Origin of the sequence: Bombilactobacillus bombi, from assembly GCF_003522965.1 — a bacterium.
GTDB classification, from domain to species: Bacteria; Bacillota; Bacilli; order Lactobacillales; family Lactobacillaceae; genus Bombilactobacillus; species Bombilactobacillus bombi.
On record NZ_CP031513.1, the window covers coordinates 288,358 to 403,700 of the forward strand.

107 protein-coding genes, 8 tRNA genes, 2 rRNA genes, 1 pseudogene and 4 other annotated features (2 of these 122 only partly in view) are annotated in these 115,343 nt (G+C 34.1%); of the genes and pseudogenes, 98 read left to right on the forward strand and 20 right to left on the reverse strand.

Translation table 11 applies throughout. The features are described 5' to 3' along the window. From DS830_RS01575 to DS830_RS01610, 8 genes are all read left to right on the forward strand, one after another. Positions 1 to 1,211: ribosomal RNA gene (locus DS830_RS01575) — 23S ribosomal RNA — on the forward strand (it extends 1,703 nt beyond the left edge of the window). A gap of 60 nt (positions 1,212 to 1,271) precedes the next feature. Further along, positions 1,272 to 1,388, forward strand: a 5S ribosomal RNA gene (gene rrf / locus DS830_RS01580). Positions 1,389 to 1,395: 7 nt separating this feature from the next. Continuing rightward, positions 1,396 to 1,468, forward strand: a tRNA-Asn gene (locus DS830_RS01585). 11 nt (positions 1,469 to 1,479) lie between these two features. Continuing rightward, positions 1,480 to 1,569: transfer RNA gene (locus tag DS830_RS01590), tRNA-Ser, on the forward strand. A 32-nt stretch (positions 1,570 to 1,601) separates the two neighbouring features. Beyond that, positions 1,602 to 1,673, forward strand: a tRNA-Glu gene (locus DS830_RS01595). Positions 1,674 to 1,682: 9 nt separating this feature from the next. Next, positions 1,683 to 1,755: transfer RNA gene (locus DS830_RS01600), tRNA-Val, on the forward strand. A gap of 11 nt (positions 1,756 to 1,766) precedes the next feature. After that, positions 1,767 to 1,838, forward strand: a tRNA-Glu gene (locus DS830_RS01605). A gap of 9 nt (positions 1,839 to 1,847) precedes the next feature. Next, a tRNA-Val gene (locus tag DS830_RS01610) sits at positions 1,848 to 1,920 on the forward strand. A 290-nt stretch (positions 1,921 to 2,210) separates the two neighbouring features. On the opposite strand, the gene DS830_RS01615 is transcribed toward DS830_RS01610, so the two are convergent. Continuing rightward, the gene (locus DS830_RS01615; RefSeq protein WP_118907999.1) at positions 2,211 to 2,882 is read right to left on the reverse strand and encodes a hypothetical protein; all 672 of its coding nucleotides are present in this window, start codon (positions 2,880 to 2,882) and stop codon (positions 2,211 to 2,213) included. Between the two features lie 87 nt (positions 2,883 to 2,969). Between DS830_RS01615 and DS830_RS01620 the strand changes: the two genes are divergently transcribed. The 3 genes from DS830_RS01620 to DS830_RS01630 all read left to right on the forward strand — a co-directional run bounded on the left by DS830_RS01620 (position 2,970) and on the right by DS830_RS01630 (position 6,939). Beyond that, positions 2,970 to 4,148, forward strand: coding sequence for an SAM-dependent methyltransferase (locus tag DS830_RS01620; RefSeq protein WP_118908000.1), 1,179 nt, complete (start codon positions 2,970 to 2,972; stop codon positions 4,146 to 4,148). 99 nt (positions 4,149 to 4,247) lie between these two features. Further along, entirely contained in the window at positions 4,248 to 5,447 is a 1,200-nt protein-coding gene (gene metK, locus DS830_RS01625) for a methionine adenosyltransferase (protein WP_240366811.1), read from the forward strand. Positions 5,448 to 5,457: 10 nt separating this feature from the next. After that, positions 5,458 to 6,939 carry an MDR family MFS transporter gene (locus DS830_RS01630; protein ID WP_162887471.1) on the forward strand — a complete coding sequence of 494 codons (1,482 nt, stop codon included), beginning with the start codon at positions 5,458 to 5,460 and terminating at the stop codon, positions 6,937 to 6,939. Here DS830_RS01630 and DS830_RS01635 read toward each other — a convergent pair. Further along, positions 6,893 to 7,504, reverse strand: a complete 612-nt coding sequence (locus DS830_RS01635; RefSeq protein ID WP_118908002.1) for a phosphatase PAP2 family protein — start codon at positions 7,502 to 7,504, stop codon at positions 6,893 to 6,895. The two genes, DS830_RS01630 and DS830_RS01635, sit on opposite strands and share 47 nt — an antisense overlap. Before the next feature lie 81 nt (positions 7,505 to 7,585). On the opposite strand from DS830_RS01635, the gene DS830_RS01640 reads away from it, so the two are divergent. The 5 genes from DS830_RS01640 (at position 7,586) to DS830_RS01660 (ending at position 17,929) form a co-directional block, all read left to right on the forward strand. Then, positions 7,586 to 8,701 carry a glucosaminidase domain-containing protein gene (locus DS830_RS01640; RefSeq protein WP_240366812.1) on the forward strand — a complete coding sequence of 372 codons (1,116 nt, stop codon included), beginning with the start codon at positions 7,586 to 7,588 and terminating at the stop codon, positions 8,699 to 8,701. 43 nt (positions 8,702 to 8,744) lie between these two features. Beyond that, positions 8,745 to 8,947, forward strand: a binding site (T-box leader). A gap of 38 nt (positions 8,948 to 8,985) precedes the next feature. Next, positions 8,986 to 11,406 carry a leucine--tRNA ligase gene (gene leuS, locus DS830_RS01645; RefSeq protein WP_118908003.1) on the forward strand — a complete coding sequence of 807 codons (2,421 nt, stop codon included), beginning with the start codon at positions 8,986 to 8,988 and terminating at the stop codon, positions 11,404 to 11,406. 32 nt (positions 11,407 to 11,438) lie between these two features. Next, the gene (locus DS830_RS01650; protein ID WP_118901036.1) at positions 11,439 to 13,103 is read left to right on the forward strand and encodes a putative polysaccharide biosynthesis protein; all 1,665 of its coding nucleotides are present in this window, start codon (positions 11,439 to 11,441) and stop codon (positions 13,101 to 13,103) included. Between the two features lie 259 nt (positions 13,104 to 13,362). Next, positions 13,363 to 14,649, forward strand: coding sequence for a sigma-70 family RNA polymerase sigma factor (locus DS830_RS01655; RefSeq protein WP_118908004.1), 1,287 nt, complete (start codon positions 13,363 to 13,365; stop codon positions 14,647 to 14,649). Beyond that, entirely contained in the window at positions 14,636 to 17,929 is a 3,294-nt protein-coding gene (locus tag DS830_RS01660) for a DEAD/DEAH box helicase (RefSeq protein WP_118908005.1), read from the forward strand. The genes DS830_RS01655 and DS830_RS01660 overlap by 14 nt, the downstream gene beginning before the upstream one ends. A gap of 213 nt (positions 17,930 to 18,142) precedes the next feature. On the opposite strand, the gene DS830_RS01665 is transcribed toward DS830_RS01660, so the two are convergent. Beyond that, complete coding sequence (locus DS830_RS01665) at positions 18,143 to 18,376, reverse strand: helix-turn-helix domain-containing protein (RefSeq protein ID WP_118908006.1); 234 nt, start codon at positions 18,374 to 18,376, stop codon at positions 18,143 to 18,145. 130 nt (positions 18,377 to 18,506) lie between these two features. After that, positions 18,507 to 18,764 carry a helix-turn-helix domain-containing protein gene (locus DS830_RS01670; protein ID WP_338024780.1) on the reverse strand — a complete coding sequence of 86 codons (258 nt, stop codon included), beginning with the start codon at positions 18,762 to 18,764 and terminating at the stop codon, positions 18,507 to 18,509. Positions 18,765 to 18,935: 171 nt separating this feature from the next. On the opposite strand from DS830_RS01670, the gene DS830_RS01675 reads away from it, so the two are divergent. The 4 genes from DS830_RS01675 to pglX (DS830_RS01690) are packed head-to-tail and all read left to right on the forward strand — an operon-like array spanning position 18,936 to position 27,396. Next, on the forward strand, positions 18,936 to 19,535 hold the full coding sequence (locus DS830_RS01675) for a DUF1819 family protein (RefSeq protein ID WP_118908008.1): 600 nt from the start codon (positions 18,936 to 18,938) through the stop codon (positions 19,533 to 19,535). Between the two features lie 2 nt (positions 19,536 to 19,537). Continuing rightward, a complete protein-coding gene (locus DS830_RS01680; protein WP_240366814.1) occupies positions 19,538 to 20,113 on the forward strand; it encodes a DUF1788 domain-containing protein in 576 nt (191 codons plus the stop codon). Positions 20,114 to 20,126: 13 nt separating this feature from the next. Next, the gene (gene brxC, locus DS830_RS01685; RefSeq protein ID WP_118908009.1) at positions 20,127 to 23,747 is read left to right on the forward strand and encodes a BREX system P-loop protein BrxC; all 3,621 of its coding nucleotides are present in this window, start codon (positions 20,127 to 20,129) and stop codon (positions 23,745 to 23,747) included. A 16-nt stretch (positions 23,748 to 23,763) separates the two neighbouring features. Next, positions 23,764 to 27,396: a BREX-1 system adenine-specific DNA-methyltransferase PglX gene (gene pglX, locus DS830_RS01690; RefSeq protein ID WP_118908010.1), complete on the forward strand. Its 3,633-nt coding sequence runs from the start codon at positions 23,764 to 23,766 to the stop codon at positions 27,394 to 27,396. A gap of 76 nt (positions 27,397 to 27,472) precedes the next feature. Here the strand turns inward: pglX (DS830_RS01690) and DS830_RS01695 are convergent, their stop codons facing one another. Together DS830_RS01695 and pglX (DS830_RS01700) are read right to left on the reverse strand one after the other, a co-directional pair. Then, entirely contained in the window at positions 27,473 to 28,555 is a 1,083-nt protein-coding gene (locus DS830_RS01695; RefSeq protein ID WP_118908011.1) for a tyrosine-type recombinase/integrase, read from the reverse strand. 14 nt (positions 28,556 to 28,569) lie between these two features. After that, a complete protein-coding gene (gene pglX, locus DS830_RS01700; RefSeq protein WP_118908012.1) occupies positions 28,570 to 30,726 on the reverse strand; it encodes a BREX-1 system adenine-specific DNA-methyltransferase PglX in 2,157 nt (718 codons plus the stop codon). Between the two features lie 116 nt (positions 30,727 to 30,842). Between pglX (DS830_RS01700) and pglZ the strand changes: the two genes are divergently transcribed. After that, positions 30,843 to 33,338 (forward strand): BREX-1 system phosphatase PglZ type A, encoded by a 2,496-nt coding sequence (gene pglZ, locus DS830_RS01705; RefSeq protein WP_118908013.1) that lies wholly within the window; start codon positions 30,843 to 30,845, stop codon positions 33,336 to 33,338. A gap of 23 nt (positions 33,339 to 33,361) precedes the next feature. Continuing rightward, positions 33,362 to 35,297: pseudogene (brxL, locus tag DS830_RS01710) on the forward strand (protease Lon-related BREX system protein BrxL). 90 nt (positions 35,298 to 35,387) lie between these two features. On the opposite strand, the gene DS830_RS01715 reads toward brxL, so the two are convergent. Beyond that, positions 35,388 to 36,233, reverse strand: coding sequence for a YitT family protein (locus DS830_RS01715; RefSeq protein ID WP_118908015.1), 846 nt, complete (start codon positions 36,231 to 36,233; stop codon positions 35,388 to 35,390). A gap of 73 nt (positions 36,234 to 36,306) precedes the next feature. Here DS830_RS01715 and DS830_RS01720 point away from each other — a divergent pair. After that, a tRNA-Gly gene (locus tag DS830_RS01720) sits at positions 36,307 to 36,377 on the forward strand. Positions 36,378 to 36,712: 335 nt separating this feature from the next. Here DS830_RS01720 and DS830_RS01725 read toward each other — a convergent pair. Next, positions 36,713 to 37,447 (reverse strand): ImmA/IrrE family metallo-endopeptidase, encoded by a 735-nt coding sequence (locus DS830_RS01725; protein ID WP_118908016.1) that lies wholly within the window; start codon positions 37,445 to 37,447, stop codon positions 36,713 to 36,715. A gap of 455 nt (positions 37,448 to 37,902) precedes the next feature. On the opposite strand from DS830_RS01725, the gene argS reads away from it, so the two are divergent. Next, positions 37,903 to 39,609 carry an arginine--tRNA ligase gene (gene argS / locus DS830_RS01730; RefSeq protein ID WP_374957118.1) on the forward strand — a complete coding sequence of 569 codons (1,707 nt, stop codon included), beginning with the start codon at positions 37,903 to 37,905 and terminating at the stop codon, positions 39,607 to 39,609. Between the two features lie 62 nt (positions 39,610 to 39,671). Here the strand turns inward: argS and DS830_RS01735 are convergent, their stop codons facing one another. After that, entirely contained in the window at positions 39,672 to 40,538 is an 867-nt protein-coding gene (locus DS830_RS01735) for an RluA family pseudouridine synthase (RefSeq protein ID WP_240366815.1), read from the reverse strand. Between the two features lie 42 nt (positions 40,539 to 40,580). Here DS830_RS01735 and DS830_RS01740 point away from each other — a divergent pair, with 42 nt between their 5' ends. The 5 genes from DS830_RS01740 to DS830_RS01760 are packed head-to-tail and all read left to right on the forward strand — an operon-like array spanning position 40,581 to position 47,733. Beyond that, positions 40,581 to 42,677: a transglycosylase domain-containing protein gene (locus DS830_RS01740; RefSeq protein WP_118909080.1), complete on the forward strand. Its 2,097-nt coding sequence runs from the start codon at positions 40,581 to 40,583 to the stop codon at positions 42,675 to 42,677. Between the two features lie 18 nt (positions 42,678 to 42,695). Then, a complete protein-coding gene (locus DS830_RS01745; protein WP_240366816.1) occupies positions 42,696 to 43,037 on the forward strand; it encodes a YlbF family regulator in 342 nt (113 codons plus the stop codon). 55 nt (positions 43,038 to 43,092) lie between these two features. Then, complete coding sequence (locus DS830_RS01750; protein WP_118908018.1) at positions 43,093 to 44,274, forward strand: metallophosphoesterase family protein; 1,182 nt, start codon at positions 43,093 to 43,095, stop codon at positions 44,272 to 44,274. Position 44,275: 1 nt separating this feature from the next. Continuing rightward, the gene (locus DS830_RS01755) at positions 44,276 to 46,756 is read left to right on the forward strand and encodes an ATP-binding protein (protein WP_162887473.1); all 2,481 of its coding nucleotides are present in this window, start codon (positions 44,276 to 44,278) and stop codon (positions 46,754 to 46,756) included. A gap of 5 nt (positions 46,757 to 46,761) precedes the next feature. Beyond that, positions 46,762 to 47,733, forward strand: a complete 972-nt coding sequence (locus tag DS830_RS01760) for a 3'-5' exoribonuclease YhaM family protein (RefSeq protein WP_118908020.1) — start codon at positions 46,762 to 46,764, stop codon at positions 47,731 to 47,733. Positions 47,734 to 47,790: 57 nt separating this feature from the next. On the opposite strand, the gene DS830_RS01765 is transcribed toward DS830_RS01760, so the two are convergent. The 3 genes from DS830_RS01765 to DS830_RS01775 form a co-directional block, all read right to left on the reverse strand. Continuing rightward, complete coding sequence (locus DS830_RS01765) at positions 47,791 to 48,711, reverse strand: peptidylprolyl isomerase PrsA (RefSeq protein WP_118902911.1); 921 nt, start codon at positions 48,709 to 48,711, stop codon at positions 47,791 to 47,793. Positions 48,712 to 48,822: 111 nt separating this feature from the next. Then, entirely contained in the window at positions 48,823 to 49,098 is a 276-nt protein-coding gene (locus DS830_RS01770) for a hypothetical protein (protein ID WP_118901060.1), read from the reverse strand. A 2-nt stretch (positions 49,099 to 49,100) separates the two neighbouring features. Further along, on the reverse strand, positions 49,101 to 49,541 hold the full coding sequence (locus DS830_RS01775) for an HIT family protein (protein WP_118901062.1): 441 nt from the start codon (positions 49,539 to 49,541) through the stop codon (positions 49,101 to 49,103). Between the two features lie 98 nt (positions 49,542 to 49,639). Between DS830_RS01775 and DS830_RS01780 the strand changes: the two genes are divergently transcribed. From DS830_RS01780 to trmB, 3 genes are read left to right on the forward strand one after another with little or no spacing between them, the layout of a single operon-like run. After that, on the forward strand, positions 49,640 to 50,377 hold the full coding sequence (locus tag DS830_RS01780) for an ABC transporter ATP-binding protein (protein ID WP_118901064.1): 738 nt from the start codon (positions 49,640 to 49,642) through the stop codon (positions 50,375 to 50,377). Then, positions 50,374 to 51,588 carry an ABC transporter permease gene (locus DS830_RS01785; protein ID WP_118908021.1) on the forward strand — a complete coding sequence of 405 codons (1,215 nt, stop codon included), beginning with the start codon at positions 50,374 to 50,376 and terminating at the stop codon, positions 51,586 to 51,588. The genes DS830_RS01780 and DS830_RS01785 overlap by 4 nt, the downstream gene beginning before the upstream one ends. A 10-nt stretch (positions 51,589 to 51,598) precedes the next feature. Next, positions 51,599 to 52,240, forward strand: a complete 642-nt coding sequence (gene trmB / locus DS830_RS01790) for a tRNA (guanosine(46)-N7)-methyltransferase TrmB (RefSeq protein ID WP_118908022.1) — start codon at positions 51,599 to 51,601, stop codon at positions 52,238 to 52,240. Positions 52,241 to 52,296: 56 nt separating this feature from the next. Here trmB and DS830_RS01795 read toward each other — a convergent pair whose 3' ends face one another. Then, on the reverse strand, positions 52,297 to 52,611 hold the full coding sequence (locus tag DS830_RS01795) for a hypothetical protein (RefSeq protein WP_118901070.1): 315 nt from the start codon (positions 52,609 to 52,611) through the stop codon (positions 52,297 to 52,299). Positions 52,612 to 52,731: 120 nt separating this feature from the next. Between DS830_RS01795 and DS830_RS01800 the strand changes: the two genes are divergently transcribed. The 31 genes from DS830_RS01800 to DS830_RS01950 all read left to right on the forward strand — a co-directional run bounded on the left by DS830_RS01800 (position 52,732) and on the right by DS830_RS01950 (position 82,606). Continuing rightward, complete coding sequence (locus tag DS830_RS01800; RefSeq protein ID WP_118901072.1) at positions 52,732 to 53,052, forward strand: thioredoxin family protein; 321 nt, start codon at positions 52,732 to 52,734, stop codon at positions 53,050 to 53,052. A gap of 18 nt (positions 53,053 to 53,070) precedes the next feature. Beyond that, complete coding sequence (gene ytpR / locus DS830_RS01805) at positions 53,071 to 53,706, forward strand: YtpR family tRNA-binding protein (RefSeq protein ID WP_118909081.1); 636 nt, start codon at positions 53,071 to 53,073, stop codon at positions 53,704 to 53,706. Positions 53,707 to 53,726: 20 nt separating this feature from the next. After that, positions 53,727 to 55,049, forward strand: coding sequence for a UDP-N-acetylmuramate--L-alanine ligase (gene murC, locus DS830_RS01810; protein ID WP_118908023.1), 1,323 nt, complete (start codon positions 53,727 to 53,729; stop codon positions 55,047 to 55,049). A 149-nt stretch (positions 55,050 to 55,198) separates the two neighbouring features. Next, positions 55,199 to 56,146 (forward strand): Dyp-type peroxidase, encoded by a 948-nt coding sequence (locus tag DS830_RS01815; protein WP_118908024.1) that lies wholly within the window; start codon positions 55,199 to 55,201, stop codon positions 56,144 to 56,146. Positions 56,147 to 56,296: 150 nt separating this feature from the next. Next, positions 56,297 to 58,954, forward strand: a complete 2,658-nt coding sequence (gene polA, locus DS830_RS01820; protein WP_118908025.1) for a DNA polymerase I — start codon at positions 56,297 to 56,299, stop codon at positions 58,952 to 58,954. Between the two features lie 8 nt (positions 58,955 to 58,962). Further along, on the forward strand, positions 58,963 to 59,793 hold the full coding sequence (mutM, locus tag DS830_RS01825; protein ID WP_118908026.1) for a bifunctional DNA-formamidopyrimidine glycosylase/DNA-(apurinic or apyrimidinic site) lyase: 831 nt from the start codon (positions 58,963 to 58,965) through the stop codon (positions 59,791 to 59,793). Next, positions 59,793 to 60,383 (forward strand): dephospho-CoA kinase, encoded by a 591-nt coding sequence (gene coaE / locus DS830_RS01830; RefSeq protein WP_118908027.1) that lies wholly within the window; start codon positions 59,793 to 59,795, stop codon positions 60,381 to 60,383. The genes mutM and coaE overlap by 1 nt, the downstream gene beginning before the upstream one ends. A gap of 14 nt (positions 60,384 to 60,397) precedes the next feature. Continuing rightward, complete coding sequence (gene nrdR / locus DS830_RS01835) at positions 60,398 to 60,883, forward strand: transcriptional regulator NrdR (protein WP_118901083.1); 486 nt, start codon at positions 60,398 to 60,400, stop codon at positions 60,881 to 60,883. Continuing rightward, positions 60,873 to 62,228 carry a replication initiation and membrane attachment family protein gene (locus DS830_RS01840; RefSeq protein WP_118908028.1) on the forward strand — a complete coding sequence of 452 codons (1,356 nt, stop codon included), beginning with the start codon at positions 60,873 to 60,875 and terminating at the stop codon, positions 62,226 to 62,228. Before nrdR ends, DS830_RS01840 begins: the two co-directional genes overlap by 11 nt. A 12-nt stretch (positions 62,229 to 62,240) precedes the next feature. Continuing rightward, a complete protein-coding gene (gene dnaI / locus DS830_RS01845; protein WP_118908029.1) occupies positions 62,241 to 63,155 on the forward strand; it encodes a primosomal protein DnaI in 915 nt (304 codons plus the stop codon). 253 nt (positions 63,156 to 63,408) lie between these two features. Next, positions 63,409 to 65,352, forward strand: coding sequence for a threonine--tRNA ligase (gene thrS / locus DS830_RS01850; RefSeq protein WP_118908030.1), 1,944 nt, complete (start codon positions 63,409 to 63,411; stop codon positions 65,350 to 65,352). 186 nt (positions 65,353 to 65,538) lie between these two features. Then, positions 65,539 to 66,738, forward strand: a complete 1,200-nt coding sequence (locus DS830_RS01855) for a bifunctional metallophosphatase/5'-nucleotidase (protein ID WP_162887475.1) — start codon at positions 65,539 to 65,541, stop codon at positions 66,736 to 66,738. Next, complete coding sequence (locus tag DS830_RS01860; RefSeq protein WP_118901091.1) at positions 66,738 to 67,910, forward strand: nucleoside transporter C-terminal domain-containing protein; 1,173 nt, start codon at positions 66,738 to 66,740, stop codon at positions 67,908 to 67,910. The genes DS830_RS01855 and DS830_RS01860 overlap by 1 nt, the downstream gene beginning before the upstream one ends. Before the next feature lie 111 nt (positions 67,911 to 68,021). Continuing rightward, the gene (locus DS830_RS01865) at positions 68,022 to 69,944 is read left to right on the forward strand and encodes a fructose-1,6-bisphosphatase (protein WP_118908032.1); all 1,923 of its coding nucleotides are present in this window, start codon (positions 68,022 to 68,024) and stop codon (positions 69,942 to 69,944) included. A gap of 122 nt (positions 69,945 to 70,066) precedes the next feature. After that, positions 70,067 to 70,300 (forward strand): cytochrome b5 domain-containing protein, encoded by a 234-nt coding sequence (locus tag DS830_RS01870; protein ID WP_118908033.1) that lies wholly within the window; start codon positions 70,067 to 70,069, stop codon positions 70,298 to 70,300. Between the two features lie 53 nt (positions 70,301 to 70,353). Next, positions 70,354 to 70,467: a sequence feature (ribosomal protein L20 leader region), on the forward strand. Positions 70,468 to 70,518: 51 nt separating this feature from the next. Continuing rightward, a complete protein-coding gene (gene infC, locus DS830_RS01875) occupies positions 70,519 to 71,031 on the forward strand; it encodes a translation initiation factor IF-3 (protein WP_118901097.1) in 513 nt (170 codons plus the stop codon). Between the two features lie 18 nt (positions 71,032 to 71,049). Then, positions 71,050 to 71,250, forward strand: a complete 201-nt coding sequence (gene rpmI / locus DS830_RS01880; RefSeq protein ID WP_118901098.1) for a 50S ribosomal protein L35 — start codon at positions 71,050 to 71,052, stop codon at positions 71,248 to 71,250. Positions 71,251 to 71,288: 38 nt separating this feature from the next. Beyond that, positions 71,289 to 71,645, forward strand: coding sequence for a 50S ribosomal protein L20 (gene rplT, locus DS830_RS01885; protein WP_118908034.1), 357 nt, complete (start codon positions 71,289 to 71,291; stop codon positions 71,643 to 71,645). 212 nt (positions 71,646 to 71,857) lie between these two features. Beyond that, positions 71,858 to 72,379 carry a YqeG family HAD IIIA-type phosphatase gene (locus DS830_RS01890; protein WP_118908035.1) on the forward strand — a complete coding sequence of 174 codons (522 nt, stop codon included), beginning with the start codon at positions 71,858 to 71,860 and terminating at the stop codon, positions 72,377 to 72,379. Beyond that, a complete protein-coding gene (gene yqeH / locus DS830_RS01895) occupies positions 72,372 to 73,493 on the forward strand; it encodes a ribosome biogenesis GTPase YqeH (RefSeq protein ID WP_118901104.1) in 1,122 nt (373 codons plus the stop codon). Before DS830_RS01890 ends, yqeH begins: the two co-directional genes overlap by 8 nt. Before the next feature lie 14 nt (positions 73,494 to 73,507). Next, positions 73,508 to 73,825, forward strand: a complete 318-nt coding sequence (locus DS830_RS01900) for a YhbY family RNA-binding protein (RefSeq protein ID WP_118901106.1) — start codon at positions 73,508 to 73,510, stop codon at positions 73,823 to 73,825. Positions 73,826 to 73,829: 4 nt separating this feature from the next. Further along, positions 73,830 to 74,480 carry a nicotinate-nucleotide adenylyltransferase gene (locus tag DS830_RS01905; protein WP_118901107.1) on the forward strand — a complete coding sequence of 217 codons (651 nt, stop codon included), beginning with the start codon at positions 73,830 to 73,832 and terminating at the stop codon, positions 74,478 to 74,480. Next, positions 74,464 to 75,045: a bis(5'-nucleosyl)-tetraphosphatase (symmetrical) YqeK gene (gene yqeK / locus DS830_RS01910; RefSeq protein ID WP_118901109.1), complete on the forward strand. Its 582-nt coding sequence runs from the start codon at positions 74,464 to 74,466 to the stop codon at positions 75,043 to 75,045. The genes DS830_RS01905 and yqeK overlap by 17 nt, the downstream gene beginning before the upstream one ends. 15 nt (positions 75,046 to 75,060) lie before the next feature. Continuing rightward, positions 75,061 to 75,402: a ribosome silencing factor gene (rsfS, locus tag DS830_RS01915; RefSeq protein WP_182437699.1), complete on the forward strand. Its 342-nt coding sequence runs from the start codon at positions 75,061 to 75,063 to the stop codon at positions 75,400 to 75,402. 1 nt (position 75,403) lies between these two features. Continuing rightward, complete coding sequence (locus tag DS830_RS01920) at positions 75,404 to 76,549, forward strand: nucleotidyltransferase (RefSeq protein WP_118908036.1); 1,146 nt, start codon at positions 75,404 to 75,406, stop codon at positions 76,547 to 76,549. 6 nt (positions 76,550 to 76,555) lie between these two features. After that, on the forward strand, positions 76,556 to 77,101 hold the full coding sequence (locus tag DS830_RS01925) for a DUF177 domain-containing protein (RefSeq protein WP_118901113.1): 546 nt from the start codon (positions 76,556 to 76,558) through the stop codon (positions 77,099 to 77,101). Between the two features lie 75 nt (positions 77,102 to 77,176). Next, the gene (gndA, locus tag DS830_RS01930) at positions 77,177 to 78,595 is read left to right on the forward strand and encodes an NADP-dependent phosphogluconate dehydrogenase (RefSeq protein WP_118908037.1); all 1,419 of its coding nucleotides are present in this window, start codon (positions 77,177 to 77,179) and stop codon (positions 78,593 to 78,595) included. Between the two features lie 190 nt (positions 78,596 to 78,785). Continuing rightward, the gene (locus tag DS830_RS01935) at positions 78,786 to 79,475 is read left to right on the forward strand and encodes a response regulator transcription factor (RefSeq protein ID WP_118901117.1); all 690 of its coding nucleotides are present in this window, start codon (positions 78,786 to 78,788) and stop codon (positions 79,473 to 79,475) included. Between the two features lie 71 nt (positions 79,476 to 79,546). Continuing rightward, positions 79,547 to 80,974, forward strand: a complete 1,428-nt coding sequence (locus DS830_RS01940) for a HAMP domain-containing sensor histidine kinase (protein WP_205526791.1) — start codon at positions 79,547 to 79,549, stop codon at positions 80,972 to 80,974. 170 nt (positions 80,975 to 81,144) lie between these two features. Next, positions 81,145 to 81,366: a hypothetical protein gene (locus DS830_RS08935; protein ID WP_205526792.1), complete on the forward strand. Its 222-nt coding sequence runs from the start codon at positions 81,145 to 81,147 to the stop codon at positions 81,364 to 81,366. 400 nt (positions 81,367 to 81,766) lie between these two features. Further along, on the forward strand, positions 81,767 to 82,606 hold the full coding sequence (locus DS830_RS01950) for a hypothetical protein (protein WP_118908040.1): 840 nt from the start codon (positions 81,767 to 81,769) through the stop codon (positions 82,604 to 82,606). A gap of 37 nt (positions 82,607 to 82,643) precedes the next feature. Here the strand turns inward: DS830_RS01950 and yidC are convergent, their stop codons facing one another. Both yidC and DS830_RS01960 read right to left on the reverse strand, forming a co-directional pair. Then, positions 82,644 to 83,624, reverse strand: a complete 981-nt coding sequence (gene yidC, locus DS830_RS01955; protein ID WP_118908041.1) for a membrane protein insertase YidC — start codon at positions 83,622 to 83,624, stop codon at positions 82,644 to 82,646. Between the two features lie 21 nt (positions 83,625 to 83,645). Further along, on the reverse strand, positions 83,646 to 83,921 hold the full coding sequence (locus DS830_RS01960) for an acylphosphatase (RefSeq protein ID WP_240366817.1): 276 nt from the start codon (positions 83,919 to 83,921) through the stop codon (positions 83,646 to 83,648). 86 nt (positions 83,922 to 84,007) lie between these two features. Here DS830_RS01960 and DS830_RS01965 point away from each other — a divergent pair, with 86 nt between their 5' ends. From DS830_RS01965 to DS830_RS02035, 15 genes are all read left to right on the forward strand, one after another. Next, positions 84,008 to 84,769: a TrmH family RNA methyltransferase gene (locus DS830_RS01965; protein ID WP_118908042.1), complete on the forward strand. Its 762-nt coding sequence runs from the start codon at positions 84,008 to 84,010 to the stop codon at positions 84,767 to 84,769. Positions 84,770 to 84,792: 23 nt separating this feature from the next. Next, a complete protein-coding gene (locus tag DS830_RS01970) occupies positions 84,793 to 85,278 on the forward strand; it encodes an HD domain-containing protein (protein ID WP_118908043.1) in 486 nt (161 codons plus the stop codon). Positions 85,279 to 85,314: 36 nt separating this feature from the next. Continuing rightward, positions 85,315 to 85,507, forward strand: a binding site (T-box leader). A gap of 47 nt (positions 85,508 to 85,554) precedes the next feature. Then, positions 85,555 to 86,598 (forward strand): phenylalanine--tRNA ligase subunit alpha, encoded by a 1,044-nt coding sequence (pheS, locus tag DS830_RS01975; protein ID WP_118908044.1) that lies wholly within the window; start codon positions 85,555 to 85,557, stop codon positions 86,596 to 86,598. A gap of 3 nt (positions 86,599 to 86,601) precedes the next feature. Next, positions 86,602 to 89,022: a phenylalanine--tRNA ligase subunit beta gene (pheT, locus tag DS830_RS01980; RefSeq protein ID WP_118908045.1), complete on the forward strand. Its 2,421-nt coding sequence runs from the start codon at positions 86,602 to 86,604 to the stop codon at positions 89,020 to 89,022. Between the two features lie 68 nt (positions 89,023 to 89,090). Beyond that, positions 89,091 to 90,248 carry an endolytic transglycosylase MltG gene (mltG, locus tag DS830_RS01985; protein ID WP_240366818.1) on the forward strand — a complete coding sequence of 386 codons (1,158 nt, stop codon included), beginning with the start codon at positions 89,091 to 89,093 and terminating at the stop codon, positions 90,246 to 90,248. 131 nt (positions 90,249 to 90,379) lie between these two features. Then, a complete protein-coding gene (udk, locus tag DS830_RS01990; RefSeq protein WP_118908046.1) occupies positions 90,380 to 91,036 on the forward strand; it encodes a uridine kinase in 657 nt (218 codons plus the stop codon). A gap of 63 nt (positions 91,037 to 91,099) precedes the next feature. Next, positions 91,100 to 91,573, forward strand: coding sequence for a transcription elongation factor GreA (gene greA / locus DS830_RS01995; RefSeq protein ID WP_118901136.1), 474 nt, complete (start codon positions 91,100 to 91,102; stop codon positions 91,571 to 91,573). 50 nt (positions 91,574 to 91,623) lie between these two features. Next, positions 91,624 to 91,926 (forward strand): HesB/YadR/YfhF family protein, encoded by a 303-nt coding sequence (locus tag DS830_RS02000; RefSeq protein ID WP_118901137.1) that lies wholly within the window; start codon positions 91,624 to 91,626, stop codon positions 91,924 to 91,926. A 129-nt stretch (positions 91,927 to 92,055) separates the two neighbouring features. After that, on the forward strand, positions 92,056 to 94,161 hold the full coding sequence (locus tag DS830_RS02005; RefSeq protein ID WP_118908047.1) for a peptidoglycan D,D-transpeptidase FtsI family protein: 2,106 nt from the start codon (positions 92,056 to 92,058) through the stop codon (positions 94,159 to 94,161). Between the two features lie 74 nt (positions 94,162 to 94,235). Next, positions 94,236 to 94,385: a 50S ribosomal protein L33 gene (rpmG, locus tag DS830_RS02010; protein ID WP_118901139.1), complete on the forward strand. Its 150-nt coding sequence runs from the start codon at positions 94,236 to 94,238 to the stop codon at positions 94,383 to 94,385. 133 nt (positions 94,386 to 94,518) lie between these two features. Beyond that, positions 94,519 to 95,076, forward strand: a complete 558-nt coding sequence (locus DS830_RS02015; protein ID WP_118908048.1) for a 5-formyltetrahydrofolate cyclo-ligase — start codon at positions 94,519 to 94,521, stop codon at positions 95,074 to 95,076. Then, on the forward strand, positions 95,073 to 95,744 hold the full coding sequence (locus DS830_RS02020) for a rhomboid family intramembrane serine protease (RefSeq protein WP_118908049.1): 672 nt from the start codon (positions 95,073 to 95,075) through the stop codon (positions 95,742 to 95,744). The genes DS830_RS02015 and DS830_RS02020 overlap by 4 nt, the downstream gene beginning before the upstream one ends. An 11-nt stretch (positions 95,745 to 95,755) precedes the next feature. Beyond that, positions 95,756 to 95,992 (forward strand): YqgQ family protein, encoded by a 237-nt coding sequence (locus tag DS830_RS02025; RefSeq protein WP_118902926.1) that lies wholly within the window; start codon positions 95,756 to 95,758, stop codon positions 95,990 to 95,992. Then, complete coding sequence (locus tag DS830_RS02030) at positions 95,964 to 96,926, forward strand: ROK family glucokinase (RefSeq protein WP_118908050.1); 963 nt, start codon at positions 95,964 to 95,966, stop codon at positions 96,924 to 96,926. The genes DS830_RS02025 and DS830_RS02030 overlap by 29 nt, the downstream gene beginning before the upstream one ends. Before the next feature lie 16 nt (positions 96,927 to 96,942). Then, a complete protein-coding gene (locus DS830_RS02035; RefSeq protein ID WP_240366819.1) occupies positions 96,943 to 97,344 on the forward strand; it encodes a rhodanese-like domain-containing protein in 402 nt (133 codons plus the stop codon). A 78-nt stretch (positions 97,345 to 97,422) separates the two neighbouring features. Here DS830_RS02035 and DS830_RS02040 read toward each other — a convergent pair whose 3' ends face one another. Further along, a complete protein-coding gene (locus DS830_RS02040) occupies positions 97,423 to 97,611 on the reverse strand; it encodes a DUF3042 family protein (protein WP_118901147.1) in 189 nt (62 codons plus the stop codon). Positions 97,612 to 97,712: 101 nt separating this feature from the next. Here DS830_RS02040 and miaA point away from each other — a divergent pair, with 101 nt between their 5' ends. The 5 genes from miaA (at position 97,713) to DS830_RS02065 (ending at position 101,817) form a co-directional block, all read left to right on the forward strand. Further along, positions 97,713 to 98,639: a tRNA (adenosine(37)-N6)-dimethylallyltransferase MiaA gene (gene miaA, locus DS830_RS02045; RefSeq protein ID WP_118908051.1), complete on the forward strand. Its 927-nt coding sequence runs from the start codon at positions 97,713 to 97,715 to the stop codon at positions 98,637 to 98,639. A 13-nt stretch (positions 98,640 to 98,652) separates the two neighbouring features. Then, entirely contained in the window at positions 98,653 to 99,894 is a 1,242-nt protein-coding gene (locus tag DS830_RS02050) for a methionine gamma-lyase family protein (protein WP_118909083.1), read from the forward strand. A gap of 80 nt (positions 99,895 to 99,974) precedes the next feature. After that, the gene (locus tag DS830_RS02055; RefSeq protein ID WP_118901150.1) at positions 99,975 to 100,337 is read left to right on the forward strand and encodes a MerR family transcriptional regulator; all 363 of its coding nucleotides are present in this window, start codon (positions 99,975 to 99,977) and stop codon (positions 100,335 to 100,337) included. A gap of 17 nt (positions 100,338 to 100,354) precedes the next feature. Beyond that, positions 100,355 to 101,695 carry a type I glutamate--ammonia ligase gene (gene glnA / locus DS830_RS02060; protein WP_118908052.1) on the forward strand — a complete coding sequence of 447 codons (1,341 nt, stop codon included), beginning with the start codon at positions 100,355 to 100,357 and terminating at the stop codon, positions 101,693 to 101,695. A gap of 48 nt (positions 101,696 to 101,743) precedes the next feature. Beyond that, positions 101,744 to 101,817, forward strand: a tRNA-Arg gene (locus DS830_RS02065). 241 nt (positions 101,818 to 102,058) lie between these two features. On the opposite strand, the gene DS830_RS02070 is transcribed toward DS830_RS02065, so the two are convergent. The 4 genes from DS830_RS02070 to DS830_RS08835 all read right to left on the reverse strand — a co-directional run bounded on the left by DS830_RS02070 (position 102,059) and on the right by DS830_RS08835 (position 105,695). Next, positions 102,059 to 103,204, reverse strand: coding sequence for a tyrosine-type recombinase/integrase (locus DS830_RS02070; protein ID WP_118908053.1), 1,146 nt, complete (start codon positions 103,202 to 103,204; stop codon positions 102,059 to 102,061). A gap of 118 nt (positions 103,205 to 103,322) precedes the next feature. After that, a complete protein-coding gene (locus DS830_RS02075) occupies positions 103,323 to 104,324 on the reverse strand; it encodes a DUF3862 domain-containing protein (protein ID WP_240366820.1) in 1,002 nt (333 codons plus the stop codon). A gap of 107 nt (positions 104,325 to 104,431) precedes the next feature. Continuing rightward, on the reverse strand, positions 104,432 to 105,202 hold the full coding sequence (locus tag DS830_RS02080) for a hypothetical protein (RefSeq protein ID WP_118908054.1): 771 nt from the start codon (positions 105,200 to 105,202) through the stop codon (positions 104,432 to 104,434). Between the two features lie 334 nt (positions 105,203 to 105,536). Next, positions 105,537 to 105,695, reverse strand: coding sequence for a hypothetical protein (locus DS830_RS08835; RefSeq protein ID WP_162887476.1), 159 nt, complete (start codon positions 105,693 to 105,695; stop codon positions 105,537 to 105,539). Positions 105,696 to 105,859: 164 nt separating this feature from the next. Here DS830_RS08835 and DS830_RS02085 point away from each other — a divergent pair, with 164 nt between their 5' ends. The 15 genes from DS830_RS02085 to recN all read left to right on the forward strand — a co-directional run. Next, positions 105,860 to 106,594, forward strand: a complete 735-nt coding sequence (locus DS830_RS02085) for an NAD(P)H-dependent oxidoreductase (RefSeq protein ID WP_162887477.1) — start codon at positions 105,860 to 105,862, stop codon at positions 106,592 to 106,594. Next, positions 106,587 to 106,766, forward strand: coding sequence for a hypothetical protein (locus DS830_RS02090; RefSeq protein WP_118901159.1), 180 nt, complete (start codon positions 106,587 to 106,589; stop codon positions 106,764 to 106,766). Before DS830_RS02085 ends, DS830_RS02090 begins: the two co-directional genes overlap by 8 nt. Positions 106,767 to 106,841: 75 nt before the next feature. Continuing rightward, positions 106,842 to 107,078, forward strand: coding sequence for a hypothetical protein (locus DS830_RS02095; protein ID WP_118908056.1), 237 nt, complete (start codon positions 106,842 to 106,844; stop codon positions 107,076 to 107,078). 55 nt (positions 107,079 to 107,133) lie between these two features. Beyond that, positions 107,134 to 107,200 (forward strand) — a sequence feature (ribosomal protein L21 leader region). Positions 107,201 to 107,208: 8 nt separating this feature from the next. Beyond that, a complete protein-coding gene (gene rplU / locus DS830_RS02100) occupies positions 107,209 to 107,520 on the forward strand; it encodes a 50S ribosomal protein L21 (RefSeq protein ID WP_118901163.1) in 312 nt (103 codons plus the stop codon). Positions 107,521 to 107,526: 6 nt separating this feature from the next. Continuing rightward, positions 107,527 to 107,877 carry a ribosomal-processing cysteine protease Prp gene (locus tag DS830_RS02105; protein ID WP_118908057.1) on the forward strand — a complete coding sequence of 117 codons (351 nt, stop codon included), beginning with the start codon at positions 107,527 to 107,529 and terminating at the stop codon, positions 107,875 to 107,877. Between the two features lie 16 nt (positions 107,878 to 107,893). Then, a complete protein-coding gene (gene rpmA / locus DS830_RS02110; RefSeq protein WP_118908058.1) occupies positions 107,894 to 108,175 on the forward strand; it encodes a 50S ribosomal protein L27 in 282 nt (93 codons plus the stop codon). 120 nt (positions 108,176 to 108,295) lie between these two features. Continuing rightward, positions 108,296 to 108,859 (forward strand): elongation factor P, encoded by a 564-nt coding sequence (gene efp, locus DS830_RS02115; protein ID WP_118901168.1) that lies wholly within the window; start codon positions 108,296 to 108,298, stop codon positions 108,857 to 108,859. Positions 108,860 to 108,882: 23 nt separating this feature from the next. Continuing rightward, positions 108,883 to 109,284, forward strand: a complete 402-nt coding sequence (locus tag DS830_RS02120; RefSeq protein ID WP_118901170.1) for an Asp23/Gls24 family envelope stress response protein — start codon at positions 108,883 to 108,885, stop codon at positions 109,282 to 109,284. A 21-nt stretch (positions 109,285 to 109,305) separates the two neighbouring features. Next, complete coding sequence (gene nusB / locus DS830_RS02125) at positions 109,306 to 109,710, forward strand: transcription antitermination factor NusB (RefSeq protein WP_118901172.1); 405 nt, start codon at positions 109,306 to 109,308, stop codon at positions 109,708 to 109,710. A 68-nt stretch (positions 109,711 to 109,778) separates the two neighbouring features. Then, positions 109,779 to 110,639 (forward strand): bifunctional 5,10-methylenetetrahydrofolate dehydrogenase/5,10-methenyltetrahydrofolate cyclohydrolase, encoded by an 861-nt coding sequence (locus DS830_RS02130; protein ID WP_118908059.1) that lies wholly within the window; start codon positions 109,779 to 109,781, stop codon positions 110,637 to 110,639. Continuing rightward, positions 110,629 to 111,969 (forward strand): exodeoxyribonuclease VII large subunit, encoded by a 1,341-nt coding sequence (xseA, locus tag DS830_RS02135; protein ID WP_118908060.1) that lies wholly within the window; start codon positions 110,629 to 110,631, stop codon positions 111,967 to 111,969. Before DS830_RS02130 ends, xseA begins: the two co-directional genes overlap by 11 nt. Beyond that, a complete protein-coding gene (locus tag DS830_RS02140) occupies positions 111,959 to 112,210 on the forward strand; it encodes an exodeoxyribonuclease VII small subunit (protein ID WP_118901178.1) in 252 nt (83 codons plus the stop codon). Before xseA ends, DS830_RS02140 begins: the two co-directional genes overlap by 11 nt. Then, entirely contained in the window at positions 112,207 to 113,079 is an 873-nt protein-coding gene (locus tag DS830_RS02145) for a polyprenyl synthetase family protein (protein WP_118908061.1), read from the forward strand. The genes DS830_RS02140 and DS830_RS02145 overlap by 4 nt, the downstream gene beginning before the upstream one ends. Before the next feature lie 11 nt (positions 113,080 to 113,090). Continuing rightward, complete coding sequence (locus tag DS830_RS02150) at positions 113,091 to 113,912, forward strand: TlyA family RNA methyltransferase (protein WP_118908062.1); 822 nt, start codon at positions 113,091 to 113,093, stop codon at positions 113,910 to 113,912. A gap of 16 nt (positions 113,913 to 113,928) precedes the next feature. Next, positions 113,929 to 115,343 carry the 5' portion of a DNA repair protein RecN gene (gene recN / locus DS830_RS02155; RefSeq protein WP_118908063.1) on the forward strand. 265 nt of this gene lie beyond the right edge of the window, so only the first 1,415 of its 1,680 coding nucleotides appear in the window; it begins with the start codon at positions 113,929 to 113,931; the stop codon falls past the right edge of the window.

A 115,343-nucleotide genomic window follows, 5' to 3' on the forward strand; every position in this document is an offset into this window, starting at 1 on the left:
TTGTTAAGGAACTCGGCAAAATGGCCCCGTAACTTCGGGAGAAGGGGTGCTGGTGTAAGAGCCAGCCGCAGTGAAAAGGCCCAAACAACTGTTTATCAAAAACACAGGTCTCTGCCAAATCGAAAGATGACGTATAGGGGCTGACGCCTGCCCGGTGCTGGAAGGTTAAGAGGAGAGCTTAGCGTAAGCGAAGGTTTGAATTGAAGCCCAGTAAACGGCGGCCGTAACTATAACGGTCCTAAGGTAGCGAAATTCCTTGTCGGGTAAGTTCCGACCTGCACGAAAGGCGTAATGATTTGGGCACTGTCTCAACAATAGACTCGGTGAAATTATAATACCCGTGAAGATGCGGGTTACCCGCGACAGGACGGAAAGACCCATGGAGCTTTACTGTAGCTTGATATTGAATTTTTGTGTAACATGTACAGGATAGGTAGGAGCCGAAGAGGTCGGTACGCTAGTATCGACGGAGGCACTGGTGGGATACTACCCTTGTTAGATGAAGGTTCTAACCCGCGCCATTGAAGCATGGCGGGAGACAGTGTCAGGTGGGCAGTTTGACTGGGGCGGTCGCCTCCTAAACAGTAACGGAGGCGCCCAAAGGTTCCCTCAGAATGGTTGGAAATCATTCGCAGAGTGTAAAGGCAGAAGGGAGCTTGACTGTGAGACAGACAAGTCGAGCAGGGACGAAAGTCGGGCTTAATGATCCGGTGGCACCGTATGGAAGGGCCATCGCTCAACGGATAAAAGCTACCCTGGGGATAACAGGCTTATCTCCCCCAAGAGTTCACATCGACGGGGAGGTTTGGCACCTCGATGTCGGCTCATCGCATCCTGGGCTGTAGTCGGTCCCAAGGGTTGGGCTGTTCGCCCATTAAAGCGGTACGCGAGCTGGGTTCAGAACGTCGTGAGACAGTTCGGTCCCTATCCGTCGCGGGCGGAGGAAATTTGCGAGGATCTGTCCTTAGTACGAGAGGACCGGGATGGACATACCGCTGGTGCACCAGTTGTTCTGCCAAGAGCATCGCTGGGTAGCTATGTATGGAAGGGATAAACGCTGAAAGCATCTAAGTGTGAAACCCACCTCAAGATGAGATTTCCCATTCAGTAATGAAGTAAGACCCTCAAAGAAGATGAGGTAGATAGGTTGCGCGTGGAAGGTTAGTGATAATTGGAGCGGAGCAATACTAATCGGTCGAGGGCTTAACCGAGCGCAGAACGGACTCTTAATATTCAGTTTTGAGGGAACGAAGGTTCTTTCAGAGGCAAAGTGTGGTGGCGATAGCGAGAAGGATACACCTGTTCTCATGCCGAACACAGAAGTTAAGCTTCTCAGCGCCGAGAGTAGTTGGTGGGAAACTACCTGCGAGGCTAGGACGCTGCCACGCTTATTAATCCGGTTTAGCTCAGTTGGTAGAGCATCTGACTGTTAATCAGGGTGTCGTCAGTTCGAGTCTGACAACCGGAGTTTTTTTATTTGGAGAGTTGTCCGAGTGGCTGAAGGAGCATGATTGGAAATCATGTATACGGATTATTTCTGTATCAAGGGTTCAAATCCCTTACTCTCCGTTGGTTTCGGAAGTTTTTCTGGAATTTGGTATGACCCGTTGGTCAAGTGGTTAAGACACCGCCCTTTCACGGCGGTAACATGGGTTCAAATCCCGTACGGGTCATTGATTATTGGAAGTTTAGCTCAGTTGGGAGAGCGTCTGCCTTACAAGCAGAGGGTCACAGGTTCGAGCCCTGTAACTTCCATTTTGGCTTATGACCCGTTGGTCAAGTGGTTAAGACACCGCCCTTTCACGGCGGTAACATGGGTTCAAATCCCGTACGGGTCATTGATTATTGGAAGTTTAGCTCAGTTGGGAGAGCGTCTGCCTTACAAGCAGAGGGTCACAGGTTCGAGCCCTGTAACTTCCATTTTATGTTTAGACCTTTAAGTGTTGATAATTATATCAACGCTTTTTTCGTTAGAATTATTATTTTTTCTATCAATTATGTCTTCTACAAATTGATGACAAACCAGCATCCTGAGCTTGTTTTAATTTGGTTATAACTGATTAAACAAGCGGTACATCATACTCGAACTTATGTATGCCGGTACCACAAACCGGATGCAATCTTTAATAAGGACAGTTTTGAGTCAGCAATTGCTTTATTAAATTTGTTGCTGATTTTCAATTTTTATCTAGAAAATAGGTAAAGGAATTTTACGGTAAAATATTTATCAACGACAAGAGAATTCTAAGTATTGGATATTTATCGTTTAAAAATTTATTTTTTAAATATTTAGTTAAAAATAAACTAGCTATGAAGATTGCTAAATAAATAAAAAATTTGATTATTGATAAATAATGGAAGAAATACAACGATCCCAGTGCAAAGATAATACAAATACTTGCTAACAATTGTTCTTTAAAACTTTTGCTGAGTACAATCATCGTAACTAAAATATTAATCAAGATTGTAGTTACTATCGCATTAGCAGATGCAAAATGAAATAAGGAATAAATCAACAAAAATGTTGAAAATATAGGAATAACAAAAATACAAAGCAGTGGTCTTGATTTCTCAAAACTATTGGCAATAAAGGCAATTAACAGCTGACATATAAACAACATCAGCAAATATAGCGAAAATTGGTTAGAATAATTTTTTAAGATTATCAGAAAGGAAACTAGCGAGTAAACGCCATTAAAATAATTATTAGGGTGTAAAGGTATAAAGAATTCAATATAAATAATAATTAATGCAACCATAATAAAGGCTAATTTGGTACCACTGTCAAAATGATAAGGATATTTTTGTGTTAAAACTAACGGATAAGTAATGACGCTTAAAAACGAAATAAGTGTTGATAAGATCAAGCGAATTGCTTTCATTTAGAACCTCCAGAGCTATTATATTTGAAGAAATTTTTAGTTTGGTGTACTGTTTTATTATTGAATTTAAAACAGGAGTTAAAATTAATGCTTGAAAAAACGTTCTATAAACAATTATTAAAAAGTTCTTTTAATATCCCAATCAAGGTCAATTATTGGGATCAGACAACTGAAATTTACGGTGATGGACAGCCGCAGATTACAATTACCTTTAATGAATCTATTCCAATGAAAGACATTATGAACAATGCTTCTCTAGCTTTAGGGGAAGCATATATGGATAAAAAGATTGAAATTGAAGGCAGTATCGAAGATTTAATTTTGGCTGCTTATGATAATAAAGAGAGTTTCTTTTATAACAAAAAGCTCAAAAAAATAATGCCTCATCGTAAGCATACAGAAACTGATAATGAAGAATACGTACAAGAACATTACGATTTGGGAAACGATTTTTATAAGTTATGGTTAGATGATACCATGACTTATTCTTGTGCTTATTTTGAACACCCAGATGATGATTTACAAACTGCTCAATTGAACAAAGTTAATCATATTATTAAAAAGTTAAATCCGCAACCAGGAAAAACGTTATTAGATATTGGTTGTGGTTGGGGTACTTTAATGTTAACAGCAGCCCAAAAGTATCATTTAAAAGTTACTGGTGTTACTTTGAGTGAAGAGCAATATAATTTTGTAACACAAAAAATTAAAGATTTGAATCTAAATGATACAGCGGAAGTTATCTTGACTGATTATCGTGAATTAGTTGGTCGTCAGTGGGATTATGTAGTTTCAGTTGGAATGTTTGAGCATGTTGGTAAAGAAAATCTTCCGGAATATTTTTCTGATGTTGCACAATTTTTAAAAGAGAATGGTGTGGCGCTTATTCATGGAATTACTCGTCAAGGAGAAGGGGCAACTAATGCTTGGATTGATAAATGGATTTTTCCTGGTGGCTATGTTCCTGGCGTTGTGGAAAATATTCAAAGTATTTTGGATGCTGGTCTGCAATTGAGTGACATGGAAATGCTACGACGTCATTATCAAAAAACTACCGAAATTTGGGATAGTAACTTCAATCAGCATCGTCAAGAAATCACTCAAATGATGGGAGAGCGATTTGTGCGAATGTGGGATTTATATTTGCAAGCATGTGCTGCCTCTTTTGCATCAGGGAATATTGATGTTATACAGTATTTGTTAACCAAGGGTCCATCTGGTCAAAAGTTACCGATGACACGCGATTATATTTATCAAGATAAATAATTTTTTTAATTAGCTTTTTATGATAACATAGGGAAGTTAATTAAGTTCCTGATGGGACCATTAGGTCTACCTGTAACCGAATTAAGGGGGAAATATATTTTGGAAAAAGAAAGACATTTTTTTACATCGGAATCTGTATCGGAAGGACATCCTGACAAGATAGCTGATCAAATCAGTGATGCCATTTTAGATGCCATTATTGCTAAGGATAAAGACGCACGAGTTGCTTGTGAAACTACTGTAACCACAGGATTAGTACTCGTAGCAGGTGAAATTACAACCAGCGCTTATGTGGATATCCAAGGGATTGTGCGGAATACTGTTCGGCGAATTGGTTATACAAATTCTGATTATGGTTTTGATGCTGATACTTGTGCAGTGATTGTGGCATTGGACCAACAATCACCAGATATTGCCCAAGGAGTTGACGATGCTTTAGAAAAGCGAGAAGGCCAAACTGATCAAGATCCTTACGATCAAATTGGTGCTGGAGATCAAGGGTTAATGTTTGGTTATGCAACGAATGAAACTGCAGAGTACATGCCTTTACCAATCGTGTTAGCTCATAAGTTGACTCATCAAGTAACGCGAGTTCGCAAAAATAACACTTTGAATTATTTGCGTCCTGATTCTAAAGCACAAGTAACAGTTGAATATGATGATGATGGCAAACCTCTAAGGGTAGATACTGTAGTTTTAAGTACCCAACATAATCCAGAAGTACAATTAAAAGATTTAAAGCACGATATTATTGAACAAGTAATTAAAAAAGTGATTCCAGCTACTTTATTGGATGATCAAACCAAATTTTTAATTAATCCTACAGGCCGGTTTGTTCTAGGTGGACCTAGCAGTGATACAGGTTTGACCGGCAGAAAAATCATTGTCGATACTTATGGTGGTTTTGCTCATCATGGTGGAGGAGCTTTTTCAGGAAAAGATGCTACTAAGGTTGACCGTTCTGCTAGTTATGCAGCACGCTACGTTGCCAAAAATATTGTAGCCGCTGGAATTGCTGATCAAATTGAAATTCAATTAGCTTATGCAATTGGGGTTGCTCGTCCCGTATCTATTGATGTTAATACTTTTGGCAGTAGTAAGTATCATGATGAGCAGATAGTCGCTGCAATTCGAAAGGTATTCGATTTGAGACCAGCCGGGATTATTGCAATGTTAGATTTAAAACGTCCAATTTATGAACAAACAGCTGCTTATGGACATTTTGGACGGACTGATATTGATTTACCTTGGGAAAAATTGGATAAGGTCCAAGAGTTGCAACAAATTATAAAGGAGTAATTGAACGCTTGTGAAAAAAACAAATGTAAAATTAGTAACAGTTGCTGTTTTTATTGCAACTTTTATGACAGCAATTGAGGGAACGATTGTCTCAACGGCAATGCCCACCATTATCGGGGATTTACACGGTTTAAGTTTAATGAACTGGGTGTTTTCAATTTATTTATTGATGAGTGCTGTGACGACACCAATTTATGGCAAATTATCTGATCGCTATGGACGCAAATTATTGTTAAACATCGGTTTAGTAATTTTTGTCGTTGGTTCGTTCCTTTGTGGCATATCACATACAATGCTGCAGCTAATTTTCTTTCGTATTCTACAAGGGTTAGGTGCAGGAGCTATTCAACCATTAACATATACTGTATTAGCAGATATTTATCCAATTGAAAAAAGAGCTAATATGATTGGTTTAAATGGCTCTTCTTGGGGAATAGCTTCGATTGTGGCACCGTTATTAGGTGGTTTTATCGTTGACAAATTGAGTTGGCATTGGGTTTTTGCAATTAATATTCCGTTTGGTTTGTTAACTATTATTTTAGTGCAGTTCTTTTTACATGAAGATATTAAACCACAGCACCATGCCATTGATTATCAAGGTATTGTGTTATTAACATTGTCCTTAGTATTTTTGATGTTAGGTTTACAAAATCTTAACAATGCACATACCTTTGTTTGGAGTTTAGTTTTATTAGTATTAGCCGTGATTTCTTTGATAATCCTAGTTAAAGTGGAACGGCACCAAGAAGATCCCGTTTTACCAATTCATTTATTCACCAATCGAGCATTTGTAATTCAAAATGCAACTTTGTTATTGATTTCTGGATTTTTAATTGGTTTTGAGGCTTATTTGCCAATCTGGATGCAGAGTGTGCTTGGCCTTTCGCCATTATTAGGGGGATTTGCCGTAACTCCTAGTTCGGTTATTTGGCTGGTTGGGTCTTATGTTTCTGGAAAAATGATTATCAAATACCCACCACATCGATTGACAACAATTGCGTTATTATTTTTGCTCACTGGTTGTATCTTTTATCTATTATTACCTTTAAAAACAGCCTTTTATGTTTTCTTATTAATTTCTGCAATTTATGGTTTTGGCTTTGGTTTAGCTGTCACAACTTCCACAGTAACTTCGCAAAGCGTGGTTTCTCCTGAAGAAGTTGGTACTGCAACGAGTTTCAATACCCTAGCGCGGAGCTTGGGTCAAACATTGATGGTTTCAATATTTGGGATTGTAATGAACTTAAAATTAGTCCAAGGTGTTCAAAACACGCCAGGATTAACATTTAACATGGTTAATAAGATGATTAATCCGTCAACTGCCGGTTTGGTTCCAGCCAAATATTTACAACCGGCTCGCCAAATAGTCTTTTCCGGTTTACACAGTATTTATATAGTTGGATTTATCATTTTGCTATGTGCATTTATTATTAATCTCTTTGATGCTAAGAATCAGAAGTTATTGATTGATTATCAAAAACAAGATATTTAAAAAGTAAGGTGTTAGCACTAGCTAGTATTGTTCCAGCAAGTACGTCACTAGGAAAGTGAACTTGAAGGACAATACGACTAAGAATCACTAAAATAGCGATTAAGTCTAATAGATAAAGACTTAATCGTTTTTTGGTGTTTTGTTTAATAATTATTTGTAAAGCTAATATAAAAGTTGTAATAGCAACGGCATGTCCACTAGGAAAACTGTAACCACCAACAGTTACTAAATGCGGTAAAGTTGGTCGAGGACGTTGAAATAAATATTTAAAATAATGATTACCAATCGTATTAATTAAGACGATAGTAATTAAAAACCAGCGTTGGCGGCTGTGCAGAATTAATCCGCAGATAAAACTGAGGATTACAGTCATTATTGGCATTCCTAAGTTAGTAATAATTTTAAAGAAAGATAAATAAAGATTATTAGGCGCATGTAACAATTGGAAGAAAAAATTATCAAATTGTTGAGTAATTTGTAAATGTAAAACGACAGCTATTGCAATGACAATGAAGCTTAAATATAAAGCGCCAATTTTTAAAATTTTGTTTACGTTTTGGTTCATTTAGGTAAAACTCCTTGTTTTATTTAGTGATAGTTAGTAGTATAAATAATAAGAGATAAATTGGATTTGGAGATTTTATAATTGAATTGTAAAAGTTTTTTGATGAGAAAGCAAAATAACCATAAAAATATGAAGCATAAGTTTATTTACCAGTTATCAATGGTTAGTGTTAGTTTATTGACGGCTGGAGTTATCTGGCAAGGTAACATCAATTCGGCCGCTGCTGAGAATAATGTGTCAATGACTATTAGTGTAGATAATGCTGATAATCCTGAAAATATTATTACTTCTAATGGTTATGGTGACCAAACATTCTTGAATTATTTAGGTCTTTCCGCTCAAAGGCTGGCTAATAATAATGATTTATACGCTTCGGTAATGATTGCTCAAGCTTTATTAGAAAGTGGTTGGGGAACTAGTGGTTTAGCGCAAGCTCCTAATTATAATTTATTTGGTGTTAAGGGTAATTATCAAGGACAATCGGTTGATTTTAGCACTCAAGAAGATGATGGAACCGGGAATCTGTTTTCAATTAATTCTGGTTTTCGGCGTTATCCATCATATAAAGAATCACTAGAAGATTATGTACGTGTATTACGTTCTAATGAGCAATTATACGGACCAGTTTGGAAAAGCAACGCAAAAACTTATCAAGATGCTACTAGAGCTTTGACTGGACATTATGCAACCGACACAACTTATGATCAGAAGTTAAACAGTATGATTGAAAAGTATGACTTGACTCGCTTTGATCAGGCACCAGAAGTTAATAGTCCAGTTAGCGCTAATGATATCGTAGTAAATAAAGTTAACTGGGTAGTTAATCAAGCACAAACTTTAGTCACTTCAAAAAATGCTTATCAAAAACAACAAGCACCAATTATTATTTTGAATCATTATAACCATCCAATTGTGCAGGCTAGCTTAAGTCAACCACAAGAAGAAACTGTCATGCCAACGCCGGCTCATGATGAAATTGCCGAAGAAATTAACTTTAATAAAGAAATTACTCAGGCTGCAGTTAAACCTTCTAATTCAATAGTAAAAAGTTATAGCAATATAGCTCCAAAACAAAAAGTTATACCTGTTAAAAAAGCAACCGCAGTTACGTCAAAGGCCGAACCATCAGTTCCAGTCGATAAAAGTAATTTGCCACAATCAGAAAATGAAGAAAATTCAATTTCAGAGTTGAAATAATGAGCCTAGTTATTCTATAATACTAGTTATTATTAATTATATTTAATAAACAAAGCGAGAAACTAGTAGTTAACGTTAAATTGGCAGAGAGTGGAAGATTGGTGTGATTCCATAATTTGATGTTGATGAACTCATTCTCAAGTTTAAGTATTGAATAAAGTAGGTATTTACGGGGTATCGTTAATTACATAAGCGTTGCATTTTCAATGCAAAACTTAGGTGGTACCGCGGTCATTCGTCCTATTGCAAAGAAGCAATAGGACTTTTTTTATAAGGAGGATTATATGAGCTATAACCATAATGTAATTGAAAAAAAGTGGCAGGCCTATTGGAAAGAACACCAGACCTTTAAGACCACAACCGACAAAAATAAAAAGAAGTTTTACGTTTTAGACATGTTTCCCTATCCATCTGGTAAAGGGCTACATGTCGGTCATCCAGAAGGATATACCGCAACTGACATTATTGCCCGCATGAAAAGAATGCAAGGCTTCAATGTCTTGCATCCGATGGGCTGGGATGCTTTTGGTTTACCAGCAGAACAATATGCCATCAAAACTGGTAATAACCCACGGGACTTTACTCAAAAAAATATTAATACTTTTAAAAAACAAATTAATTCTTTAGGATTTTCCTATGATTGGGACCGTGAAGTTAATACAACAGATCCCAGCTACTATAAATGGACGCAATGGATTTTTGAGCAGTTGTATAAAAAGGGCTTAGCTTATGAAGCTGAAATTCCAGTTAATTGGAGTCCAGATTTAGGCACTGTGGTTGCTAATGAAGAAATTATTGATGGTAAAACTGAACGTGGCGGTTTTCCAGTTTATCGCAAACCAATGCGGCAATGGATGTTAAAAATAACTGCTTATGCGGATCGATTAATTGATGATTTGGATTTATTAGATTGGCCTGAAAGTATTAAAGATATGCAACGCAACTGGATTGGACGCTCTATTGGGGCGGAAGTAACTTTTGCTATAGCTGGAACAGATTTAACCTTTGATATTTTTACAACACGTCCAGATACAATTTTCGGTGCTACTTACATGGTTATGGCACCAGATAAAGAATTAGTGGCCCAAATTACTACACCAGAACAAAAAGCAGCTGTCGAAGATTATCAAGCACAAACAGCACGCAAGAGTGATTTAGACCGGACGGACCTAAATACCGAAAAAACCGGTGTCTTTACTGGAGCTTATGCTATTAATCCTGTTAATGGTCAACAGGTACCAATTTGGATTTCTGATTATGTATTAGCAACATATGGAACAGGAGCTATTATGGCTGTTCCTGCTCATGATCAACGGGATTATGACTTTGCTCAAAAATTCCAATTGCCAATTGTTCCAGTAATTGCAGGTGGCAATGTGGACGAAGCTGCTTATACAGGAGACGGGAAGCATATTAATTCAGGTTTTTTAAATGACTTAGACAAAGAGCAAGCCATTGCCAAAATAGTTGCCTGGTTAGAAGAACATCAAGTCGGTCAAAAGAAAGTCAACTATCGCCTGCGTGATTGGGTCTTTTCACGGCAAAGATATTGGGGAGAACCTATTCCAGTTATTCATTGGGAAGATGGGGAAACAACACTAGTACCAGAGGATGAACTACCGTTAGAGTTACCAGCAGAAGCAGATATCAAGCCTTCTGGTAGTGTTGAAAGTCCTTTAGCTAATTTGACTGATTGGGTGAACGTTGTTGACAAAAATGGCCGCAAGGGCCGGCGAGAAACTAATACTATGCCTCAATGGGCAGGTAGTTCTTGGTATTATTTACGTTATGTGGATCCGCATAATCAAAATGCAATTGCTGATTTTGACAAACTTAAAGAATGGTTACCAGTAGACTTATATATTGGTGGCGCCGAACATGCTGTTTTACATTTGTTATATGCTCGTTTTTGGCACAAATTCTTATACGATATTGGTGTAGTCCCAACTGTCGAACCTTTTCAAAAGTTATTTAATCAAGGGATGATTTTAGGTGAAAATCACGAAAAAATGTCCAAGTCTAAAGGTAATGTGGTTAATCCTGATGATGTAGTTGCCGAATATGGTGCTGACACTTTACGCGTTTATGAAATGTTTATGGGACCACTAGATGCCTCAATTTCTTGGAGTGAAGATGGTTTAGCAGGTTCATATCGTTTCTTAGAAAGAGTTTGGCGCTTGTACATCAATAATGATGATGATAATACTTTGCGCACTGATTTTATTTTGGATCAAGACAATCCGGAATTGAAAAAAGTTTATAACGAAACTGTTAAGGCTGTCACAGAACGTTATGAGAAGTTACAGTTCAATACCGCCATTTCACAAATGATGGTCTTTTGTAATACTGTTCAAAAGGCTAAATTCTTCCCTAGAGCATATGCAGAAGGATTAGTGAAATTGTTAGCACCTGTTGCACCCCATATGATGGAAGAATTGTGGCAAAAGTTAGGACATCAAGAATCAATCACTTATGCTAATTGGCCAACATATCAAGCAGCTGACTTAGTCGAACAAGACGTTGCTGTAATCTTTCAAGTTAATGGCAAATTGCGTGATAAAGTAACTGTTCCTCTAAATACTGATAAAGCGCAACTGCAAAAAATGGCAGAAAATAATGAGCGTGTACAAAAATTTATTGGTGATAAAAAGATTGTCAAAGTAATTGTTGTTCCTAACAAAATTGTTAATATTGTAGTAAAATAAGAGCTTCGATATCATTCAGAGAGGACGATTCAATGGATAATGATACTCAAACATCCATTACTTCTGAGTCTAATTCGCAAAGTAAAGCGTCTTTGATTAAAGGCTCAGCATGGATGACAGCTGGGAGTATTTTTTCAAGAATTCTCGGTGCAATCTATGTTATTCCTTGGAATAATTGGTTTGGCTCCTTATTAACTGCCAAGTTAGCTAATTCGCTCTTTGGTAAGGGCTACAATATTTATAGTTTGTTTTTGATTATTTCGACTGCGGGGATCCCGGGAGCAATTTCGAAGCAAATTGCCCATTATAATGCAATTAATGAATATGCTACGGGTAATAAACTGTTTAAACAAGGATTAAAGATTATGGCCATTACAGGAGTAATAACAGCTGCTGTTATGTACTTCGGTGCTCCCGTTTTAGCAGTGATATTATCTGGTGGCGATCAAAATGTAGTGCCTGTTTTACGAGCTTTATCTTGGGCGTTGTTAATTATTCCCATTATGAGTATCGTACGAGGATATTTCCAAGGCTACGAACAAATGGCGCCGTCAGCTATTTCTCAGTTTATTGAACAAGTGGCTCGAGTAATTTATATTTTGGCCGCAACGTATTTTATTATGAAAGTTCAAAAGGGAAGCTATATTAATGCAGTAGCTCAGTCTACTTTTGCTGCTTTTATTGGTGCTATTTTTGGCCTGGGAATTTTGATTATTTATTTTATCAAACAATTACCACGTCTACGTAAATTATCGCAAGGCAGCAATAATGAAGTTGATACTAGTGGGCAAAATTTCTTTGTAGAAATTTGGAGTCAAGCACTGCCATTTATTATTTTAGATTCTGGGATTATTTTATTTCAGATTTTTGATCAGCAAACTTTTAATTTCATGATGAACACAGTGCAACATTTGTCGACAGATACTTTGAATGCACTATATGCGCTGTTTAGCTTTAATACAAATAAAATTATTATGATTATTGTTTCATTGTCGACTGCTTTGGCAGTTACTGCCGTACCATTGTTATCTGCTGCCTATTCACGGCATGATGCTAAGGATGTGAATGAACAAATTGGCAGTACTTTGCAGCTATTTTTCTTGGTGATGATTCCTTCGGCCTTAGGGATGTATGCAGTAGCTAAGCCGTTATATATTTTGTTTTATCGCTATGATCAATTAGGAATTTATATCTTGCAATTCAATTCTATTATTGCCATTTTGTTAGCCTTGTTCACGGTATTATCGGCTATTTTGCAAGGCCTTTATCAAAATGGGCTAGCTATTAAGTACTTTTTAGTGGGGTTTGGAGTCAAGATTATCGCCCAATACCCATGTATTTATTTCTTTCATACTTTTGGGCCATTGCTGGCTACAGGTATCGGAATGTTAGTCACTTCAATTTTGATGTTTCGCTTATTACAGACTAAATTTGGCTTTGATATCAATCAAACAATTCGGCGAACCTTTGGTATCTTACTGTTATCAGTATTTATGCTAGTTGTAGTAATATTAATTGATTGGATAGGATATCACTTTATTTCACCAGATAACCGGATTTTATCGGTAGCGTTGTTGGTTGTTGAAGTTATTGTGGGTGCTTTGATTTATAGTTATTTAATCTTAAAAGTACGTATTGCGGAAAAGATTGTCGGACCAAAAATTGCTACATTGCGTCGCAAACTTCATATTAAATAAATAAAAAGTCCTGAAATTTGACAATTAGTCAAGTTTTAGGACTTTTTTGGTGTTATCATTTTTTATATTAAATTTAATAAATAGTAATTTTCAATCTCGAAAAATTAGGTACTATTAATCTGTATCTAATAAAGGTTTGAATTGCCAATCAATAAATTGTTAGCTAAACTATAATTATATTGCAATATTTAGTTTTTATTTAAATTAATAAGATAACAAGTTATTTAAATATATAAATTACTTGTTACAGGAGGTTGCAATGAGTGATAACTTATCCCTAATTATAGATTATATAAATAATAACTTTAGATTTGGAGGAAGATTAAATATTGATAAAATTTATGATTTGATTAACGAATATCCAATTTCTAATATTGAAGAAAAACTTGTATGGAAAGAATTAGACTCACTAAATATAAGAGTTATTGATTATTCTTTATCTTTCAAAGAAATATTTTCTACTTTAAGAGAAATTATTAATTCTAATAGAGAAATTAATGAAATTGATTTATTAAATTGGTTTAAAAAGGAAAAAATTAATTCAGAAACTAAAACACAGATTCGTCAAATTTTAAAATCTTCTGGTTATACGATAGTTGTTAATAGAGATAGCGAAAAAATTAATAAAGACTTTGATTTTTTAGATGATTTAGACTCAGAAAACTTGGATGACATACTTAGTAGCGAATCATTTAAAAAAGAAAAATCAGGATTAAGGGATGTGATAGATAAGAAATATAATTTAGAATATTTATCAAATTACCAATCAAATGATAAAAATAGTCAAAATCAAATGGAAGCACTAGATAATCTTGTAAGAGCAAATAAAAGACTTGTATCTAAAGTTGCAATGAGATATAAAAAATTTTCAACTTCATCTTTTGATTTTAATGATATGTGCCAAATTGGTGTGGAAGGACTTATAAAAGCGGCTAAAAAATTTGATTTAAGTAGGGAAAATCAGTTTTCAACTTATGCAGTGTATTGGATTAAACAACAAATTATAAGAGGTATAAATAATTTTGGTAATACTATTAGATTACCCGTTCATATGATAGAAAAGATTAATAAATATACATTAGTAGAAAATGAATTTTGGAGAGAAAATGGTCGATTAGGATCATCAGAAGAATTAGCTGAATTGCTTGGTATATCAACAAAAGAGTTATATGATCTAAAAAAATATAGAAATTTATTTAATGTTATGAGTTTAGAAAAGCCTATTAATAATGATGGTGATAGTGTTTTAATTGAATTTATTCCAGATAATAATAACTATTGTTCACCTGAAATATATGTAGACAAAGAAGAACTTAAAAGTGAAATTAAGGCATTGTTTAAAGAACAATTATCTGATAAAGAATCTAAAATATTAGATTTACGCTTTGGTATAACTGATGGTAAAAAATATACACTTGAAGAAATTGGGAAAATTCAGAGAATAAGCAGAGAAAGAGTTAGACAAATTCAAAATAAGGCTATCAAAAAATTACAAAATCCTATAGTATTAGAAAGGCTAGAAAATTTCTATTATGATAAAAGATAAAATTGAAAAAATAATAAAAGAGAATGGAAAGTCTATTATCGTATTAAAGGGATTCGATACAAGCAAACTTCCATCGAATAATAAATATTTTTCTTTTAATATTAATAATTATGACGAAGTAAATTTAAAAATTATTAGCAATCAAGTGGTAGATGAAATCATTGATAAAAGAACTTTTGATGATGATTATAACTGGATGACTATTGAAGAATATCAATTGTTTAAAAATCAAGAATCAATAAATAAAATGCCAATTATTGTTCTTGAGAATAACTTATATGATAAACAATTTCCATATATGCAAACGCTATCTAATATAGAAAATATTTATCAATACTTATATTATCAAGAAGATAACGAACTAGAGCCAGAGCAAAAAAAATTATTAGAAAATATCTCTTTTTTTTATGGTAAAATTGATTATTCTAAACAAAGTGGAAATTATTATGTTACTTATCCAGAAATAAGAAGTGATATAAAATCTTATAAATATTATGAAGATATACCAGTTATTGTGGACTATTCTAAAAAATCTCCAAAAGAAAATGCAGAAAGCATTGAACTCTCAGATGATGAAATTCCGTTTTTAGATATGGAAAAGAGACTTCTTCAAGATAACAATAGTTCAAATATAATTTTTACTTTCTCTGGAGATCCACAGACTTTACCCAATAACTATTTAGAACGTTTGAACATTCTAAAAAAATTAACACAAGCACATTTTTTCTTTAAAACTCTTTCAATTAAAAGAGAAGTTATTGCAAATGAACAAAATTATTTAAAAATTTTAAATGATGTGTATGGTTATAATGAATTTCGTGAAATTTATTTTTATAAAGATATAGAAAACCATTCTAAAGATACTATTAAAATTTCGCAAGCACAAATTATCGATGATATAGTAAAGCAAGCAGAACAAGCAATGGATGGAGAAGCATTTCATGATGTTTATATAACTGCATCTACTGGCGCTGGTAAATCTATAATGTTTCAAATACCTGCTTTGTATCTAGCACAAAAATATAAGAATGATAAACCCCTAACTTTGGTAATCTCACCTTTAATAGGTTTAATGAATGATCAAGTTAATGATATGAAAAATAAAGGTGTGTATACTTCAGCAACAATTAATGGTAATACACCCCCTTTTGAAAAAGAAAAAATTTTAGAAAAAGTGCAAAGCCAAGAAGTAGATGTATTATATTTATCACCAGAAACATTACAAGCTCGTAGTAATATTAAAACTATTATTGGTAATAGAAATATTGGCGTAGTTATTGTTGATGAAGCCCATATTGTTACAACATGGGGAAAATCCTTCAGAGCTGATTATTGGTATCTAGGCATATATCTGGCTAAATTAAGAAAAGAGTACAGTTTTCCAATTGTGACCTTTACAGCAACTGCAATTTATGGTGGCAAAGAAGATATGTATTTAGACACAAGAAATAGTTTGAATATGATAAGTCCTATTTCGTATTTTGGTAAGGTCAGACGAGATGATATATTAATGAATGTTCAAAGTAGTGATAAGTACTTAAACGTAGAAGGCAGAGATTATAGAAAAACAAAAAATGCCCTTGCTTTAAAGCATCTAAAGTATGCAACAAAGAACAAACAAAAGTCATTGCTTTATTTTCCAACAGTAAAATTGTTAATTGATTTTTATAATTTTATTGATCTGAATGAACCAGCTATAGCTCAAAAAACAGGTAAATACTATGGTACTTTACAAAAAGAAGAAAAAGACGAAGTATTATCAAAATATAAAACAGGAGAATTACAATTTGTTTTAGCAACTAAAGCTTTTGGAATGGGAATTGATATTCCAGATATCACTAATGTTTATCATTACGCTCCAACTGGAAGTGTTGTAGATTATATTCAAGAGATTGGCCGTGCTGCACGTGAGAAAGATAAAATTCCTTATGGATTTGGGATGATTGATTTTCTTTCTAAGGATATGAATGAAGTTAAACAACTTCATGGTATGTCTGCTATTAGAAAATCACAAATTATTGAGGTAATGAGAAAAGTATTATCTATTTATAAAGAAAAGGGAAATAATCGTAATCTAATTATTAGTCCTGAAGATTTTAAATATATTTTTGTACAAAATAAACAAGATGAAAACTCATTGGATAATAAAGTTAAAACTGTACTATTAATGATAGAAAAAGATTTTTCATCACCAAATAAGCTTGGATATTCTCCTTTTGTAGCTAGACCACGAAGCGTATTTGGTAATGATTTAATATTTGTTACTTCAGAACTAGAAGAAAAGTTTATTAAGTCTCGTTTGGAAAGATATTTTTATAAAAAGTTTGATTTAACAAGTAAAACATATTCAGCTGTCTATCAAGTTAATCTGAGTGGGATTTGGGAAAAGTATTATAAAAGAATGTCATTTCCTAGTTTTAAATTTGCATTGTTTAATCAAGAGGAACGTGACAAATTACAACATAAAAATTTATTTGAAAAATTTATATATGCTTCAGGTGTTGAAACTATTTTAAACAATAATAATTCAATCGATAATATATTGTCCCAATACCATATTATATTAGATTCCTTTGAAAACTTTGTAAATGATAAAAAAATAACTGGTAATGAATTTACTATTATTGAATTGGGAAATTACTTTATGCGTTCATTAAAAATATCTGATAAATTTGAAGCTAGAGCATTTGCACAAACAATTGTTAATTCTGCATTTGAGTTTGGAAAAATTAAAGAAATGAAATTTATATCTGAGCGTCCTAATAGTAATGTTGATAAACCCAAATATAAAATTTATCAAGATTGTGATATTTTTACTAAATTTATTATTAGAACAATTACTTCCATTCTTAAACCAACTGATAATTATCTTCAAAAAAGTGATGAAATATTCACCTTTTATTTTAGATCTCATGGAGATGATATTGATGCCAGAATAGCCGCTTTAGGTATTGGAGAAGCTCGAAAATTATTAAATTATCAAGTGATTGGTGGTAATAATCCACAAATATATTTACGAATGAACTCAATTTATCCACTTGAGAAGGCTATTAAACAAGGTGATTTTTATCAAAATAGTATTTTACAAGATGTTCAAAACAAACATTATACTAGTGTAGAGATGTTGAAGTATCTATTTACAAAAAAACAATCCGAGACAACTCCTAAAGAAAGAATATTAAATTATTCAAATTGGTTTTGGGATGTTATTGAAGATTACTTTATGGGTATACTTCCTAATAAAGTTAAGTATAACCTCAGTGATAGAATAAAAAGCTAACATATATTTAAGATTTACAAAAAGTCTAGAACTAAACCTTACAAAAAAAGATTTATAATAAATTTATTTTAATTTTTATGTTTTTAAATCTACATTAATAAATCACATTTAGCATATATGTTTTATTTTAAATAAATAGTTATTATACAAAAATTAAATAATACTTGTATAATAGCTATTTTTATGTCTAATTAAGTTTTTTACCAACCTTTTTCATTTCTCAACCTCATTATATGGTGAAAAATCAAAGAATTCGACAACTGAAATTCCTAATCCAGAACAAAGTTGGCGTAGAGTATCAGCTTTGGGTACACCGGTAGGTCGATTAATTAATGAAGCAATTGTTGATTGACTGACTCCTGATAAAGTGGCTAAACGATTAATTGTCAAATTTCTTTCACTTAACAATTTATATAGACGATTAATTATTAATTCATGATCATTCATAGTAATACTCCTAAAAAATGCGCTCTTTAGTGTTAATTACCATAAATATTATCTTTAAATTTTATGGAAGACTTTTGATTTGTCTTTAAAAAATAACGTTAAATAATTAAACTCAAATTTACATTAGATTCTATTTTTGAATTTCATTATATAGTGGAAAATCAAAAAATTCCGTAACGGATATATTTAGACCATAACAGATAGCTCTAACAGTCGAAATTGTTGGACTTTTGATGGAATCATCAAAAAGATTATTAACAGTAGATTGCGATAAATTTGATAAAGTTGCTATTCGATTGATAGTCAAATCTCTTTTTTGAAGATAATCAATTAGCCGTTGATTAATTAGTTGTGCATAAGATACACTCCTAAGTAAAATTAGTAAGATCGTATAATATTACAACAAATAATAAAATAATTTTGTAGAACTGTTTTGCCTTTAGTTATTTTAAGAGTTTTATATATTTTTTAGCTTGTAAAATAAAAGATTGATGGACAAGCTGAAGTTTAGTGGGCTACAATCTAAATAGCCGCATAAAATTATAAATGGGGTAATTTAATGAAATATTACAATGCTGGTATTGTTTCTCAAAGTTTATGGTATGAAGAATTTAATCTGTATCTTAATTATTTAAACCAAGGCAAAACTTACTCAGAAGTCAAAAATTTGAGTGATCAAAAAAATATTTTTCAAGCTAGCTCTACAAACCGTGCACAAAGAATGTCACGGGCTTTAACTAATAGAATTATTGCTATTCCACAAGAAGTTCGAGAGATTTATTTTCAACTAGATGTCACTAATCAAAAATTAGTTGATTTCTTAGGAATTATGCTAACTAATCGATTATTACGAGAATTTATGTATGAAGTATATCGAGATGAATTAATTCTAGGTGATCGTAAATTAGAAGATGCTGAAATTCAAGCTTTTTTAACGCGTAAACAAGAAGAAAATGCTCAAGTAGCTTCTTGGCAAGAGGCAACTATCCATCATCTGAAATCTACTATTAAATCTCTTTTGAGAGAAACAGGATTAGTAAAGAAGAATCAACGAAAGAATTCTGATGACGTGACGCCGATAATGCTAGATATCTTCTTAATTCAGTCATTAAAAGCAGCACATTTGGACTATGAATTAAGTACATTGGAGGGATCTTAATAGTGGAAAAAAGAGAAACTTTAGAAGAAAAATTTCAACGTTTAGAAAAAAAAATTTCTCAAGCCAGTTTTCAAAATAATGCTGGCTTATCTAATGAAGTAGGCTATTATATTTTTGCCTATAATCCACATGAAGAAATGCAAGTCCGCGAAAGAATAAATTATTTACAAGCCAATCCTATTGGCAATCTTAACATTCAAGTTTTTAATATTTTTGATATTGTGCTTGATTATATCAATCAATTTCATTATCAAAAACCATTGATGCAGATGGAATTAGCACACGGGTTGACAGAAGTAATAGTGCAAATTAATAATATTTTGGAAATGGATGAAGATAATAATATTATTGTGCAATATATTAACAATCACTTAGCTGATAGTAAATCTGTTATCTTTTTGACGGGCATTGGTCAAATTTATCCAATTTTGAGAGCTCATAAAATTTTGAATACTATGACTCAAATTATTGATGAATATCCAGTAGTTATGTTTTATCCTGGCAGTTATGATGGATTGAGTCTTAAGGCTTTTGGGAAAGTTGAAGATAGTAATTATTATCGAGCATTTAGTATTTAAGGAGAAAATAAAAATGATAATTAAAGATATATTCAAAAAATCCATTGATCGAGATATTAAAGGTGTTGTTAAAGTTGGTCAAATTCAAGATGATATCAAAAAACAAGAGTTAGAAGAATATGTTGTAACCAAAGAATTACAACAACATTTTGCTAGTTTTTTTGATGCTTATCAAAAAAGTATTGATGGTAATACAGACAATATGGGCGTATGGATTGATGGATTCTTCGGTTCTGGTAAATCGCACTTTTTGAAAATTTTATCTTATCTTTTAGGTAATGAACAAGTTGCTGGAAAATCAGCTTTAGATTACTTTAAAGAAGACAACAAAATAGTTGATTCTTTTGTCTTGGGACAAATGGAACAAGCAGCACAAATACCCACAGATGTGATCTTATTTAATATTGATTCTAAAGCAGATGCTAATGCTGGCAAAGATCATAACGCTATTTTAAATGTTTTTGTTAGTGTTTTTAATGAGATGCGTGGTTATTCGACAAAGAGTCCATATATTGCAGATTTAGAAGAAGACTTAGAGAAAAAGGACTTATATCAACAATTTCAAAGTAAGTTTGCAGAATTATCTGGTATGGATTGGTCAATAGGTGTTAATCATTATAGCTTTCAAATTGCAACAATTAAACAAGCATTAGTGGAAATTAACTATATGAATGAAGAAAATGCTCAAGGATACATAAACTTGTTAAGTACACCTTATGAAATTACCATTGAAGAATTTGCTCAAAAAGTTAATCAATATATTCAAGAGCAAGGTAATAATCACCATGTTGTCTTTTTGGCTGATGAAGTTGGACAATTCATTGGTGATGATGTTAATCGGATGTTGAACTTACAAACGATTGTTGAAGAATTAGGTGCCCAAACGCATGGTAAAGCTTGGGTTATTGTGACTTCCCAACAAGCAATTGATCAAGTTACTGATAACATTAATGGTCAAGATTTTTCGAAAATTCAAGGGCGCTTTAAAACGCGGATTTCTATGAGTTCAGCTAATGTTGATGAAGTTATTAAAAAAAGAATTCTGCAAAAAAATGATAATAGTACTCAACGCTTAGAAGAGCTTTATACTGATAATCGTCATAGCATTAATAATAAAATTGACTTTGATTCTGGTATCAAACGCCCTAAATATGATTCACCAGAAAGTTTCGCAGTGAATTATCCTTTTGTGCCTTATCAATTTAATTTATTACAAGATGTTTTAAATGCTATTCGTTTACATGGATCAGATGGAAAGCATTTGTCAGAAGGGGAGCGTTCCATGCTGGCAACATTCCAAGAAGCTGCTCAAGCCTATGAAAATCAGGAAGTTGGAGCTTTGGTTCCGTTTAGTTTATTTTTTGAAGGTTTGGCACAATTTTTAGACCATAATCATACTTTAACAATTAACCGTGCTCAAGAAGATAATATTATTAATCCTAATCATGAGCAAAATCCCTTTGCAGTTCAGATTTTAAAAACACTTTTCATGGTGAAGTATGTGGATGGCTTTGACGCAACACCTTATAATCTGACAACATTATTGCTCGATTCAATCGATTCTGATCGTCAAGATTTAGAAATCAAAATTAAGCAAGCTTTAAGAGATTTAGAAAGTCAAAATTATATTCTGAAAAATTTAAATGCCTATGAATTTTTAACAGATGCTGAACAAGATGTTAATAATGAAATTAAAAATGAAGAAGTGAGCGATTCAGAAGTTTCTAAAATATTGGGAGCAAGTTATTTGTTTGTTGACCAAATTATTACTAGCAAATTTACTTATCCTAAATTAAAAGGACGATATATCTTTGGCTTTAATCGAAATATCGATGATATTCCCATTGGTGCTAGCAACCGGGAACTAACAATTCAAGTATATTCACCTTTAAGTATTCAATACAATCAACAGGAAGCAGAATTACGTCGGATTTCACTTTCACCTGAAGAACCTAAAATTGTTATTGACTTACCTGATGATAATGAATACTTGCGTTATATACATCGAGCTGAACAAATTAGTAAATTTTTGCGAAAAAATAATGCTGGAAATACTGATGAACGAAGACAACAAATTATTATTGGAAAATCTCAAGAACGTAGTCAATTATTAGACTCAGTCAAGAGCTTAATAGCTAATGCTTTGGAAGATAGCAATATCTATGTAAACGGGGAGAAATTAGACCATAATAAGGATTTTGCCAATACCTTAGCACAAGCTCAGCAAATGTTAATTGATGATACTTATCGCCAATTGTCTTATATTACTGCTGCTAAAAGTGAAAGAGATATCTTACATCTATTTGATGCACAAGAAATGGTTCAAGATAATGACAATGAACAAGCAATCAAAACTGTTTTATCAAAAATTACAGAAATGGTCGGAATTCAGGGGAAAGTTTCTTTAAGAAGTGTTATTAGTAAATTTGAAAAAATTCCTTATCATTATACTGCTGAAGATATTGAGTGGATTTTGGCTAAATGTTTTGCAGCAGGTGACCTGCGAGTAGAAATGAATGGTGAGAAATTAACCTTATCGAAGGCACAAGCAGATAAGCAAGTTGCCGTGGTATATTTTACGAAGAAGCAATATCTAGATAAATTAACATTCCAACCAAAAAAAGAAATTCCCCTTAAGCAAATTAAGGCTGCAAAAGAATTCGCGGCTGATATTTTAGATAAAAGGTTTGTTGTAAGCAGTAAAGATGATCCAGAAAAAATTATAAATAGCTTAACTCCAGAGATTAATAATAAAATTGTTGAATTAAATAGTTATCTTAATCAAAAACAAATGCCGGGTGATCAGTATTTACAGACTGGAGTTAATTTGTTGACTAAGCTGCAACAGGCAATTGCACAGGATATTTTTTATGAGCAAATTCCAGGGATGTTGGAGCAATTGTATGATTGGAAGGATGATATGGAAGACCATGGTATTACAGACTTCTATCATAATGAAAACAGTCAAGACATTTGGAAAAAAGTTCAGCGAGATTTAGATAAGTATGAATTAATAAAAATTGGAGTTAACGATGATAGTGAGTTACAAGCAGTTGTGGAAGAAGAAAAGAAGTTATCTAACCAAGATAATTTAAGAGATAATTTACCCAAACTTAATTTATTACACAAAAACTTTATTGAACAATTTAGTAAAATGGCAGATGAAAAGCTCAAAGATTTTCAGCAATTTTGTTTTGCACAACAACAAAACTTAGAAGCACAAGTACGAGAAGCTACTTTGGATTCTGATGTAAAAAGTAAATTAGAAGAAAAAATTGCTTTTGAAATAAATCAAAAACAAAAAGAGGTAGAAGATAAATCCTATAAAGATTTGAACATAATTGTGTGGGGAAGTGAAGCAATTAGAAATATTAGTAAAAAACTGCACCAAGAGATTCAAGTCAAAGTGCAAGAGTACGAACTAACTCCTACTTCAGGTCCAAACGGTACAGGCTCTAACAATAATGAGAGTAAGGGAGTATCTACTTTAACTACAGTCTCACTAACACAAGTATTAGGTAATAAAAAAATAAAAATCACTAATGAAGCAGATATTGATAATTTAATAAATAATTTAAAAAATAAGTTAATAACTGAATTAAAAAATAATGACCAATTAAATATTACACCTTAAATAAAGGAAATTAATTATGGATAAAAATTGTATAAGAAAATTTGCTGTGCAAGCACGACGTGACTTAATTGAACAAATAACTAATCAAGCTAATTTATTAGGAATTGACAAAGATGGAGCTGCGGAAGAATTGCCAAGTTCCACTTCAGAAATAAAATTTTATAAAGATGAACATAGTGCAGGCATTACTGGACAGCAAATTCAATGGCGACAAAACTTAGTTCATCGTTTGGAGGAACGTTCTAAAAGTACTGATTGGGAAACAGCTTTTACAGATACAATTGAAGAAGTATCTTATACTTGGTTTAACCGTATTATTGCTTTGCGTTTTATGGAAGTTAATGATTATTTGCCTAGTCGAATTCGGGTACTATCTAGTGAAGAAGGCCGTAATGAACCTGATATTGTTTTTTATGCTGAAGATCATGAACTGCAATCTGAGTTAAACATTGTAGAAAATAGTGATTTAGAATTAATTAGAAGAGCTAAAGCTAGTGAACGTGGTAATGATTTGGATGCAATGTATCAGATGCTGTTTTTTAAGCAAGTAGATGAATTGAATAAAATCCTTCCAGGTCTCTTTGAACGTACTTCTGATTACATGAAATTATTGTTCACACCCAGATATAATACAGGTGTTATTAAGAATCTTATCGACCAAATTCCCGAAGTTTATTTTGATGTCCGCCAAAAAGGCCAAGTAGAAATTATTGGTTGGCTATATCAGTTTTATAATGAAGAACCTAAAGCTGAGGTAATAAGTTTACCTAAATCGCATAAGTACCGTAAAAATCAAATTGCACGTGCCACACAAATCTTTACTCCTGATTGGATTGTAAAATACATGGTACAAAATTCATTAGGAAAATATTGGATACATCATTTAATTTCTAATGGAGATGTTAGGAGTGAAAAACAAATTGCACAAAATTATGGTTGGCAATATTATATGGAAGACGCAAAACAAAATGATGATTCTACTGCGTTAACAAGCAAAGTAGATAAATCTATTAAAAATATTTCTGTTAAAGATATAAAAGTAATAGATCCTGCAATGGGTTCAGGCCACATTTTGGTTTATTCATTTGATTTACTTATTCAAATATATGAATCTGAAGGATACTCTAGCAATGATTCTGTTAAGAATATTCTTAATAAAAATCTTTATGGATTAGAAATTGATACAAGAGCATATCAATTAGCTTATTTTGCTCTCGTAATGAAGGCACGTGAATATTCAAGAAAAGCCTTTAAAAACATTGAAAGTATTAATTTATTTACAGTTTCAAAGATATCTGAAGATTTTCAATCATACAATGATGTTCTTAGTTTATATTTAAAATCTGACCAATACGAAGAATTAAATAAGCTAAGACAGATATTTAATCATAATAATTCATTAGGTTCATTGCTTAATGTAGATAAAATCAATGTAAAGTTAATCAAAAACATTATTGATAGTCTTGAAAAGACTCAAAATGGACAACTATCATATGAAATACAACATTTAATCACTATAATTAAAAACTATTATTCACTTGTTAAGATACTACAAATGAAATTTCATATTATAATTGCTAACCCGCCTTATATGGGTTCAGCTCGAATGAATAAAGATCTATTATTGTTTTCTAAGAAATTTTTTCCTAATTCTAAATCTGATCTTTATTCAATGTTCATTGAGAAATGGAATATGCAAATGCTACCTGGAGGATATAACGCCATGGTAACAATGCAGTCTTGGATGTTTTTGTCTAGCTTTGAAAAAATGCGTATTTCTCTTTTAGATAACTATACAATTTCTAATTTGATGCATATGGAAAACAACGTTATGGGAATAGCTTTTGGCACTGCAGTAACAATTTTTAGAAATATGATTAATCCCTATTTTGTTGGCACATATCACCAAATTAAAACACAAGATATATCAGATGATAATATTCCACAAAAATTACCAATTATTGGTAATCGATATAATCGTTCAAATCAAACAAATTTTCAAAAAATCACTGGGAGTCCGATAGCTTATTGGGCCAGTGATAATCTGATTCATGATTTTGAAGTTGGAACAACAATGAGGTTTATTGCTGAATCCAAGGTTGGATTACAAACTGGTGATAATAATAAATTTATTAGACAGTGGTTTGAAGTGAAACTTTACAATGTTAGTTTTGACTCACATAGCATAGAAGAATCTATAAATTCTCATAAAAAATGGTTTCCTTATAACAAAGGTGGTGCTTATCGTAAATGGTATGGAAACTATGATTATGTAGTAAATTGGGAGAATAATGGTTATGAAATTAGAAACTTTAAAGATGAAAATGGTAAAACTAGATCGAGACCTCAAAATACAGAATATTACTTTCGTGAAGCAATAACTTGGTCATTAATAACAAGTGGTAAATTGAGCTTACGTTATAGACAATCAGGTAGTATACACGATGTATCAGGTATGTCTGCTTTTTCAAATACAAAAGAAAATCTTCTAATTGTTATGAGTATATTAAATTCTAAAGTTGGCGATTATATTTTAAAACTTATTAATCCTACTATAAATTTACAAGTGGGTGATTTAAAGCGATTTCCAATTTTAAAACCTTCTAATTCAATAGAAAAAGTTATTAATAAGCTTGTTATAAAAACGAAACTAGACTGGGATTCTTTTGAAACTTCCTGGGATTTCCAACATCATCCTTTTTTAAATCATATCGCTGAACATAAACAAAATTGGTCATTAGAGGAATCGTATCATCAGTGGAAACAAGAAGCTTTAGATCGTTTCAATCAATTGAAATCTAATGAAGAAGAACTAAATAAGATTTTTATTGATTTATATGGTTTACAAGAAGAGTTAACTCCTGAAGAAGATGATAAAGATGTTTCAGTTCGCAAGGCTGATCAATTACGGGACGTTAAATCATTTTTATCTTACTTTATAGGTTGTGTCTTTGGTCGCTATTCACTTGATGTTGAGGGATTAGCTTATGCTGGTGGTGAATGGGATAGTGCTAAATATCACTCTTTTACTCCCAATACGGATAATATACTGGTTTTAACAGATGCAGATTATTTTGGTGATAATCGTGACATTATTTATCGTTTGAAAGAATTTTTAAAAACCATTTTTGGCGATGATAATTTATACAAAAATTTAGATTTTATTGCATCTACTTTAGAACCTAAAAAATTTGATAAAGGTGTTGAAGCAACCGATATTATTCGACAATATTTCTTGAATGATTTTTTCAAAAAGGATCATCTTAAAATTTATCAAAAACGCCCAATTTATTGGGAATTAAATAGTGGACGTGCACAAGCTTTTAAGGCTTTGATTTATTTGCATCGTTATAATCCAGATACAATGGCGATGGTTCGTTCGAGTTACTTGCACGAGTTACAACAGGCTTACGAGAATACGTTGAAAATGCGTCAAGAACAGTTAAAAATGGAAACTGATAAAAAACAAATCAAACTATTTAACAAGGAAATTTCTAAATTAAAAAAGCAAATTGCTGAAATTATTAAATACGATCAAGAGTTACAACATGTGGCTAATCAAAGAATTGAACTTGATTTAGATGATGGTGTACTCGTTAATCATAAAAAAGTACAAGCAGAAACTAAGATTTTGACGCCAATCAAATAAAAATGATCCTACCTAATTCTTAATTGAATTAATGTTAGGATCTTTTTTGTGCCAAGAAAAGTGCCAAAATTTTCATTTAAAATGAATTGTTTAAAATTGATAGTATTTGATCATTATCTTTATTTTCTAATTCTTTGATAATGTGCAAATAAGTGGATTGGGTAGTAGTAGTATTGCTATGCCCAAGGCGTTTAGACACTGATAAAATACTAACACCTTGATAAAGTAAAATCGAAGCGTGCGTGTGTCGCAAACCATGGAAAGTAATGCGCGGCAGATGCAACTCTTTCAATTTATTTGTCAAAATATTATTAATTTGTGCGCTATAGTAAATTTGACCATTGTGTTCAAAAATTAGTTCATCTTCTTTGATATGATTAGCATTAATATAGATATCTAATAAATTCAGTGTGTGATTATCAATGGGGATTTTTCGCCGAGAAGATTTGTTCTTAGTTTTTTTAAAACCGGTTCGATATTTATAATCCCAGGTTCGATCCACTTTAATAGTACTATCTTCATAATTGATATGATTAGGCGTTAAGCCAGCAATTTCTCCATAACGCATGCCAGTTAAAGCAGCTAAATAAATCATTAATTCTCCGGTTTTATTACAATCTAATTCATTTATTAATTTTTTCCAGTCAGCATAATTTAAAAATTTTTGAGCAGCAAGATAGTTTTTTCCGGTAACTACTGCTTTACGGGTAGGGTCCTTATTAATGATTCCTTCATCTAAAGCGTCTAATAAAGCAGCCCTAATATGCTTATGAAAACATGAAACTGTCCTTTTAGCATGGGTTTGAGAAAAAAGATTGATTCGCTCTTGATAAATATCTTTGTTTAAATCTTTAAGCTTGATATTACCAAAATATTGGCGGATATGTTTGGATGTATTTTGATATTTCATATAAGTGATATTTGATACATAATTTTGTTTATATAACATAATCCAATTGTCAAAATAGATAGCTAGAGTTTGATTAGCGGTATTATATCTAGAAAACATTGGTTGCTTGATTTGTACTTCAGATGCTGCTAAAACAGCGTCTGACTTTAATTTGAAACCTGATTTACGAAATTTTTTGTATTTTCCATCAGTATCTTTGTATGATATTTCATACTGCCAAACCTTTCCTCTTTTTTGATAACTTACCATAAAAACCTCCATTTTTAAATTTTGTGCTTACTTTTTGCACAAAATTGGCACAATAGTTCCCAGAATACCATAAAATAGGGAGGTGATAAATTATGTTCAGCGATATGATTTAAAAATGGATGGTGCTGGAAATCCCAGGAAATTTCAAAAGAATCCCAATCTGTTTTAGAGTAATTTATATTTTTACATACATTTTTATTTATATAATGTTGTTTTTTTTCAATAATTGGAATATTTCCAAAATCACTTACTTGTACATTAATCGTAGGATTTAATATAGACAAGATATAATTACATACATTTGTACATGAAAAACCAGTAATGTAAATTAATAAATTATGATTATCAGAAAATGCTTCATTACCTGCAGTATCATGTATTGACCCTTTTTTTCTGAATCTAGCATTAAACTTTCCTGATGTTATTTTAGGCCAAGTTATTGCTTCACGAAAGTAATAACCTTCGTTTTTAGGTTTAGAATTGCTAGCAAGTATTTTACCTATTGATAATCTGAATAATTTATCATTTTTTATATCTTTTCCATCATTTTCCCAATTAACTACATAATCATAATTACCATACCATTTACGATAAGCACCACCTTTATTATAAGGAAACCATTTTTTTTCTGATATCTTTGCTTCATAATGATTATTCGCATCGAACTTAATCTTTTGATAATTAACTTCATTCCAAAATCTGAGAAACTTATTATTATCACCAGTTTGTAATCCAACTTTAGGTGTTACTAATGAATCCATAGGACATCCAACTTCAAAATCATGAATCAGATTATCACTTGCCCAATAAGCTATCGGACTCCCAGGGATTTTTTGGAAATTCGTTTGATTTGAACGATATAAGTATTTGCAATTAGGGTCACTAATGGCTTCTAACACTTTATCTTTTTGAATTTCCATACCACCTTTAAAGTCAGACAATTTTAGATAAATACCAGTATCAGTATTGTTTTTTGTATTTTTTAGTACAAAAGTATTGATCGGAACTGTAGCCTCTTCGAATGCTGAATACTCTAATTGAATCAAACTGTCAATTTTCTTAGTATCTAAAATCTCTGTACGCAGTTCTTCATATGATTTAATAAACATCCATACAAATGGCGTCATAAATGCTGCATAACCATCAGGCTTAATCATATTAGCGTTATGGTAAATGAAAACTGAAAAAAGATCGCGACTATAATTTTTATAATATTTCTTCAGATATTTTTTAAGTTGTGGATTGAATTTATTTAAGTATGGAGGGTTAGTGACAGCTACATCATACTTTTGTAACAATACCTGAATTATTTTGAACATTTTGAGAATTTTTGCTTTGGACTCATCAATTTTGTATAAATCTAGTTCATCATTTATTTTAATTCCTTGAACTAATTTGATTAAATCATTGATAGGACAATCATGATCTATTTGAATAATTGAGCCTATTTCTCGCGCATCACTAAATATAGAAACAAGTTCTTTAATTTGTTCAGTCAAAGAAGGATTAATTGCTTCTAACCTCTGGTAAAACTCATCACTTACACCATTGACATCTTCAAAATAAAATAAATTAGGCTTTATATTACTTTGAAATGCGTGGCGATCATATTCCCTAACTTTCATCATCAAAGAAAAATAAGCAAGTTGAAAAGCCCGTTTATCAATATCTAATCCGTATAAATTATTTTCCACAATTAAATGAGCTGCTTCGCGTTTGGTATATCCTTGCTCTTGATAAAATTGTAAAAACAAATCAAATGCATAAATCAAAATATGTCCTGACCCCATTGCATTATCAATTAAGGTATAATTTTGCAATTTTTGATTTTCTACAACAGGAATTAAATGATTTGGCAATAAGAATTCTAAACTAGCATTAATATTGCTATCTGGATGGCGTTCTAAATAATATTTTCCCAGAGAATTATCGACCATGTACCGTACTACCCAATCGGTTGTAAAAAGTTGAGTAGCTGCAGGAATATCACTTTTCTTCACTGCTCCACCAGTAATATTAACTACTTGGTCATGGGGTTCTTCATTATAAAACTGATATAGCCAACCAATAATTTCTACTTGGCCTTTTTGGCGGACATCAAAATAAACTTCGGGAATTTGGTCGATAAGATTCTTAATAACACCTGTATTATATCTGGGTGTGAGCGATATTGATAAACATAGGCTTAAATTTTATTTGAATGGTGTATTAAACTTCTTTCTTAACAATATTTTCAATTTGTTATTTACGGTATAATATTAACTAAGATAATAAATAGGGGAATAAAATGGCTGAATTAAACGTAAATAAAATTATTACAAAATTAAATCAAGCTTTTGAACAGCAGCGTTTAATATTTTGGTATGACTCTGATGCTGAATTTGCTGATAATATGGATGTTATTAGTCAAGGCTTAGATGCAGAAGTTATTCTAATGGCTGAACGAGAACAGTTCAAAACAAAATTATTTTTGGAAAATCATCCTAATACAAAATATTTAATTTATGCAACTTTTGCACGTCCAGATATTGAAAATAATTTTTTGACAGATGTAGAAGAATATTCATTAATTTTTACTGCCGATGTTTATCAATTACTTTTACAAGAATTGAATTTACCCACTAATCAATTGCCATTTATTAAAGAGCATTTCAAATTTTTCGGTAATAAATCTCGTGTTGCCAGATTTAAAAAGCATTTAAATAACACCGTCATTAATCATCCTGAATTAGGTATTATTGCTAGTGTCTTAAGAGTAGACCAAATCCAGGTTAATGCGTTTTTAAAGAAAGTACTTGCTGCTGGAATAGATAATAATTCCTTTTTATCGGAGTTTTATAAATACAACGTATTAGATTATTTTTGGCAATTAATTAACCAAGAATTTGGTTTTGTCCCTTCGGATAATAATCTAGTAGATTTAGTATGCGCTCTATATATTAATTATACTTATTCGCAAATGGAATTAGATTTACCCCAAGCATTTGATAATTATAAAATGGATCACTTAACCAATGTGGCTACTTTTATGTCTAGTTTTGCTGATTCAGCTGCATCGCAAAATATTTTTGATGAATTAAGTGATTTTGTTTGGCAAAAATTGAACTTGGCAAAATTTTTACAGAAAATTCATATGGAAAATTTATTACAACTTAATTTTTATGCCGGTGTTGATCGATTGATTTTATTGTGGATAAAAAGGCGAGTTTTAGTAGGAGATTTAAATTCTCTTGTAGGTGAACAAGATCTATTAACTATTTGTCAAGAGCGACAAAAACGAACTCGTGAGGGGAGATTTAAAGCACAATATCGATTATTAACTTTAGCTATTTATATTTTGAAACAAAAGTTTGTGCCTTATGAATCGACTGCTGAAGCAATTGATAAATATTTACAAACAGATTACCAAATTGATAGTTGGTATCGATATTTTATCGCTACTTATCAAAAAGTGGGTGATCCTAATAGTTATAAAGAATTAAAAGAACAAGTTTCGCAATTTTACTTAACACGATATTTAAACGAATCTATTAAGTCATGGAATAATAGTTTTTCTTATCGAGATTCTCAAGGCAAACATCAACAGTCAAATTTTTATCACAATTATATACGTCCACAAAAAGATCGAGTCGTTGTTATTATTTCTGATGCCTTACGGTTTGAAATTGCTAAAGAATTGCAGTCTACGTTAGATCAAGACGATCGTATTCAAATGAATATGGATTATTTAATTAGTACTTTGCCGTCAGTGACTTATTTAGGCATGTCAGCATTATTGCCCCATAAAAGTTTAGAATTAACAGATGATTTGAATATATTAGTTGATAATAAGTTAGTTGATACCCGACAAAAAAGAGCACAAGTATTAAAAAGTTATAATGCTGATAGTGAAGCTTTTGGTTTAGATGAATTATTAAAATGTACTAGTGCAGAATTAAGAACTAAGTTTGTAGGTAAAAAAGTAATTTATATTTATCACAATCAAATTGATGCTATCGGTGATAGTGCCAAAACGGAAGATGAAGTATTTAACGCAGCGCAGCAAGCTATCAATGAACTGAAGCAGCTCATCCATGCTCTGAGAACAATTAATGTCAGTCACGTATTAGTTACTGCTGACCACGGTTTTGTTTATCGAGATAGCCAAATTTTAGAATCAGATAAAATTGATTTGAATTTAACTAATCCTTTAACTAAGAAATCGCGATATGCTTTAGCAAAGGAAAAAATTGAAGAAATGGGGGTAGCTGTATTATCTTTAGGTGAAGTCTTACAAAATAGCGATGAGCGCTGGATTTATTATCCAAAATCAGCCAATGTGTTTAAGACAGTGGGTTCGCAGAACTATGTTCATGGTGGCAGTTCTTTGCAAGAGATGCTCTTACCAGTTTTAGATATTAAAATGTCCAGTAGTCGCTCACAAGCCCAATATGTCGAATTAAAATTAGGCAATACTAATCATCGAGTTACTGCTTTAGAAGTCACATTACCATTTATCCAAACGGCTCCTATTAGTGATACAGTTTTAGCCAGTGAATTCAAGATTTATTTTGTTGATGAATTGAACCAAATAATATCTACTGAAGCTCACTTACTAGTCGATAATCAGGATTCTCGTATTGAATCTAGAATGTATCGGTTAAAATTATCGATTAAGAATCAATCTTATGATAGGCAAAAGGATTATCGTTTAGTAATTGAAAATATAACGGCTGGTACTAAAGAATTTGAAACATTTCAGATGGATTTAATCATCAGTAATGACTTTGGCTTTGACTTTTAGATACGATAATTGAGGTAATTATAATGGATGAAATTTTATTGCAAAAACTAACTGATCATTTTTCTGGACGCTTTGTTCGTAAAGATTTAACTGCGCGTATCAAAGAAGGTGCTAACGTTCCAACTTACGTTTTAGAATATCTATTAGGGATGTTTGCTAACAGCACTGATGAAGAAACAATTGAACAAGGTGTTCAACGTGTGCGTACAACTTTAGCAAATAACTATGTACGCCCAGATGAAGCAGAAAAAATTAAAGCCAGAATTCGTGAATTAGGTATTTATACTGTCATTGATAAGGTTACTGTCCATCTTAATACGCAAAAAGATCGCTATGAAGCCACTTTCAGTAATTTAGGTATTAAAGAAGTAGTTATCAATTCTAAATATCCCAAAGATTATGAGCGCTTATTGGCTGGAGGAATTTGGTGTATTGCTAGATTAGGATATCATTTTGATAAGATTAAACACGATTCACCATTTATCTTACAAAAATTAGATCCTATTCAAATTTCAGGTTTAGATATGTCTGAGGTATATCAAGGCCGTAAAGCATTTACTACTCAAGAATGGATTCAACTTTTGTTGCGAACTATTGGATTAGAACCAACCCAGTTTAGTCAGCGAGAACAGTTATTACTATTATTACGCTTAGTGCCATTTGTAGAAAATAACTATAATTTAGTAGAACTAGGACCACGTGGCACGGGGAAGTCCCATGGGTATAAAGAACTTTCTCCCAACTCGATTCTAGTATCTGGTGGTCAAACAACAGTAGCTAATCTGTTTTATAATATGAGTCGTCATCAAGTAGGGTTAGTAGGTATGTGGGACTTGGTAGCTTTCGATGAAGTTGCTGGGATTAATTTCAAAGATAAAGATGGCGTTCAAATTATGAAAGATTATATGGCTTCTGGTTCATTTGCTCGTGGTAAAGATGAAATTCAAGCTAGTGCTTCCATGGTTTTTGTGGGTAACATTAATCAAAGTGTCGATACGATATTACAAACTTCGCATCTATTTGATCCATTTCCTGAAGCTATGGCCAATGATTCTGCCTTTTTGGATCGCATACATGCATATTTACCAGGCTGGGAAATTCCGAAATATCGTCCATCTTTTTTTGCTCAAGATTATGGCTTAATTACGGACTATTTTGCAGAAATAATGCGTGAATTGCGTAAACAAACTTATGGAGATGCTTTTGATAAATATTTTTCTTTGGGCAATCAATTAAATCAACGTGATACAATCGCTGTTCGCAAAACTGTTTCTGGATTAGTGAAGTTAATTTTTCCAGATGGAATTTATACGAAAAACGATATTGAACAAATTTTGTCATTTGCTTTAGAAGTCCGCAGAAGAGTTAAAGAGCAACTAAAAAGAATTAGTGGAACGGAATTCTTTGATGTTGAATTATCATATAAAGACAAAGAATCATTGACAGAAAATATTGTTACTGTTCCTGAAGAAAATAATTAGAAATTAATATCAAGTAAAAGTAAGTTAGATAAAAGTGGAATTAATAATTATATAGATGCTAGATAGTCCATGGAGACGGCCTTTCTTTATCTGATTTCTAACAGTACTAAAATCATTTCTAACATTCATGTAAATCAGCATAATTTTATTATTAGCGTGATTAATATGAATAATTTAGCAAGGGCACAATATTTAACTTTACCAACATATATTTCATTAATCTCAACAACATTAAAAAACACTTATTGCCAATTTAGTGATATTAGGTAATTTTATAATTACTGGATTAATTAAAAAAGTTTCGAAATTAGATGATACTATTCAAGTGACTGTTGACATAGGAGCCAAACAAGTTTTACTACCTGTACAATCTTTAGACGAGCTCGACAGTATTTCATCAAAACTAAAAAGTTAATTAACGTTTATTTTTTATGATAATCCTGAAAATGCGGTTAAACGGGTACTAGGAATTGTTTAGTTAGAATTTAATTTGGAAAACCAAAAAAGTATCGACTAACAGTTGAAAAATTGTTAATCGATACTTTTTGTGGATTTATTTTGTTTTTACTTACAAACTGCCATTATGAACTTCGGCAATGCTGTCAGCCAAAATGAACGCATCTTGATCAATTTGAAAGATAATATCTAGCATTGTACCGTAATTTTGAGTATCTGCTACCAACATTAACATCTCTTTAGATTCATTGGAATGACCACCACGTACATCAAAGATGGTACTCCCAGTCTCGATGACATCAGTGAGTTGCGTTTTAATTTCATCTAAGTGGTTTTCACTCATGATATAGACTACGAGCTTTTTATCAAAGCCGGTTTGCACATAGTTTAGAACAATTGTAGAAATACCAACCGATAAAATAGCTAAGAAGAATTGCTCCCATCCGGAAACAAAGATATTTCCCAGACATACAATCCCATCAATTACGAACAAACTATTAGCATTGCGAATATGAAAATACTTGTTCAAAATCATTGGTGGAACAGTGGTACCTCCAGCGGAAGAACCTAGGCGATAAATAATTGAAAGTCCTAATCCAAATAAAATACTGCCAATAATATCAGATAATAAGGGATCTTTAATGACTAATGTATCTGGTGTAATAGCCAAAAAAATAGGTAAGACGATGCTGCCAAAAGTAATTTTTGCAGCTTTCATCTTATCTAAAAAAATCATTGTGAGAATCCACATGATAATATTAAAGCCCAGTAAGGTTAAAGATAACTGAATATTAAATAATTCTTTCACCAGAATTGCAATTCCAGTAGCACCACCAGCAGCAATTTTGTGCGGTTCAAAAAACATCGAAACACTAACAGCAATTAATTCCAAACCAACGAGAATGCTTATGATACGGCCAATCTTTTTGAAGTATAGGTTTTGTCTTATTTTTTTCATAATAACATTATGACAAAATTTTTAAAATAATTCAGCAAAAATGCATATTTTTGTGTATAATATATTTTGTACTGCGGATGTAGTTTAGTGGTAAAACTCCAGCTTCCCAAGCTGGCGTCGCGAGTTCGATTCTCGTCATCCGCTTTTTTAGTATTTTGATTGGGTCTATACATTGCTCTTAAATTGGTGCTGTAGGTCTTATAAGCCATGCCAGTTTGTATCACACACTACCAAATGAAAAAGCGATAGATATTTTCAATGTTTTTTGAGAATTTCTATCGTTTTTTAGTTCCTTAGTTATGAAATTTTCTGACTAGTTTATATTTTTGTTATTCAAAACTAAAGAATAGAAGCTTATTCAAATTGACTTCATTTTAGCTATTAAAAGGTGCATATAATTTCTAGTTAATACTGACAATTCATATCTATACAATTAAATATTTACTAACTAAGTTAACATATTTAGCACTAATTTTTAATTATCTATTTCCATCTTTCTTTATATTTAATATATTTTCATAATTGTTTATTTGATTTAAGTTATAGTTAATGATTTCTGATTTTGTATAATTATTTGGTCTAAGATTTAAAATTTTTAGCTTTTTCCAAACTTTTATTAGGGTACACTGTTTTGTTGTTCCTGGTAAAGCAGTTATATAATCATGAGATAATTTGGTGGCGATACATTTTGATATAAATACTTTACTAACTAAATAATCAATTATTCTGTAATATAAAGTTTTATATGAAATACATTGTAAATTTTTTATAGATTCTCTAGATTTCATTTCATATAGTATCGAATATAGGACATCGTCAGGCATTAAAAGGTTTGCAGCAAAACAATTAGCTTCATTTTTCTCTGATGTTTTTTCAGGTTTATAATCGTTTTCTAATATATTTGCTTCTTTATTATTTATTAATAATTTTTGATGTAATAAATGATGTCCTAATTCATGAGATTGCGTAAAAGCTTTTATGATTGGATCTTTGATACTGGTACTGATTATAGTATATTCATTAAATTCATTAGTTAAACTATACCCTAATATAAATTCATTTTTTATTGGATATTCGAAGTAGTATCCTAATGAAGATAATAATAGTTTTAAAAAGGGCTGTGCAGTATAATCTGCTAAAGATTTTTTAAGAGTTTGATCTTTTATAAATTGCTCAATTAGTTGTGCTTTTTTTATAGCTTTTACATATGTCATTATTGCAGACCTTCTTTCTTTTAATAATTATATTTATAACGAAAGATAATATTGTATGATTAAATATAAATTCCGTATATCCTATATTATATATTAGAGATCGCGTGTGTCAATATTGAAGTTATACTCTTTCAATAAAAGAAAGTTAAATACGAGATGGACATTGTATTCGTGTACTAATTATAATCTAAGCTCTTAAATAAAGATTTAGTTGAAAATTTTATTATTTTCAGTTAAGATTATCATGCAAAGAAATAAGGTAAAAGGTGATTATTTAAGTGAGATTGGGTTAGTGTAAACCAATTATAATCTATGCCTGTCGCGTCTTTGTGACATTTAAATAATAATAATTAAGTGGATTATTAACAATCAATCAGAGTGGTACCGCGGGAAATCTCGTCTCTTTCATATATATGAAAGAGACTTTTTATTTTTAAGGAGGAAAAAACGTGAATATTAGTCAAGCCAAAGAATTAATACAGCAAACGTTAAGTGCCGGTTTATTAACTTTAGGAGATCTTAATCTTAGTGAAACACAAATTGCCCAAATGATTGAAGTCCCTAAAGATTCTAAGATGGGAGATTTTGCTTTTCCTACTTTTCAACTAGCAAAACAATTACATCAAGCACCAGTTCAAATAGCCCAAAACTTAGTTAAACAATTAGATACTTCGGCTTTTGCTCAAGTACAAGCACAAGGTCCTTATGTTAACTTCTTTTTACAAAGAAATTCGATTGCAAAAACCACTATCACTCAAGTTATTGAACAGGGTAGTGACTTTGGTAATCATACAATAGGACAACAAGCTAATGTCGTTATCGATATGTCTTCGCCTAATATTGCCAAACCAATGTCGATGGGGCATTTACGTTCGACAGTTATCGGGAATTCGATTGCGCTCATTTTAAATAAATTAGGATATCAACCAGTCAAGATTAATCATTTAGGCGATTGGGGGACTCAATTTGGTAAGTTAATGGTGGCCTATAAAAAATGGGGCTCTGAAGAAGAAGTTAAGCAAGATCCCATCACCAACTTACAAAAATACTACGTTAAATTTCATCAACTAGATAAAGAACATCCTGAACTAGATGATGAAGCTCGTGAATGGTTTAAAAAATTAGAAAATGGCGATGAAGAAGCCACTTATTTGTGGAAATGGTTTCGCTCTGAATCCTTAAAGGCTTTTATGAAAGTTTATGACGAATTAGGAATTAGCTTTGATTCTTATAATGGAGAAGCCTTCTATAATGACAAAATGGACGAAGTCGTTGATTTATTAGCGCAAAAAGGCTTGCTGCAAGAAAGTCAGGGAGCAGAAATTGTTGATTTAGGTCCCGATTTACCGCCAGCATTAATCAAAAAATCTGATGGGGCAACTTTATATATTACAAGAGATTTAGCGGCAGCTTTATATCGGCAGCGAACTTACCACTTTAAAAAGGCTTTGTATGTAGTTGGTAGTGAACAAAGTGTTCATTTTGAACAATTAAAAGCAGTCTTGGCTAAGATGGGTTATGATTGGGCTCAAGACATTGAACATATTAAATTTGGCTTAATCACTTCTGAAGGGAAAAAATTATCAACTCGTGCTGGGCGTGTCATCTTGTTAGAAAATGTATTACATGATTCAGTCAAATTAGCACGCAATCAAATTGATGAAAAAAATCCAACATTGGCTAATAAAGAAGAAGTGGCCCATGAAGTTGGCGTTGGTGCGGTTATTTTTCATGATTTAAAGAATAATCGGACTGATAACTTTGATTTTAACTTGGACGAAGTGGTTCGTTTTGAAGGTGAAACAGGTCCATATGTACAATATACCCATGCTCGGGCCATGAGCATACTGCGCAAAGCTGATTATCAAGAAACCAAAACTGATATCACTCCAGATCAAATTGATGATCAAACTTGGGAAATTTTGAAATTTTTGGCTAATTTTCCTAATATTATCCAACAAGCTGCTTTGCAACGTGAACCTTCCGTCATTGCTAAATATGCCTTGCGTCTAGCTAAGGCTTTTAACCATTATTATGCACATACTAAAGTTTTAGTTGCAGATGAGCAGCTCTCAACTCGACTAGCTTTAGTTAAAGCAGTAACAATTGTTTTAAAAGAATCTTTGCGATTGTTGGGTGTTCAAGCACCTGATGAAATGTAATTAAAATTTATCCCATAATATTAGCTAATTGAAACTAATATTATGGGATATTTTATTAGTAATTAGGCCTGTACCAGTGCTTGAAATGAAGCTGGTGCTTTTATGGTTACTGTTTGTTTTTGTTGAGTAAAAGGTAGTTGATATTGCAATTGATAAGCGTGAAGATACATTCTAGCTGCGGGTGGTCCATACAAGGGGTCACCCAAAATAGGCAGACCAATTGATTGTAAGTGGACGCGAATTTGGTGAGTTCGACCTGTGTGTAATTGCAATTTAACTAAAGCATATTTTTGATTATGTTGAATAATTTGATAATCTGTTTGGGCAAATAATCCTTGAGAATTAATTTGACGTTTGCGTGGATCACGGTTATCGCGACCAATGGGTGCGGTAATTGAGCCATGATTAGGTAATGTTGCATTATATTTAGTTACTGCTAGATAATAACGTTGCATAATTTTTTGAGATAATTGCCGATTCATTAACGGTATAATGAGCGGATTCTTGCCAACCATGATTAAACCACTGGTCATTTTATCAAGGCGGTGAATCATTAACGGATTATACCCTAAATAAGTTTTAATTTGATTGAGAAGAGTTTGGTTTTCTTGAGGTTGATTAGGATGAGTCTTAAGACCTGCTGGCTTATTAACTATTAAAAAATCTTGATTTTCTTGACAGATTGTAAAAGTGATTTGGGGAGCAGGTAAATAAGTTTGTAAATTAATCTTAGCTACAAAGGCTAAATCGATATGATCACCATTATGCAATAAGGTATTGAAAGATTGATAGTGATGATTAACGAGGATGCTGCGGTTAACCCTGAGTTCATGTTGCCATTTACGAGGGATAAGCCAAGAATTCAAGGCAGCGCGCAAGGAAAGTGGCTGGGGCAATTGTTTAATTGTAAAGTGTCGTTCTAAGATCACGGTTAGACTCCATTCTATGGTAAAATATGAATTATGAAACATATGGAAAAATTAACATTTAAACAACATTTAAAAAATGGAACCCAAAGATTGATTAAATTTTTACATTATTGGACCAAACGTTATCATTTAGTGCGTTGGTTAATATTACTGGTTTTAATAATGTTTCTAAGTTTAAGCGCTATTTTAACTTTTCGAGCAAAAACCGCCAATATTGAAAATTTGAAAGCATCCTTACAGACAACAACTACCGTGATGGATGCTTCTAATCAAAAAGCTGGCTCCTTATATGCGCAAAAGGGAACTTATGTCGATTTGGATCGGATTTCTCCAGAAATGCAAAACGCAGTTATTTCTACAGAGGATCGGACTTTTTGGACTAATTCTGGTTTTAGTTTGCGCGGTTATGCACGAGGGGCATTAGGGTTTATTTTGCATCATCAAATTAGTGGTGGGGGTAGCACTATTACCCAACAATTAGCTAAAAATTCACTTCTGACTCAAAAACAAACTTTAATGCGCAAGGCCGAAGAATTTTTCTTGGCCGTGGAAATTAACCACGTTTATAGCAAAAAAGATATTTTATCGATGTATTTAAATAATTCTTATTTTGGTAATGGCGTTTGGGGAGTACAAGATGCTTCGCAACGATATTTTGCAAAAGATGCTCATGAACTTAATGCTAGTCAAGCTGCTACTTTAACTGCAATGTTACGAAATCCTAGTTATTATGATCCGATTCGCAATCCCCAAAATTCACAGCAACGACGTAATTTAATTTTGCAGTTAATGGTCGACAACCACAAGTTAACTACTAGTCAAATGAAAGTAGCACAACGGGCACCTTTAAATATAACTAATGGTTATCAACGGCAAAATGGTTATCGCTATCCTTCATATTTTGATGCGGTTATTGCAGAAGCAGAGACAAAATATCATTTAAGCGAAAATGATATCTTGAATAAAGGCTACACTATTTATACATCTTTAAATCAAGATGTCCAACAGCAAATGCAAGATAGTTTTGATAATGACGATTTATTCCCTGCTAATGCCAATGATGGGACTTTAGTCCAAGGAGCGTCCATTGCGATTAATCCTCGTAATGGAGGTGTTAGTGCCGTTGTAGGTGGGCGCGGACAACATGGATTCAGAACCTTAAATCGGGCTACCCAAATGAAACGGCAGCCTGGTTCAACGATTAAACCGCTAGCTGTCTATACTCCAGCAATTGAAAAAGGCTATAAGTTGGATTCGTTATTACCTAACCAGGTTACTAGTTTTGGCAAAAATCATTATACACCGACCAATGCTGATGGTTCTTCTTCTGATGAAATTCCTTTATATCAAGCTTTAGCTCAGAGTGAGAATATTCCCGCAGTCGCTTTATTGGATAAAATTGGTGTGAACAAAGGGGTTGCCTCCGTAGAAAATTTTGGTATTAAAGTACCGAAATCCGATCAGAACTTGGCCTTAGCTTTAGGCGGTTTGCAAACAGGATTAACACCATATCAATTAGCACGTGCCTATACGGCTTTTGCCAATGAAGGGCGCTTAGCCAATACCCATTTTATCACAAAGATTGTTGATGCTACTGGCGCTGTGATTGCCCAAAACCATAATGACACTCCCAAATTGATTATGAGTAAGTCCACTGCTAAAACGATGACCAGTTTAATGTTAGGGGTATTTGATCAAGGAACTGGCCAGAGTGCCAAACCTTATAATCACCGGCTAGCAGGCAAGACGGGTAGTACTGAAGTTCCTGCAGAGTATGGTGCTGGAACCAAAGATCAATGGGTTGTTGGCTATACTCCAGATATTGTAGTTGCTACTTGGGTCGGTTTTGATAAAACTGATCAAAACCATTTCCTGCAAAATAGCAATGAACAAGGTGTTGCTCCTTTATTCAAAACGGAATTAGAAACCATTTTGCCTTATACCAAAAATACTTCTTTTAAAGTAGAAGATGCGGCGACTATTGCACAACGCAGACAACACAATTCACCACAAAATTGGTTTAATGATTTTAATGGTGAGATGCGAAAAAAAGTTGAAGATACGATTAATAATTTTAATAATACCCGCCAGGGTGTCAGTCAATGGTATAATCAAATCAAAGGTCTGATAGGACATTAAAAAAGGAGAATGCAATAAATGATTAACGTCTACGATACCGCTAACCAATTGGAGAAGGATTTGCGTCAAACCCCTGAAATTTTAGGTTTACAAGGAGCATTTAGTCAGATGAAAGCTGATGCTATGGCTTATAGCATGTTTCAAAAAATGCAAAAAATGCAAGCTGACTTTCAAGAAAAGCAAATCAATGGGCAAGAAATAAGCGATGAAGAAATTAAGAATCTACAAGATTTATCAGGACAATTGACTAAATTTGATTCTGTCAAAAATTTGATGGAACAAGAACGAAAAGTAAATGCCATGATGGAAGAATTAAATAAAATTATTTCTAAACCACTTGCAGAAATCTATCAAAGCTAATTAGTTTAAGCGGCACTTGCTTCGGCAGTGTCGTTTTTTTGTAGGAGGAATAAAAATGAAATTTATTCATACAGCTGATTTACATCTGGAGAGCCCTTTTAAAGGTTTAATGCAATTGCCTTCTGCCATTAAGAAAGCTGTAGAAAATTCAATTTATCAAGCGATGGATCAGCTAGTGGCCACGGCGATTAAGCTTTCAGTGGATTTTATCATTATTGCTGGGGATGCTTTTGATGATGCAACTCGTGATTTACATGCGCAATTTTATTTACAACGTAAATTTCAAGAATTAGCTCAGCACCAAATTGCTGTTATTATGATTTATGGCAATCATGACTATTTGACTTCTTCACAAGCGGTAGTTTCTTATCCAGATAATGTTTATGTTTTTGGACCGGAAGTAACAACTACCACCTTAACGCTTGCTGATGGTCAAAAGGTAGCTTTTAGTGGTTTTAGCTATAATCAAAATCATATCCAGACTAATTTAGCTCAAACATATCCTGCTAGATTACCTAATGTTGATTATCAAATTGGTATTTTACATGGAGAATTGGGACAAAAAAGTAATTATGCACCTTTCACTTTAGAAACTTTGCAAAGTAAAGGTTATGATTATTGGGCGCTGGGTCATATTCATCAACGTCAAATATTGAGCCAAAATCCCTATGTTGTTTACCCGGGTAATCTACAAGGCCGCCATCGTAACGAGTCAGGTGACAAAGGGTATTATCTGGTTGATTGGGATGGAACTACTACCAAGTTGAAGTTTATTTCAACAGCTGCGATTATTTGGCAAAATGTTCAAGTAAGTGTTGCACAGATTTCCAATTTAGATAATCTAATATCTAAAATTCAAAAAGCTGTATTCAATGATAAAAATACCTTGGTAGATTTAACTCTGACAGATTTTGAACAATTAGACCATGATTTGCAAGCACTCATTACTTCAGGTGAACTGTTGGCTACTCTCCAAGCAGATGTACCCGCTGAACACTTTAATTATATTTATCATGTGCAACCGCAAGTGAAATCACAGACAATTTATCAAACAATTGACGAAAAGTATTGGCAAAGTGCAGCAAATCAGATTTTTACGCCAAATAATTTATTAAAACACTTAGGCAAATTACAACAAGTCCCAGTTGTCAGAGAAACTTATCAGCAGAAAGATTTTTTATCTGAATTGCAGCAAAGAGCAGTAAATATCATCAGTCAAAATAAGATGGAGGAATAGTGTGAGAATTACAAAATTAAATATTTATGGATTTGGTTGTTGGGTAGATACCAAGTTCAATTTTCAAACTGATTATCAGGTGATTTGTGGCGATAATGAGACTGGTAAAACCACTATTCTATATTTTATTCGTTCAATTTTATTTGGCTTTGCTTCTGCTCGTGGTCAAGAAAAGTATTGGCAATATCTACCGCGTCAAAGTAGTAAATATGGCGGTGAAATCGAATTAATTGATAATGATAGTAATTATTGGCTGGTGCGCCGAGTAAAAAATAAAAATAATGAAGAGTTAAAAATTTTTAAAAATAATCAAGAAACAGACCCAGCCGAATATGCAAAATTATTAGGTCCTGTAACGGATACCTTATTTGCTAAAACTAATTTTGTAGATCGTAAAGCTTTAGAACAGGTTTATCATCTTTCTGATGATGAACTATTAGAACAAATATTAGCAATGGGAGCTGTAGGTTCGAATGAATGGCTCAAGTTGCAAAAAAAGTTAATTAAAGATGCTGATCAAATATATCGTCCCCGTGGTAAAAAATATGAATTAAATCAGTTACTGGAAAAAGCCGATGATTTGCAACAACGTTTAAGTCAAGTCAACAACGAAAACAAACAATATCAAACATTGGAAGCTCAGTTGCAAAAGTTAAACCAACAGGTTTCAGAGGTACAAACCCAAGTACAAACTGCCCAGCAGCAATTACAGTATTGGCAAAATTTGCAGAAAAATTGGTCTAATTATGTCGAATTGCAAAATTTAACTGCTAATTTAACAGATTCTTCTGAGATAGATAATCAAGATTGGAATAAATATATTGAATTAAAGCAACAATTAGCCTTGGAACAGCAAAATATTGGTAACCTAGAACAACAACGCCAAAATATTAAATTTAGTCCAGAACAAACCGCTCAACTTAATTATTTTATTGCCCATCAACCAAAAATCGAGCAATTACAACAGCAACAAGAAGAACTGCGATTTCAGCAACAGCACTTAGAAGCTGAGATAGTTGTGCAACAAAAACAGTTACACGAACAACAGACACAACTTTTACAACAAAATCCCCAGTTGACTGCTGAAGCACAGCCGTTGACCAGACAACAAATACAAGAATTTCAAAAATTAGTTAATCAAACTGATGTACAAGTTGCTGGAACTCAAGGGCTTAAAAAAGTGGTAATTGGCTTGATTGCTGTTGTTGTGACTGTAGGCGGTCTCGTTATCGGACATAGTTTGCTACTAGCGCTTTTGGGATTATTAATTAGTTTAGGTGTTGGCTGGTGGCTTTTAACTATGAGCACTACTAGTTCTAGCAATGTGCAAGTTAGAACTAAAATTCAGAGTTTTAAACAAAAATATCACCTCGATAATCTTACCGATCAAGAAGTAATAACTCTTCAAGGAGTTATCGGGCAATTAGCTAATCTAACTAACCAAATTCAAAAAAATCAATCTCAAATTGAACAATATCAAAAAAATTACCAACAGTGGCAACAAAGCGTGCAGCTGTTATTAGACAATGCTAATAAGAACTCAAAGCCAGTAACTTTCAGTGAATTTTATCAGACTGGTCAACATCTCTTACAATTACAGCAACTGCAGCAAAATACCCTAGAACAAATTAATCCACAAATAACAACTCTTAAATTGCAGCAAGAGCAGCAACAGCAACAATTGAATAAAATTTTGGCCAAATATCATGTCACTAGTTTGGTGGATTTCGAACAATTACAAAAAGATACTCAGCACCAACAGCAAAAATTGCAACGCCGAGCAGTTTTACAAGAAACTTTAAAACCAATCATAAAAGCGCTGCAGACTATAGGCAATCAAGCTAACTTAGATAATAAATTACAACAAGCTCAAAACAAATTACAACACCAAGAGCAAATTTTTAATCAAATTCAAAGTCAACAAGCACAGCTAATGGCCCAAGAAAACCAGCTAGCTGATGATAATCAATATCAACAGGTAATCCAAACAATTGAGTATAATAATACTGCAGTTGCGACTGCTTTTTCAGAATGGATCAGTCAAGTAATGGCTGCTGAATGGATTAATGAAACTCTCAATCAAGCAAGTGCTAATCGTTTTCCTAAATTAATGCAACAAGCAGAGTATTTTTTTCAACGATTAACTAATAATCGTTATCGCCAAATTGAATTTATAAATAATAATTTAACAGTTTTAAGTGTTGCGCATGAACGCTTTGAAGTTCATGAATTATCACGGGGGACCGCTGCGCAATTATATTTGGCGTTAACGTTGGCTTTTAGTTTAGAAATGGCCGATTTGACAGTTTTACCCATTTTGATTGATGATGCGTTTGTGGATTTTGATCCGATACGAAAAGCTAACATTGGTGAAATAATTCAGCAAATGGCGAAGACGACCCAGATTATATATGTTTGCACTGATACACAAGTTACAACTTTATTTGACCAAAAGCATATTTTAAATTTGAAAGGACTGTGAGAATAATGCTTAAAAAACTAGCCGACTTACAGGCAGGCAATGATTTTGAATTTCCAGTTTTACTTAAGCAAGTAGATGTCAGAACAGCACGTAATTCGAAAAAATTTTTGGCAATCGTTTTTGCGGATGATACTGCCGAACTACCGGGTAAATTTTGGGATGCTTCAGCACAAGATATTAAGGATTTTGTAGCAGGAAAGGTTGTTTTGTTAACTGGCAAATGCGAATTATACAACGGTTCTCTACAAATAAAAATTATTAATATGAAAATTGCTGAAGCCAATACGTATTCTTTGAATCAATTTATAAAACATGCTCCGTTAAGTCAAAAGCAAATGCAAGAACAAATTAATGAACTAATATTTCAAATTACGCAACCAAAATGGAATCGAATTGTGCGCTTTCTCTTCAAAAAGTATCAACAAAAATTTTTTGAATATCCAGCAGCCAAGTCTAATCACCATGATTATGTTGGTGGTTTGGCTTATCATACTCTAAGTATTGCTAATTTAGCGCAAAAGGTTTGTCAACAATATCCTCAAGTCGATCAATCATTATTACTAGCTGGAACATTATTGCATGACTTAGGTAAAACAATTGAGCTAAGCGGTCCTTTAAATACACAATATACACTAGAAGGCAATTTATTAGGTCACATAGTCATTATGGATGGGGAAATTGTGGCTGCCTGTCAACAAATAAATATTGATTCTAATGATGAAGAGGTAGTCTTATTACGTCATATGATAATTGCCCACCATGGACTTAATGAGTATGGTTCACCTAAAAGGCCGCAACTGTTAGAAGCAGAAATTCTCCATGCCTTAGATGAACTTGATGCTACAATTACAATGATTACTAAAGCAGAAAAACGAGTAGCAACGGGAGAATTTACGGAACGAATTTTTGGCTTGGATAATCGGCGGTTTTTTGTACCAAATGCTCTTGCTTCAAATAATGATGATATTAAAAAATAAATAAAAAGACAAAATAAAAAAGCATATTGTTAAAATATGCTTTTTTATAAACAATTATTATTTACTTGATGATTTAGCATTCTTGTTGCTGTCTTTGCCATTTGACAAGTAACCAGCCAAGATGTTCTTCATATCGTTATCTTTAATCGAAATATCAGAACGTTTCAGAACTTTAGAAATAACTTTTTGCATTGTTACGGAATCTTGCATCCGTTCTGCATAAATTTGATTTTCTAGTTCTTGTTTGTGACTATTTAAAGTACCTTTACTTGGGCGTTTGTCCATCTTAATAATATGATATCCATAAGATGATTTGACAGGTTCTTTAGTGTATTGACCTTGTTTTAATTTCAAAGCAGCCTTTTTAAAGTTTGCATCAAGAGATGTATCACTATTGTTGAAGGAAGGCAACTTACCACCATTGTTCTTGGTACCAGTATCAGTGGAATACTTCTTAGCTAACTTATCAAAATTACCACCGTCATCTAATTGCTTGATAACATCTTTAGCGGTATCTTCATCTTTAACTAAGATATGCTGAACGGTAACCTTAGGAGTATATTTCTTCCACTGCTTATTTAATTCAGCTTTCGAAATAGAAGTTTCTTTACGAACGGCAACCTTAGTTAACAAGTTGGTCCGGATAGTGTCTTTGAACGAAGCAGCATCCATACCATTTTGTTGCAAAAGACTATCAAATTGAGAACCGTATTTATCTTTATATTGATTATATTCTTTGTTGACTTCTTTATCACTGACATTTTTGCCATATTGATCTTTCAAAGCTTGAGAAATAATCATTTGCTGGAGGGCTTGTTGACCAGCTTGCGACTTCTTCATCTTTTGGTAAAGTTGTTCTTGAGTGATTTTACCACCCTTCATAGTAACAACAGCTTTGTTGCCTGAACAACCAGCAACTAATGATACTGACAATAATGCAACAATTGTCAATATTATTTTGTTAAATTTCTTTGACATAACTTTCACTACACATCCAATCTAGTTTTATCTCGTTAAGATAACAACTACCAAGATAACATATTTTTGATATTTTTAATACCATAAAAAATTAATTTCACATAAATTTCACTAATTTTTCGGTAATTTTTGTTTTAATTCATTGGCGGAATTCATGATTTGTTGCAAATCAGCATTAATTTGAGTTTCACTGTGACTAAGAGTTTGCTGAAGTTCCTTGACAGTAGGAATCACATCTTGTTTTAATTGAGTAGTAATGCTTTTAAGCTGCTGAGGCCAAGAACTTACTGTACTGTTGGGATGAGCAACTTGAGGCTGTTGTCGTTGCCAACTGCTGAAACAACCAGCTGCTGTCCCAACTAAAAATCCGGATAATAAACTTTTCATAATTATTCTCCTATGTGTTCGATAATTTTTTGAGCAATATCGTTAAGCTGTTGCTGATTATATTTATCAGTATTATCAGCCCACTTCATTTGAAAACCATCATTATCAGTATAACGTGGTACTAGGTGAATATGAGAATGAAAAACTGATTGATAAGCAATTTTGCCATTGTTAATACTAATGTTCATGCCTTGAATATCCGAATTAGCGGCTTTAATAGCACGAGCAACTTGAGGTACCCGGGAAAAAACTTCTCCAGCATATGAGGCATCATATTCAAAAATATCTTGAACATGTTTTTTAGGTACGAGAAGTACATGACCAGGTGTTACTTGTGAAATATCCAAAAAAGCTTTCACCACATCATCTTCATAGACGGTATAACTGGGGATTTCCCCAGCAATAATTTTGCAAAATACACAGTTTTCTGTTGTAGTACTCATTAGTAAAACCTCCTTAATTGATGAATAAAAGATTCCATCTTATATATATTTAATGCTATCATAAATACAGCTGATTTAAAGAGAGTAGGTTTAAATTTATGACTTTAAAAATAACAAATTTAACAGGCGGATATGGTCGAATCCCAGTTTTAAAAAATGAAACATTTACCGTGGAAAATGGACAAACTGTTGCTCTAATTGGTCTTAATGGAGCCGGTAAGTCCACAACAATTAAACATGTCATGGGTTTGTTGCAGCCACAACAAGGAACCATTACATTAGATGGTTTATCATTAAAAGATGATATACAAGCTTATCGGCAAAAAATTGCTTATGTACCAGAACTTCCGGTTCTTTATCCAGAATTAACTTTAAAAGAGCATATCGATTTGACGATTATGGCTTATAATCTTGATTCTACAGCAACTTGGAAGCAAGCCCAAAAACTTTTAGAAATTTTCCGCTTAGATAACAAGTTAAATTGGTTTCCAATCAATTTTTCAAAGGGGATGAAGCAAAAGGTCATGATTGTTTGTGCTTTTATTACGCAAGCACAATTATTTATTATTGATGAGCCCTTTACAGGATTGGATCCGCTAGCTGTACATGATTTGTTGAATTTAGTCCAAGAGAAAAAACAATCCGGGGCAGCTGTTTTAATGTCAACACATATTTTAACTAACGCGGAACAAAGTGCTGATTGTTTTGTTTTGCTGAATCACGGTCAAGTACGCGCACAGGGAACATTAACTCAGATTCAACAAGAATTTGGCATGGATGCGGCTAATTTAGATGAATTATATGTCCAAATGTCCAAGGAGGAAGCTGACGCATGAAATCCTTGTGGCAACAGCGATTTATAGCTCATATACGAGAACAAAGCAAATTCTTAAAATTAGTATTTAATGAATATTTTATTATTGCCATTATTTTTATGATTGGAGCTGTGGGTTTTTGGTATTCACAAGCTTTGGATACTTTGCCAGCTAATAGTTGGTGGACAAAACCTGTTGCTATTATCATTATGGGGATTGTCACTTTGCTATTTCAACCAGTCACTTTATTACAAAGTGCTGATACAACATTTTTGCTGCCCCAAGAAAAATCTTTGCCGCGTTATCTAGCCGCAGCCCGAAATTATAGCTTGTTACTTCCATGTGCTTCATTATTGTTGACTGGATTTTTTTTAACGCCTTTTCTAGCTCGAGGAGCCAGTTTTACAATTTCACAAGTAATTTTGTTAACTTTAACAAGCGTATTGCTTGCAGTTGCAGTAATTACTAATCAATTAAGTTCTTTATACAATCATCACACCCTGAATTATTTACGTGGGGAAAATATTGGTGGTGTCTTGATTTTATTGGCAATTTCTACTTACTTGAATAGTTGGCTAGCTTTAATATTAGCAGTTATTTGGCTAGCTGTTAGTGAATATCGCTGGCATTTATGGTTTAAAACACGCGTTTTCAATTGGAATTTAGCAATTACCAAAGAAAAAGGACGCTCTTATCAGTTAAAACGATTCTACAATTTATTTACTGATGTACCAGGAATTGCTAGTAAAATTGCCCGGCGTCAATGGCTTGATTGGTTGTTTAAACCAATTGCTCTACAACAACAAAACACTTACTTATATTTATTCATGCGTGGCTTTATTCGTAATACTGAGTATAGTGGGTTGTTTTTACGCTTGACAATTGTTGCTTTGTTATTGATTTATGCGATTCATAATTATCTTTTAATTACTATTATTGTCGCTTTATTTTTATATTTAGTTGAATTTCAGTTATTACCACTTTATAAGAATTATGATGCGATTGTCCTGACGCAAATTTATCCATTAACTCCAATGCAAAAACAACAAAGTTTTAAGAAGTTGTTAGTTGGGGTCTTATCTTTACAGTGGTTGTTGATGGCAATTGCCTTAGTAATATGTCATGGAATAGCGATTGAGGTTTTAGTTCCATTATTTGTCAGTTTACTAATGGTTGGATTTTTAGTGGAATTATATTTACCGCGACAATTAAAAAAATTAAATAAAAATTGAGGAATATATTATGCGTTTGAGAAATAAACCTTGGGCAGAACAGTTAATTCAAGAACATCCTGAATTAATTAGTGTTAATCCCACAGATATGGCTGGAAAGTGGCAAACTAAGTTTGCTCAAGTGCAGCCAATAGAATTAGAATTGGGTTCTGGTAAAGGAAAGTTTATTATTGAGAAAGCTCAAAAAAATCCGCAAATTAATTATTTGGCCATGGAAGTGCAAACAGCAGCTTTAGGGATGATTCTAAAACGTCAAATAGAATTACGATTACCGAATCTCCAATTGTTGCAAGCCAATGGGCGTGATGTCAACAGTTTGTTTGCTAGAGAAGAAATCACTAAATTATATCTGAATTTTTCTGATCCCTGGCCTAAAACTCGACATACCAAGCGCCGCTTAACTGCGCCTAATTTTTTAGAGCAGTATCAAGATATCTTGTTAGCACCAGGAAATATAGAATTTAAAACAGATAATCAAGGTTTATTCGAATATTCTTTAGTTAGTTGTAATAATTTTGGCATGAAGTTTGATGAAGTGCTGTTAGATTTACATCAAAGTGAGCGTGCAGCTGCGAATATTACTACTGAGTATGAGGAAAAGTTTAGTAAAAAAGGGCAGCCCATTTATTTTTTGGCAGCCCACTTTAAATGATTTTATTAAAAAAGGGACTGGTATAAATTTTATTCCAGTCCCTTATTGTTTTGATATTATACTCGTTGAATATCGAGCAATTGTCCGGTTAAGGCAGAAGCAATAAAGTGATATTGAGCTTCTTCATCATCTTGGACAGCTGTAACGCCGCCTACTAAAGCCCAAACATCTTCACCATCAACATTAACTTTTTGAAACATTGGCTCCACCCAAGTAGTAATGATGTTTGTATCTTCGCCAAGGTTTGTCTTAATCCGTTCAACAACTTGTTTACTATCAATTTCGTGTAATAAGTACATTGCGCCAGCACCCATTGCTGCGAGTGCTCCGGTAGCAACTAATGTTGTTTTTGCAATACCTTTTAAACTCATAAATAGACCTCCTATATTTGATACTTCTATTTTATCATTATATAATACTTAGTTGAGACATTTGACAATATTTTTTTAATTTATCGTAGTATTATATAGAAAAGGGAAAGGATTGATTTTATGAAAAAATTAGCAGATTATCAAACTACTAATGTTCAAGAATTAACTAAAAATGGTAAGTTTATGTTGTTTTTTGAAGCAGATTGGTGCCCCGACTGCAAATTTATTGAGCCTCTGATGCCTGAAATTGAAGCTGAATATCCTGAATATCAATTCATTGAAGTTGACCGTGATGAATATATGGATTTGGCTAAAGAATTAGGAATTATGGGAATTCCTAGTTTTGTTGCTTTTGCTGATGGTAAAGAAATTGGCCGCTTTGTCAATAAAGATCGTAAAACAAAACAAGAAGTTGAAACATTTATTAACTCATTAAATTAGAAGGATTTGGTGGCCGGAGTGTTAATTAGTTCATATAACCCAGATGTTTTAGGTGATGTCTTAATAGTTGTCACAGGAGCAGATAGTTCGCAACAAGAATATTTACAAAAAGCCAATATTGTCCAAATTACTAATGATCAAAGACAAGTTATTGGCTATAATTTTTTTGATATGGCACAATCGCTTGGATTAAAGTCACAAGATTGTGGTCAAGTGTTTTTAACAGATTCACAAGTGCAAATTTTAAATGACTGCTTAAAAAATAATGGAATTGAGGATGTCTTAGTAGCTGATTTAACTCCGAAATTTGTGGTTGGCTATGTTCAATCAATTGCAGCCCATCCTAATTCAGATCATCTGCATATTTGCCAAGTAAAAACAGACGCAGACCAATTAGAGCAAATTGTTTGTGGAGCTCCCAATGTTGATCAAGGCCAAAAAGTTGTTGTTGCCAAAGTTGGTGCCATGATGCCTAATGGACAAATTATTTTTCCGGGACAATTGCGGGGAATCGATAGCAACGGGATGCTTTGCTCAGCAAAAGAGTTGGGCTTGAGTCAAGCACCAAAAAAACGTGGTATTTTAGTATTAGATGATCAGTATCAAGTAGGTACTGCGCTTGATTTGCAAGAATTAAATCAAAATTATAAGTAAAAATTTGGAAGGAATTTCCTATGGAAATTACAATTTATCATTTTGTTGGTATCAAGGGCACCGGGATGAGTGCTTTAGCTTTGATTTTACACGATTTAGGTTATCAAGTTGAAGGTTCCGATATTGACAAGCATACTTTTACTCAAGAAGGTTTAGAGCAGGCTGGAATTAAGATAACACCTTTTAGTAGTGATAATATTCACCCTCAAATGACAATTATTGCTGGTAATGCCTTTGGAGCGGATAATTCAGAACTTAAGCGCGCGCATGAGTTGGGTTTAACAATTTTAAGTTATCCCGAAATGGTTGAACAGTTAATTCAGCATTACACTTCAATTGGTGTGGCCGGTGCGCACGGAAAAACCAGTACCACTGGACTATTGGCACATGTGTTAAGTGGCATTGATAAAACCAGTTATTTAATTGGTGATGGAACAGGAAAAGGAATCAAAGATAGTAAATTCTTTGTTTTTGAAGCCGATGAGTATCGGCGCCATTTCTTAGCTTATCACCCCGACTATCTTATTATAACTAATATTGATTTTGATCATCCGGATTATTTTAAAGATTTTGATGATGTTGTTGCAGCCTTTCAAACGGAAGCTAATCAAGTAAAAAAAGCGCTCTTTGTTTGGGGCGATGATCAAGCATTACAACAATTATCAACTCAAAATGAGGTGCCAATATATTATTACGGTTTATCTGATCAAAATGATTTTCAGGCTATCAATATTGAACGTAATACTCAAGGAAGTTCGTTTGAAGTATTGCATCATGGCCAAACATTAGGTCGATTTACGATTCCGTTATTTGGTGAACACAACGTTTTAAATAGTTTAGCAGTTATTGGCATTAGCTATTTAGAAAAAATTAAGCCGGAGTTGACACAACAGGAATTATCGACTTTTAATGGAGTAAAGCGGCGTTATAGTGAAAAACAAATTGGGGATATGATTTTAATTGATGATTATGCACACCATCCTTCAGAAATTAAAGCTACATTGGATGCTGCTCGACAACAATATCCTGATAAACAATTAATCGCTGTATTTCAACCACACACTTACAGCCGCACAAAAGCTTTGTTAAATGGTTTTGCTCAAAGCTTAGATTTAGCTGATCAAGTCTATTTAACTAATATTTTTGGTTCCATTCGTGAGCAACAAGGACAAATTAGCAGCGCCGATTTAGGCAATAAGATTGTTCATGGTGGTCAAGTCATTACACTGGACGATTTGTCACCTTTACTGCAGTATCATAATGGAGTAATTATTTTTATGGGTGCTGGTGATGTTCAAAAGTACGAAGTAGCTTATCAACAAAAATTATTAGCTAAAAATTAATTTTTTAAAATTCAAAATATTACTGCACCTGTAGGGGTTAAGACTAAATGTTGTCTTAACTCCTATTTTTATTTACTTCCTATATATTATTGTCAAACATTAAAGCTAATTACTGATATAATATATTTATAAATTAAGGGGGTATTTAAATGGTGATGAACCCAAATAAAGCACAAGATGTTTGGAAAGATATTGGCGAACATGTTCAATTTACTGTTTTAGAATTAAATCGTCAAAATCAAGAATTAGAACAGCAAGTAATTCAAGATTTTGCAGATCGTTATCAAGCAATTTTGCGATCTTTGCGAATTCGTGATGCTGATGGCGATTTGAAATCAGCGTTTGGTTTTAGCAGTGATGCTTGGGATTATCTGTTTCCCAATGCCCCAAAACCTAAAGAATTAGAGCCTTATCAAACAATTAGTGGTCCTAAATACTCAATGCCAGCAACTAAAGGTGACCTTTTCTTCCATATTCGCGCTAAAGATGAAGCCGTAGTTTATGAGGCAAGTAATCAATTTCGGCGATTTTTAAAAGATATCACTACGGTTGTTGATGAAACTAAAGGCTTTCGTTATTTTGAAGGTCGAGCGATTATTGGTTTTATTGATGGTACAGAAGCTCCTTCAGTCGAAGATGCTGCGGATTTTGCGATTATTGGTGATGAAGATCCGCAGTTTGAAAATGGTTCTTATGCTTTCGCACAAAAATGGAAACATAATATGGACTTTTGGAGCCAATTAACTACTGAGGCCCAAGAAAAAGCAGTAGGGCGTGAAAAGTTTGGCGATTTAGAATTAGATGATGATCAAAAAGCAGTTAATGCTCATAATGTGACTTCTAAGGCTGAAGTTGAAGGTGAAGAACAAAAAATTGTGCGAATGAACGTACCATATTCTGATCCAGCTCAAGATAACACGGGCACTTATTTTATTGGTTATTCGCGTTATTGGTCTGTTACTAAGTTAATGATGACCAATATGGTTAATAAAAATGACTTTTTACTTACTTTTTCAGAAATTCTCTCTGGTCAATTATTCTTCATTCCGTCTCGACCATTATTAGATCAAATTGCTGACGGTCAATTTAATAACTAACGATACAAATAGGAGCGGAACAATATTTTGTTCCGCCCTTATTTGTTAATAATACTTATTTAAAACTTCGAAACTAGTACAATTAAGTCAGGATTTTGGCAGATAAGATTATATTTGATAGAATAAGTATCAGAGAAATGAGGTAAATTAATGGAGTCCAAAAAATTAGTTTTAGTTGATGGCAATAGTATTGCTTTTCGTGCTTTTTATGCCATGTATACTGTTTTAGAAAAATTTAAAAGTCCAGATGGTTTGCATACCAATGCGATTTATGCTTTTAATAATATGTTGGATTTAATTTTGTCCAAAAGTCACCCAACCGATATGTTAGTTGCTTTTGATGCAGGTAAAGTCACTTTTCGCAACCAACTATATGATGATTATAAGGGCAATCGCTTAAAGACGCCTGACGAATTTCGCGAACAATTACCATTTATTAAACAATTATTAGCAGCTCGAGGCATCAAAACTTATGAATTAGAGAATTATGAAGCTGATGATATTATTGGGACAATTGCTACACGTGCTAATAAAGAAAATTATCAAACTGTCATCGTCACGGGTGATCGCGATTTAACCCAGTTGGTAAATGATAATACTACGGTTGCCGTAACTATTAAGGGTGTCACAGATTTAGAATTTTATACTCCTCAGCATTTTCAAGAAAAGTTAGGAATAACTCCTCAGCAATTAATTGATTTAAAGGGTTTAATGGGTGATAACTCCGATAATTATCCTGGTGTTACTAAAGTAGGCGAAAAAACAGCTTTAAAATTATTAAAACAATATGGTTCTATGGAAAACTTATATGATCATGTTGAAGATATGAAAGCCAGCAAATTAAAGGAACACCTCATTCAAGATCGTGAACAAGCATTCTTATCCAAAAAATTAGCGACTATTAAAACTGATGCACCCATTGATTTGCAAATTTCAGAATTAACTTATGAAGGTATTCAAACTGAACCTTTAAAGCAGTTCTACCAAAAAATGAACTTCCAATCATTTCTGAAAAAAATGACTACTGGCGAAGAAGATACTGCAGCAACTGCTGAAGATAATATTAAATATATTGAATTAAATGCTGATACAGTTAACCAGTTGGTATCTTCCAAACAACCAGCGGTTGTAGTAGTGGAAATGGTCCATGACAATTATCATACAGCACCTATTATCGGATTAGCTTGTGGTAATGATCAAGGGATTTTTGTCAGTGATAATTTAGATATTTTACAAGATAGATCATTAAAAAATTGGTTAAGTAATGCTCAAATCAATAAGTCAGTCTTTGACTTTAAACGTACGTATGTTGCCTTAAATCGGCAGCAAATCTCACTGGCGGGGGTTGATTTTGATGCTTTGTTGGCATCTTATCTCCTAGATGTTAATGAAAATTCCAATGATTTGGGTCAATTAGCGCAAGCATATGGTTATCAAAATTTAACACCGGATAATCAATTTTATGGTACTGGTGCCAAGTTAAGCATCCCACCACATTCTGAATTATTGCAACATTTGGCGGCCAAGGTGGATGCGATTCAATTTTTACAAAGTAAGTTACCTTTACAATTACAAGAGCATGACCAAGATCAATTATTTGATGATATTGAATTGCCGTTATCCAAAGTTTTAGCTGAGATGGAAATTGCTGGAATTACTGTCAGTCGCACAACTTTAGAACAAATGGAACAAGACTTAGATCAACGTTTGCGAGATTTAGAAACAACTATTTATCAATATGCAGGGCATGAATTTAATATCAACTCGCCTCAGCAGTTAAGTACCGTTTTGTTTGAAGAATTAGGCTTAAAACCAATCAAAAAAAACAAACGAGGTTATTCTACTTCTGTAGATGTGCTCGAAAAATTACAAGGACAATCACCAATTATTGCAGAAATTTTGAATTATCGCCAAGTAGCCAAAATTCAATCAACCTATGTCTTAGGTTTAATGAATTCTATTGCGCCTGATCAAAAAGTGCATACCCGTTATCAACAAACCTTGACTCAAACTGGTCGGTTATCATCTGTTGATCCTAATTTACAAAACATACCAGCTCGTGATGAAGGACGGGAAATCAGAAAAGCATTTGTACCACGTCATGCAGATTGGGAAATTTTTTCCAGTGATTATTCGCAAATTGAATTACGAGTTTTAGCTCATATTTCCGGTGATCAAAATATGCAACAGGCCTTTGCAGAAAATTACGATATTCATGCACATACAGCTATGCGAATTTTTGGGTTAGATAACATTGATCAAGTGACTCCCGATATGCGACGTCAAGCCAAAGCAACAAACTTCGGCATAGTCTATGGAATTAGCGATTATGGTTTGTCGCAAAATATTGGGATTTCACGTAAGCAAGCGGCGGAATTTATTGCAGCTTATTTTGAACAATATCCAGACGTCAAAAACTATATGGATCAAACTGTTCAAAAAGCGCGCGAAGAAGGCTATGTAGAAACAATAATGCATCGGCGCCGTTATTTGCCAGATATTCATTCGCGCAACTATCATATTCGATCATTCGCAGAAAGAACAGCTATGAATACTCCCATCCAAGGCAGTGCTGCTGATATTATTAAGATTGCAATGATTGATATGCAACAAAAGTTAAAAGATGAACATTTACAGGCAACAATGCTTTTGCAAGTCCATGACGAATTAATCTTTGAAGCACCAAAAGCAGAAATTCCAATTTTAGAACAACTCGTGCCCAAGATTATGGATTCAGCAGTTAAATTAGATGTGCCTTTAAAAGTAGAATCAGCTCATGGACCAAATTGGTTTGATGCTAAAGGATAGGTGAAAATATGCCAGAATTGCCAGAAGTTGAAACTGTGCGCCGCGGATTAAATCAATTAATCAAGGGCGCCAAAATTAGTGATATTAATATTCGCTATGACAAAATCATTGTTGGTTCAACAACAGATTTTAAACAGCAGTTAATTGGGGCGACAATTGTTGAAGTGTCACGCAGAGCCAAATATTTGTTATTTCATTTTGATAATAACTTGACCATGATTAGCCATTTGCGCATGGAAGGCAAATATCAAGTTCGTGATTCTCAATCAGAATTTGATAAGCATGTGCATGTGATTTTTTGCTTGGAAGATGGTCGTTTTCTAGGGTATCGGGATGTGCGCAAGTTTGGTAAGATGCAATTAGTAGACCGTAGTACAGAAATGCAGGTCAAATCTATTGCAGCACTAGGACCAGAGCCACTGACACCGCAATACACATTGGCATCCTTACAGCAAGGATTACAAAAAAAGAAAAAATCAATTAAAGCTACTTTGTTAGACCAACATGTGGTTTCGGGATTAGGGAATATTTATGTTGATGAAGTTTTGTGGCGCGCAAAAATTCATCCCGAAGAACCAGCTAATAAGGTGACCGCAGCACAAATTACAGATTTGTATCCAATTATCAATGACGAAATTAAGACGGCAATTGCTGCTGGAGGCACGACTATTAGAAGTTATGTAGATGCCACTGGTCATCAAGGAAACTTTCAACTGCAGTTAAATGTCTATAAACAAGAAGGTAATCCTTGTGCGCGCTGTGGTACACCCATTGAAAAAATAAAAGTGGCTGGCCGTGGGACTCATTTTTGTCCTCATTGTCAGGTACTAAATCAATAATGCAATTATCTGTAGGAGTTACCGGTGGGATTGCTACCGGGAAATCAACTGTCACTAACATTTTAGTGCAACAAGGATTTAAAATTGTTGATGCTGATCAAATTGCGCGCGAAGTGGTTTTACCACAAACTCCAGGTTGGCAGCAAGTTGTTCAACTTTTTGGTACACGAATTTTACAACCCAATCAGGAATTAGATCGTGTTCAATTAGGTCAAATTGTTTTTAATAATCAGCAACGCTTAACACAACTTAATCAAGTTTTGCAACCACTTATTCGGCAGCGTTTAACTGAGTTAATTCAGTCGATATCTGATGATAATATTCCAGTCTTTTTTGAAATACCATTGTTATTTGAACAGCATTATCAAAATTTATTACAGAAGACATTGTTAGTTTATGCAACGCCAGCTGTACAATTACAACGTTTACAAAAACGCAATAACTTAACTAAACAAGCAGCACAACAACGTATTAATAGCCAAATGGACTTACAGCAAAAAAGAAAATTGGCTGATTTTATTATCAATAATGATGGTAACTACCATCATTTAGTACAGCAAGTACAACGATTTGTCACTTTACTGACATAAAAGGAGTGTTTCCAATGATTTGTCCACATTGTCATCAAAATTCTTCCCGAGTAATTGATAGTCGACCAAGCGATGAAGGTCGAGTTATTCGCCGTCGCCGAGAATGCGAAAATTGTGGTCATCGGTTTACAACATTTGAACGCATTGAGCAATCTCCAGTGTTAGTAATTAAAAAAAATGGAAACCGCGAAGAGTTTAATCGGGATAAAGTATTACGTGGAATTGTTCGGGCTGCCGAAAAGCGCCCAGTAACATTAGATGAGATGAATCAAATCGTTGCTAAGGTGGAAACCAAAATTCGTGCTACAGGAGAAAATGAAATTGATTCACGTCAAATTGGAGAATACGTAATGCAAGAATTAGCGCAATTAGATGACATTGCCTATATTCGATTTGCGAGTGTTTATCGCCAATTTAAAGATATTAATGGCTTTATGAAAGAGGTACAAGAAATGATGGCTAATCACCAACAAAATAATTCTCAGGCTGATGAAAAATAAAATGGCGGAACAAATGATAGATCCTTTATGGGGATACTGGGTGACCAGCAGTGATTATTTGACTGACTATGATCGACGAGTCCTAATGGATCTTTACCAACCATTGGTGGGAAGTGATGCGATTAGTTTGTATCAGTTATTATGGAATCAAAGACAGGTACTACTCTCGGAAAGAAAACAACACGCCCAGTTATTGAATTTATTGGATATTGATGTACAACACCTTTACCAAGCACGGATTAAGCTAGAAGCCGTTGCTTTACTGCATACTTTTTCTACGAAGGACACCTTGGGTTCATATCTAATCTATCAATTGCACGCACCTTTATCTCCCCAAAAGTTTTTTAGTGATAATATTTTAAAAACTTTCTTATATGAAAAAATTGGCCATTATGAATTTTCACGTTTACAAAAAAAATATCAACCGCAAGCTTTACCACAAAATCAACAATTAACCGATATTACTCATAGCTTTTTGGATGTTTTTCACTTGTCAAGTTCAGAAATTTTAAAAATGTCCGAACAATCTACGTCAACTGTTACTACTCCAGCTCAACCGCAATATACTTCTCAACAGCTGGCCAGTTTTGATTGGCAATTGCTAGCTGATTATACTGCCAGTTACCATGTGAGTTCTGAAGATATTGCTCAACACCAAAATGAACTGTTTAATGTGCACGCATTTTATGGAGTTACTGAAATCGAAATGGCAGATTTAATTGCCAATACTCTTAATGTTACGAATAATAAGATTGATATTCAACGATTACAAAATATTGCACAAAAACGTTTTGAAGATCGCGTCAATATCAAAGCTCATAATGAACAAAATAATCAAAAAACAGAAATTGGCCCAGATGATGCTTCCCTATTAAAAAACTTCACTGCCACAGAACGTCAATTAATTAAACAAGCTAATCAGTTGGCTCCAGCAGAATTTCTTGCAGTTAAAAAACGACAAATGAATGGTTTTGTGGGCTCTTCTGAAACTGGAGTTTTGCGCCGCTTACAACAACGCGCAGTTTTACCATTACCGGTGATTAATATTTTGATAGATTATATCTTAGACAATTCGGCTACATTGACACAAAGTTTAGTAGAAAAAGTAGCCAATGACTGGGCACAAAATGATATTAAAACTGCACCAGAAGCAATACAACGCATTAAAAATCGTACGCATAATCGATCTAAAACGAACTCCACTGCACGCAAGTCCCCGTATAAAAATTATCAACCACATAAAGAGCAAGTGACCGATTGGACAAAGCATCAAGCCAAAAAAGTTGATCCAGCGGAGTTAGCTGAATTACAAAAACAATGGCATGAATTTAAAAATAATTCATGATAGGTGAACATAATGAAAGATATTGCCAAGGAATTTTCGGATGTAATTGCAAAGCGTCATTGGAGTGAAAAATATCAGAAATTAACACAAACAGCCCTGCAAGATTCTGATGTACAACAATTTATTCAGGAACATCAAGACCAACTAAATGCAGATATTTTGAATAATAATTTAGATGCAATTTATGAGTTTGTTCAAGCAAAAAGCAACCGAGATAAGTTTGCTGTTGGTTATGAGCCTAAGTTGATTATTGCGAACCATGCAATCCAAGTTGTATACCAACCCAATCAACAATTAGTAGCGCAAAAAAAGCAACAAGAATTAGAGCGCAAATTCATGACGATTGACATGGCAAGTGATATTCGACAGGCAAATCTGGATGATTATGCTCAAGGTGCTGCTGGTCGCCAAGAATCCTATGCTGCTGCCTTGAACTTTATTTTAAAATATAGCCAAAAACAGCCACAATTTATTCCGGGACTGTATCTATATGGAAAATTAGGCGTGGGTAAAACTTATTTGTTGGCTGCCATTGCACGAGAACTAGTTGCTAAAGATGTTTCGGTTTTATTGATGCATTTTCCCACTTTTGCTGTACAAATGAAAAGTGCTATTCAAGATAACTCCGTTTTAACTAAAATAGATCAGATTAAAGCTATACCAATTCTAATGTTAGATGACATTGGAGCAGATTCATTAAGTTCGTGGATTCGGGATGAAGTTTTGGGAGTTATTTTACAATATCGGATGCAAGAAAAATTACCCACTTTTTTTTCATCTAATTTATCAATGACGGAATTACAAGCGCATTTGGCCATTAACCAGCGCGGCGATCAAGAAGACCTCAAAGCTGCACGAATTATGGAGCGAATTCACTATTTATCACATGAAGTTATTGTCAGCGGTCCTAATAGACGTTTTAATTAAGTGTTGCAATTTTTTGATTTTCGTGGTTTAATGCTGTTATAACATAGATATCTTCAAATCAGGGAGAGTTAACCAAAGACTGAAAGTAACTCATGGAAGATTTCTTACCAAAACCAGATTGAATGACTAGTGGTTAGTCGCTTTAGAGACTTATAGAGATGAAGCTATTGGCTTCAATATGGGTGGAACCGCGTATAAAATCATACGTCCCTCGGAATTTTTTCCGAGGGATTTTTTAATTGGAGGAAAAAAGATGACAAAAATTTCATTAGAGTTTCCAGATGGATCAAAGCGCGAATTTAATGAAGGCGTAACACCATTAGAAGTAGCTGCTTCTATCGGCAATAGTTTGAAAAAGTCAGCTGTCGCAGCCCAAGTTAATGACTTTTTAGTAGACGTTGAGCGTCCAATTGTCCAAAATGCTAAAATTGAAATTATCACTAAAAAGGATAATGAGGCTGTTGAAGTTCAACGAAATACTGCAGTTTTCTTAATGGGAGCTGCTTTACAGCAAAAGTATCCTGAAATTCGTTTTGGTGAGCGTCAAATTAATAATGATGGTTTCTATTTAGATACAGATAAAGATGAAACACAAGTAAGTGTTGATGAACTAGAAGACATTATGGAACGGATGCAACAAATTATCCAATCTAATCCTCAGATTGAACGTAAATTAATGGATAAAGAAGATTTGGTGCAAAAATTCAGTGATGATCCTTACAAGTCAGCTTTAATTTCTGCTTTTGATAGTGTTCAAATTCCAGTATATCAAATGGGAGATTACTTGGATTTTGGAGAAAAAGCATTACTACCACAATTAAAAGATTTGAAATATTACAAGTTATTATCTGTAGCTGGAGCTTATTGGCAAGGTAAATCCAGTAATCCAATGTTACAAAGAATTTATGGGACTGCCTTTTTGAATGAAGAAGATTTACAAGCAGATTTGAACCGCCGTGCCGAAATTAAAGAACGTGATCATCGAACAATTGGTCGAGACCTAGATTTATTCTTTGTTGATCCAAAAGTTGGGGCTGGTCTAGCTTATTGGATGCCTAAAGGCGCTACAATTCGCCGTGTTTTAGAGCGTTATATTATTGACAAAGAAGTTGCTGCTGGTTATGAACATGTTTATACGCCAATTTTGATGAATCTCAATGCTTACAAGACTTCTGGTCACTGGGAACATTATCGAGAAGACATGTTCCCACCAATGGATATGGGTGAAGGAGAAATGTTGGAATTACGGCCAATGAATTGTCCTTCACATATTGAAATTTATAAACACCATATTCATTCTTATCGAGAATTGCCAATTAGAATTGCAGAATTAGGAATGATGCACCGTTATGAAAAATCTGGAGCATTATCAGGACTTCAACGAGTTCGAGAAATGACATTGAATGATGGTCATACTTTTGTAGCGTTAGATCAGATTGAAGATGAATTTAAAAAAGTGCTTCAATTAATGATGGATGTTTATCGTGATTTTGATATTGATAACTATACTTTCCGTTTGAGTTATCGTGATCCTGCAAACACTGAAAAGTATTTTGATGACGATGAAATGTGGAATAAATCACAAGGAATGTTAAAATCTGCCATGGATGACATGGGCCTTGATTACTATGAAGCTGAAGGTGAAGCAGCCTTCTACGGTCCAAAATTAGATGTTCAAACTAAGACTGCTTTAGGTAATGAAGAAACTCTATCAACAATTCAATTAGACTTTATGCAACCAGAACGCTTCAAGTTAACTTATGTAGGCGAAGACGGCAAAGAGCATCGTCCAGTTATGATTCACCGTGGAATTGTTTCTACCATGGAACGCTTTATTGCTTATTTAATGGAAATGTATAAAGGTGCATTCCCAACTTGGTTAGCTCCAATCCAAGCAGTAATCATCCCAGTTAAGAATGATTTACACTTAGATTATGCTCAAAAATTACAAGCTGATATGCGTAAATTGGGATTACGGGTGAATATTGACTCGCGCAACGAAAAGATGAATTATAAAATTCGTGAAGCTCAAACTCAAAAAATTCCTTACACAGTTGTCATTGGGGACCAAGAAGTGAATGATGCTACTGTATCAGTTCGTAAGTATGGCGAACAAGATAGTGTACAAGAAGATATCAGTATGTTTGTTGATAGTGTAGTCGCAGATGTTAAGAACTATTCTCGGACAGGCAAATAGAAAACAATTGATGTGAATATTAAGACAGTAAAGCTGGGATTTTATCCCAGCTTTTTTGTCTTTAATATTAAGTAATTCTTTATTATTATTTTTATTTTATTTAATAAAGTTCGGAGATTTCAGCAGATAAATTTGATATTATATAAAACGTACCAAATTAATAATTTGATGATGGAGGAAAGCACGATGCCTGAAGTTAATATTTTAGCGACTACAGATATTCATGGCTTTATTGATAACCAAAAAAATAGTTCGGCTTTAGCGCTGCTAGCTATTAAACAGCAATATCCGAATGCCTTGCTAATTGATAATGGCGATTTTTTTATAGGCAATCCCTTAACTAGTTTTTTTAGTGAGCAATCCACAGTATCACCATTAGTTAATTTTGCTAATGATACAGCCTATGATGTCATGATTCCAGGAAATCATGATTTTGATCACGGTTTGAACTACCTACAAAAACAAGCAGCAGCTTTAAAGGCTGATTATTTGTGTTGTAATGTTTTTACAAATGCCGGCCAATTAGTCTTTAAACCATTTGTAATTAAAGAAATAGCTGGTGTGCGAGTTGGTATAATCGGAGTTTTGACTAGTGGGATGTCCATGATCAGTGATTATTCTTTGTTAAAAGGACTGATTATCAAAGATGCGTTGGCAGAATTACGAAAAAACGTTACGCAACTACGTCCACAAGTGGATTTATTAATTGTTGCCTATCACGGAGGTATTGAGCGCAGTCTCCAAACTGGTAGTCCAACAACTTATGCTACTGGAGAAGACGAAACTTATAAACTTGTAACTAGTATCGAAGGAATTGATGGCTTTATTTGTGGGCATCAGCATTGGATTAATCAAGGTGTTGTAGGATCGACAGGTGTAATTCAATGCGGTTATGCGGGTAATTGCTATGGACAGCTTCATTTTGAAATTTCCCCACAAAAAGATATTTCTGTGTCTACTGCCATTATTGAGACCAAGGATCTTCCGCTGAGTTCAACAACTTATTATGATAATAATGAATATCAACAGTGGTTAGAAGCCAAAGTTGATGTGACACAATTAACAAATTTTTTACAGCAAAAATTTAATCGGAAAAATTTAGGGATTTTTTTGGATTTACAGGGTTCGACTAACCAAACATTGATTGACTCTTTCACTATTCCATATGGTGTGCGGATTTATCACCTTAATTCGCAAGAATACCAGCAATTTTCTCAACGACAATGGTCTCTTAAAGTTGAAGACTTTGCTGAGTCGACAACCGATTTTCGAGTTTTAACTAATTCTTATGATATTTGGGATTATCGGTTGGAAGAGCAATTTGTTGACAATATTTTTGGTGAATACTTAGTTTATTTAGGGTTAACACAGGAGGATTTAGCCTAATGGGGATTGTTGGAATTGTAGTTGTAGTTGCTTTGTTGTATTTTTTTAGTTTTGATCGTCAAAATATTGACTATAAATCAATTTTATATTTATTTGGTACAGAAATTATTATTTTGTTTTTTATGTTAAGAACTGCAGTGGGTGATTGGCTATTAAAGGGTTTGTCTGGGAGTTTGAACATCATTACTGTTTCCAGTAAAAAGGGGGTTAATTTTGTTTTTGGAGATTTGAAAAATCCTCAAGCTACTTCCCAATTTTTTTTGGACGTTTTATTGCCGTTAATCTTTATTTGTGCCTTAATTGAATTATTACAATATTTTAAAATACTGCCATTTATTATTAAATATGTTGGTAAAGTGTTGAAAAAGTTGTTTCATATTGATGAAATTAATGCCTTCACTATTTTAAGTTATCCTTTTGTCAGCAACGGTGTGTTTGTACCTTTTAAGGAACAAATGCAATCGATGAGTGATAATCAGTTATTCACACTTTCAATTTATACCATGTCTAATACAACTGTGACAATGATTGCTTCGTATATGCATATCATAAAGTCAGAATTCATTATTATTGCTTTAATTTTAAATTTATTCACTTCTATTATTGTTGCCAAAATTATTGCACCATATGACATTTCAACAGTGGAGTATGAAATATCAACTACCAGTACCAATAAAAAGTCTCTGATTACTCGCTTAATTGACAGTATGAATTTGGGCTTTCGCTTAGCGATCAATATTTCAATTTCGATTATCGGATTTGTTTCTTTAATTACTTTTATTAATATTATTTTTAAAGCCGTTTGTGGGCATTCTCTAACTGCAATTTTGGGATATATTTGTGCTCCAGTGGCATTTTTAATGGGTATTGATCCTCATTCGGTTATTAATGCAGGTACAGTGTTAGCAACAAAAGCCTTTACCAATATTTTTGTAGCTATTAATGAAATTAATTTACACACAGTTCCACTCAAAACTCAAGCAATTGTAAGTGTCTTCTTGATTTCTTTTGCTAATTTACCTAATTTGGGAACCACTTTAGGAATTATGCATACCATGACTAATGAAGAACGTGGCGAAGTAATTGCCAAACATGCGCTCAAGCTATTTTTAGTGGCTACTTCAGTTAGTATCATTAATGGAGCTTTAGCTGGAATTTTTTATTCGTTTTAAATAATTGGTCTAGCTCCATTAATTTTGTTATTTTCTTGATATATTAGGATAGTTGGCAATATGATTAATAATTGGTATAATTAATCTATCTTAATATATAAAGGATGATTCATTACGCAAGAATTAACAAAAAAATTATTACAAGAGAAATTTCCTACCCGTGAAGCCATTACAACTGAAATTATTAATTTACAGGCAATCTTAAATTTACCAAAAAGTACAGAAGCGTTTATGAGTGATATTCATGGTGAGTTTGCCGCTTTCGATCATGTGCTGCGTAATGCTTCCGGTAATATTAAAATAAAAATTGAAGATTTGTTTAATGGCCGTTTAACACCTAAAAATCAACAAGAGCTAGCATTTTTAGTATATTATCCATCTCAACGTTTGAAAATTATTAAAAAAAATTTTGCTCAGGCTGAGGATTTACGACAGTGGTATCTTGATACTTTTGCTCAGTTGTTAGAATTACTGAAATATTGCTCTACTAAATACACACGTTCCAAGGTGCGAAAAGCTTTAGCACCAGAATTTGTTTATATTACTGAGGAGTTGTTATATGGTGATTTTGCATCAACAGATAAGCAAAATTATTATGCTCAAATAACAACAGATATCATTAATCTGAAATCAGCTGATCAATTTATTATTGCATTATGTCATACAATCCAACGGCTTGTGGTTGATCACCTACATGTTGTGGGGGATATTTATGATCGAGGACCACATCCTGATAAGATTATGGATCGGTTAATGAAACATCATTCAGTAGATTTACAATGGGGCAATCACGACATCCTTTGGTTAGGAGCGGCTGCAGGATCGCCGTTATGTGTGGCTAATTTATTGCGGATTTGTGCCCGCTATAACAACTTGGCTATTGTTGAAGATGCCTATGGAATTAATTTGCGTCATTTATCTCTATTAGCAGAAAAATATTATCAAGATAATCCGGGTTTTGCCCCCAAACTGAATCCGCAAGAACCTAAGCCTTCTAATGCTGAATTAAGTCAAATTAATAAAATTCATCAGGCTATTGCAATTATTCAGTTTAAACTAGAAGGCCAAGCAATTGATCGTCGCCCAGAATTTAAAATGCAAGACAGAAAAATTCTAGAAAAGTTAGACAAGCATCAACAAAAAATCACATTAAATGGACAATCTTATCCAATAGTTCATGGTTGCTTCCAAACTGTAGATTATCAGCATCCATATCAGTTATTACCCCAAGAACAAACCGTGATTACGCAACTAACACAAGCATTTGTGCACTCTGATAAATTACGCCGGCATATGGATTTTTTTATGCAAAAAGGCAGCATGTATCTAGTTTATAATAACAATTTATTAGTTCATGGTTGTGTACCTGTTGATGAGCAAGGAAATTTTGAAGGTTTGACGATTAATCATCACTTATATTGTGGTAAAGAATTATTTGATCTATTAGAAGATAATCTGCGTAGTAGTTATGCCGATTCTCATCAAAGTACTGATTTAGCAACGGACTTGTTATGGTATTTGTGGACTGGTCCTGTATCGCCATTATTTGGGAAACGGGCCATGACGACTTTTGAAAGATATTTTATTGCCGATACTGCTACTCATTTTGAAAAGCCCAATAGTTATTATCAATTACGCCATCAATCTCAATTCATTACTAAAGTTTTGCATGAATTTGGTATTACTGATAAAACAGGGCACTTAATTAATGGTCACACGCCTGTTAAAAAGGGGCATTCACCAATTATGGCTGATGGTAAAATGTTGGTCATTGATGGTGGCTTTGCTGAGGCGTATCACCAAACTACCGGAATTGGAGGGTATACTTTACTGTATAATTCTTATGGTTTGCAATTAGTAACCCATCAGCCTTTTACTACGCGAGAACAAGCAATTAAGCAATTAAGCGACATTGTATCAACTAAAAGAGTTGTCGAACAAGAAGTTGCTCGTAAAACCGTAGCAGAAACGGATATTGGTAAGCAATTAAAACAACAAATCCAACAATTAGAAGAATTATTAGCTACAGAGTAATTAATAATATATTTTATTATCAATAGCTAATACCATCACTAGAGAAGGATTAACTAATTGCGTGTGTGGTAAAAATGCAGTAAAGTGAATTTAGAAAACGATTTATGGAAAGGAAGAATAATATGGAAAAAACTTTTTCTAAAGAAGAATTAGCACAATATGATGGCAAGATTAAGTCTCAAAAATATGTAGCCATTGATGGTGTGGTTTACGATTTAACAAATATTAAGGCTTGGAGTGGTGAGAATCATCACGGGCACGTTGCTGGTAATGACTATTCTCAAGAAATTTTGAATGCACCACATAAAAAAACTGTTTTAGAAAAATTACCAATTGTTGGTAAATTAGCAGATTAATAGTAATAAAAAACTTGACAGTAGCTCTTTATTTTTATATAGTATTAGTTGAATTGAACAAGCAGAAGCCCCCGCTTCTCACCTACGCTGCAAAGCCTCTAGGTATGAAAGAATAATCGACTAGATATTGATTGCGGGTGCTTTTGCGCCCGCATTTTTTTGTGAGTGAATTTTTTCGGAGGTGGATACCAATAGCTGCTAATAATAGCAAAAATAACATGATCGTGAACGAGAAGATTCGGGCACGTGAAGTGCGTTTGATTTCTGTAGGCGGAGAACAACTAGGCGTTAAGAGTAAAATGGAAGCTTTAAAATTAGCTGAACAAGCTCATTTAGATTTGGTGTTAGTTTCACCAAATGCTAAGCCGCCAGTGGCTCGAATTATGGATTATGGTAAGTATCGGTTTGAATTGCAGAAAAAAGACCGTGAAGCAAGAAAGAAACAAAAGACAGTTAGTATCAAGGAAGTTCGTTTAAGTCCAACAATCGAGCAAAATGATTTCGATACTAAGTTGAAAAATGCTCGCAAGTTTTTAGAAAAGGGAGCAAAAGTCAAAGTTTCGATTCGATTCCGTGGCCGTGCTATCACTCACAAAGAAATCGGTCGAGATGTTCTGGAAAAAATGGCCCAAGCAACGAAGGATATTGCTACTGTAATTACTCATCCAAAAATGGATGGTAGAAGTATGTTTTTAATGCTTGCTCCCAGTGCTGATAAAAAAAAGAATTAATGTAGGAGGATATTTGTAATGCCTAAGCAAAAGACACATCGTGCATCAGCAAAACGTTTTAAATTTACTGGTAATGGTGGTTTGAAACGTCATCATGGTTATACTAGCCACCGTTTTCACGGCAAGACTAAGAAACAACGTCGTCAATTATCACAAGCAGCAATGGTTAGTGCTAGCGATATGAAGCGGATTAAACAAATGTTAACTACTTACAAATAAAAGTACTTCAATAAAATGAATTTCTAGGAGGAATTTTTATGCCACGTGTTAAAGGTGGAACAGTAACTCGTAAACGTCGTAAGAAAGTTTTAAAACTCGCTAAGGGTTATCGCGGTTCTAAACATATTCAATTTAAAGCTGCATCAACACAACTTTTTAACTCATACAATTATGCATTTCGTGATCGTCGTCAAGTAAAACGGGAATATCGTAAATTGTGGATTGCACGGATTAATGCAGCTGCACGGATGCATGAAATTAGTTATAGCAAATTAATGCATGGTTTGAAATTGGCACAAGTTGATATTAACCGGAAGATGTTGGCTGACTTAGCAGTTAACGATCAACGTGCATTCAAAAAATTGGTAGATACTGCTAAAGATGCATTAAAGTAATAACCTCATAAAATTTTATCTTGCATGATAATTATCATTGGTAATTGTTAAGAATTATAGTTTTGTGAGCATTAGGATATTGATGGTTGGATAATTGGGGCTGGAGCAAAATTAAGTTTTGTCACAGTCCCTTTTTGTAAATTAAGTTATAAGAAGATGGGATTTCAAGCCCATTCTCTTATAATTATTAGGAGTGAAGAGCCCTGGGAATCTTGAAGCCAGCTGTAATGATTACTCAAATAATGCAAGTTGATCCCCAAGAATTCGTTGATCAAGGCATTAAAGTGATTTTATCTGATTTAGACAATACACTAGTACCTTGGAATCAAAAACAGCGGCTTGATCAACGCTTGCTAGATTGGAATCAGAAATTAAAAGCACATGATATTGAGTTAGTGATTGTTTCTAATAATAATGAACAACGAGTATTGTTGGCAGTGCAAGGCTTAGCGGTGAAGGTTGTTGCACGAGCACTGAAACCTTTACCTTTTGCTATGAAAAGATATTTACGCTCACATCATGTGTCCACTAATGAAGTGGTAATGGTAGGCGATCAATTGCTGACGGATGTTTTGGCTGGTAATTTAGCAGGTATTCGGACAATATTAGTAAAGCCACTAGTGCCAACTGATTCCAAAAAAACACGAATTAATCGGTTGATAGAGAGACCATTAATGTGGATAAACAGTCGTCTATATCCACAATTAAAGTGGAGGAAACATTTGCATGAATGAAATTGAAACACTGTATTGTATAGGGTGTGGAGCACAATTACAAGCCGATGATCAGCAACAAGCTGGTTATATCCCTGCTAACACTTTAGCAAAATATTTAAAGCAATCTGCAACTCAAGATTTATATTGCCAACGTTGCTTTCGTTTACGGCATTATAATGAAGTTTCACAGGTGCCTATTGAGGATGCTCATTTTAAACATCTCTTGGCTAAAATTGGTCACGAACAAGCCCTAGTAGTTTATGTCGTTGATTTATTTAATTTTTCTGGTAGTGTTATTCAACAACTTAAACGGTACATTGGCAATAATCCCGTATTATTAGTAGGGAACAAAGCAGATTTAATTCCAAGTTCCTTTAATCGCAATAAATTAAAAAATTGGCTGCAACACCAAGCAAAAATATTGGGTTTGCAGCCATTAGATATAGAATTAGTGAGTGCCAAAAAACTGACTAATATTGATCAATTGCTGGTGAAAATTTCGCAGTTACGTAAAAATAGAGATGTTTATGTAGTAGGAACAACTAATGTCGGTAAATCAACACTCATTAATGCGATTATTCGTTCTCATTCAGGCTGGCAAGATTTAATTACAACTTCGAATTTTCCTGGAACAACTTTGAATGAAATTCGCTTGCCCCTAGCTGACGGTGGAGAATTAATTGACACACCAGGGATTGTGCATAAGAATCAAATTTCTCAATTTTTAAGTCGCAAGGAATTAAAATATATTGCCCCTCAAAGTGAAATCCACCCGCGAATTTTTCAGCTACAAGCACAACAAACTTTATTTTTGGCAGGTTTAGCAAGATTAGATTTTATATCGGGGCCCGCCGGTTCTTTTGTTGTTTATGTTGATAATAATCTTTATGTTCACCGAACCAAATTACAGCAGGCAGATGAATTTTATCAAAAACATCTAGGTGAATTGTTAACACCGCCAGTTTCAGCTGAGACCTTTCCACCTTTGCAATCACAGACTATCACAACTAAAGAAAAAAGTGATATAGTTTTTTCAGGTCTGGGATGGATAGCAGTTCCAGAACAAGTCCAGGTAAAAGCTTACTTACCGCAAGGGTTACAAATAGAGGTTCGTTCATCTTTGATTAATTAAGTGTGAGGTAAATAATGATAACAGCAAAACAACGTCAATTTTTAAGAGGGCGTGCACAAACAATTGCCCCAATGTTTCAAGTAGGTAAAAATGGCATTACTTCTAGTGTTTTACGCCAAATACAGACACAAATTAATACGCAAGAATTATTAAAAATCTCAATTCTTTCTAATTCAACGATTACAGCAGATGAATTAATTGATCAAGTCCGCCAGTTTGATTCAAAGATTCAATATGTTCAAGACATTGGTCATACTGTAATCTTATATAAGCGTGCTCCGCAAATTGCAAAACGACATTTAAGTTTAGAAGTTGATCAAATTGCGAGGTAATAAAATGGCAACAACAGTAATAAAGAATAATCCAATTACCAAACCTAAATTACAAGTTGATAGCACCGGTAAACAAAAACGAATTGGCATTATGGGAGGAACCTTTAATCCTCCCCATATTTGGCACTTAATGGCTGCTGATCAAGTATTGAATCAATTGGGTTTAGACAAAATTTTGTTTATTCCAGATGCCAATCCACCACATGTTGATCATAAACAAGCTATTGATGCTAATGATCGAGTAGAAATGGTTCGGCGAGCGATTAGCAATCATCATCATTTTGAATTAGGATTGATGGAGATTAATCGTGGAGGCGTGAGTTATACTTATGATACAATTCGAGCTTTGACGATTGCTCATCCGGAAAATCGTTATTATTTAATTATTGGTGGCGATATGGTAAATTATTTACCGAAATGGCATAAGATAGAACAATTAGTCCAAATGGTCCAATTGGTAGGTGTTTGTCGAAAAGGCTATGAGCAAAAATCAAATTATCCAATAATTTGGATTAATATGCCTACCAGTGACATTAGTTCGACGTGGATTCGAGATACATTAAAACATCAAGGCTCAGTACGTTATTTTGTACCTGATGCTGTTTTAGAATATATTAAGGAAAAGGGGCTTTATCAAGATGAGTCACACAAATAGCGCTTTTGACTTTGCTGAGTTAAATCAACAAGTACGCGCACAATTATCTGATTACCGCTATCAGCATTGTGTACGGACGAGTGAGCGAGCAGTTCAATTAGCAAAATTAAATAATTGTAACCTTGATAAAGCACAAATTGCGGGCTTAGTACACGATTATGCCAAAGAACGCAGTGATGCTGACTTTATTGCAATGATTAAGCAAGAAAAGTTAGATGCTAATTTATTAAATTATGGAAATGCTATTTGGCATGGAGTAGTAGGAGCTTATTTTATTAAGTATGAATTAGGAATTTATGATGAAGACATTTTAAATGCTGTCCGCCGTCATACTACTGGTGACATTAAAATGACAACCTTAGACAAAATTGTTTTTATGGCTGATTATACTGAACCAGGGCGTGATTTTCCAGAGGCAACTGAGGCACGCCAAATTACTGATCAAGATTTAGATGCTGGTGTGCGATATCAATTGGAGCATACTTTGGAGCACTTATTACAAAAACGTAGCCAAATATATCCCCTAACAATTGAAAGTTATAATGAATGGGTAGTTAATAAATAAAAGTGAGGTATTTGATTGAATAGCAAAGAGATTATGCAAGCAGCCGTGAAAGCTGCAGCAGACAAGCGGGCTGAAAATATCATTGTTTTAGATATGCAACAAACAAGTTTAATGGCTGATTATTTTGTGATAGCTTCTGCAACTTCACAACGACAAGTACAAGCCATTGTTGATAATATTACAGAACAAGCAGAGTCTGTTAATCATGTAGAAGGCCAAAAAGATTCACCTTGGATTTTAGTGGATATGGGAGACGTGATTGTACATGTCTTTACTCAAGAAGCGCGTGAATTTTATAAGATTGAAAGTCTTTGGTCTGATGTTCCTACAGTAGATGTTACTGAATTAATCGATTAAAATGAAAATTTGTGGAATTATTGTAGAATATAATCCCTTGCATAATGGTCATCTTTGGCAAATTCAACAAGTTAAACAGCAATTACATCCTGATGTTTTGATAGTGGTAATGTCTGGTAATTTTGTTCAACGAGGCGATTTTGCGTTGCTAGATAAGTGGCAAAGAACGCAGATGGCTTTGGATGCCGGGGTAGATTTAGTTGTTGAATTACCGGTGTATGGGGCTGTGCAACCAGCTGATATTTTTGCAGAAGAAGCGCTACGTCTGTTACAACAATTGCAAGTGGATACTTTAGTATTTGGTAGTGAATATCCAAAATTAGACTATTATCAACTTGCTCAACAAATTCAACAGGTCACTAATACGTCAGATCAGTTTGTTGATTTTCGTAATACTTATGCAACTCAATTTAATCAAATAATTGAACAAAAATTAGGTATGAAGATTACAAAACCAAATCAATTGTTGGGCTTGGCTTATGCGCAAGCTTGCTTAAAGTTGAGTTATCAGGTGCAATTATATCCACTAAAACGCAATGGCCAAGCTAAACACAATGAAAGTAGTCTTCATGGTAAATATTCTAGTGCTTCGGCGATTCGACAAGCTCTTTTAGCTGGAGAAGATTGCCAAATATCATTACCCATTGCAGCAAGAAAAATTATCGCTTCTTCAAAACTTTATAGTTGGAATGATTTTTTTGCTTTTTTAAAATATCGCTTATTAACTGCTAGTATTGCAGAATTAGGTGAAATTTATCAAATGAATGAAGGCCTTGAGTACAAATTTCAGCATGAAATTGTATCAGCAGTGGACTTGGCCGATTTCTTGCAGAAATCTAAGAGCAAACGCTATACTTATGCACGTTTGCGTCGGTTATGTCTTTATACTTTATTAAATATAACTACTGAACAAATGCAAACCATGCGTAAGCAGCGTTACTTACACGTTTTGGGTTTTAATTGGCGAGGACAACAGCATTTACACACTATTAAAAAAAATTTATCTATGCCGTTGATTACCAAAGTAACACAAAAATTAGGTAATGGTAGGGGGTTAATGGCGCGTTCAGTTGCTGGTGATCGAATTTTGAATTTGGTGGGGGCGCCGGAACAGAATTTTGGCCGTCAGCCGTTGATCAGAAAGTAGGTTTTTATGTTAGTTTATACGACAGCTCAGCTAGAAAAATATCGCAAACATCCGTTAACAATTCAACAAACACTCAATTTGGAAAAAGATTTGCAGCAACGAGATGCGCAAATCATTGCTGTTAAGCCGGTAACAGTCAATGGAACTCTTGGTTGGGAAAAAGGACTTATTTATAGTCAATTGTCTATAAAAACTCAACTGACTTATCCATCAACAAGAAGTTTTGAACCAGTAGTATTACCAATTAATATCGATGTACAGGAATTTTATAGTTCAGATTTGAACACGAACAATGATACAGATAGTCAACCAGAAGAATTAATTATTCCTTTGGAAAATGAGCAATTAGACCTTCAATCAGCAATTGAGGATAATATATTATTAAGTATTCCTAGTCAGGTTTTAACAACCGAAGAACAAGCAAAGGGAACAATGCCCAGTGGCAAAGAATGGACAGTGATTTCAGAAGATCAATATCAAAAAAATCGCAAACAAGCTGGTAACTCGCAGTGGGATAAATTAAAAGAATTGTTACCCCCTGATGACGAATAAGCTATAGAAGCTTTTATTTTGAAACTAATTTTGATAAGATTTGAGTGTAGTCAGTCATAAGGAGGCAGATTTTTAATGAGTAAACCAACAATTGGTGTTATTGGTATGGCTGTAATGGGTAAAAATTTAGCTTTAAATATTGAAAGTCGTGGTTATACAGTAGCCATTTTTAATCGGACTAGTTCTAAAACTGAAAAAGTGATGGCCGATCATCCTGACAAAAAGTTAGTGCCTAGTTATACACTGACAGATTTTGTTCAATCTTTAGAAAAGCCGCGCCGGATTCTTTTAATGGTCAAAGCAGGTAAACCAACGGATGCCGTTATTGATCAATTATTACCATTATTAGATCGTGGTGATGTTTTAATTGATGGTGGAAATACCTTTTTTGAAGATACCATCGAGCGTAATGCCCGTTTAGATAAATCGGGGATTAATTTTATTGGTATGGGTGTTTCTGGTGGTGAATTAGGGGCACTTCAAGGTCCGTCATTAATGCCTGGTGGTCAAAAAGAGGCTTATGATTTAGTAGCACCGATTTTAAATCAAATAGCTGCTAAAGCTGAAGATGGCCAACCATGTGTTACCTATATTGGTACTAATGGAGCTGGTCATTATGTCAAAATGGTCCATAATGGAATTGAATATGGAGATATGGAATTAATCGCTGAAAGCTATAACTTAATGCGCCAAGTTGGCCATTTAAAGCCACAGCAATTAGCAGATATCTTTTCTGACTGGAATAAAGGAGAATTATCTAGTTATTTGATTGAAATAACTGCCGATATTTTGACTCGAAAAGATGATCACGGTTCTGATAAACCAATTGTAGATTTGATTTTAGACAAAGCTGGTAATAAAGGAACAGGTAAATGGAGCTCACAAAGTGCCTTAGAATTGGGAGTTTCACAATCATTGATTACAGAAGCTGTGTATGCACGCTATATTTCTACTTTTAAAGATGAACGTTTAGCTGCTAATAATATTTTACCAGCTACTAAATTACCACAAATCAAAGTACCAGCCGATTTTACTGAAAAAATTCGCCAAGCATTGTACTTTAGTAAAATCATGAGTTATGCACAAGGATTTGCTCAATTAAAGGCCGCTTCTGAACATTATAATTGGGATTTACAGTATGGTGAAATTGCTCAAATTTGGCGGGCTGGATGCATTATTCGAGCACAATTTTTACAAAAAATTACAGCCGCTTACCACAAAAATGCTGATTTAGATAATTTATTATTAGATGATTACTTTAAGGACATTTGCGATAAGTATCAAGATGCTACTCGCGAAGTGGTTTCTTGGGCTGTGCAATCAGGTATTCCAGTTCCAGCTTTTTCTGCGGCAATTGCTTATTACGATTCTTATCGTGCAGCTGTTTTGCCAGCTAATTTAATCCAAGCACAACGTGATTATTTTGGCGCACACACTTATCAAAGAGTTGACGAAGATGGGATTTTCCACTATCCTTGGTATGAAGAACAATAATGAATGGAAATGTTTTATTTTTATAAGTTAAAGGGCTAGGACGAAAAAAGTATTTATCCCAGCTCTTTTTTCTGGTTGTAATTAGCTAAGGATATTTTTAGGGTTTGCTCATTCAGATAGATGCTAATGTGGTAAGATAATGTTGAAATGTATAATATAATTAATTTTTATTAAGATTTGGAGTAGTGTAATGGCAAAAATTTTAATTATTGAAGATGAAAAAAATTTATCTCGGTTTGTTGAACTAGAATTACAGCATGAAGGCTATAAAACACGAGTTGAATTAGATGGACGTAAGGGCTTGGATGCTGCACTAGCAGAGGATTGGGATGTTATTTTATTGGATTTAATGTTACCAACCCTAAATGGATTAGAAGTTTGTCGGCGAGTTCGTCAAGAAAAAAGCACTCCTATTATTATGATGACTGCAAGAGATTCTATTATTGATCGTGTTTCCGGCTTGGATCATGGGGCAGATGATTATATTGTCAAGCCCTTTGCGATTGAAGAATTGTTAGCACGTTTGCGAGCTTTGTTACGGCGAATTGATATTGAAGACCAAAAAATGGCCCCTCATTCTACCAAGATTGAATACCGGGACTTAGTTATGGATAAAGAAGCTCATACTTTAAGCCGTAATGGTAAAGTCATTGAGTTAACTCGGCGCGAATATGATTTGTTCTTAACTTTACTGAATAATATGGGTAAAGTATTAAGTCGCGAACAATTGCTAAAGAGTGTTTGGGGCAGTGAAATGAAACAAAATGAGACCAATATTGTGGATGTGTATGTGCGCTATTTACGTAACAAAATTGATCTTCCTGATAAAGAAAGCTACATTCAAACTGTTCGTGGAACAGGTTACGTTGTTCGGCCATGAAGGAAAAAATAGCAAATTGGCGATTGACCATCCGCTTTAAATGGACCTGCTTATTAAGCTTGGCCATTTTTATGGTTTTTGGATTATTTGCGACTTTAATTTATACTTCTATCGAACAAGCTTTGTTGCATAATGAAGAAAATAATGTTCGTGATACGGTTTCAGCAGTTGATAGTCGCTTTAATGTTTATCAAGCTCCCTTAACCCGTCAACAAGTGCAACGACGCTTGGCCCCTAAAACTAAGCGCAATTTTCATGATACACATGGACGATTAGTTACCGAAAGTCCAGAAGACTTTTACCGCGATAGCTTAACTAAGCAATTAGCTCGTGGAGATTTGTCTTTGGTATTATTTGACACTCATGGCAAACCCATATTTAAAATGGGTAATATTGACACAAAGTTCGAACGTACTACAACGACCAAAATCACAGTTGTCAAAAGGAATGCGCAACGTCTAAAACATTTACGAGCCTTGATGCCTATTTATTCTGAACGTACTAAGCAAATTATTGGATACGCTAAAATTACTAATGGTATGCGCAATTATCATCGAACTTTCCGGCAGTTGAATCAAAAGATGTTATTAGTTATTTTGTTTGCGATATTATTGAGTATTATACTTGGGTATTTATTAACTCAACCGCTAGTTCGAAGAATTAAACAAATTAATCGAACAATCGACCAAATTAATGACGATCCTGATTCCACAGCTAGAATTCCACAACAGCGCTCTAATGATGAAATTACAGATTTAGTAGATCGATTTAATCATATGTTAGATCGAATGCAAGATTATACTAATCAACAAAAAGAGTTTGTAGAAGACGTTTCGCATGAATTACGGACTCCCGTAGCAGTAATTGAAGGGCACTTAAAATTGCTACAACGCTGGGGAAAAGATGATCCACAAGTTTTGGAAGAATCGATTGATGCTTCGGTTAGTGAAATTGATCGTATGAAAAAGTTGATTCAAGAGATGTTAGATTTAACACGAGCTGAACAAATTGAAAATAATTATGTTAATGAAACAACTCAAGCCAACGAAACTATTCATCAAGCGTATAACGATTTTGTTATGTTGCATCCTGATTTTAAAATAAACTTAGACGATACAGTTCCACCTAAAACCATAGTTAAAATTTATCGCAACCATTTAATGCAAATTTTAGTTATTTTATTAGATAATGCGGTTAAATATTCACGTGATCGTAAAGAGATTAATCTGTCTGTTTCTACAGAGAGTAATATGTTGGCAATTGCCGTACAAGATTTTGGTGTCGGTGTTAAGCAAGAAGATTTAAAACGGATTTTTAATCGCTTTTATCGTGTCGATAAAGCTCGTTCACGTCAAAGTGGTGGTAATGGACTAGGTTTATCGATTGCTAAAAAAATTGTTGAAATGTATAAGGGCAATATTTCGGCCGAAAGTGCTGTTGGTTCTGGGACTATTTTTCGTGTAAATTTACCTTTGACTTCTAAAAAAAATAAACATTAAGTTCGCTATCAAGGCGAACTTTTTTAGTTACAAAAGAAATTTAATATATAAAATGAAACAAAAGCTTATAAATGTTTATTGTTTTGTTTTGCTAAATTTCCTATACTAAATAAAGGATGTGAATTAAAGGAGTTTTTATTTAAAAAATTGTATCCGTTATCATATTGCTGATGTGTATTTTTACAATCAGCAGTGGTGGTCAAAAACAGTCACTACAACCTGCTCAACAAATGACAAAACAAAAACATTTCTATAAGGGTGAACTAATTAAAGCTGGAGGTCAGCTAGAGTTTGTAGATTATCCCGATAATTTTGCTGATTTAGTGAAAAAAGAAAAAGTGCCACGCAATCTAAAGGGAATAAAGAAGTGCTTGCACATCCGTCTACGCTAGCAACTTTACGTGTTAATAAAATACTAGCAGGTCATTATTTGCGACCAGAATTCAAAGCTTTGTTTATGGGTGAAAGTTAACTGCTAATTCTCTACAAGCAGCACAATCTTCGGAAATTGTAACTGTTATGGATAGTGATTCACCTTTACTACAATTTGACCAGCAATATGCAATAGTTCTCACACCTGTATTAAAGGGAACCAATGGCATAAAGAACCTTATTATATGCCTGTATATTCGGGGAAAAGTATTTTTGTCAAGAATAAAAACGGACAGTACTTATTAGAAATAACGGTTGTGGTAGTGGCTTTGAACCTGAAAATTCTGAAGCACATATTGATCAACGGATGAACGCCTTAATTTAAAAGCATACACAAAAATAATTCTGGAAAGGATTTTTATGATAAGAAAATATCGTTTACTAGCCTTAATTTCGATGATTATAATCTTCTTCGTGAGTGGTGGCTGTGCTAGTGCCCAACAAGCGCACAAGACTTCTACAACTAACATGTCTAACTATCAAAAAACTCTCAAGCAATCTCAATTAAAGGGCAAACAACAACAAGCCATTTTAAAAAATCTGACAGTTTCCACCTACGACAGCCCAGCCAGTGATGGACTGGGTCGAAGTAATTATCAACAAATGGTAAAATTATCAGATGCAGTAGTTCAAGGAGTAGTTACTAATTGGATTACATTACCATCAGAGAATAATCAACCACCATTCACAATATTGCAAGTGAATATCAATCGTTCATTAGTTAAAAAAAGTCATAATTTAGTTGGTAAGTCTATTTATTATTATCAAGTAGGTGGATTACAAGGAAAGCAAAAAATCATTGCGCAATTGAATAAAAACAAATGGTCTAATACCTTATCTGCTCAGCAACGCCGACAGGTTAGCTTGTTTGAGAAGGAAGGATTACCGATTCCTACCATTGGTACACAGGTAGTATTGGATTTAAATAAAGTTTCTCAAAAAGACTTTCCCCAAATGAAAGGAGTCATCCCTGCTAAAAATATTTATAATTTGGTCTGGGAAGAACAGAGCTTATGGCTAAAAGATAAACAAACAGGTAAATATCAACTGGCTAATAGTGATTTTATTAAAAAATTAGCTAATACTGATTTTCAGCAGCAACGAAAGGCCAGTGGCCGCGGTCCTTATGAACCAGCACAAGCAGAGCAATTGCAAATTAATCAAAAAATTACTCAACAAATTAATCAAAAGATACAATAAAAGCCTTGGATAAAATGATCCAAGGCTTTTTTAATAACTATTTGTTTTTGTGTTGCTGTTTGCCCGCATTGCGCTGGCGGTTACGTTGATGAATAATTGCTTCTTGTTGTTTCACAGCTGAATTATTAGTTGCAGTGGATTGTTGGCTACCCATCTTTTTAAAAGTATCTTCAGTAACAACAGTAACTACTGGATGTTCTTTAATATCGGCATCAACTTGTTTACGTACTCGCGGAGTAATTACAAAATCATTGAGTAATTGTTGAATCACAATGATTACCCCACCGATTAAGAAGTACAGTGCTAAAGCAGCTGAAGAAACCATACTAATAAAGAAAGTCATTGCTGGACTCATTAACAACATCATTTGCATTTGTTGCTTTTGCTCTTCTGGAATTGTCTTGGTGGACATCCATGCTTGAATAACATAGAACAGTGTTGCAATAATAGTAATAATCAAACTGGGTTTAGCTAAAGGTGCGCCCCAAAAAGTAGCTTTGGAAATTTCAGGTGAATATTGCACAGCTTGATAAATGGCAATAAAGACTGGAAATTGTAATAACAATGGTAAACAACCAATACCACCAGTTAATTTAATATTATTTTTTCGGTAGACTTCCATCATTAATTGACTAACTTGAGCTTGTTCTTCTTGCGTTGTGGCATCTTTTTGATGCTTTTGAATCAGCTGCATTTGCGGCTGAATAACTTTCATTTTTTCTTGCTGAACTACAGATTTTTTGGACTGCATTAAGCTCAAGGGCAGTAATACCAAGCGAACAACAAAAGAAATAATAATAATACCCCAAGCGTAACTTTCTTTGCCACCAATAGTTTTAGATGTATATAAAATTAATTGCTGAAAGGGCACGGCCAAATATTTATATATAAAACCATAAGGACCTCCAGTAGGAGGTTTTGTAGCGGCACTAACGCCTTGCCGCGAACAAGCAGCAGTTAAGAGCACTAAGCCCAGAAGGCCAGCAAATAATAAAATACGACGAACAGATTTCTTCATTAAGCTATCTCCAAATTTAGTTTATGATACCGAAAATTTTGTATATTGAGCTAAAGGTTGAGGCTCAACACTGACGTGATCAACTTGAGCAAATTGACTAGGACCTTTTTTAACAATTGCTAAAAAAGTCATTAAGTTTTCAGCAGGTCCTTGAGCTTCAATGTGCACACTACCGTCAGCTCGATTAGCTACGGAACCTACAATACCATATTTTTGAGCATAAGTTAAAGTCATATAACGAAAACCTACTCCTTGAACTAATCCATAAACATCAATTGCGACATGTTTATCGGTCAATTTAATCACCTCACAATAATCTTATTATAACTGAAAGCGGCTATAAACCAAAATATCTGGTAAAATAAATCTGAAAGGAAGTTATTATGGAATATATTACATCAGTTAAAAATGAAAAAATTAAAGAAATTAAAAAATTGGCGAATGCAAAGGGTCGGCGTCAACAACAGCGCTATTTAATTGAAGGAGAACATTTAGTACATGAAGCTCTTATTAATGATATTGTGATTGAAGAATTGTTAGTTACCGAAAATTTTTTAAATCATGATGAGCATCATTTGGTAAAACAATTATATGATCAATGTGTTCAAATTGGTGATTCGGTTGCTAAACATCTTAGTGCAACAGTCACTCCTCAAGGAATATTTGCTGTAGTTGCTTTGCCGCCCACAGATCCTAATATTGATTATCAAGGTAAATGGTTGTTATTAGATCGGATTCAAGATCCAGGCAATGTGGGAACTATGATTAGAACTGCTGATGCTGCCGGCTATCAAGGGGTTATCTTAAGTAAAGATAGTGCTGATTTATTTGCTCCTAAAGTTCAGCGCTCTATGCAGGGGAGTCAATTTCATTTGCAGCTTTTAACAGCCAATTTACAGAAAATAATTACCAGCTTTAAGCAAAATCGTGTAACAGTTTATGGAACATTAGTTAATGAACAAGCTCGAGATTACCATCAAGTACAAGCACCCAAGAATTTAGCATTAATTATGGGCAATGAAGCTCAAGGGATGAACAATAATTTAGCTCAGTTGGCTGATGAAAATTTGTATATTCCTTTAATTGGTCAAGCTGAATCCTTGAATGTCGCGATTGCAGCTGGTATTCTAATGTTTAATCTTTAATAATATATCGAGGTCAGTAAAATATGAAAGTTCCGGATTGGCATCAAGATCAGCAGTATTTGGAATTAGTAAGTGATTTGTTGGCTCAACCTGAGATTCAACGCTTACAGACAATTAAGCAACACCATTATTCCAATCGCTTGGAGCATTCGATTAGTGTATCTTATCGTAGCTATTTATTAGGTCAGAAATGGCATCTGAATACTCGGGCTTTGGCTAGAGGTGGCTTATTGCATGACTTATTTTATTATGATTGGGATCCTAAACAAATGGATTTTCGGACTCATTCCTATGTTCATGCACATATTGCGCTCAATAATGCCGCTAAGTTAACTACTTTGTCACCAATGGAAGCTGATATTATAGTTAAGCATATGTTTGGATCTACTACGCAAATGCCTCGTTATTGGGAAAGCTTGCTTGTTGGTTTAGTTGATGACGAGTGTGCGATTCAAGAAGCGATGGCACCCAAATTATTATTATGGAAAAGAAAATTACAATTAAAATAAAAATTGAAATTTTGATGAGAAAGTTTTAGAATGTGATTAATGACGATGAAGGAAAATAGTAGTACCAATATAGTTTATTAACAGGGACAATTGATGAAGTGAGAACAATTGATTAAACTAGGTGTGAATTCACTCTGGAGTCACAAACGTTAGTCGGCGTTATTCGACAATTAAGTGTGTCTATATCGATAGACAAACTAGGGTGGTACCGCGAAGCTTCGTCCCTTTCAGGGACGAGGCTTTTTATTTACTGAAAAATTATTTTAGGAGGCAATCATGGAACTTAAAAAAGTCTTAGATGATTTACATGAGCAAGGTTTACAGCAAATTAAAGCTGCCAAACAATTAGATACATTGAACGATATCCGTATCAAATTTTTAGGCAAAAAAGGCCCCTTAAGCCAAGCTTTAAGAGGAATGAAAGATTTGTCAGAACAAGAACGTCCACAAGTTGGTGCATTGGCCAATACAGTACGCAATGATTTACAAGCGGCTTTAGACCAAGCTCGGCAACATTTAGAAGAACAAGAAACACAACGCAAATTGCAAGCAGAAAAAATTGATGTTACCTTGCCAGGGCGTCAGCGTCATTTAGGTACTAAGCATGTCATTACTCAAGTAATGGATGATATTGAAGCTTTGTTTATTGGATTAGGATATGAAGTAGTCAATGGTCCTGAAGTTGAAGAAGATCATTATAATTTTGAAATGATGAATTTACCTAAAGATCATCCCGCACGTGATATGCAAGATACTTTCTATATTACTAAAGAAATACTAATGCGGACACAAACTTCGCCTGTACAAGCTCGAACATTAGAGAAACATGATTTTTCCAAAGGGCCTTTGAAGATGATTAGTCCTGGAAAAGTTTATCGGCGCGATACTGATGATGCCACTCATTCGCATCAATTTAATCAAATTGAAGGTTTAGTTATTGATAAGCATATTACAATGGCTGATCTAAAAGGAACATTGGAATTAACTGCACGTCATGTCTTTGGACAAGAGCGTAAAATTCGTTTGCGTCCAAGTTATTTTCCTTTTACAGAGCCATCAGTTGAAGTTGATGTTTCTTGCTTTGCTTGTGGGGGCAAAGGATGTGCTGTATGCAAACATACCGGCTGGGTTGAAGTTTTAGGAGCTGGGATGGTCCATCCGAACGTTTTGACTAATGCGGGTGTAGATCCCAAAATATATGGTGGCTTTGCTTTTGGATTGGGGCCCGATCGTTTTGCAATGCTGAAATATGGCATTAATGATATTCGTGATTTCTATTTAGATGATGTCCGTTTCTTAGAACAATTTCAGGGGGAATAGTAGATGAAGATTTCAACAAATTGGTTAGCTGAATATGTAAATTTGCCGGAAACGCCAGCACAAATTGCAGAACGGGAAACCGTTACAGGAATTGAAGTTGATGAGATTATTCAACCTAGTGCGGGCTTGAAAAAGTTAGTAGTAGGTAAAATTATGCAAGTAAAGTCGCATCCTGATGCTGATCATTTGCATGTTTGCCAAGTTGATGTAGGTCAAGAACAACTAACACAAATTGTCTGTGGTGCTCCGAATGTACAAGTTGGACAATTAGTGATTGTAGCCTTGCCGGGGGCTAGAATTGCTCACAATGAAAAGATTAAGAAAGGCAAATTTCGCGGTGTGGAATCATTAGGCATGTTGTGTGCCCTTCAAGAAATTGGCTTTGATGAAGCGGTAGTTCCAGATGAATATAAAGATGGCATTTATGTCTTTCCAGCAGATTCACAAGCAAAAATTGGTGAACCAGTTTTTGAATATTTAGGAATGGATGATACCATTTTAGATTTTGATATTACACCTAATCGTGCTGACACATTAGGTATGCGGGGCACAGCTTGGGAAGTGGCTGCCATGTATGATGAGAAACCACATTTTGATCAGCCTCAAGTACACGAAAGTGATGAGACAGCTAACGATTTGTTAACTGTAAAAGTTGCTGATGAAAATTTGGCTCCAACATATCGTGTTCGCATCGTTAAAAATGTTCAAGTTCAAGCCAGTCCTCTATGGCTGCAGCGTCGTTTATGGAATAATGGGATTAAGCCGATTAATAATGTAGTAGATATTACTAATTATGTGATGTTGGAATACGGGCAACCTTTGCATGCTTATGATTATGATCGTCTCAATTCTAAACAATTAATTGTTCGCTTAGCTCAAGCTGGTGAACAAATTACCGCTTTAAATGGTAATAATTATGAATTAGACTCACAAGATATTGTAATTGCTGATGAACAACGTCCTTTAGGCTTAGCAGGAATTATGGGAGGCAATGAAAGCAAAATTGCTTCCAGTACCACTACAGTCGTTTTAGAATCTGGAGTTTTTGATTCAATACGGATTCGTAAAACTGCTCAAAGACACAATTTACGCACTGATGCTTCTACACGTTTTGAAAAGGGAGTAGACTTAGCTGCTACAGCTGAAGCATTAGATGAAGCGGCATCCTTACTAGAAACATTAGGTTCGGCTACTGTTCTTAATAACCAAATTGTGGGTAGTCAAGCACCTTTAGATCCGATTGTGGTCCAAGTTTCTCCTAAACATATTAATCATGTCTTAGGTACCGACATTACTACAAGTGAAATAAAAGCAATCATGGAACGTTTAGGATTTGCGGCTAGTGGTAATGACGAGCAGATGACAGTTACAGTGCCTTTGAGACGTTGGGATATTAGTATCGAAGCTGATATTATCGAAGAAGTAGTGCGGATTTATGGTTTTGATAAGTTGCCAAGCACACTTCCTGTCGGTCCACAAACAGTTGGTGGCTATAACCAGCATCAACAATTTTTGCGACGTGCTCGTAGCTTAATGCGTTCATTAGGTTATGATGAAGCCATTAGTTATGCTTTAACTACTCAAGAAAAGGCAACAGCTTTTTCAGATATACATCAATGCGTTACTAAAGTTGACTGGCCTATGACCCATGATCACGAATATTTACGTCTTAATTTAATTAGTGGTTTGTTAGATGATATTTTATATAATGTGGCACGTAAACAAATCAACTTAGCTTTGTTTGAGCAGGGAAGAGTTTTTCCTAAAAATGATGAACAAGCTGTTCGTCCGCACGAAGTGGAATTTATCGCAGGCGCAGTAACAGGAAATATTGAAGATCAGAATTGGCAAAATTCGGCCCGTTCAGTTGATTTCTTTGCTGTTAAGGGTGATGTTGATCAATTATTGCAAGGTTTAAATAAAAAAGCTCAAATTTCTTATCAAGCCACCGATAGTATTGCCCAATTACATCCTGGACAAACTGCTTTAATCTTGATGAATGAGCATGTTGTTGGTTTTATAGGCACAGTTCATCCAGGTTATGCTAAAAAACTTGGTTTGCCAGAGACTGTGGTTTTCCAATTAAATCTTGATGAAATTGAAGCTTTACCTGATAAAAATAATATCTATATTCCAGCTGCTAAATTCCCAGCAGTTACACGTGATATTGCAATTTTAGTACCACAAACTGTCACTCATGCAGCCTTAGAAGCGGCTATTGCGCAGGCAGGAGGGAAATACCTAACAAACATTAAATTATTTGACATTTATGCTGGTAAAAATATTAAATCTGGTTATAAGTCAGTTGCTTATGATTTAACATTCCAAAATCGCGAAGCTACTTTAACTGATCAACTAGTTAATCAGCATTTTGAACGGGTTAAACAAGTTCTTCAAGAACAATTTGGAGCAGAAATTCGTTAATTTTTCCGCCATTATGGTTAAACTTGTGTATAATTATTGTTTGAGATTAACATTTGGAGGAACCATCTTTGGCTAATTCAGACAAAAATAATAAACCTGATGTACCAGAAAGAAATACTTCTATACAAAGAAAGCGGCAACGTGATTCAGAACATCGTGTTGTTAATAGTATTGCGGGCTGGATTATAGCAATCATTGCTATTCTAATCGTAACTTTTGGTGTTTTAGGCTACAATTACGTTCAAGAATCATTACAGCCGATGAACAGCAATAACCATCAAGAAATAGAAGTGAAAATTCCTATTGGCTCATCCAATAAGGAAATTGCTTCGCGTTTGCAGGAAAAGAAAATTATTCGCAGTGCAACTGTTTTTAATTATTATGTCAAATCTCATAATTATACTGATTTTCAGGCCGGCTATTATACTTTTAAGCCTTCGATGACACTTACTCAAATTGTCGCACGTTTGCAAAAGGGTGGTAGTTCTGAGCACATTGCCCGTCCTGATAATAATGTATTAGTACGAGAAGGTGTAACGATTGAACAAATTGGTGATGTCATTAGTAAGAATACCCCTTATAGTAAAAAGGAATTCTTAGCATTAATGAAAAATCAAAAATTTATGAAGCAATTGCAAAACACTTATCCGCAATTATTAGACTCGACTATGAAATCTAAGGATGTTCGTTATCATTTAGAGGGTTATCTATTTCCTGCTACTTATCCATATTATTCGGGGATGTCATTAGAAAAACTGGTGACAGAAATGGTAGCGAAAACTAACCAAGAATTAACACCTTATTATGATCAGATGAAAGCAAAAGATTTAACTGTGCAGCAGACATTAACTCTTGCTTCTTTGATTGAACGTGAAGGTGTTACTGAAAAAGATCGGCGCCTGATTTCTGGAGTGTTCTTTAATCGCTTGGATCAAAATATGCCTTTACAGTCCGATATTTCTGTAATGTACGCTATGAATAAGCATAAACGCCATTTAAATGGTCATGATGTTAAGATAAAATCACCATATAACTTATATAAGAATCCTGGATTTGGCCCAGGTCCGTTTAATTCACCAAGTATTAATTCGATAGTGGATGTCTTAAATCCATCTGAGCGTGATAAAGGGTACTTGTTCTTTGTAGCTGATTTGAAAACTGGAAAAGTTCTCTATTCTACAAATTATGCAGAACATTTGAGAAATGTTGCGTCAATTAACCAATAGTATTGGTGTGTTCTAATTATTTATGGTATTATTAGTGCAAGTTTTGTGTTTTATAAAATTTTAAATATTGAATATATAAAAAGGGGTTGAGAAAATATTTTGTCTCAATCCCTTTTGATAGGAGAAAGTTGATGTCTCAGCAAAGTTCATCTTCAAAACAACCATTGATTATTGGTGTCAGTGGAGGATCTGGTAGTGGTAAAACAACCATTGCCAGACGCTTAATTAAAGAACTTGGCCAACAATCAATTGCATTATTACAAATGGATTCGTACTATAAGCAATTAGATTTACCTTATGAGCAACGCAAGCTGCAAAATTTTGATCATCCATTATCTTTTGATACAGACTTATTAGTAGCTGATTTACAACAATTGCGGAACTTTGAAAGTATTGAAGTTCCAATTTATGATTTTGTTAAAAGTAATCGTACAGCTGAAACTCGCCATCAAGAACCAGCCAATGTGATTGTTTTAGAAGGAATTTTTGCTTTGTATGATCAACGTTTGCGTGATTTGATGGATATTAAAGTATTCGTTGATACTGATGATGATATCCGTTTGATTCGCCGGATTAAACGTGATGTAGAGCATCGAGGCTACACTTTAGAAACTATATTTGACCAATATTTAGAACATGTTCGCCCTATGTATCAACAATTTATCGAACCTACTAAACGCTATGCTGATTTAATAATTCCAGAGGGTGGAGCTAATGAGGTGGCGATTGATTTATTAACTTCTAAAATCAAATATTTAATTTATCAAGGGCACAAATATAATAAATAACAGTTGACAGTGGGCGTATACCTGCTTATATTGGAATGCATATTATAAAATGGGGTGTAAAAATTGGCTGAAAAAAGATATCCAATGACAGCTGAGGGGAAACAAAAGTTAGAACAAGAATTAGAAGACTTGAAATTAAAAAAGCGTCCAGAAATCATTGAACGAATTAAAGTTGCCCGAGGTTTTGGTGATTTATCAGAAAATTCTGAATATTCTTCCGCTAAAGACGAGCAAAGTATCGTGGAATCAAGAATTTCGGAGATTATGACGATGTTGCAATATGCTGATGTCGTTGATGTCAATGAGGTAGATGCTAACGAGGTTTCAGTAGGTAAAAAAGTTACCTTTCAAGAAGATGATGATGAACCTGAGACTTACCAAATTGTAGGAGCTGCTGAATCCGATCCGATGAATGGTAAAATTAGCAATGATTCACCAATTGCCAAGTCTTTATTAGGCAAAAAAGTTGGCGATCAAGTGTCGATTGAGACGCCAGGGGGATCTTTTATCGTTAAAATTACTAATGTTGAAAACTAATCACTGGATTAAATCGTTTCCATATTGTATGATTTTAATTGGTGATGAATATGAAAATAACAATAAGTCCAGTAGCACAACAATGGTATCAAGAAAATATTGATTTGAAACCTGGAGATGGCTTACATTTTTATGGTAAAGTATACGGCAAGACTAATGTCCATCAAGGATATTCAATAGCCTTCGCAAAGCAAAAACCGCAACAACCATATTATGAGGTTGTTTACCAACAGATTAGTTATTATTTTAATGACGAAGATGTATGGTTTTTCACAGGTTATGATTTGCAAATTGATTATGATGCCAAGGTTGATAGTCCAACGTATACTTTTGTTGATGAGACATCTAAATAATTGTTTTTAATAGATGATTATTAATTTGAGAAGTTTTTGGACGAATAATAAGGGTTGGGGTACAATGATATTTGGTCCCTGACTCTTTTTTGTTATAATGATGCGTATACTATTGAGGAGATTTGATTAGTGAAATTTTTAAAGCGACTTAATAAGCCTAAGACTACTCAGTCGATTTTGCCTTTTCGTCTAAATGTACTCTTAGTAATTGTTTTTGTTTTATTTGCGTTATTGATTGGCCAACTGGCATATTTGCAATTATTAAATGGTTCCAAGTTTCAAGCAGAAGTTGAACGCTCTGATAAAACAGTAATTGCAGGTAATGTTCCTCGCGGTTTAATTTATGACTCTAAGGGGCGCCTGATTGTTAATAATGAGCCTAGTAGTGCTATTACTTATACACGCAGTGCTTCAGTAAAAACTTCAGATATGTATCAGATTGCTAATCGATTACAAAAATTTATTCATGTAGATGATTCTAATTTAACTAGCCGTGACAAGGCTGATTATTATTTGGCCAAAGAATCTAATTATAAAAAAGTTACCAAAGTTATCAATAAAAATATGACCGAAGAACAATTGCAAGCTGAACCAGATCGCGATGAGTATCGGCGAGCTATCACTTATGTTAAAAAGCAAAAACCAGATTTAAGTCCTGCACAATTACAAGCCGCAGCTATTTTTGCTAAAATGAGTGCGGCTTATCAATATTCAACGGTTTACATTAAAAATTATCAAGCAACACCACAAGAAGTGGCTCAAGTCAGTGAACATCAAACTGAACTTCCAGGAATTCAAGTGGGTATTGACTCCCAACGTTCATATCCAATGGGAGATTCAATGACTAGTATTATTGGAAAAGTTTCTACAGAAAAGCAAGGCTTGCCTGATAATCGGATTAATGAGCTCTTAGCTGAAGGTTATTCGCGTAATGATCGAGTAGGTACAAGCTATTTAGAGCAAGAATATGAGCCGATTTTAAAGGGGAGCAAGTCACAAACTCAAATTTCTGTAGGTACCAATAATCGACTTACTGATTCTATTCAAAAATATAAGGGTGAAAAAGGAGATAACCTGAACTTAACTATTGATGCTGAATATCAAAAGAAAGTTGATCAAGCTGTCCATAATACATTCGATTCTGCGCGTGCGAATGGAGTTACCCAATATTCTGATGGTGCTTATGCAGTAGCCATCAATCCCAAAACTGGGGCCATTTTAGCAATGTCGGGTGTTCACTATAATCCCAAAACAGGCAACATGACTGATGATTCATTAGGTGTAATCAATCGTACTTTTGTTATGGGGTCAGCAGTGAAAGGGGCTACTGTTTTAGGTGGCTTAATGTCTGGTGCTATTTCACCGGAAAATAGTGTTTTACCAGATTCACCAATTTATTTACCAAGCACACCAGTTAAAAAATCAGTTTACCCTATCGGAACATTTGGTGCTTTAAGTGCGCAGAAAGCCTTGGAATTTTCTTCTAATATCTATATGATGCGTTTGGCTATGCGAATGGGTAATGCGAAATATGTGCCAAATAGTTATATTCATATTGATGATGATATTTTTCAAAAATTACGGGGTTATTACAACCAATTTGGTTTAGGTATTAAAACTGGCATTGATTTACCCGGTGAAAGCAGTGGAATTGAAGGACCTACGATGAATAGTGATGGGATAGTTAAAGTGGGTTCAGCACTTGATGAATCTTATGGGAACTATGACGCCTATACATTAATTCAAATGGCACAATATGTTTCTACCATTGCCAATGGTGGCTATCGTATGCGTCCGTATTTAGTACAGTCCATTCAAAAAACTCGAGACGATGGTTCGTTAGGAGCAGTTGTCAACCAAACTCAACCGCAAGTTTTGAATCGGGTTGGTTTTAATAATAGTCAATTGAATGTGGTTAAAGACGGATTTTACAATGTAGTTCATGGCAATGGTGGTTGGACAACAGCCAAACAGCTAGCTAATGTTAAACCTGCCATTGCCGGGAAAACTGGAACGGCACAATCATTTTATTATGACCCAGATAATCCTTATAACACTAATCCAGCTCAAACCATTACTTTAAGTATGGTCGCTTATGCTCCTTATAATGACCCGCAAATAGCAGTTGCGGTAGTCATGCCAAATTTAAGTAGCGAAAAAGGCGAGTATAATTTAAATCTGGTTAAGAGTATGATTACTAGTTATTTTGATTCAGATACAAAAGATTCCCAATAATACTGGAAAATTATTTGTATAAATGGTAATATAACAGAGTTGCATCGTATTCAAGTGAGAAAAGAGGTTTTAATATGCGAGTAAATATTACATTAGAGTGTACCGAATGTCATGAACGCAATTATTTAACCAGCAAAAACAAGCGTAATAATCCTGACCGCCTGGAACTTAATAAATATTGTCCGCGGGAACGTAAAGTGACATTACATCGCGAAACTAAATAAAGACAACAGGCCAAACCTGTTGTTTTTTTATTAGGTAAAGGATTATTATTTTTAACAATATGATGACAATTTACTTATTCATCTTTTAAATTTGAATCATTGTAATTCAAACACATTTATTTAAGGAGATTCAATGGGAAATAAAAATGAATTCCGCAAGCAACAATCAACCAAACTCAAAAATTGGTGGAAACAAAATCAAGTAGTTCCATCTACTTTGTATCAAAATTTATTTGCAGCACCTTATTTTCAAACAGCACAAACAATTGCAATCACCGTTAGTATGGCCACGGAATTACCAACGCAACCAATTATTCAACGTGCTTTACAGTTGGGGAAGAGTATTTATATTCCCAAAACTTATTCGAATTATTCAATGGATTTTTTTAATTTGCAGGCACAAAAATCAATATCACGAACGGCTTTTGGAGTCTGGGAGCCAGAAGAAATTGATCCATTAAATTCAGTAGGGGCCGATTTGACTATTGTTCCTGCTTTAGCAGTTGCTTTAGACACTAAACAACGTATCGGCTTTGGAGCAGGTTATTATGATCGATATTTAGCGCAGCATCCACAAACTCAAAGTGTTGTTTTGGCTTTACCACCTATTGTTTTTCAACACGCTGATTGGGAAATTGATGTACTGGACTATCCTGTGAATCATGTTATTACAGAATCGAGGCTCATATGAGAAAAATTCAACAGCGACCATGGGCAACTTATGTAATTTTAATAATTCAATTAGTTGTCTTTGGTTGGGAAATATTTAAAGGCGGCAGTCAAAACATTGCAGCATTATTAGCCTCTGGAGCCAAAGTAAATAGTTTGGTGGCCCAAGGGGAATGGTGGCGATTAATAACACCAATCTTTGTGCATATTGGTTGGCAACATATTTTAATTAATTCGTTAACTTTATATTTCATGGGTCAACAATTAGAATTTTTGTATGGTCCCTTAAAGTTTAGTATTATTTATTTATTAAGTGGTATCGGCGGCAATTTAATGAGTTTTGCTTTCGGAAGTCAGAACTCCATTTCTGCTGGTGCTAGTACTTCATTGTTTGGCCTATTTGGTCTGTATGTAGCTTTGGGAATTATTTTCAAAAATAATCAAGGAATTCGTCAATGGTCACAGCAATTTTTAATATTGATTGTATTTAATTTGGTTGCAGATATTTTTATTGGCGACATCGATATTTGGGGTCATGTTGGTGGAGCACTTGTGGGATTCTTGGTTGGTTGGATTATTACGATTCCACAAATGAAGAATGCATTACCAAAATTATGGCGTATAATTAGTACAGTAGGATTAATTGTACTAGCAATTGTTTTGTACAGGATAGGAGTAGTTCGCGCATGAGAGAAACCAATATTCATACCTTATATGATGTGCAGCAAGTACTTAAGAAATTTGGTATTTATGTATATGTTGGTAAACGGATTTGGGATATTGAATTGATGGCGATTGAACTAGATCGACTCTATCATGAACAAGTGATTGATCAAGCAACTTTTATAACTTGTAAATTAGTATTGAATCGGGAACATAAAATTGAAGAACAAGGAATGAAGAAGGACAATGGAAAACCAAAAGTTAATTGGAATTGATTTAGGCGGTACTACTACGAAGTTTGCCATTATGACCGCTCAAGGCGAAATTCAGCAACGCTGGAGTATTCAAACAGACATTTTAAATAATGGTAATAATATTATTCCTAATATTATTGATAGTATTAATCATCATTTACAAATGTATCAAATGCAGCCAGAACAATTTGCTGGAATTGGGATTGGAACTCCAGGAAGTGTTGATTATCAGGCCGGAACTGTTGATAGTGCTTTTAATCTGAATTGGGATCGGCCAATGACAATTAAGCAGCAAATTGAAGCTGGTACCAAAATGTCTGTCAAAGTAGAAAATGATGCCAACGTTGCAGCCTTAGGTGAACGTTGGCAAGGTGCTGGTAATAATGCCGCTGATGTAGCCTTTGTAACCTTAGGAACAGGTGTCGGTGGTGGCATTATCGTTGATGGTCACATTGTTCATGGCAATGGTGGTTCAGCTGGAGAAATTGGTCATATGACAATTGATCCGAATGGCTATACTTGTACTTGTGGTAAAAAGGGCTGCTTAGAAACAGTTGCTTCTGCTACTGGCGTTGTACGAGTTGCTCGTGATTATGCACAAGAGTATGCTGGAAATTCACAATTAAAGGCTAACCTTGATAACGGTGATGATATTACTTCCAAAGATGTCTTTGACTTGGCTAAACAAAATGATCTACTTGCATTACTGGTGATTGAATATGTTTGCAAGCAATTGGGACTAGCTTTAAGTACGGTTGCGGTCACTTTAAATCCAGAATATATTGTAATTGGTGGTGGCGTTTCCAACGCGGGTGATTTCTTATTGTCGCATGTTCAACAAAGTTATGAGCAGTATGTTTTTACCGCTATTAAAAATACTACAACTTTGAAATTAGCTACTTTAGGTAATGAAGCCGGCGTAATTGGGGCTGCATCATTAATCTTAGATAAATAAGTCGGGAGTGGAGATTGTGTCATTTTTGAATTCATTAATACTTGTTATTGCGATTTTTTTGATTTATTACGGTGGTTCATGGCTTTATTATCGTTTACGAGCCAAGCAATTAGGTGGTGAGCTCGATAATGAACAATTTGAAGCAACAATGCGGAAAGCACAATTAGTTGATTTGCGTGAAAAAAAATATTTTGATGCAGGTCATATATTAGGTGCGCGGAATTTGCCTTATACACAATTAAAGATGCTGACTTCAGAATTACGTTCTGACTTGCCAGTTTACTTATACGAACAAGGTAGTACGCTCAGTATTAGGGCAGCCTTAAAGTTAAAAAAACTTGGTTTTCAAGATGTTAAATGGTTAAAAAAAGGCTTCAATGAATGGAATGGGAAAACCAAAAAAACAACGAAACTTTAATTATTCAGTATATAAATAATTAGAACAAACAAAGAGGGGTGAGACAAAATTTGTCCCACCCTTCAAGCTTACTTACTATTAGTTGGCATGATGTGCTGAGTGTGCTTTGCGGTTAGCTTTTCTGCGATTAGCTTCAATTCGATCTTCTTCATCATTTACAGGTTTAATAACTTTTTGACGATAGGTTAAAGCTGAACCTAATACTGCGCCTGCAGTTGCTAAAGATCCAATAACAATACCTTTAATGACTCCATGTTTTTGTGCCATCAATGTCCACCTCCTCTTATCTTTCAACTTTTATTATCACGAACCTGAACTGTAATTTCAACTAAAATTGCTAATTTTTAGTAATTGTTAGGAGAACTAATTTGAAAAAGAAAAAGGTTATTATTATTGTTGGCCCTACAGCAGTAGGCAAAACAGCTCTCAGCATTGAAATAGCTCATAAATTTGCTGGAGAAGTTATTTCAGGCGATTCCATGCAAATATATCAGCACTTAGATATCGGCACTGCTAAGATTATGCCTAGCGAAATGCAGGGAGTTAGACACCATTTAATTGATATTTGCGATATTAATCAACGTTATACTGTTTATGATTTTCAACAAGAAGCTAACCGGCTAATTACTGCGATTACTCATCAACAAAAATTACCCCTAATTGTCGGTGGCACTGGTTTTTATATCAAAGCTTTAGTTGATAATCTCAATCTGGGCGGTGACAAAGAGCGCCAAGACACAACTAATATTCGCCAAGACTATCTGCAAAAGCTAACCCAAATAGGAGCTAGAGAATTGTGGCAACTGTTGCAACAACGAGACGCTGTAGCTGCAGCACAAATTGCTCCTCAAAATACTCGTCGAGTTATTAGAGCGTTAGAGGTTTTGGATTTAACTGGTCAACAATTTAGTCAACAACAACAACAGCATGCGAACTTTGACTATTTAATTATTGGTTTAACCACTGAGCGCACTTTATTATACCAGCGCATAAATCAACGAGTTGATGAAATGTTAAATAGGGGTTTAATTAATGAAGCACATTGGCTCTATGAGCAAAGAAACCAAGCTCCACAAGCGAGCCAAGGTATTGGTTATAAAGAATTATTTCCTTATTTTGCTGGAGAAATGTCACAAATAGATGCAGTCGAATTGATAAAACGAAATTCGCGTCGTTTTGCGAAGCGGCAATTAACTTACTTTAGACATCAGTTAACTATTCATTGGTTTGACTTAATCAAATATCCCCAACAATTACAACAAATAACTGCACTTGTCGAAAAATTTAAGGAGTGAAATTATGAATTGGATAGAAGATTTACCGTCTCAAATTCAACAAGCTGTTCAAGAAGTTGATCAACAAATCCAACCACAAATTGCAAAAGTTAATCAGCAGATTGATAATAATCAAGCCAAAGTTTTACAAGCATTTACTCATCAACAAATGTCAGAAAGTCATTTGTCCGGTTCCACTGGATATGGTAATTATGATGAAGGCCGAGAAACTTTAGATCGAGTTTATGCAGAAGTTTTTCATACGCAAGCTGCTTTAGTGCGGCCCCAATTTGTTTCTGGAACGCATACGATTGCTGTAGGATTATTTGGGTGCTTGCAACCAGGACAAAAATTACTATATTTAACAGGTAAGCCTTATGACACACTCCAAGAAGTTATTGGTATGAATAAGCGGCAAGCTGGAACCTTAAAGGAGTATGGGATTGAATTTAAATATCAACCCTTAACTACCGATGGCATGGTTGATTATTCTCATTTAGCACAGACTTTAGCAGATTTTCAACCCAACGTTGTTGCTATTCAGCGCTCGCGAGGTTATGAAGTACGTCCCAGTTATACGGTGGCCCAAATTGCAGAAATGATTGCTTTTGTTAAAGAGAGATTGCCAGAAGTAATTGTTTTTGTTGATAATTGTTATGGTGAATTTTCTGAAGAACAAGAGCCTACAGAATTTGGCGCTGACTTAATGGCTGGGTCATTGTACAAGAATGCTGGGGCAGGTTTAGCTACTACTGGAGGTTATTTGGTAGGTAGAAAGGACCTAATTGAAAAATCCGCCATTAGGTTGACTGCTCCAGGAATTGGAAGCCATGAAGGGGCTACCGGTCCTTATTTACGAGGAATGATTGAAGGATTTTTTTTGGCACCTCAAGTCACTGGAAGTGCGATTAAAGGAGCAATTTTTGCAGCAGCCTTATTAGAAAAGCTAGGTTTTGTAGTAACACCAAAATGGGATGAACCACGGACAGATTTAATACAAACAATTATTTTGGGTAGTGCTGACAAAATGGTGCAATTTGCACGGGCCATTCAAAAGTATTCACCAATTGATTCCTTTGTTCAACCAGAAGCTAGTCCAATGGAAGGATATGAAGATCAAATTGTTATGGCTGCGGGAACTTTTGTTGAGGGTTCAACAATTGAATTATCTGCTGATGGTCCAATACGACCACCGTATGCTATTTATTTGCAAGGGGGATTGACTTATTCCCATGTGCGTATAGCGGTTGCGCATGCTTGTGCAGATATTTTATAATACATGTCAGCAAAGCTAACATCAAATATTGACGCTTAAATTTTTAATTGTTATATTAGTGCTATGTTTGAGGTTAGAATATGAATGAAAAACAAATCCGAAAAAATATGGCTATTTTACCAGTTAGTTCGATTTCCAAGTTAACAGGCCTTTCACCTCGCCAATTACGCTATTATGAACAGTTTGATTTGGTTCATCCTAAACGGAGCAAGGGTAATCAACGCCTATATTCCTTAAATGATATTGATTGCTTATTGGATATTAAAGATTATCTAAGTTCTGGAATGACAATGGCCGAGGTTAAACGGGTAATGCTTAAGCAATCGCCAATTGCTGATCAAGAAACAGCAGAAGTTAGTGATACAGCTGCTCGCAAGATCTTTAGTAAAGAAATGTTACAAATCGGACGCTGGAACATTCATGACTCAAATAATTTATATTGATGAGGAGATAATATTTCATGGCCACTTCCAAGTATACAGCTGATGATATTCGTAAAATTGCTCAAGAAGAAGATGTTGCATTTTTACGACTAATGTTTACTGATATTAATGGAGTTCTCAAAAATGTTGAATTACCAATTGATCAATTAGATAAAGTTTTAGCCAACAAAGCAACTTTGGATGGTTCTTCGATTGATGGCTTTGTACGAATAGAAGAAAGTGATATGTTGCTTTATCCTGATTTGAATACGTGGCTGATTTTTCCTTGGAGTGCTGAACATGGTAAGGTGGCCCGCTTAATTTGTGATATTCATACCGCTGACGGTAAGGAATTTGCAGGTGATCCGCGTAATAATCTGCGGCGAGTAGTCGATAAAATGCACCGATCAGGTTTTACAACCTTTAATATTGGTCCAGAACCGGAATTCTTTTTATTTAAGTTAGATGAAAAAGGGCAACCGACATTAGACCTTAATGATAATGGAGGCTACTTTGATTTTGAACCTGTCGATTTGGGGGAAAATTGTCGCCGCGATATTGTTCTAGAATTAGAAAAAATGGGATTTGAAGTTGAAGCTAGTCACCATGAAGTTGCTCCAGGTCAACATGAAATTGATTTTAAATATACTGATGCTATTGCTGCTGCTGATAATATTCAGACCTTCAAGTTAGTTGTTCGAACAGTGGCACGTAAACATGGATTACATGCAACTTTTATGCCGAAACCATTAGAAGGTATTAACGGCTCAGGGATGCATATCAATATGTCCTTATTTAATAAAGATGGTAATGTCTTTTATGATCCAAATACAGATAATCAATTATCTGAAACCATGATGTATTTCTTGAATGGATTGATGGAACATGCGCGCGGTTTAACAGCCATTAATAATCCGACGGTAAATTCTTATAAACGTTTGGTTCCAGGTTTTGAAGCACCCGTTCACATTGCTTGGTCGGGTAAAAATCGCTCACCATTAATTCGTATTCCTATGGCGCGCAAAAACGGTACTCGTTTGGAAATGCGAAGTGTTGATCCAACGGCTAATCCATATTTAGCGATTGCAGCTATTTTGGATTGTGGATTAGAAGGTATTAAGGAACAAAAAGCACCTGTAGCTCCTGTTAATCGTAATATTTACACAATGAGCGAAGCGGAAAGACAAGCTAATAAAATTTATGATTTGCCCTCTACTTTGCACAATGCAATTAAGGCCTTGAAAAAGGACCCTATAGTAATCAATTCTATGGGTGAACATTTATATAAAAGTTTTGTAGATTCTCGTGAATTAGAATGGGCTGCGTATCGTCAGACTGTTTCGGAGTGGGAAAGAGATCAATATTTGAAGCGATTTTAAATTATTGTTGACAAATGCTATTTGATTTTTTTATAATAGTATTTGTTTGTCGCAGTGGCTCAGCTGGATAGAGCAACGGTCTTCTAAACCGTAGGTCGTGAGTTCGAATCTCACCTGCGACATTTAAGCAATGTTTAACCACAACTCAACTAAAGAGTTGTGGTTTTTGTTTTGCTTTGAAACGTTGATAAAAAGGGGCTTACACCCATGTTAAAGTAAAACAGATTTATGTGCATATTGTGTGCAATTTTCAAGGAAATAAAATTTGTGTGCATATTGTGTGCATATTTTTAGGCATTAAAAAGCCTAGAATTTGGCACTTATGAGCGATACTAAAAAAGTGCACATTCAATTGTGTGCACCTTAAATTTCACTGATAGCTTTCAATGCTTTTTGATTGTCTTTATCCCGTTTGTCTTTTAGCAGATGGACGTAAACTCTTAAGGTTATGCTAGTGTCTGCATGACCAAGTCTTTCAACTATATAATCGACGCCGACGCCTTGGCTAATCAAAATTGAAGCGTGAGTGTGTCGTAGGCCGTGAAAAGTAATAATATTTTTTGCATTAACCTCAGGGCTTTTTAACGCTGATTCAAGCACTTTATTAGCACCGTTGTCGCTTACTATATAGTGTCTATTGTTTAAAAATACTAGTTGTTTTTCATTACGGAAGCCTTGCTTGAAAAAGGTCTTAATTTGTTCTTGGTTCAACCGCTGCAAAAGTTCTACTGTTTTTTGACTGATAGTAATAGTTCTAACAGATCCCGCTGTTTTTGTCGGTTTGAATCCAGATCTAGTTACGTAATCGTAAGTTTTATTAATTGAGACAGTTTTAGATTCGAAATCAATATCTGGCCACGTAAGTCCAACTATTTCGCCATAGCGACAACCTGTGGCTAATGCAAATAGTATTTCATAAAATGATATTGATTTGAGTGAAAGATGCTCATATGCGTATTTTTTGAGCTTTGAAGCCTCGTCCGATTCTAAGTATTTATGCTCGTTTGATTTTGGTTTAGATCCATTAATTACTACTTTTCTAGTAAAGTCAAAATCAACTATTTTTTCTTCCTGTGCATCCGCAACTGCTGCACGAATATAGCCGTTAATCCTTGCCACAGATTTTTTTGAGCGAGGTACGTTTTTTCTACTATTATTAGCGTAATCATCAATAAATTTTTGATAGTCAGAACGTGTAACATCTTTTAACAGCGTGTTTCCGAAAAAATCATGTATCAATTTCGCCGTTTGAACGTATCGTAGCTCGGTATTACGAGTAAAACGACCAGTCTTATAAGTTTTTATCCAATCACTAAAATACTCGTAAAACGTAATGGTTTCTTTTTTTGAAAGGTTAGTTGTATTTTTTTGAGATTCTGCTATTGCAGCTTGTTCGACGGCATCGCGTTTTTTATCAAAAGATTTACTTGTAGAACGCTTATTGCCCAATTTATCCCTATACCAAATACGATAGCACCATTTTTTGCCACGTTTAAATATTTGTGCCATTTGCTTATTCCCCCAATTTTAGATAAAATTGAGTATGCGAAAAGGCATACTCTATGTATTTTCGTGGTAGTCACATCTCAAGCTTTGATCGGTGAGGGGATGTGGCTTTTTTACTATTTTATTTCATACTTGTTTGAGTTTTTCCACTTACTTTGCCATCTGTAAAAGTAAGTATAAAGTTAGCTCCTAAATCACCCTTAATGTCAGAATTATATGTTAATTGCTTGCTATTGTGATTGGCTATAGAAGTTTCACTGTATCCATTTGGTTGACCAAATTTATTAATAATATCTGATTCAGATTGCCCATTTTGGATTGAATTAAAATCATCAAGACTAATCTTTTTATTACGGGTTACTTTTAAGCCTGAAATTCCTTTTGAAATTGCCTTTCCGTTAGAAAAGCCAATATTGAAATTACCACCTAATGAACCGCCTTGAATTTTATTCCAAATTTTCTCATCTGCTTTAACGTTTTCGATAGTTTGACTAGATGTAGTGTTTGGTTTACCAAATTTAGATTCTATCTCACTATCAGTAGTACCATCATTTTCTCCAAGTTTAATTGCTTTATAGTCTTCTAAACTTGGACCATTTGTTTTAGGGTTCTTTTCTTTTTCAGGACTGTTAGAATTTGAATTATTAGTAGATCTAGTTTTAACGGACTCTGTTTTATTAGACTCATTAGATTTATCTGATTTTTTATTTGAATTATTACCGAGTCCTCCTCCAATACTAAATACTAGAATTATAGCAATTAACCAAAACCACCACTTTTTGTAGAAGGGCTTTTTTGGTTTTTGAGGTGGCATAGGTGGCTGTTGATTACCACCATTAGGATTTTGATAACCGTCATTATTTTGTGGTTGGTTATAATTTGGGTTAGGTTGTTGATAGTACCCTTGTTGGTTATTAGGATTAGGTTGTGAATTATAATTTGGTTGTTGATTATAATTCTGATTGGGCTGTTGCGGTTGGTTATAATTTGGTGACTGATAATTACCGTTTCCATTATTGTAATTAGGATATTGCGGATTATAATTACCGCCTTGATTTGGTGGATATCCATTATTATTTGATTGCTGTTGATTATTATTATTACCTGAATTAAACTTTCGCACTTTTATTCCTCCAAAATATGTACAGCTTTTATAGTCTTCAGTATTTGGACTTATGAGTAGTTCTTTTTAGCTAAAGCTTTTTTAAATTTAACCAAGATTTACATATTTTAATAAAGAACAACTGGTTGTTTAGTTTTATAAACTATGGTTTGACCTTCGTATAGTTTTTCTCCTAATTTGGATTGTTCATTTGGATTGCTTAAATATACTGTGGTAAACCCATTTTTATCAATTCTTATTAAATTAAATGTTCCATTAGCCGTTTTTGCTTTTTTTCCATATGCCATAGAATCACCAATTCTTATTGAAGAATAAGCTGAACCAATATACTTTTGAATTTCTTCAACTGGTTTTTGGCCAAAGCTTTTAGCTAATATTTGCTCATCTTTTATTAAATTTTGAGCTTTAGTTTGTTCAACGATTTTTTGTTTTTCCTGTCGTTGTTTCTTTAGAACTTGTTTTTTAATATTGGTGGAAGACCCATCGATTAAAATATAATTATGAAAATCTAAATCATCTTTTCCATAATATAATGTGTCCTCGCCATTATTTTTAAATTCTTTTGAATTAAGTGGCTTTCCCAAAATTTTAACTACTTGATCCTCGCTCATGCCTAAACTTATATTTGTAAAATTATATTTTTTGGTTTTGCGTTTTTTATTCTTATATTTTTTAGAAACCTGTATAGCTTTATGCTTATTATTTTTATTAACTGATTTAGAATTAGCGGTAGGTTTAATAGTTTTTTTAGACGCTTTTTCTGTCGGTGGATGCTGTGTAATACCTTCAATTATTCCGCTTATAAGTGCCGACCCAACAAATATAATTAAAATTAATGAAACAATGATAAACCATGGTTTTTTATAAACTGGCCTCAATTGGATTCACCACCTTTCTAAATTCCCACTATATAAACTACAACTTTGCTTATTATTCTAACGTTTTCTAAATCTTCATAGGAGTAACTCATTGGAAAAAATAGTTATCATTTCTTTTGATTAGCCTTATCAACCTGACTGCTGATTAAAATTTCAGACTTCGTCGAATTAAAAGCCGGAAGCATGTATTTTTAATTATTTTTGTTCGTTTAAATATCATATTCCAGCAATTAAAAAATGACAGCAACCATTAGCAGAGTAAAAATAGTAGTTTTATTTTTCCACATTACTTCTCCTGATTTACAGCTTTTATAGTCTTCAGTGTTTGGACTAACTAGATATTAAAAATTCGTACTTTATATTTTTTGAATATTGGTTGATTAAGTGGTTGCTGGTTAATATTATTTTGAGGCGAAATATAAACTGAATTTTGATAATTAGAATAATTATTTGACGGTGTTGTTTGCTTATTTTTTGTATGAAAAGTTCTCATTTTTTCCTCCAAGCAATAATATGTATGATTTTAACGTTTTCATTATAGGGCTTTCAAGATGTTCTAGCCATATAATAAAAGTCCTCCAATTGAATACTATTTTACCATTTTATAAATTAATAGACGAATAGCGGTTAGTTGAAACAGCTACTATAATTCTTGCATTGCTCCAGACTAAAATAGATAATAGTAATATCATTAATATAAGGAGAGTTGATAATATCAAAACTTTAATTATTGTAGCGCATCCGCAGATTGATAACTCTTCAACTGAACAATTCTTAAAACGGGGAGCAGAATTAGTACAAGCTGACTGGCATCATTTGGATGAGTTAGTTACGTTTTCTATTGCTAAAGAACGTCAACTATTAGTAGATGCTCAGCGTATAATTTTTCAATTTCCGATGTATTGGTATACAGCTCCTGCTTCTCTAATTAATTGGCAAACTAAAATTTTATCAAATAAATTTTTACAAACATCATTAAGTGGTAAAGAATTAGGTATAGTAGTAACCACAGGTCAACCAGCTAAAGCATTTAAAACCGGCGGTGCAGTAGGGTATACATTAGATCAGATTTTAACTCCTTATCAAGTGCTGGCGCGACAAGCCCAAATGAAATTTTTATCGGTATTTGCAATTTACCAATTTTATTATCTTTCAGAAACAGCGCAACTCCAATTATTGATGGATTATCAACGGTATTTAAGCCAACAATTTCCAGATTCGCTAGAAAATCGCAGTCAATGGTATTTACAATATTTTACTCAACATCATTTAGCTGATAATGATAATAAAAATTTGATTAAAGCAACCTTTTCTCAGATTACACAAGAGTTAGATAATGCACAAACTACCTTAAATTTAATTAAACAAGACGAGGACGATACCCTTGAATAATCAAAGTGACTGGCTAATTAACCAATTAGAGCAACTAATAGATACGGAAACAAGTTACGAAAAGCGTGCTTTTTGGTACGGTTTAAAAACCACGATTAAACAACAACAATCACGAATGCAACAAATTCAAGCTGAAATTGATGGTCAATTATGGAATCACGAACAATGGTAAAATATTAGTAGTTATCCGTAACAAATTGCATTACAATAGTAATATTGATAAATTATTTAGGTGGTAATTATATTTATGAAGAAAAAAACTATGAAGCAAATGATAAAAAAGAGCCGTCTTAATCGCAAAAAAATTTATGCTCAAGTAACTTTTTCTGATGGACGAGTTTTGCAAATTCCAGTTTATGCCGATGACCAAGTTGCCATTGACAATTTAAAGCAACAATTACGTGAAAAGAATGGCACATTTACGGATAGCAATAATAATTTGTTTGATTTACACAATTTGGTTCATTATCAGTTTATTGAATAAAACTATTGACTAGGGTAGATTTTTTTTGTATGATTAAACAGTTGTAATTGTGAACCCACAGCTGCAACCGCACATGCTAGGTTTAAGCGTAAGCACCTAATGTGGCGAGTCTAAGAATGGAGGTGTACACATGTACGCAGTTATCAGAACTGGCGGCAAGCAATATAAAGTTGAAGAAAATAAAGCAATTTTTGTAGAAAAACTTGACGTCGAAGAAGGTCAAGATGTTACTTTTGATCAAGTATTGTTAGTAGGCAGTCGTTCAATTACGATTGGCACACCAACAATTGAAGGTGCAAAAGTTATCGGCACTGTTGAAAAACAAGGCCGTGAGAAAAAGGTTGTTACTTTTAAATACAAACCTAAGAAGCATTCCCACAAGAAAAAGGGACATCGTCAACCTTATACAAAAGTTGTTATTAAAAGTATCGAAGTTAAATAATAATTTATGATTAAAGCAGTGTTTAAATGTAATCCGCAAGGAAATATTAGTAGTTTTAAGATTACTGGTCATGCACAATCTGGTCCTTATGGACAAGATATTGTTTGCTCAGCTGTTTCAGCAGTAAGTATTGGAACAATTAATTCTCTGCAGGATGTGGCTGGTGTGCAGCCTCAAGTACAGATGAACAACGAAATGGGTGGTTATCTGGAATGTCAAGTCAATTATGCTGACATTAAAGAGCATGATCAAGTTGTGGCTGCTGTTACATTAATGGATAGTTGCTATCAAATTAGTACGTCTATTGCTGCTAATTACAGTGATTTTATACAAATCACCTTAGATAAATCCGCTTGAAGAGGGGGTAAAACCTATGTTAGAAATGAATTTGCAATTTTTCGCTCACCATAAGGGGGGCGGATCAACTGCTAACGGCCGTGATTCAGCTGGTCGTCGTTTGGGTGCAAAACGTGCAGACGGACAGCATATTAATGCTGGTGCGATTATTTATCGTCAACGAGGCACAAAGATTCATCCTGGCGAAAACGTAGGCCGCGGCAAGGATGACACCTTGTTTGCTTTAAAGGCTGGAGTTGTTAGATTCCAGCGTTTAGGCCGTGATCGTAAGCAAGTTTCAGTTGTTACTGAAGATTAATAAAGTAAGCCGCGGAAGCGGCTTTTTTTATACTATTTTGGTCTTAGATATTTATGAGTCTGGCTTGCTTTTATATGAGATAAATTGATATAGTATAGACATTATATTAGGGAGTTAATTATGATTTCAGTTAATGAATTTAAAAATGGCTTAACCATTGAAGTAAATCAAGAACTATGGCGCATTGTTGAATTTCAACATGTTAAGCCGGGTAAAGGTGGAGCTTTTGTTCGTTCCAAATTAAAAAATTTGCGTACAGGAGCCGTTCAAGAAAAAACTTTTCGAGCAACAGAAAAAGTCCAACCCGCACAAATTGATAATAAAAAAATGCAATACTTGTATGCAGATGGTAATAACTATGTATTTATGGATACTACTACTTACGAACAGATTTCTTTGCCTCAAGAAAATATGGGCGATGCATTAAAATATTTGACGGAAAACATGGAAGTGAATATTATTATGCATGGTGGAGAAACACTAGGAATTGATTTACCTAATGTAGTTGATTTGAAAGTTGAATCGACTGAACCTGGTATAAAGGGTGATACTTCATCAGGTGGTTCTAAACCAGCTACAATGGAGACAGGTTTAGTAGTACAAGTTCCATTTTTTGTTAACGAAGGCGATGTATTGACAATTAATACCGCCGATGGAACTTATAGCTCACGAGCTAATAAATAATTGCTTTTTTGGAGGGCTTGTTAATGGCTGATAGTAAATATATTATAATTGACCCAGAAAATAAGAATGATTTAGGCAATATCAATATTTCACCAGATGTTTTAGAAGTGCTATTGGGCATTTCAGCATCTAAAATATCCGGAGTTTATGGGATGCGTGGCACCTTAGCAGATTCTATATTTGGACGTGAAAAACATAGCAAGGGTGTTACAGTTTCTTATGATGAAGCTAATCATAAATTAACAGCTGATGTTTATGTATATTTAGAATATGGTGTAGCTGTACCCCAAGTGGCGTTGGAAATGCAAAAAAGTTTAAGTCAACAATTGCAGTATATGACAGAAATAGAAATGGCCCAGGTTAACGTTCATGTGGTAGGATTAGTTGCAGCAAAGGCGGAAAAGCAAGTATCCTCAAGCAAATAGCAAAGAAAAGTGGGAATAAAAGTGACTGTAACTAGACATAAAGTTCGCGAGTTAGCATTTCAGACTTTGTTTTTATTAAGTTCTAATGATACTGACTTGGACAATGCTTTACAGGAAGTTTTGCAGGCATCAAAAATTAATAATTGTCCCGAATATTTACGATTTTTGGTTCAAGGAGTTTGGCAAAATCGACAACAACTTGATCAAGACTTGACTCAGTTTTTAAAAAAGGGCTGGTCCTTAAAGCGGTTAAGCCGAGTAGATGTTAATATTTTACGAATTGGTTTATTTGAAATCAAAGAAAGTCAAGCTATACCAGCTAAAGTTGCAGTTAATGAAGCTTTAGAGCTAGTAGATCAATACAGCGATCCAGAATCTAAAAAATTTGTAAATGGGATTTTATCTAATTTCATCCCTGCTGAATAAATTTTTGGTTACATTATTAAAAAAGGCGGGAATTATCCAATCCCGCCTTTTTTTGAAGAAGGAATTAAATGGCGACAGTTTTATCAGGAACGTTAGTAGCACAACAGCTAGCAACCAAATTACAAAAACGGATTGGTCTTTTACGCCAACAACAGGTTATACCAACGTTAGCAACAATTATTGTTGGCAATGATAAAGCCAGCTTATTGTACGCTAATAGACAGCAACAGACAGCCAGCAATTTAGGTATCAATTACCAATTAATTACACTTTCACAACAAACCACAGAACAACAATTACTGCAAGTAATTCAAGAACTAAATCAAGATGTTACAGTAGATGCGATTTTAATTCAAACACCGTTACCAGCAGCAATTAATCCACAGGTAATTAGACAACAAGTTGCTCCCATAAAAGACGTTGAAGGCCAATCAGCGGAAAGTATTGGACGTTTGTGGAATGGGCAATCAGGCAATTTACCCACGACAGCAGTTGCCATTATGAAGTTATTGCATTTTTATCAAATAGCTGTCAGCAAAAAGCATGTGGTTATTGTGGGACGTAGTTCCATTGTGGGGAAACCTTTGGCCGCTTTATTGTTGCGTGAAAATGCCACAGTCACTATTGCTCATTCGTATACTGATAATTTGGCAAGTTTAACGCGGCAAGCTGATATTTTGGTAGTTGCGATTGGTAAAGCCAATTTTATTACAGCTAAATATGTACATCCTGGGTGTATAGTGATTGATGTGGGTACTAATCGCGACGCTACTGGCAAAATAGTTGGCGATGTTGCCTTTCAGCAAGTGCAAGCAGTTGCTCAGATGATTACCCCAGTTCCTGGAGGAATTGGACCCTTAACAGTGATGAGTTTATTAGAACAAGTAGTAATGATTGCAGAAAGACGAGAAAAACAGCATGGTAGATAAGCAATATTTGACTGTGACCGCTTTAACTAAATATTTAAAGCGAAAATTTGATGCAGATCCGTATCTCAAACGAGTCTATTTAACAGGGGAGATTTCTAATTTTAGATTGAGGCCTCGTCATCAATATTTTTCACTAAAAGATGAACATGCAAAAATTTCAGCAATTATGTTTCAAAGTGCTTTTGCAAAAATCAAGTTTCAGCCTGAAGAGGGAATGAAAGTTTTGGTCAGTGGCTATATATCACTGTATGAGGCTTCAGGACAATATCAAATTTATGTAGATCATATGGAACCAGATGGTATTGGGGCCTTATACCAAGCATACGAGCAATTAAAAAAGAAATTGCGCCAAGAAGGTGTATTTGATTTACCTAAAAAGAGTATTCCTAAGTTTCCCAAAAAAATTGCCGTGATTACAAGTCCCTCGGGAGCAGTTATTCGTGATATTATCACTACTACTCAGCGGCGATATCCATTGGTACAGTTAGTTTTATTCCCAGCACAAGTTCAAGGTAAGGCGGCAGCAGATAGTTTAGTTCAATGTTTAGAACAAGTAGAAAAAATAGGCGATTTTGATACTGTAATTATTGGACGTGGTGGTGGTTCAATTGAAGATTTATGGCCATTTAATGAAGAAAAAGTTGCGCGAGCAATCTTGTCATTAAAGACTCCGGTCATTTCGTCGGTAGGGCATGAAACTGATACTACAATTGCGGATTTAGTGGCCGATTTAAGAGCTGCTACACCAACAGCCGCTGCTGAATTAGCAACTCCAGTATTACAAGATGTTCTTTTGCAAATCCGCAAACAACAAACTATTATCGTACAAACTATGAAAAACCTTTTAGCAAAAAAGCGCCAGTTGTTGCAGGTGTATCAAAATAATTATATTTTTAAGAACCCCCAGAATTTATATCGTGATTATGCTCAACGGGTTGATCAATTAACTAATTCTTTACAGGATTTATTTCATCAGAAATTGCAGGTTCAGCAACAAAAATTACAAATTCTGCAACAATCCTTACAATTTCAAATACCCAAAATTGCTGATTATCAACAAAATGTAAATTTTTTAAGTCAAAATTTACAGCAAAATTTTGGTAATTATTTAAAAGAACAAAGACACAAAGTGGTTCAACAAGTTACGAATTTAGATAATTTGAGTCCTTTAAAAACTTTAAAGCGTGGATATGCAGTTGTGACTGATCAACAGCAAGTAATTACTAAAATTGAGGCATTAACTCCTGATCAACAAGTTCATGTGAAGTTAGCTGATGGTAGTTTTCAAGCACAAGTATTAAAAATTGAGGCCAATAATAATGACAAATAATAAAAACGATAAAACTTTTGAAGAAAACCTAGATGAATTACAAAAAATAGTCGATAATTTGCAACAAGGAGAAGTCCCGTTAGAAGAAGCAATGGATCAATTTCAAAAGGGAATTAATCTGAGCAAAATTTTAGAAAAAACTTTATCAGAAGCTGAAAAAAAGTTGACTAAAGTGATGACTGCTGATGGACAAGAAACAACCTTTCAATTAGACACTAAAGAAAGTTCTGAAGAACAATGAATCAATTTATAGAGTTTCAACAACAGTATTTGAAACAGTTTAATGACTATCTGCATCAGCAATTAGTTCAAGAAGTTCACCAACCACAAGTATTAGAGGGGATGCTGTATTCACTCGATGCTGGTGGCAAAAGAATTCGTCCCTTTCTGATGTTAGCAACACTTAAATCATTGCAAGATAATACAATAATTACGGAATATTTTAAAATTGCAGGTTCCATTGAACTTATCCATACCTATTCCTTAATTCATGATGATTTGCCTGAAATGGATAATGATGATTACCGGCGTGGCCAATTAACTAATCATAAGAAATTCACACCAGCCCGTGCTGTTTTAGCAGGTGATAGCTTGTTAACACATGCTTTTATCTGGTTAACAGCTAATCAACTACCATCTGAAATCAAAACCCAATTAGTCCAGATTTTGGCACAATCTGCAGGTGCTAATGGAATGATTGCAGGTCAAATGATTGATATTATTAATACAGGCAAAAAGTTATCTTTAGAAGAAGTAACTCATCTGGATAATCAAAAAACTGGCGCTTTAATTACAGCAGCGGTACAAATGGGTGCACTTTGTGGACAGGCCAGTGCTGATGTAATGGTCCATTTACAGCGTTTTTCGCAAGATTTTGGTTTGGCATTTCAAATTTATGATGATTTGTTAGATGTGACAGGTAGTCAAAGTCAATTGGGTAAAAAAGTAGGCAAAGACCAATTGGAAGGTAAAAATACCTATGTACGTTTATTAGGTATTGCTCCCGCACAGAAGAAGTTAGCAGCAATTGTACAAGCAGCACGGCAAGAACTGGCTGCGGTTCATCTAGATAAGAGTATTTTGGCAGATGCTCTTAAATATTTTGATTGAGGAGTTTTGATTTGAAGAAAGAACGAGTTGATGTTTTAGCTGTTGAACAGAGTTTATTTATTTCTAGAGAACAAGCCAAAAGAGCTATTATGGCGGGTGAAGTTTATAATGCTGATAATTTGCGCTTGGATAAGCCAGGTGAAAAAATTGCCAGTGACAGTCAATTGCACTTAAAAGCTGGAGCTCACCAACAATATGTTGGGCGGGGAGCTTTTAAACTTGCTAAAGCATTACAAGTGTTTCAAATAGATTTAAAAGATCGATTATGTTTAGATATTGGTTCATCTACTGGTGGATTTACTGATGTAGCTCTGCAAAATGGTGCCCGCAAGGTTTATGCTCTCGATGTCGGCTATAATCAATTAGCATGGAAGTTGCGTGAGGATCCACGCGTTATTGTTATGGAACGAGTTAATTTTCGCTATAGTAAACCAGAAGATTTTACGCAAGGATTACCGGAATTTGCAATGACAGATGTTTCCTTTATTTCTTTGAAGCTCATTTTACCACCGTTACAACATATTTTAATTCCGGGACAAGATGCAGTTTGTCTAATTAAACCACAATTTGAAGCAGGACCAGAAAATGTAGGTAAGCATGGTGTGGTCCGGGATCATCATGTTCATGAAAAAGTTTTACAAGATATTATTAATTTTTCTTTGGAACACAATTACGATGTTTTGGGCTTAGATTTTTCGCCAATTACTGGAAGTGAAGGTAATATTGAATTCTTAATTCATTTACGTTTGAGTCAGCAACTAGGTCAACAAGCGGCCCAAGTCAATATTACCGACGTTTTGACTAGAGCATATGAACATTTAAAGCAAAGATAAATTTTGAGGTAGTAAAATGCTACAAGAATTAATTATTCAAGATTTTGCAATTATCAAAAAAATTGATATTCAATTTTTTAATGGTCTCACTGCTTTAACTGGTGAAACCGGTGCTGGTAAGTCCATTATCATGGATGCTTTAGGTTTATTAATGGGTAACCGTGGATTAAGTGAATATGTCCGTTCTGGTTGTCAAAAGGCGCTAGTACAGGGACTATTTACTGTCGAAAAAAATAATCAAACTTTGGTTAATCAATTTTGCCAAAAACATGGTATTGACTTTAGTGACCAAAATCTAATTATTCAACGCGAATTACAAACGAATGGACGCAATATTTGTCGAATTAATACTCAATTAGTACCGGTTTCTATTTTAAAGCAATTAGGTAAATATTTAGTAGATATTAGTGGACAAAATCAAAGCCAAAGTTTGTTAGATCCTAGTACACATGTGCACTTATTGGATGAGTTTGGAGCTGAACAAATTGCTCAGCCTTTAGCGACTTATCAATCTCAATATCAAATTTATCACAAATTAAAAAAGCAATTAGCTAATTTGCAAAATAATCAACAACAACGAGCTCAGCAACTAGACATGTTGCAATTTCAAGTACAAGAAATTCAAACTGCAGCTTTACAAGTCGATGAAGAAGAAAAATTAATCGATGAACAAAAAAAGCTCGCTAATTTCGAAAGAATTCATTCTAGCTTACAAACAGCCTATACGTATTTAGCGCAAAACAATACTGGAATTGTTGAACAAGTAAGTGATGTTTTGAAAGCAATGCAAAATATTAGTGAGTATGAAGATGAGTATGCTCAAATTGCCCAAGAAATTGAAAGTGCTTATTATGATTTGCAAGATAGTCAAGAACGTATTACTCAACAACTGGAACTACAAGATTATAATCCAGCGCGATTAGATGAAATTGAGCAACGTTTACAATTAATTCATGATTTAGAAAAAAAGTACGGTAATACTGTTGCTGAAGTAATAGCCTTTGGAGAAAAGGCACAACAGCAATTACAGCAATTGCAGCAAGAACAACAAGATCCACAACAATTACAAGAAAAGTTGCACCACCAAACTCAACTATTGCAAAAAGCTGCACAACAATTAAGTCAAAATCGCCACCAAACAGCTAAACACTTAACTCAGTCGATTGAAAAACAATTAAAATCAATGTATATGGAAAAAACCACTTTTGAAGTACGATTAACGCCGCAAGATTATACCGAGCAGGGTAATGAGGTCGTTGAATTTTATTTGCGGACTAATCCAGGTGAACAACTTAAACCATTAGCTAAAGTAGCCTCGGGTGGTGAATTAGCACGCATTATGCTAGCGTTGAAGACTGAATTAGCTCAATATCAGCCAGTGGGGACATTAGTTTTTGATGAAATTGATACAGGTGTCAGTGGTAGAGTAGC

Excerpts from the sequence above, each read along its gene's own strand:
- DS830_RS01900 (WP_118901106.1), top strand. The coding sequence starts at position 73,508 with ATGATAACAGCAAAACAACGTCAATTTTTAAGAGGGCGTGCACAAACA.
- pglZ (WP_118908013.1), top strand. The coding sequence starts at position 30,843 with ATGGCTGAATTAAACGTAAATAAAATTATTACAAAATTAAATCAAGCT.
- DS830_RS01905 (WP_118901107.1), top strand. The coding sequence starts at position 73,830 with ATGGCAACAACAGTAATAAAGAATAATCCAATTACCAAACCTAAATTA.
- DS830_RS01840 (WP_118908028.1), top strand. The coding sequence starts at position 60,873 with ATGAAAAATAAAATGGCGGAACAAATGATAGATCCTTTATGGGGATAC.
- DS830_RS01715 (WP_118908015.1), bottom strand. The coding sequence starts at position 36,233 with ATGAAAAAAATAAGACAAAACCTATACTTCAAAAAGATTGGCCGTATC.
- DS830_RS01785 (WP_118908021.1), top strand. The coding sequence starts at position 50,374 with ATGAAATCCTTGTGGCAACAGCGATTTATAGCTCATATACGAGAACAA.
- pglX (WP_118908010.1), top strand. The coding sequence starts at position 23,764 with ATGGATAAAAATTGTATAAGAAAATTTGCTGTGCAAGCACGACGTGAC.
- efp (WP_118901168.1), top strand. The coding sequence starts at position 108,296 with ATGATTTCAGTTAATGAATTTAAAAATGGCTTAACCATTGAAGTAAAT.
- DS830_RS01800 (WP_118901072.1), top strand. The coding sequence starts at position 52,732 with ATGAAAAAATTAGCAGATTATCAAACTACTAATGTTCAAGAATTAACT.
- leuS (WP_118908003.1), top strand. The coding sequence starts at position 8,986 with ATGAGCTATAACCATAATGTAATTGAAAAAAAGTGGCAGGCCTATTGG.
- DS830_RS01950 (WP_118908040.1), top strand. The coding sequence starts at position 81,767 with ATGATAAGAAAATATCGTTTACTAGCCTTAATTTCGATGATTATAATC.
- DS830_RS01695 (WP_118908011.1), bottom strand. The coding sequence starts at position 28,555 with ATGGTAAGTTATCAAAAAAGAGGAAAGGTTTGGCAGTATGAAATATCA.
- pheS (WP_118908044.1), top strand. The coding sequence starts at position 85,555 with ATGGAACTTAAAAAAGTCTTAGATGATTTACATGAGCAAGGTTTACAG.
- gndA (WP_118908037.1), top strand. The coding sequence starts at position 77,177 with ATGAGTAAACCAACAATTGGTGTTATTGGTATGGCTGTAATGGGTAAA.
- DS830_RS02020 (WP_118908049.1), top strand. The coding sequence starts at position 95,073 with ATGAGAAAAATTCAACAGCGACCATGGGCAACTTATGTAATTTTAATA.
- glnA (WP_118908052.1), top strand. The coding sequence starts at position 100,355 with ATGGCCACTTCCAAGTATACAGCTGATGATATTCGTAAAATTGCTCAA.
- DS830_RS01935 (WP_118901117.1), top strand. The coding sequence starts at position 78,786 with ATGGCAAAAATTTTAATTATTGAAGATGAAAAAAATTTATCTCGGTTT.
- coaE (WP_118908027.1), top strand. The coding sequence starts at position 59,793 with ATGCAATTATCTGTAGGAGTTACCGGTGGGATTGCTACCGGGAAATCA.
- DS830_RS01615 (WP_118907999.1), bottom strand. The coding sequence starts at position 2,882 with ATGAAAGCAATTCGCTTGATCTTATCAACACTTATTTCGTTTTTAAGC.
- DS830_RS01740 (WP_118909080.1), top strand. The coding sequence starts at position 40,581 with ATGGAAAAATTAACATTTAAACAACATTTAAAAAATGGAACCCAAAGA.
- DS830_RS02105 (WP_118908057.1), top strand. The coding sequence starts at position 107,527 with ATGATTAAAGCAGTGTTTAAATGTAATCCGCAAGGAAATATTAGTAGT.
- DS830_RS01635 (WP_118908002.1), bottom strand. The coding sequence starts at position 7,504 with ATGAACCAAAACGTAAACAAAATTTTAAAAATTGGCGCTTTATATTTA.
- DS830_RS01920 (WP_118908036.1), top strand. The coding sequence starts at position 75,404 with ATGAAAATTTGTGGAATTATTGTAGAATATAATCCCTTGCATAATGGT.
- DS830_RS02055 (WP_118901150.1), top strand. The coding sequence starts at position 99,975 with ATGAATGAAAAACAAATCCGAAAAAATATGGCTATTTTACCAGTTAGT.
- DS830_RS01770 (WP_118901060.1), bottom strand. The coding sequence starts at position 49,098 with ATGAAAAGTTTATTATCCGGATTTTTAGTTGGGACAGCAGCTGGTTGT.
- DS830_RS01860 (WP_118901091.1), top strand. The coding sequence starts at position 66,738 with ATGGGGATTGTTGGAATTGTAGTTGTAGTTGCTTTGTTGTATTTTTTT.
- rplT (WP_118908034.1), top strand. The coding sequence starts at position 71,289 with ATGCCACGTGTTAAAGGTGGAACAGTAACTCGTAAACGTCGTAAGAAA.
- DS830_RS02070 (WP_118908053.1), bottom strand. The coding sequence starts at position 103,204 with ATGGCACAAATATTTAAACGTGGCAAAAAATGGTGCTATCGTATTTGG.
- DS830_RS01675 (WP_118908008.1), top strand. The coding sequence starts at position 18,936 with ATGAAATATTACAATGCTGGTATTGTTTCTCAAAGTTTATGGTATGAA.
- trmB (WP_118908022.1), top strand. The coding sequence starts at position 51,599 with ATGCGTTTGAGAAATAAACCTTGGGCAGAACAGTTAATTCAAGAACAT.
- DS830_RS01750 (WP_118908018.1), top strand. The coding sequence starts at position 43,093 with ATGAAATTTATTCATACAGCTGATTTACATCTGGAGAGCCCTTTTAAA.
- DS830_RS01725 (WP_118908016.1), bottom strand. The coding sequence starts at position 37,447 with ATGACATATGTAAAAGCTATAAAAAAAGCACAACTAATTGAGCAATTT.
- murC (WP_118908023.1), top strand. The coding sequence starts at position 53,727 with ATGGAAATTACAATTTATCATTTTGTTGGTATCAAGGGCACCGGGATG.
- DS830_RS01965 (WP_118908042.1), top strand. The coding sequence starts at position 84,008 with ATGGAATATATTACATCAGTTAAAAATGAAAAAATTAAAGAAATTAAA.
- nrdR (WP_118901083.1), top strand. The coding sequence starts at position 60,398 with ATGATTTGTCCACATTGTCATCAAAATTCTTCCCGAGTAATTGATAGT.
- DS830_RS01620 (WP_118908000.1), top strand. The coding sequence starts at position 2,970 with ATGCTTGAAAAAACGTTCTATAAACAATTATTAAAAAGTTCTTTTAAT.
- DS830_RS01970 (WP_118908043.1), top strand. The coding sequence starts at position 84,793 with ATGAAAGTTCCGGATTGGCATCAAGATCAGCAGTATTTGGAATTAGTA.
- DS830_RS01780 (WP_118901064.1), top strand. The coding sequence starts at position 49,640 with ATGACTTTAAAAATAACAAATTTAACAGGCGGATATGGTCGAATCCCA.
- udk (WP_118908046.1), top strand. The coding sequence starts at position 90,380 with ATGTCTCAGCAAAGTTCATCTTCAAAACAACCATTGATTATTGGTGTC.
- DS830_RS01795 (WP_118901070.1), bottom strand. The coding sequence starts at position 52,611 with ATGAGTTTAAAAGGTATTGCAAAAACAACATTAGTTGCTACCGGAGCA.
- DS830_RS02120 (WP_118901170.1), top strand. The coding sequence starts at position 108,883 with ATGGCTGATAGTAAATATATTATAATTGACCCAGAAAATAAGAATGAT.
- DS830_RS01660 (WP_118908005.1), top strand. The coding sequence starts at position 14,636 with ATGATAAAAGATAAAATTGAAAAAATAATAAAAGAGAATGGAAAGTCT.
- DS830_RS02040 (WP_118901147.1), bottom strand. The coding sequence starts at position 97,611 with ATGGCACAAAAACATGGAGTCATTAAAGGTATTGTTATTGGATCTTTA.
- yqeH (WP_118901104.1), top strand. The coding sequence starts at position 72,372 with ATGAATGAAATTGAAACACTGTATTGTATAGGGTGTGGAGCACAATTA.
- DS830_RS02015 (WP_118908048.1), top strand. The coding sequence starts at position 94,519 with ATGGGAAATAAAAATGAATTCCGCAAGCAACAATCAACCAAACTCAAA.
- DS830_RS02095 (WP_118908056.1), top strand. The coding sequence starts at position 106,842 with ATGAAGAAAAAAACTATGAAGCAAATGATAAAAAAGAGCCGTCTTAAT.
- DS830_RS01655 (WP_118908004.1), top strand. The coding sequence starts at position 13,363 with ATGAGTGATAACTTATCCCTAATTATAGATTATATAAATAATAACTTT.
- pheT (WP_118908045.1), top strand. The coding sequence starts at position 86,602 with ATGAAGATTTCAACAAATTGGTTAGCTGAATATGTAAATTTGCCGGAA.
- rpmG (WP_118901139.1), top strand. The coding sequence starts at position 94,236 with ATGCGAGTAAATATTACATTAGAGTGTACCGAATGTCATGAACGCAAT.
- DS830_RS01650 (WP_118901036.1), top strand. The coding sequence starts at position 11,439 with ATGGATAATGATACTCAAACATCCATTACTTCTGAGTCTAATTCGCAA.
- DS830_RS01855 (WP_162887475.1), top strand. The coding sequence starts at position 65,539 with ATGCCTGAAGTTAATATTTTAGCGACTACAGATATTCATGGCTTTATT.
- DS830_RS01745 (WP_240366816.1), top strand. The coding sequence starts at position 42,696 with ATGATTAACGTCTACGATACCGCTAACCAATTGGAGAAGGATTTGCGT.
- DS830_RS01870 (WP_118908033.1), top strand. The coding sequence starts at position 70,067 with ATGGAAAAAACTTTTTCTAAAGAAGAATTAGCACAATATGATGGCAAG.
- rplU (WP_118901163.1), top strand. The coding sequence starts at position 107,209 with ATGTACGCAGTTATCAGAACTGGCGGCAAGCAATATAAAGTTGAAGAA.
- DS830_RS01815 (WP_118908024.1), top strand. The coding sequence starts at position 55,199 with ATGGTGATGAACCCAAATAAAGCACAAGATGTTTGGAAAGATATTGGC.
- DS830_RS01925 (WP_118901113.1), top strand. The coding sequence starts at position 76,556 with ATGTTAGTTTATACGACAGCTCAGCTAGAAAAATATCGCAAACATCCG.
- yqeK (WP_118901109.1), top strand. The coding sequence starts at position 74,464 with ATGAGTCACACAAATAGCGCTTTTGACTTTGCTGAGTTAAATCAACAA.
- DS830_RS02130 (WP_118908059.1), top strand. The coding sequence starts at position 109,779 with ATGGCGACAGTTTTATCAGGAACGTTAGTAGCACAACAGCTAGCAACC.
- DS830_RS01775 (WP_118901062.1), bottom strand. The coding sequence starts at position 49,541 with ATGAGTACTACAACAGAAAACTGTGTATTTTGCAAAATTATTGCTGGG.
- thrS (WP_118908030.1), top strand. The coding sequence starts at position 63,409 with ATGACAAAAATTTCATTAGAGTTTCCAGATGGATCAAAGCGCGAATTT.
- DS830_RS01765 (WP_118902911.1), bottom strand. The coding sequence starts at position 48,711 with ATGTCAAAGAAATTTAACAAAATAATATTGACAATTGTTGCATTATTG.
- DS830_RS08835 (WP_162887476.1), bottom strand. The coding sequence starts at position 105,695 with ATGAGAACTTTTCATACAAAAAATAAGCAAACAACACCGTCAAATAAT.
- DS830_RS01940 (WP_205526791.1), top strand. The coding sequence starts at position 79,547 with ATGGTTTTTGGATTATTTGCGACTTTAATTTATACTTCTATCGAACAA.
- yidC (WP_118908041.1), bottom strand. The coding sequence starts at position 83,624 with ATGAAGAAATCTGTTCGTCGTATTTTATTATTTGCTGGCCTTCTGGGC.
- DS830_RS01665 (WP_118908006.1), bottom strand. The coding sequence starts at position 18,376 with ATGAATGATCATGAATTAATAATTAATCGTCTATATAAATTGTTAAGT.
- rpmI (WP_118901098.1), top strand. The coding sequence starts at position 71,050 with ATGCCTAAGCAAAAGACACATCGTGCATCAGCAAAACGTTTTAAATTT.
- DS830_RS02140 (WP_118901178.1), top strand. The coding sequence starts at position 111,959 with ATGACAAATAATAAAAACGATAAAACTTTTGAAGAAAACCTAGATGAA.
- DS830_RS02000 (WP_118901137.1), top strand. The coding sequence starts at position 91,624 with ATGAAAATAACAATAAGTCCAGTAGCACAACAATGGTATCAAGAAAAT.
- DS830_RS08935 (WP_205526792.1), top strand. The coding sequence starts at position 81,145 with ATGTGTATTTTTACAATCAGCAGTGGTGGTCAAAAACAGTCACTACAA.
- brxC (WP_118908009.1), top strand. The coding sequence starts at position 20,127 with ATGATAATTAAAGATATATTCAAAAAATCCATTGATCGAGATATTAAA.
- DS830_RS02030 (WP_118908050.1), top strand. The coding sequence starts at position 95,964 with ATGGAAAACCAAAAGTTAATTGGAATTGATTTAGGCGGTACTACTACG.
- xseA (WP_118908060.1), top strand. The coding sequence starts at position 110,629 with ATGGTAGATAAGCAATATTTGACTGTGACCGCTTTAACTAAATATTTA.
- DS830_RS01760 (WP_118908020.1), top strand. The coding sequence starts at position 46,762 with ATGCTTAAAAAACTAGCCGACTTACAGGCAGGCAATGATTTTGAATTT.
- infC (WP_118901097.1), top strand. The coding sequence starts at position 70,519 with ATGATCGTGAACGAGAAGATTCGGGCACGTGAAGTGCGTTTGATTTCT.
- rpmA (WP_118908058.1), top strand. The coding sequence starts at position 107,894 with ATGTTAGAAATGAATTTGCAATTTTTCGCTCACCATAAGGGGGGCGGA.
- DS830_RS02145 (WP_118908061.1), top strand. The coding sequence starts at position 112,207 with ATGAATCAATTTATAGAGTTTCAACAACAGTATTTGAAACAGTTTAAT.
- mutM (WP_118908026.1), top strand. The coding sequence starts at position 58,963 with ATGCCAGAATTGCCAGAAGTTGAAACTGTGCGCCGCGGATTAAATCAA.
- polA (WP_118908025.1), top strand. The coding sequence starts at position 56,297 with ATGGAGTCCAAAAAATTAGTTTTAGTTGATGGCAATAGTATTGCTTTT.
- dnaI (WP_118908029.1), top strand. The coding sequence starts at position 62,241 with ATGAAAGATATTGCCAAGGAATTTTCGGATGTAATTGCAAAGCGTCAT.